The sequence below is a fragment of the Vibrio sp. 10N.222.49.A3 genome (assembly GCF_041475145.1).
GTDB classification, from domain to species: Bacteria; Pseudomonadota; Gammaproteobacteria; order Enterobacterales; family Vibrionaceae; genus Vibrio; species Vibrio tasmaniensis_A.
Map to the genome: position 1 here is coordinate 1 of NZ_JBFRVM010000043.1, position 90,620 is coordinate 90,620.

Below are 90,620 nucleotides of genomic sequence, written 5' to 3' on the forward strand. Positions count from 1 at the left end.
CTACACATCAAAGCCTCTGTCTTGTATAAATACCCTGCAACTCGCTGCAAAAATCAGCTCGAAAGATCAACACGCCCTAGCTATTATTCGATTGTTTTTCTAAAGCTTTCTTTAATAGCTTGTCGGCTTCATCTCTAGCGGCTACGAATGTCGCTTTTTCCTTTTTCGGCACAGAGTCGGCCATAGGAATATTCGCTTTCATTGCATTGACAGGACGACCACGTTCGATCAATTCGTAATGTAAGTGCGCCCCCGTCACTCGGCCCGTTTTACCTGATAAGCCAATACGCTGACCACGAGATACCGCTTGTCCTTTACGAACGAGGATCTTACTCAAGTGTAGGTAGCGTGTTTTGTATGTGCTGCCATGCTGAATCACCACATAGTTACCCGCATATGGGTGCTTACGAGTCATGATCACTTTACCATCACCTGTTGCTTGAACGGGTGTGCCAATTGGCGTCGCGAAATCTGTGCCGTTATGCGGAGAGACTCGCCCAGTCACAGGGTGTAAGCGCTTAGGATTAAACTGAGAACTTTGACGCCAGCCACTGCTCACAGGGTAACGTTGGAAAGCGCGTTGTAAGCTATCACCATTGGCATCGTAATATTGCCCGTCAGTGTGTAAGTACGCTGAAACAACACGGTTACGGTTCATGATCTTGATGGCTTCTATTTCACGTTTCCCGGTTGCGACACCATCAACGAATTGCGCTTTTTGAAGCACTTCAAACTGATCACCCGCACGTAAGTCTCGGCTGAAATTTAGTTTATCTTTGAGAAGAGTCACAATATGGTCAATCTCAATACTGTTCAGGCCAACTTTGTTCGCTGACATAGAGAAACTGCCTTGAATATCACCCACTAGAGGTTTCTGCTTCCATTCACCCGGAATAGAAATATCTTCGAATTCGTAGCTGCCATCATCAAGCAGTCGATAAACCACTTTGTCCGCGACACTAAATTGAAGTTCCATTTTTGAAAGGTTGCCCGTCGCTTCGTCACGCCAAAAGCGTAATGTATTACCCGGACGAAGCGTGTCTAACGCAAGGAAGTTCAAATCGGTTTCCATCACGCTCATCATCGAGTTATAAGAAAACCCAAGCTGAGTGAAGATGCTACTTAAGTTATCACCTGATTGAATTTGATATTCAAACGTCGGTGGCTCAATAACGGTAGCAGAAGGAGGTGACAGAATTGACTCAATAACAGTTGAGTCTGGCAAATCAAGATCGATCGTTTTCGTCAGATTTGATTGTGAATATTGCAAAGCAACACTAATCACTGCAATAAGTGGCAATCCTAAAATTGCTGCTTTTTTTACAGGTGAAAGCTCAGCAAACGGAGAGGAAAATATTTTTGAATACACGGTAAACAGGTCTTTCTACGATATAAAAGCACAGGATATGCTTTTCAGGCGTATAAATCATCATTGCATTGTCATAATATGATGTGAATCTGCGCAATCTCGGCTAAGTCATTGAGTTACCGTTAATGAAATAGGCACAACTCAAAAATTTAATGAACCAACGATTTAGACATTAAAAAGCAGAAACATCTAGTTCCTGCTTTTTAACTAATTCATACTATTTCAACTAAGCGTTAACTGTCGATACCAAGCAATTGTCTTCACCAAATTCATTCGGGATATAACGATCAGCATTCGCATCGTTCACCCATTGTTGATCATCAACTAGGTAGCGAAATTGAAACTCGCCATCTTTCGGAAGACGAGTTTTAAACTTGTAAACCTTCCCTTTCGCCAGTTTTTTCATTGGGGTCGCTTTCCAATCCAGAAAGTCGGCAACGATAGATACGGAATTAGCTTCTTGAGCTTCTAGCTCGAAAGTCACTTCAACTTCATCTTTCGTCTTAAAAAAACGTTTATTAATCATTCGCAAGCTCCATTTGTAAAGTAAGCAGACACAAAGCTAAGTGTGTCTAAATTTCATTCATCTACTTAAGATAATATGTAATTTAGCTCACATAAACAACAGTTCCTTGCCCTAACAAAAATGTCATTGCTCATCAATTGATTGCGTATTGAAAGAAAAACTCATTAACACCTTTTCAGATTGCAATTCTGGAAAAGATTGTTCCGCAGAATGTCGAGTAAAACCGATAAAACCTTCCCCAGAGAGTTTGCTTTGTGAATCGAGCAGTTGAGTTATCTCTAAAGTTTGGATCCTCACACGATCACCAAGAAAGAATTGGTCAACTAACACGACACGGCTTCGATGCTGGTCATGTTTAAACAGGCCAAGATAATAGAAAACGCCACTGCCTTGGTTAGATACCCACATAGGTGCAACAAAGAAACTCGCCTTGCCTAACGTGACACTTGAAAGGTTGTTGGTGTCTACGGTGACCACACCACGCTCAACACCGGAGTCATAGCGTCCAAACGCGATTGATCTTGGTCCATCGACTTCATTAATAAAGGCGTACGCGTTGGTTTCAGGAACTTTGATTGTCCATGGGTTAGTCGTCTTCAAATCAAAAACGGTTTCAACAACAGGGTCATAACTGACTTGAGAAGAAGGAAACTTCGCCAAGATCTCTTCGTCACTTAAGCTAAAGCGATAAATACCCGCCAGTATCACCACAACCAGCATGACAATAGGAATCAGTAAAATCAGAGGTATAGGTAAGATTTTCTTTTTCATGAGCAATTATATTCTTTTGTTTTCATCCAGTTGTGCAGACCATAAAGGGCTTTAGTATAATTATCAATACAGGGTTAACCAGAAGTGGAGCATGGATGGATATCAATCATATTAAAGAGAAGAATATCAGAAGTTGCGAATGCCGCTGTGGAGCCGTCAATTTAGTCTGCAGAGGCGAGCCTCAACGCACCTCCGTATGCCATTGTTATGAATGTCAGAAGCGCACCGGAAGTGTGTTCGGGGTTCAGGCTCGATTTCCCATACAACAAGTGACACTCAACGGAGAGGTCACCTCCTTTTCACGTATCAGTGACACGGGCAATGAAGTCACCTACCAGTTTTGCCCTAAATGTGGCACTACCATGCTATTGCAGTCGGTTGCCGCCGCCGATTTTTATGTCGTCCCGCTAGGACTATTTAAAGAGCAAGACTTTCCGCTACCAAGCTTTTCAGTCTACGAAGAACACAAACACGGATGGGTCAAATTTGACCACCAGATGAGTCATTACAACTAGCTTGTTACTGACCATTATCTCTATAAAGCAACAGTATTGGAACAAACTGCAAGACTGTTGCCTAAGATCAAATATCAACGTTCTACAACGCTAGCGTATCTTTTCGCTAGCGTTATAATCTGCTCCTCTTTTTAACCCAGGGTGAACCACATGATTTCTAAACTACCTCGCTGGGTTGAATACGGCGCCTTACTGTTAGCGGGCCTTGCTGGCAGCGTTAATGCTATTGGTTTACTCGGCTTCCAACATCAAGCTATCTCCCATATTTCAGGCACCATGTCTTTACTTGGCAGCAGCCTACTCACGCCGACTTCAACTTCTATGCACCTCCTGCTAATCATTATGAGCTTTATGCTAGGTGCCGCGTTCAGTGGATTCTTTATCGAAAATCAAGCATTGAAGTTAGGACGCCGTTACGGTGTTGCACTATGTATTGAGGGTGGATTGCTGTTCTTGGCGCTTTGGGCACTGTTACAAGGCTACACTTCAGGCCAGTATTTCGCTTCAGCCGCGTGTGGGTTGCAGAACGCAATGATCACCACCTATAGCGGGGCGATCATTCGCACCACACACATGAGCGGGATCATCACAGACCTTGGGATCATGATTGGCGCACGCTTAAAGGGGATGCCTTTTGACCGCCGTAAAGCCAAACTTCTTATGTTCATCGTTGTTGGCTTTCTGTTTGGTGGTTTAAGTGGTGCTTGCCTGTTCCAGCGCTTTGAAATTTTGGCACTGGCTTTCCCTGCCTCTTTCGCGTTCATTGTCGCGTTTAGCTACTGGCTCTACCTAACTTATCGAACTGAAGCCTCAGTAAATTTATAAACGCCTAGTAATAACCATGAGAATATGTAACATCTGCAACACTTTATTCTAAACTCATAATTTGTTGCAGAATAACCTGCGTGAATATTTAGCGATATTTGATGAATAGTATTGCAAGTGATATTAATACTCGGTAATCTTGCACCCAATGAGAAAATACGGATGTTTAGAGAATAAAAATGCCAAGGATGTGGCTTTTTTACATGTAGAAATACGAGAATAATTAACATGTCTAACAACACGAATACTGCTCAACCAGAGAAATCTAAAGGCAGTTTCTGGGTTTTCTTAATCCCATCTCTGATTGGTTTGTTCCTCTTCATGGCGCCAATTAGCTACCAAGGTGATCTCACGATCCCTGTCGCTATTCTAGCCAAATCAATTCAAGCGGTTTTCGGTGAGTCTCTAGTTGCTATTATCACTGCAATCGTTGCCTTCATGTCTGTAGCTTCCGTGTTAAGCACCATTTTCAAACCTACATTCATTACATCGAATTCATTTCTAAACGGCCTTTTCAACCCATCTCCACTGTGGTTGTTGGTTCGTATTATCGGTGGTGCTGCAGCATTCATGGCTTTCTTCCAAGTTGGCCCTGAGTTTATCTGGGAAGAAAACACCGGTGGTCTCGTGTTAGAGGGCCTATTGCCGACTCTATTTTCAGTATTCATCTTTGCCGGTTTACTATTACCACTTCTACTTAACTTCGGTTTGTTAGAACTGTTTGGCACCTTACTAAGTAAAGTGATGCGTCCAATCTTCAACCTGCCGGGTCGTAGTGCTATCGATTGTATGGCTTCTTGGTTAGGTGACGGCAGCGTTGGTATCCTGCTTACAAGCAAACAGTACGAGAAGAAATTCTACACTCAACGTGAAGCCGCTGTTGTTGGTACGACTTTCTCAGCAGTATCTATCACGTTCAGCCTTGTAGTGATTGCTCAAGTAGAACTAGAGCACCTATTCCTACCTTTCTACGCAGCAATCTGCTTAGCAGGTATTGTGGCCGCGGTAATCATCCCTCGCCTTCCTCCACTGAGCATGAAGAAAGACACCTTCATTGATGGTACAAAACCTCACAAAGATGCTGATGCAATCCCAGCGGGTCACTCGACTTTCTCTTGGGGTCTTGAACTCGCGGTAAATAAGGCATCACAAGTTAAGTCTGCTAAGTCTGTATTTGGTGAAGGCATTCGTAACGCAGTCGACATGGTATTTGGCGTTCTTCCTGTTGTAATGGGTCTAGGTACAATGGCATTGGTTATTGCAGAATACACATCTGTGTTCTCATTCCTAGGTCAGCCTTTCATTCCATTCCTTGAGCTACTTGGAGTACCTGAAGCGGTTGCAGCATCTGAAACCATTGTTGTTGGTTTTGCGGATATGTTCATCCCAGCGATCCTTGCCGCTTCTATCGACAACGAGATGACTCGCTTTGTTATTGCAGCAATGTCGGTAACTCAGCTGATCTACATGTCTGAAGTAGGCGCTCTACTTCTAGGCAGTAAGATTCCAGTGAACATCTTAGAACTGTTTATTATCTTTATTCTACGTACGTTAATTACGCTTCCAGTTATCGCAGGTGTAGCGCATCTAATATTTTAAATTAGACGTACTGATACAGTGTAATAAATAACCTGATTTGTAATAGCCTCACTTTTGTGGGGCTTTTTTTCGCCTAATATATTCACTCTCCGGTTTAAAATATCGCCAATATACGAATTGAGAATATCATTTGATTTCATATTAATTCCCTTACACCTCTCCCTCATATAATAAACCACACGCATACTCGCCAAATTAATACCCTCCTCACTTTCTTTACCTTTGATTAAGCTAACTCTTCAACTCATTGAACCAAATAGCAAAAGTAGCAAGTATGTAATTAACTGAATTTTACGTTGTGCGGGTTGTTGTATTTTTGTAGTCTATTTTGTGAAATTACATTCAAGTAAACTTCAACCCTGTCGATATATATAATTACAAAACACGATTAACTTTAGTTTTCGCAAAGCTTGTGAGAAGAGGAAAACACAATGAAATTTAGCCATAAGGTGGTTGCAGCATCATCAGCCTTGCTATTAGTGACAGTATCATTGCTTTCAATACAGCAACTTTACACCGTAAAAAGTGCTGTAGAGAACCACGTCAATGCAAGCCTGAAAGAGATGGTCTCTGGTATTAAGAACACCGTAGCATCAGAGATGAATGCTAAGAAAGCACTGGCTCAGTCGACGACTGAAGTCATCGAAATCAACCCTCAAGATCGTACCTACGTTCAAAACATCCTAGAAAAGCCAAAACTTAAAGGCAGCTTTCTCGCGGTTGGTTTTGGTTATGACGCAAACGGTTTCGTTATTGAAAATGATGATGGTTGGGAAGCTGGCCCGGATTACGACCCACGAATCCGCCCTTGGTTCATTGATGCTAAGTCCAAAAACAGTTTAGTTGTTACCGACCCTTATGTGGACGTATCAAGCAAGAAAGTCATCATTTCAATTGGTACGCCAGTGCAAGAAAACGGCCGTTTCACTGCAGGTATGTTCTACGACCTAGAACTAACCAACCTTGCGACCTTGGTAAACCAAGTGAACTTGTTTGACGCGGGTTACTTATTCCTAGTCACTGCCGACGGCACGACGATTGCTCACCCTAATGCTAAGAACAATGGCGAAACGCTATCAAGCTACCTGCCACAAGCGACTATTCGCGAGGGATCTCAACAAATTGAAGTCGACGGTAAAAAGTTCCTAGTGAACTTCACTCACATCCCAAGTGAAGATTGGTACATCGGCGCAATACTTGATGAAGAGATCGCATTCCAAACGGTTGAAGATCTGAAAAACAGCTCGATAATCTACTCTTTAATTGCGGTTATTCTCAGCATCATTGCATTAACCGTCCTTATTCGTGTGTTAATGCGCCCGCTTGAGACGCTTAACCAAGCCATTCAAGATGTTGCGAGCGGACAAGGTGACTTAACTAAACGTCTAGATACCAATACAGATAAAGAGTTCTCTGACCTTGCGAAAGGCTTCAACACCTTTACTGAAAACCTGCAAAATCAAATCATTCAATCCAAAGCGATTGGTGTTGAGATTAAACGTGGCACTGAAATCACAGTAAAAGGCGCGGGTGAGTCAGCGAATGCGATGAATACTCAGCTGCAAGAGCTTGAACAGCTAGCCACCGCAATGAACGAGATGGCCGTTACCGCAACGGAAGTAGCAAACAACGCTCAAGGCGCAGCCGCCGCGGCTCGTGAAGCTGACGATGCGACACTAGACGGTACATCTGTAGTAAGTGACACGACTCAAGCGATTGATAACCTTTCAGCGCGTATCGACCAAGCGGTTGCAGAAGTACAAGTACTTGAATCAGCAACAGCAAATATCGAGACGATTCTTAAAGTAATCAACGATATCGCAGACCAAACCAACCTACTTGCATTGAATGCTGCTATTGAAGCGGCGCGTGCTGGTGAATCGGGCCGTGGTTTCGCTGTCGTTGCCGATGAAGTTCGCACACTAGCGCAACGTACTCAAGAATCGACCACAGAGATCCGCAACATGATTGAGCAGCTCCAAGCGGGTGCAAGCTCTGTATCTAACGCGATGAATCAAAGTAAAGACACAGCCACTGACGCCGTTGAACGCGCTCAGCAAGCAAACTCTTCACTTGACCGCATCCGCGACGCGATTCAGCGCATCTCTGATATGAATATTCAGATTGCTTCAGCAGCTGAAGAGCAGAGTTTAGTAGCGGAAGAGATCAACAACAACACAGTTAAGATCAAAGACCTTTCAACACAGGTATCGAACGCAGCTCAAGACGCAAACACAGCAATGCAAGTTCAAACTGACAATGTTCGCCAACAAGACGAACTATTAAACAAGTTTACGGTTTAACCGCCTTAGCGTTTAGCTAACTAACACCTTGTTTAACTAACACCCTGTTTAGTAAGCAATAAACAGCTTTAAATAAAAAAACCCGCTTACTGGTAATCAGTAAGCGGGGTTTTCTTTGCAAAATTTGCTTTCTAACTCGTAACAGGCTCGAGCTAGTTGGTCGTCAGCATCATGCACTGGTTAGATTCAACCTTAATAGTTAAGTCCTTACCAACACATTCGAACACTTCGCCAGACAACAGATCCGTCACAGCGCCTGTCCAATTTAATGAGGCCGTCTTGCTTCGTTTCGATTTATTAATCACCACAATGCCTTTGTCGCCACGAACAAACACCAACAAGTCATCATTGGCTTCAACCACCTGCATCGCTTCGCCATGAACATGGTTATGGAATTGAATCATGTTTTTCATATAAGGCGCTTGCCAGTCGTTAAGCCAACGAGGTTGGCCACTCTTGTCCAGAATACCGCTGGTGCTGAGCTCACTGTAAACAAGCGGCACACCGCCATCTCGTCCAAGAATAAAGGCGTGAGCTAATTGCTCGTCGACTTCATCCATCACATGTTCCAAAAACACCTCGTTATTTGGAATGTCATGAGTGACAGCAAAAGTGATCGCTCGCATGTTCGACAGAGCTTGACCAAAACAGTATGGGTTGATCAGAGACTTAAAACTGCCCTGCTCTTCAAAAGCTTTGAAGATGGTATTGAATAGCGGAAAATCATACGCCCCTAAACGAGTGTGTTTAAGGTAAGGCTCGAGGAACAGTTCGTACTCTTCTTTGGTTGCACCACCGTCAGTAATGATCTCGCCAAAGATATGCATTTCTTCACAGATATCATCAGTCCAAACCTTACGTAGATGTGACAGTGTCATGTGTTTCGCTGCGTCGATGCGAAACCCTTTCACACCAATCACTTTCAAGGCTTTTAGGTAAGCTCGCTGCTGTGTAACCACATTGTCGTTGTCTAACAGCGTTGGCAGGCCTGGATCGCTTGCTCCACCAGTAATACGTCCGTTTTGCACCTCCCAAGTGTCTTTCCAGTTCTTGATACCAAACGCTTCGACAAAGTCGTTCTCATCAAACAAAGGTTTAGAAAGATCACCAAACAAACGAACGGATTCGTAATACTCAGAATCTTGTTGGTAAGACGCCATGTCTTGTTGATTTGGATACGTCAAATCACCGCGAATACTCGACTCGTTAGCCATGTGGTTAAACACAACGTCCACATAGGTACGAAGCCCATGTTGCTTTAACGTGTTCACCATTGCAGTGAAGTCTTGCGTATCACCAAGCTGATTATCGATCACACGATAATCTTGGGGTTGATAGCGCTGCCACCATTGGGTACCTGTATCTCGATCACAGCCTTTAGGCCCTCGTAACGACTTCATTGCCGGCGAGACTAAAACAGATTTATAACCCAACTCTTGAATCAGAGAGGCGTTCTTCATTACGTCAGCGTAGCACCAGTCAAAAGCATGCAATATAACATCTGTCGCTGGGGTGCTTAACATAGCTGAACTCTCCATGTTGTTCTCCTACCAAACTCGTTTACAGCTTTCTAGATAAATACAAAGGCTAAAAGGCAAAGCTGCATAAATTTCCTTAAGAATGGTGTTTATTATATGAGTTACTCATTAAAACCCCTCCTCCTCCCACCGATTAGTCAAGGTGGATAGTTAAGGGCGTAGCGCCAATTATCGCATAACGTCTGGGATGAACACTCAGCCATAATGTTTTTAAATGCGCCCAAAAATGACAAAAAAGGAGCGTATCTACGCTCCTTTTATTCAATCTAACACATATCAATGACTAAGTTCGGTAAAGAACCTTCACTACGTGCCAGCCAAATTTTGTTTTTACCAGGTGTGGTACAAGCGTCTCGCCAGAGAAACAAATCTTATCAAACTGAGGCACCATTTGACCTTTTTTGAACTCGCCTAGGTCGCCGCCCTTTTTACCAGATGGACAGGTTGAATGCTTCTTCGCTAGCGTTTGAAATTTAGCGCCCTTTTTAAGCTGCGTCATGATGTCTTCTGCTAATTCTTTATGCTTCACCAATATATGAAGCGCTGCTGCTGTTCTTGCCATGATAATTCTCAGTTTGTTGCGGTCAGTTTATTTGTGATGATTACGTAGAATTCATCAGAGTACTGACTGTTGTAATTCAGCTTACGGCTAACGACTTGTCGACAAAAGTCCATCAAACGCCTGCGTTTAGCGTGATTTTAACCCAAGAATCGTCATTCTTCACTCTATAACCGAAAACAACTCCCTTAAAGATCTTTAAAAACCGCATAGTGACTTGCTGCGGATGCCATTTCCCTTTAAATTAATCCTTATAGATTAAGCGCGTATTAAGTAGGAGCCACTTATGGCCAAACCGATAAGTAAAGCGAGTCAGTCACAGGGAATGCTGATGTTCAAGTTATCCCTCACTCAAAGTTTTGCGATAGGCACGCTTAAGGTCAGAGAAATCGTTCCTTTCCAGCCAATGACCCAAATCCCTTACTCTCATCACCACGTGATTGGTACCGTCACTATTCGCGAACTTACGGTTCCAGTTGTTGATATGTCTGCGGCTATTGGGTTTCGACCGATCACACCGACTGAATACCAAGACTGTGTGCTCATCGTGACAGATTGCTTAAGAACCGTTGTCGCATTCTTGGTTCGTTCGATTGATAAAATCATTGAATGTGACTGGAAGAGCATTGAGTCGCCACCCGCGAGTGTAGGAACCAATGTGTTTGTTACCGGCATTACACGTTTTGAAGATCGTATCGTGCAGATGCTCGACGTAGAGTTATTACTTTCTAAGATTTACCCTGCTTATGAAAACGCACATATTCCGATGCTGACAGATGTCGAGAGAGAACGCCTAAAAGCTCTGAACATTCTATTGGTTGATGACTCTTTGATTGCACGAAAGCAGCTGTCTGATGCCTTAGACAGCATCAACATCCCTTATAGCATTTGTAACAACGGTTTAGATGCTATTGACCTGATGCGAGGTGAGGCTGCAAAAGGTACAGCAATTGATCTTCTCGTGAGTGATATCGAGATGCCCGGGTTAGATGGTTATGAACTTGCATTTGAAGTACAAAACGACAGCGCACTCAGTCATGCCTACTGTATTTTACATACTTCACTATCCAGTGAGATCTGTGTTGACCGAGCTAATCAGGTGGGTGCACATGAAGCGCTAGAGAAATTCAATGCAGGCGAATTAATCGAAGCCATGTTGCGCGGAGCGAAAGTCTTAAACGACGCGGCTATGACTGCTTAGACATAAAAAAGCCCTCTCACAGGAGGGCTTCTTAGGTAACCAGTTAAACGAGACTATTCGTTAGATACTTTTTTGTGGCCTTCTTGCAGGTGAACGAAATCCACCAGATCATCACCAGACACTTGGTATGCCTGACCAAAGCCTTTTACGAACAGGCCATTCTCAGCTTTAAGGTTGAACAGAGAGAAATCTTGAAGCTGGCTCAAACCATCAATGATCTCGCCGAAACGCTCTTGCATCTGGCCGATCACTTGAGTCCAAAGCTCCGTTTCACGCTCTACAACACTTGCCTGAGCATCAAACGTTAAACGCTTACGTGCATAAAGCTGCTTCGAGCTCTCTTCGTCTTCAATCATCATCAAAGAGACTTGAGGGTTTGCTTTCAAGTTACGAGCATGACGAGCAATATCAGAAATTAGAACAAAATAACCTTCTTGGTTCTGAACGAAAGGGGCGTAACTTACGTTCGGGCGACCTTCTTCATCAACCGTTGCAAGTTGAAGGGTACGGCGCTCTTGGCGAAATTCTTTAATTTCTGGACCTAGGCGACCTTGTAGACGTTCTTGTTTTACTTGCTGTTCCATTGGTAATTCCTTTCTTCACTTTCTCTGATTTATTATTTTGCTCGAGGTTGAGCGATCATTAGCGAACTAAACGATCCTCGAGCATTGATGTTCTGTTTAAACGAGTTAGCAACCTTATTTAAGCTTGCCGTTAAGTCTGGTTAAGCTTTTTCTTTTAGTGCGTTAAAGCGTTCAACTTGGTCGGCAATAAGTTCACGCTTTTCATTGCGACCTAGGTAGATCTTAAAAATGTTCTCGCCTGTTTCACTGAAGAAACCGAAGTAATGACTTTCACGCCCCATGAACGCCTTGCTCACCAAACCAATATGTTTGATGTTATCCAGTTTTAAGTGGCCATGCAGCTCGCCTTCTTTACCCATCAGATTGTAGTAACCACGCGCTACTTTGCCTTTAGGGAACGGCGCCTTTACTTCGAAGATTGAGCCAAATGAATGCATAATTGTGGTCACTGGGCCCCAACCAACCAAACCTTCTAGAATATCTTGAGCACGGCTGCCATCTAACATCACTGCCATGTCTCCAGGAAAAGCAGCGACAACTTCAACCTCTGAAACACCTAGCTTCTCAGCAATCGCAGTAGGAAGCAGTTTTGGTTCTTCTTCTAGAATGCGTGCGACACGTTGTTCTAAAGTTTCTGTCATTGCTAATGTTGTATCTGTCATTGAATAGATTTCCGTATAAACGAGTGATTGACGTTAGTTATAATTTAGAAGTTCGAGATTAAGCGTGCTTCAAACTTGCATGCGGGTGAGCACCCAAGCCAGAGGCAGTTGGTGCTGGGTGCGAGGTCTGATATTCAGTGTTAAGCACTTGAATCACACTCTGTGCAAGGCTTACCGCCCAGAAACTGCCAGCTATAGTCAGGCTCAGGTAATCTTCCGAAAGATCAACTAGGCCATTTTTTTCCCAATGTGAAAACAGAGGCTTCAGGTAGTCAAACGTGTCTTGCCCCATAAAACTCGGCAACTTACTTCTTCTTACAACACCAGAATCAAAACCGGCTTTCAATGAAGAGAAGGTTGGCTCTAGTGAGCTTTGCTTGGTCATCATGGCTATTGGCAATTGACCTTGCTTTATAGACTCCATGTAGCTGTCTAAAGTTCGATGTTGCATCACACCATGACCACCGATGTTGCCACCAGCGCCACAACCAATGGGTAGAACTTCGGCATAAGTTTTCGCTAAGCTGTTGTAAATGCTGCGTTCGCGGTTATCACGAGTCCAGTGATTCACGCTCAGTTGCTTAACCTTGTGCTTTGCCATGAACTCAACGCCCGCCAAGTACATACTCGCCTTATCTGGCGTATTAGCAGGTGGTGGGATTTTTCCTTTCTCAACAAGATTAAGCATAGGCGCGTTGCCCGAAACAATCAGTTGGTAGAGGTCAATACCGTGTGCGCCAGTCGACATGTAGTCTTCTAAATCTTGTTGAAATACTTCCATAGACTGGTGTGGCAACCCGTATAGCAAATCAAGAACGATAGGCGCTTGTTCAGTGCGACTCCGTGAACTGATACGTTCCAACACAACTTCTCGGTCATCCAAGCGCTTAGCACTGCGTCGAACTTGAGTATTGAAACTTTGAATCCCGAATGAGAAACGATTGAAGCCACCTTCCAGCGAACGAGCAAACATCTCGTCGCCAAATCGATTAATCCGCCCTTCTAAGGTCATTTCCACATCGTTCGCTAATGGGAAGTGTTGACGAATAGCCTTACCTAACAGCTCAACTTGTAGAGGAGATAAATCGGTGGGTGTTCCACCACCAATATAGACGGCGTGAAATAGCCCAGACTGAGCCCAAGAGGTTTTGGCTTTTTGCATTAGCTCAACCATCAGTGCATCAAAATACTCATCCACTAATTTACGGCTTGCGGCATTTTGGAAGAAATTGCAGAACGTACAACGCACGCGACAAAAAGGAATATGGATATACAAACAACGTTTATCCTGTTTCTTTCCTTCACTCAGCATCAATTCATCAAAGATTTCCAATTTCTTGCTCGGGTCGACCGGGATTGAGCTTCCCCCAGCATGTGCAGATTGCTTTTTGGCAAATGCAAAACGAAGTGGGTCTGGGCTAGAAACGCCCAGAATTGATTCATCAAACTTATGTATATCAACGCTCATATAATCTCTCTAAACACTTATATAGCAAAGCCTGGAAGACTGTTTGCTAAAACTGAGAGAATCATAAATAGACGCAAATGATAATGCAATTGATAATTGATCTTATTTAGATTCTAAGCAATAATCCGATACATATTTTAGATTTGGTGAAGGATTGAATGTGAACGTACCTAGATATGTTATTGCAGGCGGTGCATCGTTAGTGATTCATGCGGCGATGTTATTTGTCGCTCAAGAATCCAAAGTCTTTGCAATGCCAGCAGGTAGCCAATCGAACACGGTATCGATCAACTTCACTCCAAAGAGCGTTCCCTCACAAGCTCAGAAAAAAACCGTTACAGAGCCAGTTGAGCCTGAGCCAATCAAGGAAACGCTCTCACACCCAGAACCTAAACCTGTCGAACCGAAAGCAGTAGAGCCAAAGCAAGCTAAACCTGCACCAAAGAAAAAAGCGATCACCAATAAGCCTCAGCCCAAGAAAGTAGAGAAAAAGGTTGTGGAGAAGACAGTCGAGAAGAAGCCGATTCAAAAAAAACCGGTGACTCAACCAGAAAAGCTGGCCGACAAAAAAGTCGATAAAAATATGGACGAGTCCGCCAACCAACCTCGACAAGTTAACCAAGGCGTATCTAACCAAGAGCCGGTTTTAATCACTAGGCCCTCTTTTTCAGCTCGTCCAACACCACCAAGCTACCCCCGCCAAGCAAGGCGCCGAGGCGTTGAAGGTGTCGCAACTTATGAGGTCTGGTTAGACGCTGAAGGAAAACAAATTAAACAGGCATTAGTCAACTCATCAGGCGCACTAATGCTCGACAACGCTGCCTTGAAAGCCATTAAAAAATGGAAGTTCTCACCTCATACTGTAAATGGTCGAGCAATTGCTCACCGTGTGCAAATACCTGTTCGTTTTAAGTTGGATTAACCATGCAACAAATCAGTTACTTACAAGATCAACTTGGCCTAATGACATGGCCTCTTCTTATCTGTTCAGCATTAACAGCAATGATCATCGCAGAGCGTATCTTCCAAGTCATGCTAAGCATTGGGGTTGGCAAACGCGCTATTCGTCATGAGCTCAATCAGATTTCACCAACCAATAGCAAAGAAATCGAAGCATTAGCACAATCTATTTCTGGTAAACGACCTCTGCTGTACAAGGGCGTGTCGATGCTGCTTGCTCACCACTCTTTCTCAAAAGGTTTACGTGAAGATGCAGCAGGGATTTGGCTACAAGAGAAACGCCACCAGCTTCATGCAGGTTTAAGACTGCTTGGCTTGATCGGCGTCATCAGCCCGCTAATTGGCCTGCTTGGCACAGTACTTGGGCTTATTGAGATGTTTAAAGGCGTTGCCGCTACAACAGGCAGCATCACGCCTAATGATTTGGCAGACGGTCTTGGATTAGCAATGAGAACCACTGCTGCGGGTTTGATGATTGCGCTTCCTGCTATTTCAGGAGCTCAACTACTCGGGTTATGGGCCGATCGAGTGCTAGCTCAGTTAGAACACACTCTGAATTATGTGAATGTTTGGCTAGAAGGCATGTCAATTCAAACCAGTCAGTCTGGCGACACTCAAGGTACTCCCGTCAGCAAAGCCTCTATCGGTGATGTGAGCCAAGCATGATTAAAACGCCCCACTCATCTCAAACACAGAGCTTAGTTCCGGATTTAACACCCTTACTGGACATTATATTTATCGTGATGGTTTTCCTTCTACTGACAGCATCAGTGAAGTTGGAGTCATTAGAAGTGGAGCTTCCGAGTTCTGATATTAAAAACGTTTCTGAAGTTCATAAAGATTCGATTAGCGTCAATATCTTAGATCACGAACCTTACTGGGCGATCAACGGCCAAGAGTACATCGACTGGGAAAACTTCAAGATCGCACTGTTAGAAGAAACAGGCACATCGGATAAGAAACCGATCATCATTGGCGCCGATAAAGCAGCTAACGTTGAGAACTTAGTGAAGTTGTTGTCGTTCTTACAAGAAAACGGTATTCCAGCAACCCAATTACTCACGGAGGAAGGCTAGAACGACTCTTAAATTTTCATGAGACCTAGCACCTTTTATGAGATTGGACTCTTTATTGATAAGACCAAATAACCAAAGCCAGCTCTCTATCGATTCAAACTCAACATGCGGACAGGCTGATCACAAGCCATCTTCGCGATTACTCTCCATCAAAAGAAAGTACAAATACATTATTATGAAAGACTTAAAAGTGCTCAATAAATTAAAGAACAACAAACATTTACTCGCAATCGCCGCGATGGGGTTGGTACTTGCTGCTCCTATCGCCAATGCTGACGACGTAAAACAACTTAGAATCATCAGTGCTGGCAGCGCAGTTACCGAATTAGTTCTTGCTCTGGGTGCTGAAGAGCAGTTGATTGCAATTGATGTGACCAGTCACTTACCTCAATCAAAAAAACTGCCAAAGATTGGTTACCACAGAAACCTTTCTGCAGAAGGTTTGATTGCCTTGTCGCCAACAACACTGATTGGCTCAGATGAGATGGGGCCAGACAATGCCATTTCTCAATTAAAATCTGTGGGTGTCGATGTCGAAATCGTCAACACCGAAGCAAACGTTGAAGGGCTACTAAAGCGAATCGACCAAATAGCTAAGATAACGCATACCGAAGCTCACTCGCAGCAAGTGAAAGCCGAAGTGAATCAAAAAATCGCGGCACTAAAAGCCAATCAAGTACCAAGCAATGAAGCAAAGAAAGTTCTGTTCCTATTACTGCACGAAGGTCGTCCTGCAAATGTTGCTGGCGGTGAAACATCACCCAACGCGATCATTGAACTGGCTGGCGGTGTTAACCCTGCGGCTCAAAGCCTAACGTCATACAAGCCATTATCGATGGAATCACTGGTAGAAATGCAACCAGATGTGATTTTAGTCAGTGGTCGTAGCTACCAAAAAATAGGCGGCGCTGATGCCATTCTTAAATCGTTACCTATGCTAGCGGCAACGCCAGCAGGCATGAACAAGCAAATCATTACCGTAAAGGGCAGCGCTCTAGTTGGAGGGCTTGGTCTTGAAAGCCTTTCTGAAGCGAAGCGAATAAACGCACTTATCTATCCACTATAACTAATCTACCCGCTATAACTCACTACCCTGTTTTTACTGTTACTTGCTCAATCCTCATTACCGCGTCGCTTTCGCAAAGTCGGTTACGAGGATTGAAGCTAGTGATAGACATTGAGGCTCTTTATGTTGTTACGATCCGTCCCACTAAAAACATCGATGTTAGGCTTTGGCGCCATCCTAGTCTTAACCGCGCTGTACTCGGTCACCGTTGGGCCTATGGACATTAGCTTAGCTGACAGCGCAGCCAGCCTATTCCAACCCAGCAATGACTTAGCTCCCCACATCAATTTGGTGATTCAAGAGATCCGCTTACCGAGAACCATCTTATGTATGCTAATCGGCGCGATTCTCGCATTATGTGGTGCCGTCATGCAGGGGCTGTTTCGAAACCCGCTTGCGGAACCTGGGATCATAGGCGTCTCTGCTGGAGCTGCATTAGGCGCGGCGTTGGCTATTGTTCTTTTCTCTGAACTTTCACTGCAATATCCTGCTTTCATGAACTTTGCAGCCGTTCCAGTATTTGCCTTTTTAGGTGGCGCTTTAACTACCCTGTTGGTTTATAAGCTAGGTACGGGAAAATTCGGTACCTCGGTGACCATCATGTTATTAGCGGGGGTGGCAATTAGCGCACTATCAGGCGCAGGTATTGGCTTCTTAAACTTCATTGCTGATGATCAAATGCTGCGTGATCTTTCGTTGTGGTCGATGGGTTCATTGGCGGGGGCTAAGTGGTCCGGCATTTTACTGGCTGCTGTCACACTCGTTGGGTTGTTTGTTCTTTTCTACCGCCAAGCAATGTCACTGAATGCTCTATTACTCGGCGAGTCAGAAGCGCAACACCTTGGCATCCCAGTACAGAAACTCAAGCGAAAGCTGATTCTACTTACTGCTGCAGGCGTTGGTATCACGGTTAGCCTATCTGGCATGATTGGCTTTATCGGACTTGTGATCCCTCATTTAGGCCGCATGTTGGCGGGCCCAGATCATCGAGTACTACTCCCATTGTCTGCGGTATTAGGCGCGTTATTACTAACAGCTGCAGACATGTTCTCACGCGTCGTACTTGCACCAGCAGAGCTACCAGTAGGCATTGTCACGGCGATCATCGGCGCTCCATTTTTCTTGTATCTACTATTTCAACAGAAAGGGAGAATCCTTTAATGTTTCCAGCAGCGTTAAAAGCAACCGACATCGAAGTGAAGTTTGGCAGCAAAGTGATTTTAGACTGCGTATCTATTGAGATTGAAGCAGGAAAGGTCACCACACTACTTGGACCAAACGGCGCAGGAAAAAGCACGCTGCTGAAAGCTTTATGTCAGGAGATATCGAGCACTGGTGATATTCAGTATTTTGGACACACCAAAGACAAGTGGTCTTCTCAAAAGTTGGCTAAGCACTTGGCGATGCTTCCTCAACATAGTACGTTGACCTTCCCTTTTCTGGCACACGAAGTTGTCGAGCTTGGTGGTATCCCGTTGCAAGAGTCCAACAAAAAGCTCACTAGCATAGCTAGCCAGAAAATGGATGTTGCCGATGTGTCTCACCTAAGTAAAAGACTCTACCCTTCTCTATCTGGCGGTGAAAAACAGCGTGTTCACTTGGCTCGAGTGCTAACCCAACTTCACTATTCTGGTAACCAATGTATCTTGATGCTTGATGAACCCACATCAGCACTGGATCTTGCCCATCAGCACAACACGTTAAAGATCGCGAGAGAGTTAGCCGACAACCACAACGCAGCGGTTATCGTAGTTTTACATGACTTAAACCTAGCCGCTCAATACTCAGATCGATTGATAGTTTTGAAAGAGGGGAGCTTAGTTTGCGATGGCAGCCCTTGGGAAGCACTTAAGCCTTCGATGATTGAAGATGTGTACGGTTACACAAGTATTGTCGAAAAGCACCCAACCATGAACTTTCCCCAGGTTCATCCCGCGCAATAAGCTCGATTAAGAACAGGTTCGTTTTGAGTATTCGCTTTCTCTAACAACCACACCATTCACCGCCTCGATTTCTTCGAGGCTTTTTATTGTCTCACAGTCCCTCTCTCGCCTTAAAATCAATTTTGTTAGTTACCATGACAACACCCCTTAAAACGGCTCACCTTGAGCGTTTGAGGCTCTAGAAATAGACACCATCAGCTAATGTTAGTAAGCTTTTAGTTACTCAGTAAATGCAGGCGAACCCTAAATAACTAAAAAGAAAAGAAATAACTTTATTCATCACAAAGACAAGATAACGACAACGGTGTGAGAGCTAGAGAAAAAAGGAAGAAAAGTGAAACTACAGGTACAAAAAAAGCCCCCTCAGGAGCTTCTTTTATTGCGTGTTGATTATTGGCTCATATGAATCAATGATTTACCAATCAACCACTCTAGTTCTTTACCACTAGCATCACCAAACTGAGTTTCAGTTAGCTTGTACAAGCGGTCGATACCGTTTGCCGCGAACTCATGTGCATTCTCAGCTGTAACGATATGATGGAAAAGTAAACGTAAGATCGCTAGGAACTCAGCATCTTCAAGTGCTGCAACCCAGCTAGCCGAAAATGCATCAAGGCCATTTTCAAAGTCAATGTGTTCCATAAACATCTTGAAAATACGACCGTCTAAGGCAGCAGTAAAATCCGTTTTCTTTGGAAAGTGATGACTTATACCTGTACGAGAAACGCCTGTTTGTTGACTCAACGTCGTGTATGACATTTTGTCGTAACCCAATCTCAATAGTTGGTCTACAACGGCATCCATGATCTTCTGGATCGTGATTTCTGTATCTTCTTTACTACGCTTTGGCATATTCAGGTTCTTCTCTTTGTAAATCCATCTAACTCAACCGAATGAAGTCAGAATGAAAATCGTTATCAGCATTATGTGAGCAAGGTATTTTTTCGCAAGTATTTCCATTAAATACCCACAAATACTTTGTACGAACAATTTTACAGTGTTGCCTCTTTGGGCACTTTGTTTAATTATTCTTCGAAAATCACCTTACAATCCTAAGTCGATAAGTTTAAATAACTACTTAGAATATGAAATACCCAACGAAAAATTCATTGTATAAATAACTGTCAAGCGATAGATACTCTTATAAAATCATTCCTGACGCAACTAAGTGAATGATATTCTGACAAATAAATAACGTACCTCTTCAGAAAAACGTGATATTAATCACATACATATTTATCGTCGCGAATATACATATTCATTAAATATCCTATCAAACAGCATAGCATACTAGTAAAAATTAGTTCAAATATTTTGATTTTTGTAGATACAGTTCAATTTGCTCGCTAGAATAACCGCAGACTTTGTAAGAGGATTATTTATGAGCCAAGATATTGGTAACAATGATGTATGTGAGGCTTGCGGCTGCGCAGGTGAAATCGGGGTTATCATTAAAGAAGGCGACGATGTTGCCGAGGTAACGGTTTACGGTAACTCTAAAGCACTCATTGAAACTGAGTTTGCTAAGTACGTTGAGCTTGCTAAACAAGTGTCTAGCAACGTTGAGTTTGAAGCATCAGAACTGACAGAAGAAAGCACAGAATTAAATGCTCGCTTTAAGTTTGAAGTCAGTGCTGAGAAGATTATATTCGAACTTAAGACTCGCTCTCTAGCACGTTAATATAAGCACCAACACTCATACCAATGAAAGACGAGTTTATTTCTCGTCTTTTTTTATAATCTCAATCCACCCTAGAGCACCATTGGTCTCAAAATCATTTTCGGCAGCACATCGAATCAACACCCCTGAAACTTCAACGACCGCACCTAGGCTATAGGCCTTATCATCATAATAACAAACTCGTTGCTGTGAACCATTCTGAGTGACGACGACTGCAGCCTTAGCGGGCGTTGATATTATTTTATTAGCATTCGCTGATACTGAACAAAATACAGAAGTTACAATCACAAAGCCTTTTAGAATTTGACGCTTTATTTCAATCACAGATTCGCCTTTCATTGTGTTCTATTCTTTTTTACCGACCAACAAATGAGTAAAACACTATGCGAGAATAATTTTTTCATTATAGTGTTAACGTCTATCGTAATAAGAAGCTTGTTATGCTCCGAATAATTGTACTTATTATTGGTTCTTTAACCATAACAAATGTGACTGCAGAACCACTCGATCAGTATCAAATATTGAACCATCTGGATAATTACGGAAACTTATATTTACGAAATAAGCCCTATACATCGCTACCGACAGGATTGGTCGTCGATGGCAATTTAAATATAGAAAAAACCGCAATCACTCGCCTTCCCAAAGGGTTGGAAGTTAAGGGAAGCCTTAAAGGCGGTAACAGCCTACTAGCCCGAGTTCCATCGGGCGTAAAAATAAAAGGCTACGCCGACTTGATAGGAAGTAAGATTACCCGTTGGCCAAAAGGTGTGAGAGTGGGTGGATTCATCAACCTCACAGATACCCCCCTAATACGGCTTCCCAACGGCTTTAGAGTGAAAGGAGACCTAAGCGTGATCCGTACTCCTTTAACCGAGCTACCAAACGGGATAGTGGTTGATGGCGATTTATATATTGGCGGATCTGCAATTACAGAATTTCCCGATACCATGACGGTCAAAGGCAATATCTACCTAGGTGGTAACACGATTACCACGTGGCCGACCCAATTAGATCTTGGTGGTGCTGTTGCTCGCTAACCTGCCGTTCGATTGATTGATTGATTGACGGTAATAGCAGTACTTAGAAAAAGACACCTATACCGCTATAAAAAAAGGAGCCTTAGGCTCCTTTTTCAATTCAATCAACGAACTTGTTTGCTAACGCTCGTTAACCAATATTCTTCACTGGGTTCGCATAGCTATCGATCAAGTACTGACGAGCACCTTGTGGCAAACTCGATAGTTTATCTTCAAACTCTTGCTTCACCGCAGCTGTAATCGACTCGTCTTCTTTTTCTGCAGCCAGTAAGTTCACAGGAAATAGTTTGTAGTTATCATGGATCTGGCGGTCAATCTCTTGAGCAAGTGCTTCAGGCGTATCGAAATCTTGGTCAATAACCTGACCAAAACCAACATGAACACGCCCTTTATTACCGATGATGCCTTGAATGATACTTTCGATATCTTCAAACTCACCCTTTTCGTAACTGCCGTTTACGTCTTTTTCAAAAAGCTCTATTGCTTTCGCGGTGTCACATGGATCGTTTTCGTATGAAATAGCCACAGGAACGATCTTCAATGATTTCACGTACTCAGGAAATACGATTTTTTGCTTACGCCCTTCAACATGGAACATCTTCAGAATTGCTGGCTCTGTGAAGTCATTGCCGTCTTTTGCACGACCTTCTTTCTGAGCGATCCAAATAGAGTTACCTGTTTCTAGAGAGTGCTTAATGTACGAAGACAATTGTCCAAGCGCTTTCATCATTTCACGTGGCCCTTTTAGAGAACGCTTTACGATGAAGCTTTTGTTCAGACGCATCAATTCAGTCGCACATGGCTTCTTTAGTAGGTTATCACCAATGGCAATACGGCAAGTTTGATGATTTTTCAGATGCAAAGCGTAATTAACTAACGCTGGATCCATAGCAATGTCACGATGGTTTGATACAAACAGGTACGCTTGGTTCGCATCCAGTGACTCTAAACCCGTGTATGTCACCCCTTTGGTGGTTTTAGCGAGCGTGTCGCGTAAGTACTTTTTCACTTCAATCTGAATGGATTCAACGCTAGTCAGCTTGCTCCATTTCATTTTCAAGTACACTCGCAAGATCGGGCTCATTAACGCTTTGAACCAAGACGCATGGTTTGAAAAACGATAGTGCAAGATCGCACTGATAAATTCTTCATCATTAATAAGACGGTTTAGTGCCGCTGGAATTTCATCATCGCCGTAAGGACGAATATCAACATATGGATCGGTTGGAGAGGTCATTTTTTCATTCATATAATAAAAAGCTGGCTCATTCTACGCGTTGTTTTGACTTATCGCAGCTACAGAGCCCATACTTTTGGCAAGGTCAGACCAGAAACATCGAAAATGCCCTGTTATTATTGGCATTCTTTAAGATTAACGGTAATCTTGACGCCCCAAGACTAAGGTACTATCTATGAACTTCGCTATTGAATATACATCGGCTTACTTTTCACACCTGGTGATTACACCACGCAAAAAAGTACTTAAGCATAGCCTTGTATCGGTTCAAAGTGGTTTGGTTTTGATTAAGCTGGGCAAACAAGAGTATGCCGTCGAGCCAGGTCAGAGCGTCTGGGTTCCATATGACTGCCTAACATCACTGACCTACTTTCCAAACACACAGGTCAATCGTGTCGACTTTTCTGTGCGCTTGACGGATTCATTCCCAAGACAAGCGGGATACGTCACGCAAACGAACCTCTCTTCTGCGTTGCTAGAAAAGCTAGAAGTTACTAAGTCTCGTAGTCTAAAAACGAATAATACTGAGCAAGCGTTTAAAGATATGCTTTCTGTATTGAAGCAAGAAGTGTTGTCGTTTAAACCACTGCTTTGTGAAAGTGCTCTGTCTCAGCGATTCAATCAATGGAATGTTGATGATTCGAACTTACCGCAAGAGCACACATTGGTGATGGTAATGCGCGAGGCGAAGAAACGCATGCAATCAGGTCAGAAACGTACTCTTGTGATTGATGACCTGTTCTCAGGTAAAGAAGAAGAGTTCGAGCAACTGTGCATGCTCGTGTTTGGTGAAGATTTATAGCTTGGCGGTAAGTGAGAGCTGGTATTAAAACTAGCAAGCCAAATACTAAAAAGCCGCAAAAACTCAGTTTTCGCGGCTTTTTTAATTCTTAGCACTTAGACAGAAAAGAATGAACTACCTGTCTAGAATGGCAGCTCAACCTGCATCATTAAGTCTGCATCACTAGAGTCATGCCAACGGTAATCAAAACGCATACGCGGCTGCCCTTCTACTTTATCACCAAAACCTATGCTCAGCTGAAGACCATGGTTCATCAACCACTCTTCTGTCGACATATTATACTGTTCATCTTCTAGCTCTTCTGGAAACCACATACCGAGACCAACATAGTTAGACTCAAGGCTCTGAGTTAACAAAGGCGCATCTTTGCTTTGAATAACCCAATCAGACCAATAGTCTGGCTTTGATTCAGGTTCATCTTCACTTAACCCACTGAGCTCAATCATACGTTGACCGAAAGATTCAAGGCTAGTAGAGAAATCCAAACAGCTATTTTCGTCATCAGAAGTCAGCATTACCGAATCTAGGCTAAAAAAATCACACTCAGCATATGCAGGTAAACTGCATGCTGCAATGATCACCGTCGCTGGTATCGCGCGCTTTAGCATAGTCATCAGACCTCTTGAGTGAGTGAATCTACATTATTGTATACAGTCCACTATCTTGCAATATCTTTGTAACTGACTTTGTACTCAGTTTTGCAACATCGCTTCCACTTATCAGCGCATTGCGGATATCAGTACTACGAATTTTCACTTTTTCAGGGCAAGCCATTACAGACCACTGCTCAGTAATCTCATCTGATTTATAAAAAGATGAGAACTTAAAGAAGTTGTCAGGACCTATAACGAACGTGAGTTCCGCATCACGATGTAACTTCTGAAGTGCGCTGAGCACCGCATAAGTCGTTACGCTTTCACCTGGAGTAAATAGGCTCTTTTCGACCAAAGAAAGCTCCACTTGATCCAATGAAAGATCGCTAATAAATGCGTTAACTAACTGACATCTCGTATCAAAGTCTAGCATCTCTTTTCCCCAAGCATGGGCAATACTTGGAACGAGCAGGATTTTGTCAAAATGAGCCAATGAATCAATCACACTTTTATGCCCTAAACTCGGTGGATTAAACGCACTACCGAAAATGGCTACTTTTTCCATTACTTATTACTGCCTTCTCTTTCTAAGCTTGTGCAAAGAGGTTTTTAAATCGGATGATTTAGGTATGATAACACTAGATTTTTAATTTGCTTGCAGGAAAGGAATACGAATGGAACAGTTAATTCGTGACGAAATGCGCGTACTACCTTCAATTGACCCTCACTTCGAAGTGACTCGTCGTGTGGAGTTTATCAAAACGAAACTTCAACAGTCAGGATGCAAATCACTGATCCTTGGTATCAGTGGTGGTGTCGACTCAACAACCTGTGGCCGCTTGGCACAGATGGCCGTTGATAGCCTAAATGAAAGCGCTGGTAGCGACGACTACCAATTCATCGCGGTTCGTCTACCTTACGGTGAACAAAAAGATGAAGACGAAGCACAGCTTGCTCTCTCTTTCATTCAGCCTTCTCAATCTGTTTCTGTCAACATTAAAGCGGGTGTTGATGGGCTTCACGCTGCATCTCACGTTGCTCTTGAAGGCGCAGGTCTACTACCAACAGATTCAGCAAAAATCGATTTTGTGAAAGGCAACGTGAAAGCTCGTGCTCGCATGATCGCACAATACGAAATTGCTGGTTACGTTGGCGGTCTGGTGATTGGTACTGACCACTCAGCGGAAAACATCACTGGTTTCTACACTAAGCACGGTGACGGCGCATGTGATTTAGCACCACTATTTGGTTTGAACAAACGCCAAGTTCGTGAGCTTGCAGCAACGTTGGGCGCTCCAGAGCAACTTGTTAAGAAAGTACCCACTGCTGATCTAGAAGAGCTTGATCCACAGAAAGCCGATGAAGCAGCATTGAACCTTTCTTACGATCAAATCGATGATTTCCTTGAAGGTAAAACAGTACCTCAAGACGTATCCGATCGCTTAGTTGGCATCTACAAAGCAACACAGCACAAGCGTCAACCAATCCCAACGATCTACGATTAATCTTTGAATTAGCTCAGAATCAAAAAGGCCGGAAGCTCATTTACGAACTTCCGGCCTTTTCTATTTAGTGTTCTTTAATGCGTTTTTCGTAATGATCTCACGAGTCGTTAATCTACAACTTCGATATCGGTTTGAGGCACGCTACAACACGCCAAGATCTGCCCCATATTACGTTCATGATCTTGCAATGCAGGGACATCCGGTTGATGAACTTGTCCGGACTCAAGCGTCACTTTACAAGCACCGCAGAAACCCGCACGACAACTTGAAGCAATAGACACCCCCGCCGACTCCGCTTGCTCTAGCAAGGTTGATTGATTATTACCTTCGAACAGGTAGCCGTTCACACTTAACTGTAGCTGCTTCACCGTCTCTTCTGTTGACTGAGCGACACCAAACGCTTCTTGATGGTAATGCTGAGGGTTGAGCCCCATTTGAATCAGCAGTTTCTTAGCATTATCCATAAAGCCGTCAGGGCCACACACGAACGCTTGACGCTTGTGTAACTCTTCAACTTTAGCGACATGCGACACGCTTAGACGCCCAGATAAACCATCCCACTCTTTGGTTGGTTGGCTTAATGAATAAATCACACGAAGACCCGCATGCTCACTGGCGATCTTATCAATTTCAGCTTGATAAGGGATGTCTTCTTCACTGCTGCATTGATGGTAGAAAACCAAATCATCAATTTGACCATGGTCGGCTAAGTAACGAAGCATCGATAACATTGGAGTAATGCCGCTGCCTGCAGACAAAAGCAGTAACGGATGAGTTGGATTCGCTTCTAAGTAGAACGCACCATCTGGATTCTGAGCAACCAAAGTATCACCCACTTGAAAGTGATCATTTAACCAGTTAGAGATTTGACCATCGTCCACTCGCTTCACTGAAATCGCTAAACGACCCGCTCGTGAAGGGCTAGAAGATAACGTGTAACGACGAGAAACCTTCTCGCCATCAATCACCATCTCAATCGGCAGATGTTGCCCTGGCTGATAACTTGGCAATGAATGGTTTTCTTTGGCAGGCTCTAACCAAAAGGTCGTAAAGTCACGAGCGATCTCTTCACGCTCAACACACGTTAAATGTAACGACTCAACCCAAGTGTCTTCATAGTGTTCTTTCTCTTTGGTTTCGAGTACTTCAACCACATCACCCGCTTTAACCAAACCTTCATTTTTAGCCACAAGATTCTGACCAAAGAAAACGCCACCACGCTCGTTAGCTCTGAATGTAGAGAAGGTATTAAGAGGCTCTTTTGTTGATCTAAATTCGCCACGCTCAACATCAACTGTCGTTAGGATACAACGCTCGCAAGGCTTCACCGCTTCGAACTCAACCTCACCGATACGGATACGCTTCCAACCATCTTCAGCAAAAGCTTCTGTATTCGAAACAACAAAGTTGGTCCGGAACTGATCCATAGAGTGAACTTCAGGGCTGCGGCGATTAAGCTCATCTAGAGAGGCTTGGCTGATCACTAACATTGGATAGCCGTCAGCGAAACTGACATTATGGCCAAGCTTTTCACGCACTCGATTCGATTGCTCACCAGAAAACAGCAACTCAAGACGAACTCCGAGCACATCACTGAACCAATCATCGGCTTCATCATTGGTGGTGTAAGCCGTAAAATTGTCTTTCCAAACCGTTGCTGGTGCTTCTTGCATCTTGAAATTTGCATACTTTAGACGCAGCGGCTCTTTACCTTCATAAGTAAAGATCAAACCGTCTGGTTGCAGGCTTGAAGATACCTTGACCATTTTCGGATACTTACGCGCTGTCACCATTGAGCCATCAGCCAGTGCCAACATAAAACGTCTGTCGAAAGTAAGACCCTGTTTTTCGACCCAAGCAGAAGAGAGTGCGATCCCGCCCACTGATTTAACCGGAAACACATTGATTTGAGATAAAGAGGGAGCTTGATCTAAAGGTGACTGCGACATAACGATTCCAATGTTTTGTTGTTTGTCCCAATGCTAACAAATGGTTATAAATAGATAAACTGGCAGGCATTAAACACTTGATACTAAGCTAATATCTTGAGATGTTTAAATCACTGCCTTGTATACATTAAGACAGCAATGCATTAACACTCTCTATACGTTCTATAATATGAACACGGTTATCGCATTGAACTTTCATTGAATAAAAAGGATTTATCATGAACAAACTCGTCATTATCATTTTATGTGTATTGCTTCCGCCCGTTGGTGTGTTCTTCGCTCGCGGTGCAGGTAAAGATTTGCTGATTAACATCGTCCTGACCTTCTTCTTCTGGGTTCCAGGAATGATCCATGGTCTGTGGGTAGCCACCCGCTAACCCTTATTAACAAATAGATACCGAATAAAATATCCATAAAAACAAGCTCCTAACCCTGAAGAGTTAAAAATAGGATGAAATGAAAGTGCTTTTCCACTATCATCCTGTCGCCTAAACGTAAGCGATTGCTTTCACAGATTTCGCTGAGTTTAGGCTCCAACTACATAACACTTTAAATGGTGGGAGCCTTCAATGACACAACTTACGATTACTCGTCCTGACGACTGGCACGTTCATCTACGTGATGGCGAAGTATTAAAAGATACAGTTCGCGATATCAGCCGCTACAATGGTCGAGCGTTAATCATGCCAAACACCATCCCACCGGTAACCGATACCGAAATGGCTCTTGCTTACCGTGAACGCATCATGGCAGAGCAACCAAGTGAACAGTTCCAGCCTCTAATGGCACTTTACCTAACAGACAACACAACACCTGACGAAATTCGCAAAGCGAAAGAGTCTGGCGCTGTTGTAGCGGCGAAGCTATACCCTGCTGGCGCGACGACAAACTCGGATTCAGGCGTAACTTCAGCTCAAAAGATTTACCACGTGTTAGAAGCGATGCAAGAAGTGGGTATGTTGCTGCTTGTACACGGTGAAGTAACGGCTCACGATGTTGATATCTTCGACCGTGAAAAAGAGTTCCTAGACACAGTTCTAGCACCGATTGTTAACGACTTCCCTAACCTGAAGATCGTTCTAGAGCACATCACGACTGCAGATGCAGCGACTTTCGTTAAGAACGCTAACGAGAACGTAGCGGCAACCATCACAGCTCACCACTTGCTTTACAACCGTAACCACATGCTGGTTGGCGGCATTAAGCCACATTTCTACTGCCTACCTATCCTTAAGCGCAACACACACCAGTTAGCACTTATCGAAGCGGCAACAAGCGGTAGCAAGAAGTTCTTCTTGGGTACCGATTCTGCGCCACACGCGAAAGGCGCTAAAGAGTCAGCATGTGGTTGTGCAGGTTCTTACACAGCACACGCTGCGGTTGAACTGTACGCTGAAGTATTCGATTTAGAAGGCAAGATTGAGAACTTGGAAGCGTTTGCAAGCCACAATGGTCCGGATTTCTACGGCATGCCACATAATGCAGACACAATCACGCTCGTTAAAGAAGAGTGGAATGTTGCTGAAACCATGCCTTTCGGTTCAGACATCGTTGTGCCAATCCGTGGCGGTGAAACGATTGCTTGGGCTGTAAAATAGTAGTCCGATGTTGTAAAGCTTAAGCGCTCATTACAACTTATAAAACACTAAGCCCTTCACATAAGTGAAGGGCTTTTTTATTATCTCTTAATACCCTTGATTCTAGGCAATTAGCGCCTAACCTTACCTTATAACCACCCAAAAAGTACGGTTAAAAATCAGCGGTAAAATATGACTCTAGACTTAGATATTCGAACTTTGTGTTTAATTATGGTGTTTTTGTCTGGTACGTACTGTATCGGTCTAGTAATCAAACAACAAAGCCAAGCTCGTATTCTAGGAATGCGCAGTTTTTTCTGTGCCATATTTTTATTAATGGTAGGGTTTTCATTACTGAGCTTTGGCTCCCACATTTCACCTTGGCTCTCAAAAATAACATCAAATATGGCAATAGCCGGCGGATTCGCTTCAATGGTGTTTAGCCTGACTCAATTAAGACAATCGCCCTCGCTCTATAGCGTTTGCGTTTTCTTGGGATTACCAGTCGTCATCGTTACCTTGATTTACTTCACCCTCTACGATGCATCAACCAATGCGAGAGTGATAACGATGAGTTTTTATATCACGTTATGTACTGTGGCCAGTGTATTGGTCATAAAAACAGGCACTGTCGCTGATGTCAAAGCAGCGCTTGTACTATTGATGAGTGTATTCAGTGCTCACTCTATTTTCATGCTAGTTAGGATCTGGATAACCCTTAAGGAACCTAATATTGACGACTTTTTACAAGCAAGTAGCATCCATCAACTTGCGTTCATCATGACTGCTATTTTGCTTAGCACGATCGGCTTCACTTACAACTGGCTTCTAAACGCCAGATTGATGCAATCACTTTATAGCTCATCAATGAAAGACAGCTTAACCCAGTTGTATAATCGCCGCGCTATGAATGAAATGTTAAGACGAGAATGGATGCGCAGCGTAAGGCATCATCACCCCTTATCGGTGATCATTCTCGATATCGACCACTTTAAACAGGTCAACGATCAACATGGTCACCAGACTGGCGATCAAGTATTGAAAAAAATAGGCATCATTCTCCAACACAACCTTAGAGCCGCAGATATACCGTTCCGCTATGGCGGCGAAGAGTTCTTGATTGTATTGCCTGATACCCGTATCGGTGAAGCATGTAAGGTAGCTGAGAAGTTACGAATAATTATCGAAGAGACCAAGTTTTGGCGACAGCAAAGTGCCAATCTGACAGCAAGTTTTGGGCTGTCTGAACTTTGGGCTGAAGACAAGGTTCCCAGTATGATTAAACGCGCGGATGAAGCCTTATATTACGCAAAAGAAAATGGTCGAAATACGGTCTGTGCTTTAACTGATGAGCAAGGAAAATTGACAAAGCAGGACTTACCTTCCCTTGCTTCACCAGTGCAACACTAGTTTTATAGAAAGCACCGATTTCGGTATCGGACGTTAGCATTTGATATAACCTAGAAAAAGGAAAAACTCATTACAAAAAAAGCAGCACAGCAAACGAGGCTATCCATAAACAACATTAAAAATACCAATCGCTTGTAACATAAGTCCACTCAATAAGAGTTGCACGATACTCTTCTGCTGATTATTCTCACTCAATCGCAACTTACCCCACAGAGATAAAAACAATGGAAAGTACTTACACCTACCCTATCGGTAAACCGGGACAAAAGTGGCAACAAGCAGAACGTGAAGCATGGTTTGCTCAAAGAACGGTTAAGCGTGAATATCAACAAGAAGTTGTGCCAAAGATTAAAGCACTTGCAGACCGTTTTGATATCGAACAATACGGTGCACTGAGCTACGACGAAGCTCGCTTCCCACTTTTTGTAATTAAGAGCAAAAACTGGGACGAGTCAAAGCCGACCATTCTCGTTACAGGTGGCGTTCACGGTTACGAAACCAGTGGTGTGCATGGCGCTATCAAATTTGCAGCGACCCAAGCAGAGAAATACACAGTGCACTTCAACATTGTAGTAGCACCTTGTGTAAGCCCTTGGGGTTACGAGGTGATCAACCGTTGGAACCCAAATGCTGTCGATCCAAACCGCTCTTTCTATGACGGTACGCCAGCAGAAGAATCAGCAAACCTACGAGCTTTAGTGGCCTCTTTGCCAGAAGTATTGGTTCACGTTGACCTACATGAGACAACAGACTCTGATGAAACTGAATTCCGACCAGCACTCGCAGCTCGTGATGGTATTGAGTACATCGAAGGTATGATTCCAGATGGTTTCTACACGGTTGGCGATACTGAAAACCCGCAACCAGAATTCCAAGAAGCTGTAATTAAATCAGTAGAGCAAGTAACGCATATTGCGCCTGCGGATGACGAAGGCAAGATCATTGGTTCAGACGTCACTCAACACGGTGTGATCAACTACCCAATGAAGAAGCTTGGCTTATGTGGCGGCGTGACCGACTGTAAGTACGGAACAACCACAGAGGTTTACCCAGACAGCGACAAAGTGACTGACGAAGAGTGTAATGACGCTCAAGTTGCTGCTGTAGTCGGTGCTCTGGATTACGTTATTCAGCACGAACTGAACGCGTAAGCTATTAGCTAATAGCTGCTCCCTAAAACTAAAAAGAGCCATAAGTGACGATTCACTTGTGGCTCTTTTTTTATCTTTTCTACTTGTCTTTGATTTCTTCTTGGGCATAAAAAAGCTCCCTTGCACACAGTACAAGAGAGCTTTGAAATAACACTGAATAAGGAGTAATTAGCGAACTATATACTCCCCATACTCGATTACTTTATTTAGCGGTTTCGCTAACGTTTTCTTGTCCTTTATCTACTTCAGTCAGTAGACCTTTCAACAAGCTAAAACAGCCAATCAGAAGAATGATCGTAAACGGCAGTGCAGCAATGATCGTGATCGATTGCAGAGCTTGGATAGATTGAGTACCACCAATCCACAGCATTACCATTGCGATAGCACCTGAGATAACCGCCCAAACCACTTTCTGTTTAACAGGAACTTCAAGCTTACCACCCGCCGTCATGCCATCGATAACGATAGAGCCTGAGTCTAACGTTGTAACGAAGAACACAATGATCAGTGCGACCGCGAGAACTGACAGAATGCTACCGAACGAGTAAGCATCTAGCATGTAGAACAAGCTTAGAGATACGTCTGTAATGCCTTGGTCGAGGCCAAGTTGTCCCACATGGTTAATTACTTGCTCGATAGCCACACCACCGAAGATCGACATCCAAGCCGACGTCACCAATGTTGGGATAATCAGTACGCAAAGTAGGAACTCACGAACCGTACGGCCCTTAGAAATACGCGCTACGAACATACCGAAGAATGGTGCATACGCAACCCACCATGCCCAGTAGAACACAGTCCAGCCATGCAGCCATGTTGTGTCTTCACGACCCGCACTTTGGCTCAAAGCTACGATGTTTTTCACATAGCCCGTTGCCGCAGTCGCCACAGAATCAAGCACTGTCGTAAAGTTCAATACAGCGATAAGACCAAGGAATACGAACGCTATAACCATGTTCAGGTTACTTAGGAACTTAACACCACCGTCCATGCCACGCATAACAGAGATGATCGCCAAACCCATAATCAAAACGATAATAGATTGCTGAAGGTAGATGTTGTTTTCCAAGCCAAACACGTGGCTAATACCACTTGCTGCTTGCGTACCACCTAGGCCCAATGAAGTCGCAAGGCCAAACAGAGTAACCAGTACCGTTAGTACGTCGATCACATCACCTGTTTTACCCCAAACTCGTTCACCCAGTATTGGGTAAAACACAGAACGCATTGATAGCGGTAAGCCTTTGTTGTAAACAAAGTACGCTAGACAAAGCGCCGTCATGCCATAGATAGCCCATGCATGAAAGCCCCAGTGGAATACGGTTGCACCAAGTGCCAGTTCACGGCCTGCTTCTGTAAAAGGTTCCGCATCTAATGGTGTTCCGAACCAGTTCGTGAAGAACGCGGTTGGCTCAGCAACACCCCAGAAAATAAGCCCGATACCCATACCGGCTGCGAATAACATCGCAATCCAAGATGACATCGAATAGTCCGCCGTCGCATCTTCGCCACCTAGACGAATCTTGCCCAACGGTGAAAATGCTAGAACAACAGCAAACGCTAGCATGATGTTAGCTCCCCACATAAACAGGAAGTCAAACTTTGATAAAACAGCACCCTTAATAGAATCAATAGCAGCTTTAGCGTCTGCTGGAGGAAGAGCAAGAAGAGTGATGATGAAGAGAAGAGATAAGCCTACTGAGGCTATGAAGACGGTGTTGTGGACATCCATGCCCCATTTACTGACGTTATCTTGACCAACTTGATAGTCAGTAGAATCGATACTGTATTTTTTTGATTTAAAACTCATAAATTATGATGTTCACATATCCGAATCAACGAATATAAGGACGCTCTCCATATCCAATTACTACTTGATTGGCTCGCCGCACCACCTAAATAGAGGCGATAAAAATCACAATGGTTGGTGAAAAATGGACTTACTGGCTCAATCCCAAGGCGCGCATTATAGCACAGGTCGAAGCATTTTGACTGAGTTTTAGCTCAATAGTTACCCAGACTACCATTGATAGTGATAGTTAACCCAATAAAAGCAGAATAAAACAAACAGACAAAAACATTAAAATACAACATGTTAAATTAAAATGACGCACCGTAAAATCTCATGCAAACTTTCTACAGATAATATTAACAATAGCCTGATTTATTTATAGCTCTAATAAAAAAGCCCCGCTATAGGGGCGGGGAAATTACCAAAGGTAAAAGAGAAATCAGTATTTAAATGTCAGTGCTATGTCTTGCTACGCTTCTCGCCACAGAACTGCACATTTCAAAGGCAGTACATTAAATCGCGAAGCAAAAGCCTAGGTTGTAATCTTCGCCATTCTTTTCAGTGAACTCTTTATCTTCACTCGATGCGCTTGGTCGGCCGCTTTCATCACCCTTCACTAAGCTAACCCAGTGGCGAATACCAGAAGAGAGGTTCGCTTCAGTTTGGCCAAACGTGGTGCATGTCTCTAATTGAATGTCTTCGATGTTCACCAACTCTAAATTACCAGTTCCTTTGCGAGCACCTATCGTCACTTCAACATGAGTCCCGCTCTCGTCTCGAAATAGAATTGACGATGGTTTAGATTTATCACCCGCATAAGCGACAAAGTGCTTCGCTCTTTTCAGGCCGGTGTGCTCGCCGTTTTTGAAGTAAACCTGAACATGTCGATAATCAATCTCGTAGCTCACTGCATCTTCGTGTGAACCCGCCTCTAAAGGAAATAGAGTATCAAGCAACTGTTTCGCCATTTTTTGTTTTTCGAGTTGCTTGTCTGCTTTCACCATTTCTACGGCAAAGACAGCTTCAGCAATAAATGTTGAATGGTTTCTGTGAAGTTCTGTTTTGTCTAGTGTCAGCATATTCATAATCTTTCCCTCTTACGGCTTTGAATTTCATGTAGGTCAAAAATCCTGATTGACCCTTTTCAAATGTGTTCTTTACTGTGTGGCTTCCATGTATTTCATACTACTTGTATTTTTTAAACAATTTCACAACAAAAATTTCACAGTGTGAATTTTACTAAATTGATTTTTTACACAAACCGGAATTTCCGCCCCTAGCCCTTTATCTAATTGGGCTGAGAGCTCATTAGACACACTTTTACGTGTTGTTTGATTTTGTGTAATAACCGATTCAATCACAGTCAACACGCAGCGCTATGGTAATCATTTCAAGAAAAAGGGTAGGTGTTTCATCTTGAAAACAAGAAACACTGTATTATTGAGTAGTAACCACAATCTTCGACCAATCAACATTTGGTCGAAGTCATTTCAACACACGCCACCCCGCACATAAGCAACACGTCTAAAGTAATCACAACAAAGGAATCACGATGCTAAACATTAAGAACCAGCACTTACTCTCTTTTATGGTGACAGAAGCGAACAACGCAGTTGCAGTCACAAATCCAGCGACAGGTGAACTCGTCGGACACGCACCTATTTCATCACAAGCAGAGTTAGCAAACGCGATTGAACGTGCTCATGTTGCACAGAAAGAGTGGGCCAAGGTTCCAGCTAAATCTCGTGCTGCATCACTGCACCGTTGGCACCAACTGATCCTTGAAAACAAAGAAGATCTTGCTCGCCTAATGACCATTGAACAAGGTAAACCGTTAGCAGAAGCAACAGGCGAAGTCGTGTATGGCGCGAGCTTTATTGAGTGGTTCGCAGAAGAAGCCAAGCGTACTTATGGTGATTCTATTCCTAGCACAGTCGCTGGCAAACGCTTGGTGACCATCAAGCAGCCTATTGGAGTCGCGTGTGCAATTACGCCATGGAACTTCCCTATTGCAATGATCACTCGTAAAGCAGCTCCTGCCCTAGCTGCTGGTTGTAGCTTTGTCGTAAAACCTTCAGATGAAACACCGCTTTCTGCGTTTGCTGTGGTTGAACTGGCTTATCAAGCGGGTATCCCGAAAGATCTATTACAAGTGGTGCTTGGCGACAGCCCTGAGCAAGTTGGCACCCTATTCACTTCTCATCCACTGATCAAAAAAATCTCTTTCACAGGCTCGACTCGAGTGGGCAGTATCTTGATGGCTCAAGCGGCAAAAGGCATCAAGCGCACCTCAATGGAGCTCGGTGGCAACGCACCTTTTATTGTGTTTGACGATGCAGACATCGACGCTGCCGTTCAAGGCGCAATGGCTTCAAAATTCCGTAATGCAGGCCAAACCTGTGTTTGTGCGAACCGTTTCTACGTTCATAACAAGGTGCATGACGAGTTTGTAGCAAAATTCGACCAAGCCGTTCAGCAGCTTAAAATCGGTAACGGATTAGATGAAGGCGTCACTATTGGCCCGGTTATCAGTGAAAGGGCGAAACAAAACATCCAAGGGTTGATTGACCGAGCGATTGAGCAAGGTGCGCAGCCTGTCACCCCAACTCAAGCGCTTGACGGCTTGTTCATTCAGCCTGTGGTTCTTAAAGACGTGAAACACGACATGGACATCGTTCAACAAGAGATCTTCGGTCCTGTCGCTCCTGTGATGCAATTCGAGACAGACGAAGAGCTTATTGAGATTGCAAACGACACCATTTATGGATTAGCGTCGTACTTCTACAGTCAGAACATTCATCGAGTATGGAACATCGCAGAGGCACTTGAGTACGGTATGGTCGGTATTAATGATGGCCTCATCTCAACCGAGGTCGCGCCCTTCGGCGGTGTTAAGCAATCAGGTATTGGCCGTGAAGGCGCAAAAGAAGGCATTGATGAATACATGGATATCAAGTATCTGTGCTTTGGTAGTAACTAGGTTTCGGCAGTGATTAGGGCTCAGAAATAATTAAGTCTTAGTGATCACTAACCTGCCCCACTCCCCACCTTTCCCACCACAAAAATGAATCAAAAAAAAGCCGCGCTATAAAAGCGCGGCACCTTGGGCTCGGTTCAAAAAGAGGTACTTCTTTTATTATTTATTGTGCGGTTCCTTTTAGCTTCAGTCGCATCGCATGCAACACTGGCTCGGTATAACCACTAGGTTGAGCGCAACCTTCGAATACCAGCTGGCAAGCCGCTGAGAAAGCGATGCTATTTTCAAAATCTGGCGCCATGTTTTGGTAGCTTGGATCCCCAGAGTTTTGCTCATCAACCACAGCTGCCATGCGCTTCATGGTTTTCATTACTTGGGCTTCCTCGCAAATACCGTGACGTAGCCAGTTAGCGATGTGTTGGCTTGAAATACGCAATGTCGCTCGGTCTTCCATTAACCCTACATCGTTAATATCTGGCACTTTCGAACAACCGACTCCTTGGTCAATCCAACGAACTACGTAGCCAAGAATACCTTGAGTATTGTTGTCCAATTCATTTTGGATATCTTTAGCAGTCAGCTTTTGATTACCTAGTAGCGGGATAGTCAGGATATCGTCGACGTTCGCTCTCACACGTTCACGAAGCTCTTTCTGACGGCTAGGAACACTCACCTTGTGATAGTGCAAAGCATGCAAAGTCGCGGCAGTTGGAGAAGGAACCCAAGCGGTATTTGCACCCGCTTGTGGGTGTCCGATTTTCGCATCCATCATCTTCGCCATGTTGTCCGGCTCTGGCCACATGCCTTTACCAATCTGGGCTTTACCTTGCAGGCCACAAGCTAAGCCAAGATCAACGTTCTGATCTTCGTATGCGCCAATCCAAGTCATGGTTTTCAGCTGTGTTTTAGGAGCGAATGGTCCCGCTTCCATACTGGTGTGAATCTCATCACCCGTTCGGTCTAAGAAACCTGTGTTGATGAACACAACACGATCTTTAGCCGCTCGAATACATTCTTTAAGGTTAACCGAAGTACGACGCTCTTCGTCCATGATGCCGACTTTGATCGTGAATCGATCTAGACCTAATGCATCTTCAATGCGACCAAATAGTTCATTGGTGAAGGCGACTTCTTCAGGACCATGCATCTTAGGTTTAACAATATTGATGCTGTTCGCGGTCGAGTTTTGGTACGCGCTGTTACCTTTTAAATCATGCATCGCGATTAGCGAAGTGATCATGCCATCCATAATACCTTCAGGTACTTCATTACCGTCAGCATCAATAATGGCAGGGTTGGTCATTAGATGGCCCACATTACGGATAAACAACATGCTGCGGCCTTTCAGCGAGATCTCGCCTCCCGTCACGCTGGTGTATTGACGATCTGGGTTGAGGTTACGAACGATGGTTTTGCCGTTTTTCTCTAGCGACTCTTGCAGATCACCCTTCATCAAGCCTAACCAGTTACGGTAAGCCAGTGCTTTGTCTTCACCATCAACCGCCGCTACTGAGTCTTCGCAATCCATAATCGTAGTCAGTGCCGATTCCACCAGCACATCTTTAATACCAGCCACATCAACGCTGCCAATTGGCGCGCTCGGGTCAATTTGAATTTCGATATGGAGATTGTTGTGCTTAAGCAGAATGCTTGAAGGCGCACTTGCATCACCTTGGTAACCAATGAACTGGTTGCGATCGATTAGAGTGACTTCTTCGCCGTTGTCTAAGGTCGCTGTCAGTGTATTGCCAATGCTGACGTTGCTGATGCTGTATTTGGTTACGTCTTTATGGGAAACACCGTTGAGAGGTGCAGCATCATCAAGGAAACCTCGAGCGTAGCTCACGACTTTAGCGCCACGTACAGGGTTAAAGCTTCCGCCTTTTTCTGCACCATCACTTTCACTGATGACATCGGTTCCGTAGAGCGCATCGTATAAACTGCCCCAACGCGCATTAGCTGCGTTAAGTGCAAAACGTGCATTCATAATAGGCACAACGAGCTGCGGGCCCGCTTGTGTTGCAATTTCAGGCTCTACGCTTGCAGTGGTAACTTGAAAGTCTTCGCCCTCAGGGACTAAGTAGCCAATCTGCTGTAAGAACTCTTTGTACTCCACAGGATCTAGCGCTTGTCCGGCACGCTCTTGATGCCAAACATCAATTTGATGTTGAAGATCGTCGCGCTTAATAAGCAATGCGCGGTTCTTTGGAGCCAAATCTTCAAGGATGGTTGCAAATGATTGCCAAAAGTCTTCAGCGATAATGCTTGTTCCAGGAATCACCTGCTCATTAATTAATTGGTAGAGGGTGCTATCAATGTTCAAGCTTCCCTGTTGAATACGACTGCTCATAAAATCTCTCTCAAACTAACTGATGACTACTCATTAAATCTACGTAACTGGCTTAAATTCACGTTACTAGCTCAAATTTACTTTACTAACTTAAACTTACGCAACGGACATAAATTTAGCTAATTTATGCCAGTTATACTGGATATTCATATAAAAAATACCCTGCAAACTGTGTTATTCCGTCACACCACTCTCTATTTCATTGGCGACACTTTTAATCAATCGGCGCATCCACTGATGGTCTGGATTGGTTTGTAACAATGGACTCCACGCCATCTTCACCTCAAAGGGTTCAATAGCAAATGGCGCAGGTTTGATTAACAACCGAGGATTATTGCGCTGCAATTGTGCCGCTTTGGTTGGAATGGTCAGGATCAGGTTCTTCTGTTGAGCGAAGAGAATCGCCGACAGGTAGTGTCGTGTGAACACCGTGATATTACGCGTTTTGCCAATGCGCATTAATGCTTCATCTATCCAACCAAGCTTTTGCGCTTCGCTTGGGTTAATCCCAACGCCGGTGCCCATACCCGTCTTACTTACCCAGATATGTTGCGCCTTTAGATAAGACAAAATATCGAAGTTGTCCGCTATCGGGTTATCACAACTAAATAGGCAAGAGAACCCGTCGTGCCAAAGGCTCATCTGATGGAACGACTGTGGAATGTCGTCAAAACGGTTGATGATAATGTCAACAGTGCCTTGCTCCACATCCTGATAACTCACGTCACTTGGCGTCATAATATCCAAGCGTATTTTCGGTGCTATCTCGCTCAACTTTTTCAATAGCGGCTGAATAATGGTCGACTCAGCATAGTCACTCGCCATGATACGAAACACACGCTCACTGTCTTCTGCATTAAACTCCGTGGTCGGCTGCAATGTCTTTTCTACATTAGCCAAGATGTTTCTAATCAATGGTTGCAGTTTATGTGCTCGCTCGGTCGGTATCATCCCTTCACTAGTTCTCACCAACAGCGGGTCTTCAAACAGATCGCGCAATCGACGCAGGCCATTACTCATGGCTGGCTGAGTTATTCCTAACTGATTTGCTGCTCGTGTTACATTTCTTTCACGTAGCAACATGTCTAAATACACAAGTAAATTAAGGTCTATACGAGCAATATTCATAAGAAAAATACCGAATATAATAACTATAAATTAACAAAATTATCACATGCATGGTTATTCTTTGTCCATGGTTAGATTTAATCCAAATCGAATGACCTCGCCAAATTGGCCAACATGTCCACGTGAAACTAAGGAATAGTTATGTCGCAAATTACACAAGATATCGAAAAGATTGAAGTTGCAAAAAGCGCTGCTGGTGCTCCATGGGATGCAATCAACCCTGAATCTGCAGCTCGTATGCGAGCTCAAAACAAATTCAAAACAGGTCTGGATATTGCGCAATACACGGCAGATATTATGCGTGCAGACATGGCGGCTTACGACGAAGACAGCTCTCAATACACTCAGTCTCTGGGTTGCTGGCACGGTTTCATCGGCCAACAAAAGCTGATTTCGATTAAGAAGCACTTTGATGGCAAGACAGACCGTCGTTACCTATACCTTTCAGGTTGGATGGTAGCAGCACTTCGCTCTGACTTCGGTCCACTTCCAGACCAATCTATGCATGAAAAAACGTCGGTTGCTGGCCTAGTAGAAGAGCTATACACCTTCCTACGCCAAGCGGATGCTCGTGAACTAGGTGGCTTGTTCCGTCAGCTAGACGCAGCACGTGAAGCGGGTGATGTGAATCTACAAGACCAAATCCAAGACAAAATCGACAACCACGTAACACACGTAGTACCAATCATTGCGGATATCGATGCAGGTTTCGGTAACGCAGAAGCGACTTACCTAATGGCTAAGCAAATGATTGAAGCGGGTGCATGTTGTCTACAAATCGAAAACCAAGTAGCCGATGAGAAGCAATGTGGTCACCAAGACGGCAAAGTAACGGTTCCTCATGCTGACTTCCACGCAAAACTTCGCGCACTTCGTTACGCTTTCCTTGAACTAGGCATCGACAACGGCATCATTGTTGCTCGTACCGATTCACAAGGTGCTGGCCTAACAAAAGAAATCGCGGTAGTGAAAGAACCTGGCGACCAAGGTGATATCTACAACTCATACCTAGATGTTGAAGAGATTGATGTTGCAGATATGGCTGAAGGTGATGTTTGCTTCAATCGTGACGGCAAGCTAGTTCGTCCTAAGCGTCTGCCTTCAGGCTTATACCAATTCCGCGAAGGTACTGGTGAAGACCGCTGTGTATTCGACTGTATTGAAGCAATCAACGCGGGTGCTGACCTTCTTTGGATTGAGACTGAGAAACCACACATCGGTCAAATCAAAGAGATGATGGACGGCGTACGTGAAGTTCACCCTAATGCGAAACTGGTTTACAACAACTCTCCATCATTCAACTGGACATTAAACTTCCGCCAACAAGCATACGATGCAATGGCAGCAGCAGGTAAAGATGTATCAGCTTACGACCGTGCAAGCCTAATGAGTGCGGAATACGATGAAACTGAACTGTCTGCAAGCGCTGACGAGAAGATTCGTACATTCCAAGCAGACGCATCTCGCGAAGCGGGTATCTTCCACCACTTGATTACTCTGCCGACTTACCACACAGCAGCACTGTCTACCGACAACCTTGCAAAAGAATACTTCGGTGACCAAGGCATGTTGGGCTACGTTGCTAATGTTCAACGTAAAGAGATTCGCCAAGGTATCGCATGTGTTAAACACCAAAACATGTCTGGTTCAGACATGGGTGATGACCACAAAGAATACTTTGCTGGTGAAAATGCACTAAAAGCAGCGGGTGAAGCGAATACGTCTAATCAATTTGATTAATCGCTAACGCTAAAGCCTCCCCCGCCCTTCTCTCTTACTTAGGTAAGATCCGGGGGAAGGCTTTGAGATAAAGCTACTACTGCCAGCTTTATCTCAAAGCCTCAGATTTGTGTTCCACACCACGGTTAACCGAACAACTTCTGTTTAAGCTAACTGTATACATATTTGTTCAGATTCCTATTTGTTGAGATTCTTATTTTTTGAGAGTGCCTATGACTTCAATACCGACACACCTACAAGATGCAAAAACACTGTTATCAGAAAATGGTTTCGCAACGGGTGATACTTGGTATCACGGCACATCTTCAGCTTTACTCGCGTCTATTCAAGGTCAAGGGCTAAAGCGCTCTGGAGACAAAGCGCTCAATGAAGCCGCTTCAAAAACCATGGCGACCATCGGTAACAACTACACCGAATCGGTTGAACCAGTGTTTCTCACCCAGAGTAAAGAACTGGCGTATTACTGGGCTCAGCAAACCATTCGCGAGCGCAGCACTCGTTTTGAGGGTGAAGAGCAACCTATCGTATTAGCAGTCAATCTATCTGAAAAACAACAAGCAAAAGTCAGACCGGACGTTGGCGCAATGAGCCTGTTGATGATGAGTGTTGGCGAGCAATTCATGTCTCACCTCACCGAGATCTATCAAGAGAACAACATTGCAGGCCCCGACATCGAGCTTCGCTCAGCCGATCGTATGGACTATCTGAATAAACTTGGGATGGCCTACATTGATGAAGACATCAGCCGAGCTTGTGTTCAAGAGTTATCGGAACCCGCATTGGCAAACTAGTAACGTTTAAAAACGCCTCTAAGTAGAATAAAAATGGCTCCTAATTAGGAGCCATTTTTTATGTGCGAAGTTATTCACATGCTAGTTAATCAATAGACCAGTAAATTTATGGACCAGTTGATCTATGGACACAGACGACCTTGCTGTGCAGGTTGCGTCATTTCAATGTCACCTTGTAGTGAGCGATACACAACGGTATTCCACACTTCACCATTATCCATTTCAAACTCAATAGCGTAATTCAAACCCGCGATAACCTGAGTTCGCACACTCAGAATCTGCTTTAGCTCAGCTGAAGTGTTCATTTGGCCAAGAACTGCATTTAAAGCTTGCTTAGCTTGTGGTGTGATATCACTTTGCGACCAACCACCCGTCAGGTTTTTAGTGCTGCAGATAGGGTTCGCATTCTCTTGTGATTGAGCTGGAACCTCAGATTTCTGACTGCATCCTGCTAACACAGCGACACTAAACAAAGTTGCTACTCCAAGTAATGATGTTAATCGTACTTTCTTCATAAATTCTCTCTACCTCTGTCATTCACGAGGCGTTACCCGCAATGATGTTTCATATGCAGACAAGCTTAAACCTCGAATGTCATCACTTCATCAGAAATTATGTTGTAACTAATCTGTAAATACAGAGCACTGTCAGAAAACCAAAGCCGGACAATAAGCAGACAAGTAAGTATTTGAGAATACACTAATTTAGGGGTTCATGAATTGATTGAAAAATGGCGAAACCATGTTGTTTAGGATTAGTACAAGTAGTAAACTCCCACTTTAAATGCAGCTTGTTTTTGAGAAACTAAACGCACAAAAAGTTAGGACAACTTTATAAAGTAACTACTCTCAAACATCAGCCATAGATACATCTATCATAAACGGGTACAAGTCACATAAAAATAATTAGATAAACTTAGGCGGTTCACTACATGGAATTAATGTCGTCTTTAGGTTCACTGTTGGCTAGCAGCCTGCCTATCGAAAAAAAACAACACGCACTGGTTGAACTCGTACTCCACACTTATCAACCACAACAGCGCACAGCTCTTTTCAAAACCGTGACAGAATATCGTCGAAACCAATTAGAATTGCTTTTCCCTGAACATCAAGCAAAAAGCGACTCAGTAATGTTTGAAGTGATGGACTACCGCGATCTGATTCAGCGCTATCCAAATACCTTATCCACAGAGGTTGCTCTCTTAGAGGAAGCTGTAGGGCAATGCTATATACATTGGTTGGACTTTTGGTGTGAATGTGAAATTTCCGCAATCAAAGCAAAATTACCATTAAGCACCCATGCCCTTTATCCTATGGATCTACCCATTAAAGATAGTGCTTACTATGGTGTGATCATTGACCAAATAGAAAATAGTCAACTCATAGTACAAACGCCAACTCGCCCTCAAGGACTACCAATCAGCGATGCTATTGCTTTAAGCAACCTTGAGGTTTTTATTAAAGGTGAGAAGTGGTATGAGATGCTACCTTTACTCCACTTATCACAAACAGGTAAGCACTTTATTCTACTCAAACACCCAACAGATGAAGCCTTTCCAACCCTAGTCTCTTCAGCCCTAATTCAAGATTGGTCAAAATATGAAACTTGGCTAAGCTACGCCCCCCCTTTCTGTAACGACAAATGGAAGTACAGTTTATCCAGACGTGGCTATGAAGGACTTGCAGAGCTACATATTTTTACTCCGCCGGCCCTATCAAAGTGTGACTCTATTCCAGAGTTCGATAATAAGTTCCAATTACAATTAGCCGAAATACAAGCTGTATGTGAAATTCTACGCCTAACCGTGAGTGGAAATATTCAACAAAAAGTCTACTTCCTTTATCTTGCTCAAAAAGAGATGCTCAACTTGTTACATCAAGCGGGCTATAAAATTGGTTTCACCATTATAGATCAACCTTTGATACTCGATTTTTACAAGGCTATCGAACCACAAGCATACTTGCCGCTAGGGTCTTGTGACTTGAACGAAACGAACTTACTGACTTACCGCGGGTTATGGAATATTGAACTGATGTTGAAGGCATTCAATCATGTCAACTTTCGAGACTATAGACGGTGCCTCCGTGAAAATAAAAATACAGCGTGGCAAATAATATGAAGACGTTTGATCTTGGGCTAGAGGCGATATTCTATGCTAAAGCCATCACTCTGCTTGCAACGGTCGCTGTTGTTGTAATGTGGCTGTTCTACTATTGCTATCGCCTTAAACAAAAGAACGAAGCGATAGTGGGGACACACCATGTACCTTACATCACATATTCCATCTGTATTATTACGTGGATCAGCAGTAATGCCTACTTCCACACTGGCTTGTTGCCAGGACTTGGCACCACAGCAGCCATATTCGCAGCAAAGTTGGCCAACCTCAGCTCTTTCCTTGCTTTTGCCTTTGCGTATTACTTCTCGTGTCAGCTCGCAGCCGAAAACCGCAGTGGTAAAATCCATAGGTGGCAACAAACTATTCTCGCGAGCATGACGGGCTACTCTTTCTATATCAATTTGACCCCAGGGTTAACGGTAGAAGATGTCACCATTACGGCTCCAAGCCAATTCGTGATCGAGTTTGGCCCGCATACACCCTACTTTTTCATTGGGGTTATCAGCTTGATTGCCCTTACACTGACTAATCTAGTGACCATGCGTGCCAATAGCAGCAAACTAACATTAGCCAAAACCAACTACATGATTACAGGTATCTTGGTATTCATGCTATCTACAGCAACGATTCACATTGGCGTTGCCTATTTCCTACGTGATTTCTCGCTCACCTGGCTCCCCCCAGCGTTGTCGCTCAGTGAGATGTTGTTTGTAGGCTATGCTCTGCTGACCTCTCGCTTCTACAGTTTTAAATACCTTACATACATAAGCCTTAATGTGCTGCTGGTGTGTGCAATTTTAGTGATACCTTTTTGTACGGTATTTATTCCCCTAACCGACGGTAACCAATGGCTATTAGCGATACCCATCTGCGCGATTATCGGCATTACATGGAGTCCAATCTACAAACGTGTAAGTCCTTACTCCTCATTGCTTGTCTATAGAAACAAAAAGACACCGGTACAACAGATACTCGCATTAGAAGAAGGCTTTAAGTTGTCGATTGACGATGCCATGCGTCGTTTAGGTCGCCAACTGCAAATCCCAGAAGATAAGCTTCGACTAGTTAACAGTAATTACAACGAAACCTTCTACGAAGATTACCTATCTAGCAAAGAGTCCGTTCTAGTGTTCGATGAGCTTTCTGAAGAGCTAGATGATACTGCGCTCGCTAAACGGTCGCTAAAAGCTCTTTATGACAAGATGAGTTCGAACAACACCGCGTTGGTAATGCCACTATTCGGACACAAAAAATCAGTCACACACTTGCTAGTATCATCGCACAAAAGCAACAATCGTATGTTCTCTAATGAAGAAATCTCTGCACTGCAAACCTTGTTAACGCGTGTACAAAGCACCATCGAAGCCGATAGACGAATTCGCCAAAGTCGTGCTCTTGCTAACTCGATCGCTCATGAGATGCGTAACCCACTCGCTCAAGTGCAACTGCATTTTGAGGTGTTAAAGCAGCACATTGATAATCAAGCACCAACTCAACAAATCTTGACTGACATTGAGAATGGCCAAGCAGCGATTCAACGCGGGCGGCAACTGATTGATATCATCTTACGAGAAGTCAGTGACAGCTCGCCTGAGCATGGACCAATCACCATGACATCTATCCACAAGGCCGCGGACCAAGCCGTCAGCCACTATGGCTTTGAGAACGAGAAGATCATTGAGCGAATTCGTTTACCACAACACGCTGATTTTGTGGCAAAACTAAATGAAACTCTATTCAACTTCGTCATTTTCAATCTGATACGCAATGCAATCTATTACTTTGATTCTTACCCAGACAGCCAAATTGAGATCAGCACCAAAACAGGATCTTACGAGAACGTTCTCACATTTCGTGATACCGGCCCCGGCATTGACGAAGCCATTGTTCATAAGGTCTTTGATGACTTTTTCTCTTTCCAAAAAAGCGGTGGTAGCGGCTTAGGACTGGGTTATTGCCAACGAGTGATGCGCTCATTTGGTGGCAGAGTGGAATGCCATTCCAAACTTGGTGAATTTACTGAGTTTCACCTCTACTTCCCTATTGTACCCAATGCTCCAAAAGCGGAGACGCTGCGTACGCCTTATTTCAACGGTTGGAAACACAACCAATCGACGGAAGATAAAGCCGAAGCTGATGTAAAACCAGAGAGCCAAACTCCAAGCGGTGATATAGAACCTGAACCGGCAAGTACGCTAACAGAAAGTAAGCAAACAGAACGCACGCAAGCAGAAAATCAACCAGCATCAAGCCATCTTGCACCGACGGTACTTATTGTTGATGACAAAGAAGTGCAACGCACGCTTGTTCAGATGTACCTGAGCCGACTTGGCGTAAATAGCTTGCAAGCTAAAAACGGGGAAAATGCTGTCGAGCTGTTCAGATCACACAAAGTTGATTTGATCTTAATGGACGTACAAATGCCGATAATGAATGGCTTTGACGCAAGCCAGATCATCAAGGCGCGCTCACCTCAAACACCAATTATTGCTTTGTCTGGTGAATCAGGACAACGAGAGCTAGACATGATCAGAAAACTGATGGACGGTCGCCTAGAGAAGCCAACCTCTTTGAACGCACTGCAACACCTACTGGACAACTGGCTAGAGAAAGGCTGGGCGCCAAACGCTTCTAAAGAAACAGAAAATGAATAGCTGACTACGGTTAAGTGAATCAATGAAAAAAAACGATTAGAACTCACTGATGGTTGGCCTCAATCATCGCTGTTTCGATCAAATCCAGTAACCACTTGTATTTGGCAGAATGTTGGTTTTTCTTATGAAGATAGGCAAATACCTCCATTTTCTCTGCATCTTCTTCTAATCCTTCAATCACAATCGAGCGCAATACTCCCTTGTGCTGTTCGATCACCGGAGGCATGCAGGGTGCGATCATGTTGGAATGCTTAATCGTTTCTATTAACCCAACAACTGACGTCGTTCGAAGCGCCATATTAATCGATTTACCTTGGCTTAAAACTTCTTCTTCCAATCGCGAGTGTTTGTTTTGATCGAAGTAAGCAAGGTCAACATGCGCAAATGGAAAGGACAACAAATCATCGATCTGTGCTACATCCTCTTTAAAAGGATGGTCGACTCTTACTGCCAATACAAATTTTAGGGTCACGAGAGGCACAGCAATGATCTCGGCGGGCAGGTTTTCAGCTTCAAAGTGAATAACAAAATCAATCTCGTCACTCTTAAGTCTTTCCAGTGAATCTTGGGAGCTAGTATGACTAATCAACCTCGAAAGTGGACTTTCATCTGAGAGTTGATGAAACAGAGAGGGTGTTAACCAAGGCAAAAGGTGCGGGTTCGCCTCTATCTTAAAATCTTCGCTTAGTTCGGCAGGAGTAAACTGTTTACCCTCTTCTATCGCCGTGACCAACCCGTCCAATAGTGGAAAGACACGTCGATACAGTTCATCAGAATAAGGCGTCGGGAGAAACTGCTTATTGGACAAAACAAATAGCTCTTCACCTAACGATTCCTTAAGCTTTTTGACGCTTTGGCTTACCGCTGGTGTCGAGACAAACAGCTTTTCAGCTGCTTTGCGCAAGCTTTTTCCTGATATACCACCACAAACACTTTCAATAAGTTCAAATCGACATTATTCAGTTTCATACCCAAACCATAAACCAATACTTAACGAATGGTTAAGTTTATATGAATTAACTTAACGATGTCCACTTTGTATAGTTACCTCACCTTCACGCAGTACACGGATGTTGTGAGATAAATTTATGAGGCATCTATGTTATTACAACGTTCAATCCTTTCTCTAACTCCTTTGTTTCTGGCAAGTGTCACTTTCGCGGAAGAAGCCGAAATTCAAGATATGTCAGATCCGTTAGCCGTCTATACACAAGGTGGCTTCGGTTACACAGACAAAGGCTTAAACCTGAAAATCGGGCAAACCTATGACACCGGTAGCGATACGACCATGGGTATGAATGTCTTCGAAGTCAAAGGCATCGCTGGTGAAGCCATTGGTTGGAATAACCGAGGCGCAGATGACAGTATCGATTCGATTCGTTTCAGAAACTTCGGCGTAGACTTAACCAATGGTCGAGGCACACAAGTCGATATGTCTTGGGATTTCGATAGTAATCAAGGTAGTGCGTCATACAGCTTTATACAGGCTCTTCCACAAATGGGCATGTTTAACTTCTATCCGCTTGCGGGTGTTGGTGTTGCTGCAGGTGAGGAGTTGGTTGAAGGCTCTGGAGGCAACCTCGACGCGGATCAACTTCGTGATCGCTACAACATGCACGGCACTTTCTACGTGGCGGGTATGTACGCAAAAATGCAACTTACCGACAAGATTTGGTTGAACTATAACCCTATGTATTTAGGCACGATGTCTGGTTCATCAACGTTCAAAGATTATGGATTCGAGGGCAGTGATTCTGTACTCGCACATGAGTTTGCTGCGAGCTACCAGATTAACCCAAGGGCGAACGTTCGTTATTTTGCAAATTGGACAGAAAACACCAGTATCGAAGACGGTGATCACCGCATCGAATTTAACTATCAGTTTTAAGCAGTCACTTTCTGCTTGGATGAGCTCTTTCAGTTTGAACCAATGATTTCTGTTCGACGAGCCATTCCCGTTTTGACGAATAATTTTGAGTTTTGAGGACACATTATGAATATGATATCTAAAGCCTTTGTTGGTAGTTTCACTTGCCCATTACGCTCAGCTGCCATGCTAGTTTCTGTAAGAGCCTTGTTTTCAGCCACAACGATAGCAGGCAGCGGTGATGCGACAGAAACGATCCAAACGCGTGCAGGTGACTTTACTTTCGAAACCGACTTTCTTCATGGCATTCCAACACAAGAAAGCTCTGCAAAACTGTTTGAACTGATGGACTATCAACGCGCGTCACAAGCTTACATTTGGTCCGTGCCTTTGGTGTCAAACTACGCATGGAAACAAGCCTATGCCGACATGGGGGCAGAGGATGGTCAAATTACTTATGTTGAGTCTCATGAATCTAAGCTAGGAGGTTTAACTTACAATACCTCTACGCCTTACGCGATTACTTGGTTTAACGTAGAGAAAGAGCCCGTTGTTATAGAAATTCCCACAAATGAACTGCGTGGCGCGGTACACACCATGTGGCAAATCGGTATTTCTCAGATGACTGAGCCGGGCGTCTACGTGGTAAAAGCGAAAGGTTCTGAAACGCCGAGTAACCTGCCAAAAGGCGCAAAAGTATTTGAGTCTGATACCAATAATGTTTTCTTGGGTGTTCGCTTAATGGCTAAGTCAGATCAGCAACGTATGAAAGACTTAGAAGCATTAAAAATTACTGACCTTAACGGCAAGCCGCTCAGTAGCAAAGGCGTGAACTTCCCTGAACGTGGTGACGATGCTAAGCACCCACGTGGTATGGCATTTTGGGAGACCTTGAATGAAGCGATCCAAGCCGAACCTGTAGCAGAGCGCGACCGCATGATGCACGACATGTTACGCCCACTAGGTATTGAAAAAGGCAAAGCATTTACTCCATCAGCTCAGCAGCGTGACATCTTAGAACAAGCTGTAATCATGGGTGAAGCTATGGTTAAAAACATCGATTTCAACAAGACTGAACGTCTACCACACGCGGCTTATGGCAAAGAAGGGAATTCGTGGGAAATCGCAACGGCTTCAACACCAAACCAAGACCGTCACTATGGTATGGACCTCGATGGACGTGCAGCTTGGTTTTATGAAGCCGTCACTAACGACATTGCAATGCATGGATTTGAGAACGGCGGTTGGGGACAGATCTACCTAGACAACTACCGTGACGACAATGGCAAAGGGCTAAATGGCAGTAACCACTATACTTTGACGCTAGATGGAGATGTAAATTTCGCCGATTTATTCTGGACCATCACTGTTTATAACGTTGAGAACCGCGCCATTATCGACAACGACATTGAGCGTGCCGATGTGGGCTCAAACATCGAAGGAACGGTCAAAGACGCACAAGGCAATTACACTTTCCACTTCTCGCCAACTAAGCCAACAGGTGTGAACGAAGCTAACTGGGTGCAAACCCGAGAAGACGAAAACTGGTTTGTTTACTTCCGTGCATACTCACCAAGTAAAGCGTTTGTAGCGCAGCAGCCAGAAACCTTGTTGCCTAACTTCAAGCGTGTGGACTAACCGTTAAGTCTATGTACTAACGATAAAGTTCACTGCGGCCTACGATAAAAGAGGAGCCTCAGCGCTCCTCTTTTTAATCCTGCTACCTTTCTAGCCTTCAAAGGCGCTGCGAAATAAACTCAACTAGTTGTTTTTCTGATTCTTGAAACAATTCCATGATTTAAAAGAGTAAAAGGGTTATACATAATAATGTGTTATCTAAATTACTGAAATTATCATGACGCTCAAAGAGATCCTTAACATTCCCAATGTCCGCTACTTCTTAATGTTTAGAAGCAGCTACTTTGCGCGTTTTTACTACCCTATATTCACCCTACTTTATTTAGATTACGGGTTAACCCTGTCTCAATTCGCGATGCTCAATGTAGTTTGGGCGGCCACCATTGTGCTTGCTGAAGTACCGTCGGGTGCATTCGCCGATACCTTAGGCCGCAAGAAACTGGTGGTGCTGTCTTCGATTGTGATGTTTGTTGAGATCGCCATGATAGCGCTAGTACCAACCGGAAACCCCGACTTGGTATTCATAGTCTTTCTAATTAACCGGATTCTCAGTGGCTTAGCGATGGCACTGGCCAGCGGTGCTGACGAGGCATTGGCTTACGACACCTTAAAAGAACAAGGCAATGAAGAGTTGTGGCCGCGAGTGCTGCAAATTCAGCTTCGTGTCGCCTCAACCGTCGGTATCTTTGTCACACTAATTGGTGCGGCGATGTACGACGTGAATTTTATGACGAACATCTTTCATTTCCTTGGACTAGCCGAACCAGAAAGCACTAAAGATCTGATGCGTATTCCTGTGTTCGCCACCCTATTTGTAGCGATGATCGCTATCTATGCCGCGATTAATATGCGCGAAGAGAAAAAGGTGATGCCAAGCGACCAAACCAAATTGGCAACCACCATCTCAAGTCTTAAATTGACGATCGATGCGGGTAAGTGGGTATTTGCTACGCCTTACGTGCTGTTCATCTTGCTCTACTACAGCCTATTCGAACACACCTCACGCATGTTCCTAACCATGAACAGCCAATACTATCTGGCCATTGATATTCCAATTATCTACTTTGGTTTTATTGGTGCGGGTATCAGCTTGCTTAAGATTATATTGGCAGGACAAAGCCGAAGATTGGCAGAGAGTATGGAGGCTAAAACCTTCATTGTAGTTATGGGATTGGCAAGCATGGCGACTTATTACTGGATCAGTTTAGGTTGGTCGATTTACGGAGTCATTCCGGCACTGGTATTAATCTTTATCATCATGACGATGAACATTTTCATCAGCTACCACCTGAATAAAAAGACCGAATCACACAACAGAGCCACGGTTCTCAGCTTTAAAGGGCTGATGTTTAACCTCGGATACGGCCTGATCGGTATCTTGTACGCTTACTACTATAAGTTGGTGTCTCAGGGCTACACCGAACAAGAGATAGAACAGAACCTTGCCTTCTTGGCCTCACTGTCTTCGTTTTTCTATTACTTCACCTTACTGTTCATTTCGATAAGCGCACTGTTCTATTTCAAGAACCGAAAAGAGCCCATTTTTTGAGGCGGCTAGCTATATTGTGTTGAAGTTCAATGAGCTGCCCCTTCAAAGGTTAACTCGCACAAAGTTTTGATTTACCCAAATAGACTATCGCCTGAAAATAGACGCTCAATAAACAAACAAGCCCCTTCTTCTATTGGTTAAATTTGTTAATATAATCATAATTTTATATAACACACGGAAGCGTCATGTCATTTAGTTGGATAGCCTTTACTCTTCTCGCAGCCTTCAGCCAATCTTGGCGCAATGCCTTTCAAAGCAAGTTAAGTGGCACCATGAGTGTTGCTGGTGTGACGCTGGCGCGTTTTATCTGGGCAGGCCCAATCGCCTTAATTTATCTGTGCGCCCTCTATCAATGGAAGCCAGTATCCACACCTGATTTTTCGGGTGAGTTTGTTTTCTACATTATTGCAGCAGCCATTATGCAGATCCTCGCGACGGGTTTAATGGTGATGTTATTTAAGCTCGAAAACTATGCGATAGGAGCAGGCTTAGCCAAGTGTGAAGCCCCCGTATCTGCTGTGTTATCCGTATTGTTTTTTGGTACTGCTTTGACACTAACAGGTTGGGTCGGCGTGCTTATTGGCACGTTAGGCGTACTAATCATGAGTAGTTCTTCTGGTTGGCGAAGCTTGTCTCCGAAAGTATTTTTGTTAGGTATGGCGTGTAGTACCGCTTTTGCTTTAACGTCTCTTTGGGTACGTGAAGCAAGCTTGAGCATAGGGCTGCCCTTCCCTCACAGCGCTGCTTGGGTGCTGTTTCTGGTGATAACTCTTCAGACATGCATTATCTGTACGTATCTCTTTTTCAGAGAGCGAGACACGCTGCGCCAGATATTCAAGAAATCTAAACTGGTCATCATGACAAGCTTAGCGAGTGTTATCGGTTCCCTGGGTTGGTTTAGCGCGATGTCGCTTCAAGCCGTGCCGTACGTAAAGACGCTTGGGCAAGTCGAAGTGATCTTCATGGTGTTAATATCCTACTTCTGGTTAGGGCAAAGCATCGCGCGCAAAGACATTCTTGCGCTCATTTTGCTTTCTATCGCAGCGGTCTTGGTGATGTGGCAGTAAGTTGAACGTCGTCATGCTTGGGCGTTAGCAAATAAGAACGGGCAAATCATGCCAAGCAAAACATTCATCCACCGTATAATTTTTACGGTGGCATAAAATGATAAGAACGACCTCCAGATAATTTTTATAGTGCACGTATCAGCTATTAGTAATTCCCTCTTACCCAATAGGATACAGCCCAATGAAAACACTCGCTCAAATCGCACTAGCAACAATCATTTTTACAACCTCAATGATGGCATTCGCTGAACCTGTGACTACAAACCAAGCCCAGTCAGAAACGGCAACCATAACAGTGAAACATGAAGCAATGACCGTGACGCTAACAGATAAGCATTTTACGTCTGCAGAAGAAACTGAAGCTACTCCCCCTCAGAAGTTAACGCAAAGCCAAAAAACAGACTCAGCGCCACAGCCAACAATATAATGGCCGTGTCAAAACAGTGGATCGCATCAAACTAACACTTAGAGATCTGTCATCATCAAGCAGTGGCGAGTTGGTTAATATGACTAGGACAAATTGAAGTCATATTGCGACCGTTTGTTTTCGCTTGATATAACGCTTTGTCGGCTCGGCTAATAAACCCATTCCAACTCTCATGCGGGTGAAGCTGAGCAACACCAAAACTCGATGTCAGAAACATCTCATGTTCTTGTACTGCTGATACCTCTGAAATAGACAATCGTAACTTGCAGGCAATAACCTGAGCTTGTTGGAAATCGACATTAGGCAATAAAATCATTATCTCGTCTCCGCCAAAACGAAACGCACTGGCTTTAGGCGATGTTTTTATCGCACTTTGAACCATTTCAGCAAAAGACTTGATCACGAGGTCACCTACAATGTGTCCGTGTTGGTCATTGATCGACTTAAAATTATCAATATCCATCATAATGGCACTGACAGGCGCAGTTTCCGCCTGCTTCATGATAACTGGAACCATCTCATCTAATGCTCTGCGGTTTCCCAGTACCGTTAGAGGATCGCTGTAGGAGAGCTCGTGAATAGAACTAAGCAACCTTGCGTTAATCAGCCAAAGCATTGTAAAGCTCATCGACACAATAAGAACGATGCTCACTAAAAAGGCAAGTTGATGAATGAGAGTGGCCGCCATGAAATCCTGGAGCTCAGCGGAAAATAGTGTCACCACAACTCGAAAAACCATAAACCCGCCATATATCGTAAATGACAAGACCATCATCCGAATACCTAGAGTCAAGTCATCACGCCGGCCCTTTAATACCGCAAAGGCAGTGCAAAGAGTCACAAAAGCCAGATATAAACTAATGAGGATAATTCGAGCCTTTATGGAAGGCTCATAGAACGTGAAGTAAATAAAACATGGCAAAAGAGCCAACATCATTAGACTACTGAGGTAGGTGCATTTGAGAGAGTATTTTCGAAACAGACATAAGCTATACAAGGCGAGATGAAAACCAAGCGCAATGACCATATTGGCACCAATAACGGTGATCCAATCAGGGAACTCCCCTCTTAGGCTCAACATCAACGGCCCAGTTCCGATAACAAATATTGAAATGGAAAAGATTGAAAGCCCTTTAATTGGCTGTTGAGTGAATTGAAATAACAATAAGCCAATACAGTAAATGAAAGAGAACAAAATAATAATAAAATTAAGTGTTCTCATATCCAGCGAAAAACCATCCATGATTTTCTATCTTCCATACGCAAACCAAATCACAACATGGTTAATAATCATACAAACCAAAGAAACATTCACTATATGAATCTTTGTATTTTATAAAATAAGGGATAGATCACATATGCAGAGATTCTTGTCGCATGAGTACATGATCTGGATAGGCATGTAAAACTCGTCCACACATGGCTTCATAGCATCACGGAATCTACAGGCTTCTGCACTCGTTACTTGGTTGAATGGCGACTGTCTGGCATTATGCGCCCAAGAAATCTCTAGGGGCTGTTGACCTTTCGAGCTGGGTTTTGCAGCATCTTGTGGGAAATTTATACAAGGAAGAGGCTTTGACGTGTAGCTGGCCTACATGAAAAGCCGATAACGCAGTAGAAATGAACCACAAGAGCTGCCCGAAGGGTTCAGCTAAAATCGTTTTATGCTTTGTTGAAGAATATTTGCTTAGAATGACTAGGCTACATACTCTTCGCCGCGCCTAAAACGATTTTGACTAGGCGTCCCCATCCGAACAAAACTTAACCACGGAAAGGTCAACAGCCCCTAGTTATTACACAGCAAAGAATGAACGAAGGTAGTCAGTGGTAGAAAACAGCCAACAATTAAGTGACCGTTACGACGAACATGGTTACTTTGTTATCAGAAATTATTTCGATGAAGCTCAAATTGCATCGCTTAGAAAAGTCGTGCTGAAATTCCATGAATCATGGAAAGCAGACAACGAAGAATTCTATAAAGAAGAAGCATTTAACTCGTCTTTAATTACGGGAAGCGAATATTTGCTCGCCGACGATAGAAGCGTGCTTTTCGACTTCATCAGCTCGAAGCAAGTGATGGACGTGGTTGATGCGGTGATTCCAAACAAACCAGCATTCATGAATACACAGCTATTCTTCAACCCGGTAAATCCGCAACAAAAAGACTTCTGGCATCGTGACTGTCAATACGACTACGACGTTGATGACCAAATGAAAGTCATCATGGAAACCCAAGTATTGCATCTGCGAGCCCCCCTTTTTGATGAGCCCGGTATGGAGCTTATCCCCGGCACGCACAAACGTTGGGATAACGAAGAAGAGTACAATGTTCGCCAAGAAGAAAACGGCAAAGTGAGCAGCGATGACATCTCTGGTGGTAAGCAGATACCATTAGCCGCCGGTGACTTATTGGTTTTTTCAGCGGATATGATCCACCGAGGCCGATATGGCTTGGATCGTTTGGCTTTGGATATTTTGATCTTCGATTCGGCGGCAGACTATGTCGACTACGTTGATGACGATTGTTTACCGACTCCAGCCATGCTGAGCAATATTACCGACCCAAGATTGTTTATGAACACGCTACACTTAAAATCGATGCTTTGCTCGTAAACGATGAAAACAGTTACATCAAAAGTCACATGACTTGAAAACAATAACAAATATGTTCACATTTATTTCATAGCGCTCGCAATAAGATAGCTTCATATTCAATATTCGAGATAAGCAATATGAAAAAATTAATTACTAGCATGTCACTACTTACAGCATTTGTTTCGGGTGCTGCTTTAGCCGAAGTGAATGGTGAAGATTTTAACGAATTCCCTAAACAAGATGCTGCGCACTGCTTTGGTTGGGCTGCAGGCTTAGATAAAGACCAAGATTACGCTAAGTTTATTGTCGAGCTATCGAAAGATCGCACAGTGAGTGTCAAAGAAGATCCTTATATAATGGAAGAGTTCGGCACTGCAATGGGTTATTCAGAAGCGATGTTAGAACTTGCTGGGAAAGAAGCTGCGGATGCTAAATATAAACTAGTCTGCGATCCAATCAAACAAAGCTATGGCTTTTGATCGCGGGGTTTCACCGCTACGTCAAAGACTTGATGCAAAGGCTCCACATGGAGCCTTTAAAGTGTACTGACTCAGTCAGGCATTCCGAATAGTAAAACTTATTTATGAGCCTTCGCGATTTTCATTCCATGTATCCAGAACAAATTTTAATTGAACCAGGCAACAACTCGTTCTTTCAAGCTCGCATTCTTTCTCCAAATCCAATACAAGCCTTCCTCTAGCTCTTCAACGCTCATACGACTTGGCTGATAAACCGGATGGCTACCATCGTACTTGGACCAATCTTTAGTAAGAAGTCGTCCTTCTCGCTCTAGCTGACTAAAAGACTCCGAACCGGGAAACGGAATCATGTAGTGCGGGATCACCTTATCAACCTTGATATCTTCGACGAACTTCTGCGTTTGTTTGAAGATAGAAGTGTCATGTTCATCAAAACCGAACAAAAAATCTCCCCATACTTCAATACCATGAGATCTTATCTCAGCGATGTACTCTTTCATTTTAGATGGTTTCACAAAGCCTTTTTTCTGAGCCTTTAAAGCCTCTTCAGATGGCGTTTCTATGCCTAATAATACAGCTTTGAACCCTGACTTCACCGCAGCACTAAGCAATTCGGTGTCACGAGCAATCAAGACTGTCGTTTCCCCATAGAAGCTCATGTTAAGCGGCTCAATGGCCTTAAATAGTGCCAAAGCATATTCACGGTCATGAGTGAGATTGTCGGAGTGTAACTCAACCCACTCAATACCTAATGTCTTGAGATCCGCTAACTCGCTGACGATATTTTCGATTGGCCTTTTCTGGAATTTATCAAAGAACCTTGGCACTAAACAGAAGTTACATTTAAATGGGCAACCTCTTGTCACAACTACTGACCATGTATAATTGTACGCTTCAGGATTGATGATATTTGTTGGGTATGGATTGAGCATACTGAGATCGACAGGCTCGGAGCTTTCATAAATAGGCTGTAGCGAACCAAACTCTGCGTCACGGAGTAACTGAACCCAGTAGTTCTCAACTTCTCCCATCGCCAAACAATCCGCATATACTGCCGCTTCTGAAGGGTTAAACTGAGTATGTAACCCCCCGAGTATGACTGTTTTGCCTTTTTTCTTATATTTAGAAGCTAGCTCGTAAGCCCGATAAGCATCTGGAGTCGACATAAATATCACCACCAAATCAGCATCATTATAAAGGTCGGCTTTTGCACCTATGGTCTCATCAACCATATCTAACTTGTACCACTTTGGTGTCGCAGCAGCGGCGGCAAAGATGTTTTGTGGAGGTCCCCCCGTAGAGGCTTTGTATTTTGAGTAATCGCTGCCAGCAGACGCTTTAATTAAATAGATTTTCATAACGTTTCCTAATTATTCACTTTTGCTTAGCTACAAAGAACTAAAAAACTCAAAGACTCTATTGTCCATATAGAAATATACCCCTCCCATCACAAACCAACTGATGATGATTAAGGTAAACAAAACTGGATGTTCTTTTAGCTCAATACGTTCAACAAAGAAGGCTTCTTTTGCGCGAAGATTTTCCCATCCCCAAAACCAACAAAATAGCCCCCAAATCAGAAGTAGATGAAACTTAAGAGCAAACAAGGCCATGGTCAGAGCCAGCAATGTTTTCCACTTAGACATTACTTCAGGCACGTTCATCTTTCTTAACTCCTAGTTATTAAACTAGGAATCATTGTAAATAGGTGTTGGTCAACTTTTGGTTAACTAATTTCAGTTTGAACAATCGATTGCCAACAACATCGATGTTGAGCAATATTAGCGACCCAAGATTGTTTATGAACACGCTACAATTAAAATCGATGCAACACTCATAACCCATAAAGGTGCCCGAACCATGACTGACACTAAGCAAAATACCCGAATTAGCCAGTTTCGTTTCGGTCAGCCAAAAGAATCTCTCAAGTTAGAACATGTCGCTTTAGGGGCACTAGACAAAGATAAAGTTCGCGTACAAATTGAAGCGACTAACATCAACCCTAGTGATCTGTTGTCGATTTATGGTGTTGGGCAGTACAAACACAGCCACCAGCCGCCGAGAGTGCCGGGATTTGAAGCAGTAGGAAGGGTTGTAGAGTCCAGCCATGCTGAGTTTGCAACGAATCAGCGAGTGCTCGTAGCAACCAGTGGAACATGGCAGAACTATGTCGATGTATCACCAGATGACTTGTTCCAAATTCCTCAGCACCTAGAAAATGGCTACGCCTGTCAGTTGTACATTAATGCGCTCACTGCATGGGTGTTGACGACAGAAGTAGCTAAGCTGACCCAAGAAGATGTATTGATCATCAACGCGGGCAGCTCAGCCATCGGTAAGATATTCTCTCAATTATCAGAATCACTCGGCTTCAAAATCATTGTCGTTACATCACAACCGAAACAATACCCGACCATTTCAAGTTGGGTGTTAGATGCAAATGATGATTTAGTTTCTCAAATTAAGGCGTTAGGCTTGCCTATGCCGACCGTTGCCTTTGATGCGATTGGTGGCTCACCCGGAACCGATCTTATTCACACCCTTAGCAACAATGGGCGTTTTATCAACTATGGCACGCTGTCACTGGATTTTTACGAGCCACGTTTTTTTGAGCACGCGAAAAGCCAAAGCATCGATTTCAGCACCTTCTTCTTACGTTATTGGGAAGAGGCTGAAGGCAAAGATGTGCGCCGTGATAAATTCACAACCATGCTAGATCACTTCATCACAAACGACATACAGCTCGACGTCGACCGCTACCTGCCATTCGATGAAGTTCAAACCGCAATTGATCTCATTGAATCGAAAACCACGCGCTTGAACGGCAAGATCATCTTGCTGCCTGCGTAGTTTGGTGGAATTGAGCACACTATTTACGCCAAACAAGATACAGAACGAATAACCCGCCAAGAGCTGCTGTCACAATACCTACTGGCAGTTCTTGTGGCGCTAATATGGTTCGGCTAATCACATCCCCAAACAGTAAAAGTACCGCGCCCCACAAGGCAACCAAAGGCAGAGCTCGCTTGTGAGTGACACCTGAAAATGGTCGTACTAAGTGGGGAACCATCAACCCAATAAAACCGACCACTCCGGTCATCGATACAATCGACGCTGTGCAAAACGCACAACAGAGAAAAATCTCGCTTTGTAGGCGGTGTACGTTGATCCCCAGTGAGCTTGTCGTCTGTTCACTCACTAACAAAGTATCAAGCTCTCGGTAACGTTTGAAAATTAACGCGATAAGACACAACACGCCCGCCAAGGCAAAAATCAAATTATCCCAACGCGCGAGCCCTAAGCCTCCCATCGTCCAGAACAAAATCGAACTCGCCGCTCTCTGGTCGCCTGAATAAATCAAAAAACTCGTGATGGCTCCGAATAGAAATGAGATCGCCAAACCACACAAGATCAAGTTGTCATTGCCCTTTTTCTTCTGCATCGAAAACAGAATCAGAACGGCCGTCGCCGAAACAATACCACCCGAGAATGCAGCCAGTGGCAGTGACCAAACACCCAGAGCATCTCCCACTTTGGTGATCACCAACACCGCACCAGCAGACGCGCCAGATGACAAGCCAAACAGAAACGGATCCGCCAGATCATTTCGTGTCGAGGTTTGAAGCAACGCCCCAACCATCGCCAGCCCTGCACCCGCGATAACCGCTAACAATGCTCTAGGTAACCTTAGATCGATCAGTATTCGACTGGTCATATCCGGCGTTGGATCAGTGAAAGAGCTCAGCCCTACAATCACTTCCTTAAAAGACAAAGGGACTGAGCCAAATTGTAAACTCATCATGAAGGCGAGCAGCATGGCAATGATACCTGTTAGCCATGCTGCCCGATATTTATCAAATAAAATCAACGGACTACTACTCTTATCAATAACAAGATTTCATATAACAACCTTCCCGATCACTCAGAAACGAACGCCTCTGCAAGTTTCTCAATGGCATCGATATTGGCAGGCCCAGGGGTGAGTTGCTCATAACGCAGTTTGACATAACGACCAGAAGTGAGTGCATTGGTGTATTTCATTAACGGATGGGCTTCGAGGAAACGTTGCAACGAATCGGCACCACTCGCCGATTGGTAATCAAGAAGGATAATCACATCTGGGTTTTCACGAGCGACATTCTCCCAAGATGTTCTTGCCCAGCTTGCTTCCATGTTGCCAGTGATATTTTGGCCACCAGCAGCTTCAATCATTGCGTTTGGCATTCCGTACTTACCGGCGGTGAAAGGCTTATCTTCACCCGAATCAAACAAGAACACTTTTGGACTCGGCTTACCTGATGCTTTCTGCTTTTCTGCTACTTTTTCAACTCTCTCTTTCCAGCTGCTTACCAAAGCCTCGGCTTCTGCTTGCTTGTCGAAAATAACGCCTAGCTTTTGCATGTCGCCATAAAGCAGATCCATTGTCGCGCCTTCCTTTTGACTCTGGGTATGAATACAGCTTTCAGAAAGTACCAAGGTATCAATCCCGTATGGCTTCAGTGTTTGAGGCGTCACTTCACCGCCCACTTTCATTCCATAATTCCAGCCAGCGAAAAAGAAGTCAGCATCAGCAGCAATCAATGTTTCTAATGAAGGATACTTAGGTGCGAGCTCAGGAATATCACCTAAACGTTCTTCAAACGAACTCGACATCTTGTACCACCCAGTAATGCCCGTAACGCCCACCATCTCCTTTTGAAGACCAAGAGCAAACGCCATCTCGGTCATATTGATGTCGTGTACAACCACACGCGAGGGCCGCTTTTCAATGGTCAGTGGGCTCCCACAGTTATCAACCGTCACTGGGTATTGAGTGCTTGTCGCATGCGCAAAAGAGAAAGGTAAAAGAAACAAAAGACTGGAAATTACAGGCCACTTCATTGGGCTGCTCCTATTAAAGAGTGATTAGAGAGAGTTAAGTGAGTTGAGTAAGTTGATGCAGCTTCAAAATGATGGATGGTGCTGCATAGATTAGGATGATTGAACGTGAGAACGCGCAATCCAAAAACAGGGATCATGTATCGGTCTTGCATCACCGTCTCTGGGGCTGAGAACGCCACCATCTTTTGGTGTGACATCAACAAGACTTTGTCGGCGAATGGCGCTACCAAAGGTAAATCATGCAGCACCACAACAGATGCAATGCCGCGCTGTTTAATTAGGCTCAGAAGTTCAAGGCGAGCGAGAGGATCAAGGTGGTTTGTGGGTTCATCTAAGAGTAAAAGCCTCGGCTCTTGTGCAAAGGCGCGAGCAATACTTGCACGTTGCTGTTCACCACCGGATAGCTCACCAAAGCACCGCTGGCTTTTGTGAATCAGCCCAACATCTTGCATCGCCTGCTGAACCGCTCGTTTGTGCTCTTTGGCGCTACAACAAAACGTATGGGGAGTACGGCCTAAGCCAACATACTCAGCAACACTCAAACGAGGATCAACATGCTCATGTTGAGTAACCACCGCGACTTGCTTGGCTATCTGCTTCCGCTCAAGGCTTCCAAGTGCAATGCCAGACAACATCAACTCACCCGCGACGGTTTTGTATTCGCCTGTAATGCCTTTCAGCAAACTGGACTTTCCACTTCCATTAGGCCCAATGATGGCAACGCATTCACCGTCGTTCACATCAAATGTCACGTCGGAGACGGCTCTCCAGTTAGCCAAGCCATTAGCGCAGAGCCCGCGCACAGACAATACAGGTTTATTCAATTTCCCACCGAACATCCAAAAATAGCATTTATTGTTACGTTATAACATAACAATAAATTAAAGGCATGGTTAATAATAGAAATATTAAGACCGCGCTAAGAAGTAATGGGAATGGCGGGATATCCAATCACCTTGAATAAAGACAGTCGTGTTTAAGAAAAGTGATTCGCTTAGAAAGTTGGATTACAGAAATCGAGGATTGAAACGAGAGCGAAACGAGAGCGAAACGAGAGCGAAACGAGAGCGAAGAAGGCTAACTCATAGCTGGACAAAACCTTGCCAGTGCTTTTGCTAAATTAGAAAACCATCAATAACTAGGGGTATGTCAAATCTACTTGTGAAGAGCTAGTGCGATGAGTAGCATCGCACTAGCAAAAGTATTGGTTTAGGTGCACTAAGTTACGTTACGTTACGTTACGTTACGTTAAATTGCAGCCTTGAGACCTATTGGGTCACAATAAAGATGCTCAATTTCACCAGTCGTAACTAAAGTGGAAAATTGATCTGCTGTTAAAAACTGAACCCCTTGCAACTCAGCTTTTTCAATTTTTTGGGGACCTGCGCTAATCCCGCCGACTAAAAAGTCCAGTTTTTTCGTCACAGACTTTACGACATTAAAATTATGCTGTGATGCCAGTTCGATTAAGCTTTCCTTTTCAGAAACTCCAAAACCTGTAAAACAAACTTGTAGACGCTCGTCCTTAACTTTTTTAGCTCTAAGCGAGTAAATCAGTGCCCATGCATCAGAATCTGATAATTGCTCAACTTCTTTTTGAGTTAAATCTGTTTTAGATAGCAATATCATTGTTGGTTTTTTACTAGCCATTTAATTACCTATTTTTTTCGTTCTACTACTTACTGGTTGACCTATGGGTGTATATGGAACCGTATCAGGAATTGTTTTGAGTTTAAGTTCAGCTACATAATCAGAATCAGTAAGGTAGTTTACACCTAATACCTCACATCCCTCGACAGACTCACCAATCCTAGGAACCACATCTAACTCAATATCATTCTCATTACTCAATGTACTAATTACTTTAAACTTCATAGACACAACTCCCTTTTAATCAAAAAATGGCTTAACGAAAAGCACTAAATCGATATCATAACAGAGATTTAAAGTTCGAGTTTTTAGCTAAAAATCTGGTGGTTATTATTCCTATTATGTTCAATCGCGCACCTACAACGAAGAACGGCTCCCTATTGGGAGCCGATTTTGTATCTAAATCTGGGTTCGCACTAAGTGTCGTTATGGTAAATCGACCACCTACGCACAACGGGGGTTAGGAAATTCTATCTCTGGCTTGAAGTTCTAAAACGATCATTCCTATTTTTTCTAAATACTCACTCATTGCATTTTCTCCACCACAATAGGCTAAATACTCCCCCACAAATTGATGGCCAAATAATTCCAACTTATCATTTTCCATGACTTTAAATTCTTCATGTATTTTAACATTGTTAAGATTTAGCCCCTGATGCTTTAAAACTTTTAAAGCATCATTGTAATCATGCGAACTAAGGCAGGCTGAAAGTAATAAGGGGCTATATTCACTGCACTCTAAATGCTTCAGGTGTGAACCTTCATTTCTAAATTTTGTATTCATTTTTGTTCCTCATGAAATCATTCTTAAAAATAGGTTCGTAATAAGTGGCGTTAAATCATGCAGTTTAAAGGCCTATAGTCGAAGACGTCATTCTATCCATTCTTCATATTTTTCAATTAGTAATTTATAGTTCTTTTTTTGCACAATTGTACTGTTCTTCAGGGTAAAGAGTCTGAGGATACTGTTGGTCTGAAAACTCAATCTTTCTTGCGCTTTCACCTAAGCAAACACTTCGAACAAATCGAACGCATGAATAGAAAACAGATTCGGCATATAAGCGTAGCATTTCATCTCCTGAATTCATTCGTAAGAAATCACGAGCGTAGGTATACATTTCCACAATTTCACATGTAGAGCATGGAAGCTCATCTCGATAATCTATCGTTGCATGTTGTAATCGACGATCAAGCAAACGAATAGCATCATCGTTATATTTTGATAAAATTTCCATCTAGCAGCCCTAAAGTTCGGATAAATGAATTGACACCATAACAGAAATTTAAAGTTCTCGTTTTTACTCAAAATGTTTGGTGTTTATTATTCCTATTATGTAAAACAGGCGAGTTAGCTACCAAAAATACGCCTCGGAGCCCCTCAAACGCTCTTAGCGAAAATTTGGGACACTTGATCAAGGCGATATGCTTCCATAACGCCTTGTAAGTTTGTGACGCTTTAAGAGTGGTTTGTAGAGCAAAATTCATTGAGTTTCTTTGAACTAAGAACTGCACTCTGATACCCATTTTTAGTTCTTTATGAGTTTGGGTTTCAGATTAGCTCTGTTAGGTCAAAAAATAATCGACTGTGATTGTGGACTTTTTAGCGAAACCAATAATGGGGCAAAAGCAAGCTAGAGGACAAGCACTAACCTCCCCACTTTCTTAAATAAAACGTTTAATAAGTTGAGCTATGATTTTTTGCTCATAAACGTGGTCACGAACCATCTGACGAAAAACCCAAAAGCCTCCTAGGTGACTCTAAGCTCCCACTAACACCTGTATTCCTCCTCACACTGATCTATTTCCCTCTTTTCGAAGTACAAGTTATTAATAATTCGATATAAATCGCTCTATTGTTTGAAATTGTTGTCTACAGTTTTATAGAGGTTGCCATTGCGGTAGTTCAACAGAAACGACACGTTTAGATTGTCATTTTTGGTTATGTTTTTGGTTCTAAGGAGAAGAAATGGAAAGCCCAATTGTCACACTCACACATGCCAGCAAAAGCTTTGTTGATGGCAACGATACCCATCACGTGTTGGACAATGTCGACTTCGCTTTGGCGACAGGGGCAAGCGTGGCTTTGACTGGGGCGAGTGGCAGTGGGAAAAGTACTCTGCTGAATATCATTGCGGGGTTTGAACCTCTATCCGGTGGCGAACTATCTGGTGGAGAATTGTGGCTCGATGGCGAGAACACATCAGATTGGAAAGATCCACAGTGGAGCCGATTCCGCCATCAAAAACTAGGCGTTATCTTTCAACAGTTCAACTTATTAACGCCACTCAACGTAAAACAAAACATCGCGTTTCCTCTCCATTTAAATCAACAGAAATGGAGCGACTGGTGCGATTATTTAGTTGATGCATTGGGCATCAGTGAGCTACTCGAAAGACACGTATCCGCACTCTCTGGCGGTCAGCAACAACGAGTCGCAATAGCGCGTGCGCTAGCCCATAAACCTAAGCTATTGCTTGCCGACGAACCCACAGGCAACCTCGACCACAAGGCAGGCATTGAGGTGATGAAGTTGCTGAGTGAAATCACCACACAAGGCAACACTGCCGTACTTTTGGTTACGCACAGCCCAGAATGCGCCAGCTTTATGCAGACAAAATTGGTGTTAGACGATGGTTGTTTAAGGAACGCAGATCTAACCCCAAGAGCAGCAACGTTGTGAGTCATTCAATGAAGCAAACTGGCTTCGCTCAGAACCAGCTCACCCATACCAAACTGACTCTGAATCTATTCGCGGCGCACTATCGTCAATCACCATTGCAAGCCGCAGCGATTCTGATCGGCATTGTGTTAGCGGTCACCTTGTTTGTCGCAGTGCAAGCCATCAACCTCAATGCCAAGCGCAGTTATGCAGAATCGACCGAGCAACTTAGCGCTCAAGCGCAGAACCTTATCATTCCACCAGCAGGGCAAAACTATTTGCCGGAATCGCTCTACTTCAGCTTAAGACAAAGTGGATTAAGCGCTGCGCTACCTGTAATTGAAGGGCGAGTAAGAGACGAACAAGGCCGACGCTGGTCAGTTCAAGGAAGTGAGTTGATCGCCGCCCTCACTTCAAGAGCTCGCCACTCTCGCGTCGACGAAAAAAGCAATACTCAAGCCAAAGAACCAAACATTTCCCTGTTCGACAATGCCTTACCTTTGCCGCAACTCTTAGCGGGTGAACCCATTGTGATGATGAGCCAATCACAACACCAGAGCTTGGGAGAAGTAGACGTACTCACTTTGGATGAAGTGCTCACTCAAGTGGTAGTGCTACCAGATGAATGGCAGCTAGGTAGCCGAATGTTGATGGATATTGGGTTCGCTCAGCAACTGCTTAACAAGCAAGGGCAACTGAGCTATATCGCTATTTTTGACACCAAGAGCGACACTAACAGCAATACTCAGAATAAATGGCAAAGCCTTATTGGCGAGCAAGGGCAATGGATATCCAACAACCAAAGTACGGATCTCGGTTCAATTACCGATAGCTTTCACCTCAATCTCACCGCCATGAGTTTGTTGGCGTTTTTGGTTGGCCTGTTCATCGCTTACAACGGTGTGAAGTACAGTTTGCTGAAACGTAATCGGCTGTTGGTGCAAATTCAACAAGCCGGCATTGCGCCAAGCATCGTATTTTCAGCTCTGTTAGTCGAGCTGACTCTCTTAGTCACAGTGGGCTCGTCGCTTGGTTTCATTTTCGGCATTCAACTCAGCCATTGGCTACATCCAACCGTCGCGATAACGCTTGAGCAACTTTATGGTGCGACACTGCTTCCCGGCACATGGCAGTGGCAATGGTTAGTGCAGGCACTGCTACTCACGCTTGTCGCGTGTTGGCAGCACTTTAAACAGCGAGTGCGACAACCCCTCTCTTCCCATGGCGGTTTCTATCAAGCGCCGGAAGCGTCTAACGAAAATCAGCTGTTTGTTATAGGGTCAGTATTAACCATTGTCGCGTTAGCAGGGTTATGGCTGAGCGAACATCATCGCTTCACCATGGCATGGCTCGGTGTGTTAGTGGTGTCGATTCCTTTGTATTTGCCCAAAACACTCAGCGTGCTAGCGAACTGGAGCGAAAAACGCACCCAATCGGGGTTAATACAATATCTGTTCGCTGAGCTGCGTGAACTTATCTCCCCTTTCTCCCTCGCCATGATGGCGTTGCTTCTCGCCGTCACCGCCAATATCGGAATGAATACCTTAGTCGGCAGCTTTGAATCCACGTTAAAGCAATGGCTTGAACAGCGCTTACACGCAGACATTTACGTTAGCCCTGCCCAAGGTGAAATCGCGAATGTGGAACGTGCGTTAGAGCAGTTTGAAAATGTTGAAACCGTTTATAAGCAATATTATGTCGACGATAACTTGCAGGGCTTACCTATTTTGCTCGGCACCAAAGACAAAGACACACTTGAGCAAACCATGGTATTTCAATCCCACCTTGATGATTTCTGGACGCGCTTTTACCAAGGTGAATTCGTGGCGATCAGTGAACCCACTGCGGTGAAGCTCGGCTTGTCCCTTGGAAACCAACTCAAGCTCGACGCTATCCAAGACAAAACACTCATCGTCGGGGCGATTTTCCACGATTACGGCTCACCGAATGGCGAAGTGTTACTTGCACCTAATTTATGGCTCGAAAGCGGGTTTACTGACTTACCCACCAGCTTGGGAATCAAAGTCTCTGGCGACCCACAAGTGGTGTACGAACAGCTACGCCAACAACTCAATCTGCACCCAAGTCAGCTTTACGATCAAGCGCAGATCAAATCGATCGCTTTAGATATCTTCTCACAAACCTTTGCCATCACTCGGGCGCTTAATGGCGTCACTTTAATGGTGGCGGTGATAGGGTTGTTCTGCGCCTGTTTCATGTTGCTCGATGCACGCAAAGCCGCCATTGCAAGGCTGTATGCGCTCGGTGTAAGTCAGAAAAAATTGATGGCGATGGTGGTCGGGCAAATCGTTGTTCTGGTCGCCTTCACTCTGGTTATCGCCATACCGCTCGGGGCTATGGTCGGCTACGTACTAACCGACATCGTTACCCTGCGCGCCTTTGGTTGGAGCTTAAATTATGTATGGAATTGGAGTGACGCACTCAGCATCGCAGCCATCACCATTCTAGTGGCTATGTTTGCGACCTTGATTCCACTGTGGCGTTTGGTCAGTAAACCCGTGGTATCCAGTTTGCAAAGTGAGGTGTTGTGATGAATCGATCAATGAGAGTTTTCGTTCTCACATTTACCCCCTTATTCTTTTTAGGATGCGAGGAGTCCACGCAACCATCAGCTCAAAATATGGGTTCGATACTTGGTGCAGAAACACAAACCGATGATGAAACACAAAAAGAGACTGATCAATTCACACCGGTAGTAAAAGGCGTGGAGATCACCTTCCCTGCCGACCATCAAGCACACCCTGATTTTCGTCATGAATGGTGGTATTTAACCGCAAACTTGATTGATGAAGAAGGCAATACGTTAGGCGTGCAATGGACACAGTTTCGCTTTGCGGCTGCACCACAGGAAAGTGGCAATAGCACCAAGGAAACTACGTGGCAAAGTCAGCAAATTTACATGGCACACAGCGCTGTCACCACTAAAAACAAACACTATGCCGATGAAAAATGGTCACGTGACCAAGCTGAACTGGCGGGTGTAAGCGCTTCACCGTTTCGGGTCTATCTCGATGATTGGCAATGGACGTCGACGACCGATGACCTGTTCCCAGCTACATTGGTCGCTAACTCGGATCAATTTGGATATTCGCTTAAGTTAACCAACAACGCGCCATATCAAAAGCAAGGCGAACAAGGCTACAGCACTAAAAGTAGAGATGGCAAAGTGGCTTCCTACTACTACAGCCAACCATTCATTAGTGTATCGGGTAACGTGATGATTGATGGTGTGACGCATCAGGTTTCCGGCAAAGGTTGGATAGACCGAGAATGGAGCTCGCAGTTTTTACTCGACTCACAACAAGGCTGGGATTGGTTTGCGCTAAGGCTGAGTGATGAAACCAGCTTGGTCATGTTCCAACTACGAAATTCAACAACAGGCGAAGCCAGTTATGCTAACGCAAGATTAATGCAGCAAGACGGATCCGGCATTGCCATTTCACAACAAGAGATAACCCTAACCGCTATTAATCAAACGGAAATCGACGGACGCGATTATCCAACAGAATGGCAAGTTTCGATTCCAACTCAACAAATCGAACTGACCGTCTCGGCACTCAATCCAGAAGCAAAAATGCCACTGTCTGTACCCTATTGGGAAGGGCCAATCGTTATTGAAGGAACACACTCTGGTACGGGCTATATGGAGTTGACTGGGTACTAAGCATACCGGCACGAACACCATTACGATCCAAAGCTTTTGCTATACCGAAAATTTTACTACCGTGGATATAACTTTGTAGATCTCGACTTAATTCATTGTTTTGTCGAGGGAAAACGTGAACCCCATCGCAATACAACCCCTATTTCAAATACAACGATGTTTAAAGAGTAATACCCTAAGAACCTTCGCTAAGGCAAAGTCATATATTTCGAGAATATTGTTATTGTGCTAATGGACACTTACTTTTCTTACAAGACAAATAACGATAAAAAGGAGTTCGCAACAAATGAAAGCATCACTTAAATTTATCACTCTTTTGATCTTAGTTATTTCAATTCTAGGATGTGAAGATAAAAACGACGTCTATGCTAACCCTCCTAGCCATCTATTAGAGCAACTAGAAGCATACTTCCCACTGTCTATTAAGTATGTAAGAAAAAATGAACAAATAGCACTAACCCAAGGTATCCCTTTACTACCTCAATACGTTGAAATTGCACATAAGATTGGCATCAAATATCCTGAAAAAATCCGCGTACATTATGCCGATTCAATTCCTTTGCCTGAAAATGAACCGTTGCTATTTCAAATGCAACGTTTGGGGCTTGACTCTCCTTACTTTACGGGTTCAACATTTGGTTATGGCATTTGGTTATGGCATTTGGATCGCTAACAAAGCAAAAGGTGACAAATTACTACTTTCTCATGAATTGATTCATGTAAAACAAGTCGAAGATTTGGGGCTTGAAGCATTTACTAAAAAGTATTTATTGCAACTAGCCATCTTTGGTTACGTTGAAGCACCGATAGAAATCGAAGCTTATGAAAATGCAGGTAAATACTTATAACCGCATTCATTATTAAACTACTTATCAATCGATTCAACGGACTCCAATAACACTTTGTAATATTTAGTTTTTTTGGGTTAGAGTACTCGCATATTTTTTTGCGTATATAACGTTTACGCATATAGCTTCGTCGTATAGTTTCAACAAATTGACAAGGCATTAGGTGATCGAGAGAATTATGAGTGACTACCAACTGACTGTGATTAGCCAAGTTTGGGTTTTATTAGCCTTCTACCCCATGGTTTCTTATCTCTACTACTTAAATTCCAGGTCGATTGCTCAATCTGCTCACGGCCTATTATCCTTAGTTGGATTTTTTTATGCTGTTGTTGCATGCGAATTTACTCAGTTTGACCCCCTGTATTATTGGTATTGGCCTATTGGTCTGTTTTTTGTCCTATCTTTGCTTTCAACAATCTACTCATTTAAAGCCTTTAAAGGGAAGAAATTAGTGCATCTCATTCATGTGGTTACCATCCTCTCGAATGTACTGACCAGTTTTGTTTCGTTAATGGCGGTAGCCCATGATTGGATATAAGCGCCAAACAAATATTTAAGATTTCGAAGGTCTTGCCACGCGACTGCTTGCCAACCCACTAGTGATATGAAAAAGCCATCACGAGGATGGCTATTTACGATTATAGATTGCAGAGGCACACCTTCATAACGCTCGTCTAAACGCTATTTAGTCAAATCGGCTTTGATCTGATCAACTTGATTCGCCAAAGAAGTATCTTGGAAATATTCACTGTGTGTTTTTCCTAAGTACAACTTCTTATTTGCTACTCGTTGATCCAACTTGTCTTTAACAATAGTGCCTTGTGCCAACTTATTGTTTAACTCAAGCGCAATTGCGGAGCTGTCTGAGACTATACTTCCTTTCGTATCGTAGTAACGAACTTGGCTGATATTCGCATCAAATGGGTCACAGTAAGCCGCTCCCAAATCACCATTTTCAATAATGCTGCTGTATTGTGCTTCGCTGATAGGCGTCTCTTTGTTTAGTACGAACTGGCTCCCTCGTACACACCAATTAATTCTTGTTCCAACACCTGGGAAGTATGCCGAGATCAAGTTAACTGCATAGTATGTATCTGGGGCTGACTGGTTTAATTTTGCATATCTATCAATCACCTTACCGCCAACAACTTGGAACTCAACTTTGCCATTGTCATAAGACTCAAAGAAATAGCTATTTCTAAACATCTTGCTGAAATTGACGTTATCAACAAAGCGCCCACTGTCGGATGTGAAGCTTTTCAGTTGCTGCTTGTGTTGAATACTACCTGTTGTAATGTTCGTCACTAAACCAACCACTGTGTTTTTCGCAGCGTCACTTTGCCAAGCCGTATAGTTACTTATATTTTGTTGAGGTGTGCTTGTCTTAGCATCGGCATCTACACTGTACTTGTAACTAAGCTCGGTAATGTCCTGGCCTACTTTATTGACCTTGGCATATGACTTGTAACGACGCGCTTCGCAATCTTGAAAATTTGCATCATAGTAGAAATAACTGATCCAATCTTTAGCTTCGATAGCTTCGGTGGTGTGAGCAGAGTAATCGACAATTCCGTTTGCGCCATAAACACCATAGAAACCTTTGAGATCTTTTTGCTGCTTAGATGATAGCTCTTCATTAAATTCATCGTCCCAACCAATACTGTAAATATTAAACAGGTTTAGAGACTTGATACACTCTTTGATATCAGTACTACCTATAGCATTAGCTGTATACATGACGGGACTACTATAAGAGTTTTTTGCAACGTCATCTTTTGGATCTGCAACACTTCCTGATGCCGGGGTTATGGACATTTGAGGAACTACGGTTTTAGTCTTTTTAGGTGGTGGCGCAGCGCTATCGCTACCACCACCGCATGCAGAAAGTGTTACAGCTAATACTGATATCGTTGGGATAATAAATTTCAAATTTTTCCTCGGCATTTTGAGCAAGTGATTATATAAATGATCACTCAAATACGATCAAAAAACTAAATGCTTATATAACCAAATTCAAACCATTGACGAAACAGACGTGTACGTCCGCTATCAACACCGAATTTAATCTTTTAATAACAAAAACTTAAATATAAAAAGGGAAACATCAATTATTAATACATCGGATGAAAGAAACCAATCACAACAAACGGTTCTTATACTGTTCTGGCGTTTGGTTCGCGTAACGTTTGAACATGGTGATAAATGGACTTGCTTGGTTATAACCCAATGTAAGGGCGACCTCTTTAACCGATTGGCCGTTTCTCAACAAGTCCATAGAGTATAGGTAGCGCACTCGCAGTCGCCACTCGGTAAAGCTCATACCAAGCTCCGTCTGGCAATGACGAGAAAGGGTTCTTTCCGTGGTGTGGACACGTTCAGCCCAATCTTTCAGTGTCACTTCGTCGGTTGGGTTCTCTTCAACAGAAGCCAATATTGGCGCTAGATACTTATTATCGGTTGAAGGCAAGAAGTGGTGTTCAACCTCACGCTGCGCAAGTTGGTCAAGCAGTACCTGAACGAGCCTTTGATCTTGATCTGTTTCCGCAACATTGATTCCACGCTCGCGAAAGTCATCGATAATAGAAGACACAATCGGCGTGATCTTTATAAGGCTGGTTTTATCTGGCAGATGTTGCGTGAGTTCTGGAGCAATATTTAGCGAGCAGTAGTCCAAAGGCTTACGGTTATAACTGCAATGCATCACCCCGGCTGGTACCCAAATCGCTAAATGTGGCGGCGCTAGAAATCGGGTGCTTTCCGCTTCCATCTCTAATATACCGCCACTGATCAATTGAACCTGTCCCCATGAGTGGCTATGAACTCGGGTTTCAGTGTTCGAAAGAAACGCTTCAAAATTCATAAATACGTTGGATGGTGCCTTATCAATTGATAAGGATGGATGAAGGTTTCTGGAGTGTTTTTTCAAACTTGTCTTCCTATCGCGCCTGATGTCTTTCTAAAGATACTTGTAAGTATAACGACCTGTCAAACTAGCCGCATCAACTCATTTGCGACGGAATTCACATGCATTATCTCTTACCATTTTTTACAGTCTGTATCTGGGCCGCCAATGCAATCGTCAACAAGCTTGCTGCAAGCACCATAGAACCTAGCGCGATGAGTTTTTACCGCTGGTTTTTTGCGATGTTAATTCTCACGCCTTTCTGCATTCGCCCAGTGATGAAACAGTGGGCTGTCATTAAGCCAAACTTATCTAAATTAGCGTTCCTCGGCTTTTTAGGCATGGTGTTGAACCAATCTCTAGGTTACTACGCAGGCTTAACCACAACCGCTTCTAACATGGCATTGATCACGTCTTTAGTCCCGTTAATCAGTGTGTTTCTAAGCGTTCCTTTATTGCACAAGTCGATTTCTAGTTTGAGTATTGTGGGTGGTGTATTGTCACTGTCAGGCTTAGCTCTGATGTTAGGTAAAGGCGACCCGTTATTCTTCATGCATCAAGAATTGACTCAAGGCGATGGCTATATGTTAATTGCGGCCTTTGTTTATGCTTCTTACTGTGTGTTATTGAAACGCTGGAAAATGCCAATCAGTAGCTGGGTGGTGATTTACATTCAGGGTCTGTTTGCTGTCGCGATGCTTACGCCACTTTGGCTTACCAGCGAACAGCTTTTACCACCGCAACAAGCGCTCCCATTGATAGCTTACGCCGCGGTGGCCGCTTCGATTTTAGCGCCTTGGATGTGGGTGAAAGCGATTGACACGATTGGCGCGGATTCAAGCGCGATGTTTATGAATCTGATGCCAGTTATCGCGATTGTATTGGCTTCCACCTGGCTGGGTGAAAAGATTAGCCAGTTCCACATCATTGGTGGTGTGATGGTGATTTCAGGCGTCATCCTCACGCAAATCAAAAGAAAGCCAAGGCTTGAGGCTCCCTTACCTCAGCAAAACTAACCCCGCTTAACCTGCGACAATGCCCATTCCATTTTCCACTCAGTACCTGCCTCGTTAGCAGGTACTTTTGCTTATTTTCAATTTCTCGATTCATGCTCTCTGATTTTATTTTTCGTTCATGAAGCTTTTAAGTACGCTTAATAATGGTGTTTGCTATTGCAATATCTCGCCAACTTCCATTTAATGCACTAAGTACGGTTTAAGTGTTCAAAGCGTTAGAATAACTCTCCAGAAAGCAGGTAACTGTTGCTCTAATCGCTCTCCTATGTTCACACGGCTCATGTAACCCAGGTCGCCATGAGCCATTTAGAAAGATTATGGCAACGAAAGAACCGTCTAGTCACTTTGGTTTATACAAAAGTGAATACTTTAAAATCGATATAAATTTAGCTTTAATACCTTAATTTACCGACAAATACAGATTATTATTGCAAAATGTATTAAACGAGTTTTCTAGCAATAATACGAAAGGAAATATCTACGCGAAGGTTCTATACTTTTCAGAACAGAAAGTAAGCTGATAAGAAAACAAACCTAACTATCGTTTTGGGATTAATTAAGATACCATCACTTTAACTAAACCAGATAAGCGACGGTTAGTTGGCTAACTCAAAAAGGTACCGATATGAGTACCACACGGCTTAGAAACACCTAGCATTCCGCTAGGTGTTTTTTTTTGCAACCCACCCTTCCGCCAACTTGCTCGATAGAGTACTCCTCTGTTGGAGAGTCACGTCCACCTCCTTTAAACATCAATAGTCATCAACTCGCCATCTGTTTGAAAAAATAGTCTTGTTCGTGAGATTATCCGCTTTAATTTATGTCATCTTAAGTATATTGTTATTAGCAAGTAACGAGCATGTTATTCAGAACAATAATAATGAAGGAAGATAGATGAGCAGTCACAATAGCCGACAAGATGGTAAACGAGACGTTACTCTGCGTTTTTTAGCTGAACCCGGGGATGTGAACTTTGGTGGTAAAGTTCATGGTGGTGCCGTAATGAAATGGGTCGATTTAGCGGCTTACGCTTGTTCTGCTGGATGGAGTGGTAAGTACTGTATTACCGCTTACGCTGGTGGTATTCGATTCGTTGCTCCAATCCATGTGGGTAACCTTGTTGAAGTAAGTGCGAAGGTCATTTATACAGGGTCATCTTCTATGCACATCGCTATCGATGTTCAAGCCAGCGACCCAAAAGAACTCAACAACCGCCTAACGACTCACTGTATCGTTATTATGGTCGCTGTTGATGAAAATGGTAACCCGACTAAAGTGCCAGAATGGGTACCAGAAACATCAGAAGACATCGAATTAAGAGATTCTGCTATTCGTCTAATGAACATGCGAAAACAGATCGGTGAAGAGATGGAAGCACACGTAAAGTATCTTAAATAGGCGCCACTAACAGATCTACCCTACAAAACCTTATTACGATGCCAGGCAGTACTTGCTTGGCATTTTCAATTCCCTCTCTATACCCAAGTAAATCCGTTACACACCTAATGCTGACTATAAAGCGTGATACCCAGTCAAAAGTTAAAATGATCCGATACTTGTTCACGGATTTATTTTGACTGTAATAAAGTCGTCATTTTGCTCTGTTTAAATACCGCCAATCATAATGGATGTATTTAAATTTCTTGGAGCCACTTTTGAGCACAACATTTCCCACCCTTTGCGAATCTACACTGACGAACTTGAAGGCAGTTGAGTATCAATGGGTTAGAAGTTTGTACGTCGAAGGCTACGACACGAATGAAATTAACCACTATATCCAAGCTTGTTTTGGCGGTGATCAGACGTTTGCGGATCTGTTTCGTCGCGTAGCTCTTTATCAAGACAGCATCTATGTTTTACTTCAGCATTTAGGTTGCGCACCTTCTAGCAAAGAGTTCTAGTCTCACATCACCTCTTCCTTTTCCCCTTCCCTTTTTGAAATATTTACCACTAAATCAATAACTACCGAGAATACCCACCACAAAAAATTAACACGAGCCTGCCTTTATAGGCACTTTCTGTGTAATAGACCGATCCGTTGCATGCAAATTATTGAAGTATCACGCATGGAAATATTACACATATATCAATAGAGCTGTGGCCCCCTATACTGAGTGTCTGATTTGTGAGACTCGTTGATGTCTTCAATTAGAGAGATGAAACCGGAAAAATCCAGGAAAGAGGTACTTCAGTATTTAATGACTGAAAGAAACCAAAAAGACTGAGATAGAGATAGAGATAGAGATAGAGATAGAGATAGAGATAGAGATAGAGATAAAAGTAGCGGGCATAAAAAAACCCAAGTAAGTACCTGGGTTAGAGTTACAAAAACCACTAATCATTAATAGCGTAAGGAACCTGATTAGTAGCCAGCTATGCGTAACCTGAGGGTTATTTTTATTACTGATCGGCGGCCAAACCAAATGATGTAATAAAAATGCCAATATAGAGCGACCTAACGGTCGCTCTTTTGTCTTTCTTATAAGGACAGCTTATCCTTTTACACCACCCGACGTCAAACCGCCAACTAACCAACGCTGAGCCAGTAAGAACACGATAGTAATCGGAAGTGCGGAAAGTACCGCTGCTGCCGCAAAGTCGCCCCATAAGTAGTTCTGAGGATATAGGTACTGCTGCATACCTACCGCTAGCGTGTAAGAGTTCACGTCCGATAATAGGATGGAAGCAACTGGTACCTCACCAACAACACCAATGAAAGATAAAATGAATACAACCGCTAGGATGGGTACTGACAGTGGTAATAGAACCAATCTGAACGCTTGCCAAGGTGTTGCGCCATCTAATGCTGCAGCTTCTTCCAAAGAGTTATCAATCGTCTCAAAGTAGCCCTTAATCGTCCAAACGTGTAATGCAATACCGCCCAAGTACGAGAAGATCAGACCGCCATGCGTATTCAAGCCTAAGAATGGGATGTATTGCCCTAATTTGTCGAACAGTGCGTAGATAGCCACTAGAGCCAATACCGCAGGGAACATTTGAAAAATCATCATCGCTTTCAGGATAGTTTCTTTACCTTTAAAGCGCATACGAGCAAATGCGTAAGCCGATGTTGTCGACAGTGTAACAATAAGAATTGACGTAATACCCGCTACTTTTATTGAGTTCCACAGCCAAGTCAGTACTGGGAATGGAGGCGGAGTAACTGAGCCATCAGCATTCGTCACTGACATACCCAGAGCCAATTTCCAGTGTTCCAAAGATGGGTTGTCTGGAATCAAGCTACCGGTTGCAAAGTTACCTTCGCGGAATGAGATAGCAATAATCATCAGTAGTGGGAAAATAATTAGCGCTAAGAAGCACCACAGCGCAATATGCGTTGCCCATACTCGGTATTTAAGGCTCTTACCTTGTACCATAGCCATTGTCGTGCTCCTTAATCTTGAGTCAATTTAGTGAAACGAAGGTTTAGTAACGCTAGTGCACCAACCAATAGGAAGATAAGCGTTGCGATTGCACTTGCTAGACCAAAATCTTGACCGCCGCCGCCTTCGAATGCAATTCGGTACGTGTAGCTTACAAGCAAGTCTGTGTAACCCGCTGGCTCAGAAGTACCAATCATGTTCGGGCCACCGTTCGTCAATAGTTGAATCATTACAAAGTTATTGAAGTTAAAGGCAAACGCTGCAATCAATAGCGGTGTCAACGGTTTTATCATCAATGGAAAAGTGATTCGCTTGAAGTTATCAAGGAAGTTAGCACCATCGATTGCTGACGCTTCGTATAAATCTTCAGGAATCGCTTTTAGTAGACCCATACATAGAATCATCATGTAAGGGAAGCCTAGCCAAGTGTTAACAATCAACACCATGGTTTTCGCTAAGATCGGGTCGGAGAACCAGTTTGGGCTTAAACCAAAGATACTCTCAAGCACCATGTTAATCTCACCAAAGCTCTGGTTGAATAGGCCCTTAAAGATAAGAATCGAGATAAATGCTGGTACGGCGTAAGGCAAAATTAGTAAGACACGATACACAGCACGGCCTTTCAGCTCTTCCCACTGCACAACGTTTGCCAGAACCAAACCAATTGCAAGTGTGAAGGCTACCGTACAAATGGAGAACACAACCGTCCAAATAAAGATGCTGATAAACGGTTCTTTGATGCCGTCATCTTTCCAAACACGTTCAAAGTTAGCCGTACCAATGTCTACAACAAACCCTGGAGAAATGGTGTTACCGATAAACTCACCTTTCTCGTCAACCGGTTGGTAGAAACCCACTTCCATGTTTGGTTTCAATATTTCGCCAGATTCATTGTTGTATAACGTTTCCCCGTCATCTTGAAGCGTGTAAAGCGGTGCAACGGCAGCAAATTTACGTAAGCCGCTCATGCGGATGTCATCACCATTTGGCAGATGGAAATCGACACCACTGATCACAGAGCGATTTTGGATGATCGCTTTGATCTTCTCTTTTTCACCTTGTACAGAGTCAATTGCAGATAGGTCCATCTCTGTTGATGTCATGCCTTCCAGAGAAAATACATCAGTTGCTAACAGCTGGTCGCCATCTTTCACAACGATCTGGTGACCGTTATCTGTTTTGTACAAAGTGAATGGGTAGCTTTCACCGCTTTGGAATGAACGGTCTAAAAGAACGGTTTGAGTACGCTCTAGAGAGAGCTGGTTTTTTGCGCTGTAGTTAGTAAACGCAAGCCCTACGGTATATGCCAGTGGGAAAAGAATGAATAAGATCATTCCGGCAATACCGGGGTAAATATAACGGTGGGCGTAAGTTTTCTTACTACCAAAAATGTAAAGAGCCAAAGCCGTTAAAATCACAGTAAGCAGCGCAAATGCGAGCTCACCGCGAGAATACATTAAAATTGTAGCGTAGCCATTAATTAAGCCAACACTACCAAGCAACCCCCATTTGATGAAGACGCTTTTACTGCCTGGAAGGCTTGATGGTGCCGGGATCGCATCTGAACCTTGAACTGACTGCATAGAGGAACCTGCTAACGAGATATAAAAATAGAAAAGTAAGGAGAGGTTGCCCCCTCCTTAAAAGGTAGTGCTTGGTTGTTACTTAGTCATTCGAGCTTCAGCACCTTTTAGTGCTTGCTCTACTGATTGACGGCTATCAACTACGTTGCCAATAGCTTCTTCCATGCTGTACCAGAATGTTGTGAACTGAGGGATGTTAGGCATGATTTCGCCGTTCATCGCGTTATCCATTGTTGCTGCAATACGAGTGTCGCTGTCTAGTTGACGTTGGAAAGAGTTAAGAGCAACAGCGCCTAGTGGCTTGTCGTCGTTCAAGCTCTTCATACCTTCATCAGTTAGTAGGTAGTTTTCCATAAACTCAACGGCTAGATCACGGTTTGGAGAAGCGGTGCTGATACCACCAGCCCATACACCAACGAATGGCTTAGACGCTTTACCGTTGAACTTAGGCAATGTTGCTACGCCGTAATCTACGCCAGCTTTCTCGATGTTTGCCCAGCCCCAAGGACCGTTAATTGTCATTGCAACGTTACCTGCTACGAATTCAGATTCAGCAACTGAGTAATCCATATCCGCAGAAATAACTTTGTCTTTTACCATCTTCTCAATGAAACCTAGAGACTTCTGAACACCGTCAGTCGCTACGCCTGCATCTTTAATGTCGTAACCTTCCGCTGTTTGCTTGAACGCGTAACCGCCGTCAGCTGCAAGTAGAGGCCATGTGAAGTAAGCGCCACCACGTAAAGGCCACATGATTGCTTTCTTGCCATCTTTTTGAAGCTTAGCGTTTAGTGCAGGGATCTCTTCCCAAGACTTAGGTGGGTTAGGGACAAGTGCTTTGTTGTAGATAAGAGAAACTGACTCAACTGCAACTGGGTAAGCGATTGTTTTACCGTCGTAAGAAACAGCATCCCATGCGAAGTCTACGATACCTTCTTTAGTTTCCTTAGAAGGTTTGATATCAACAAGAAGACCTGCTTCTGCAAAACCACCAAAACGGTCGTGTGCGTAGAAAATCATGTCTGGGCCATCGCCAGCTGCTGCAACCTGAGAGAATTTCTCTTCTAGTTTGTCAGGGAAAGCGACGGTTACTTTAACACCAGTATCTTCTTCAAAGCGTTTACCTACTTCAGCCATTCCTTCATAAGCTTTGTCGCCACCAACCCAAATAGTTAGTTGACCTTCTTCGATAGCAGCGTTTGCACCAAAAGAACCCAGAGCAACGATTGTGCCTAGAGCTACAGCGCTTAGAGCGTTTTTCATGTCAATATCCTTTTTATATTTATACGTAGGGCGCATTCAATTAAGACGAGCCAGTTTTCGGAGGCTATGATCTGAGAAAATCAATGACAGCTCATCATCCTAGCCACTACGCCCTAGCTATTATGGCCTAATTTCGTGATCGTCATCCGGTAAGATTGGCGAGCGAAGTCACAAAGTAGATACTCATCGTGATCCACATCACCGTTATGCGGTGGATTTATTTGAACTGGATCGCCAGTTATAGATAACCCCCTTTATCTACTCCTCCCCTCCTACTCCCCCTAGTTAATTTTCTATTGGGAGGATGTACCATTACGCGAATTCACCGAAACTGCATTCATCCAAGAGTGGATAGTAAGAACCCTTTACCAGCGAATGTTATGCGTTGACGCATTCTTCATTTAGTTGGCTTCACTGCCCGCTGTTGTCTTTATTAAGCATCGAGCTAAATCTGTGATTGAATCACGGGGGAGATTTAGCTGGATGTGGGGGAAATAGGCACCAGTTTGGCTATGACGGGTGGGCTTGGTTAAAGAATTCAAGTCCCACCCACTTTTTTCTTACTCACTCAATACTTACCAATTCCTACAGTTACTGCTGACCCAAAAATTCCTTATAATGATCAGCAGTAAAACTTAAAATTTGATCGATCGAGGACAAGCTAGATGGCGAGTGTCACGTTAAAAAACGTTTATAAATCATATGGTGATGTACAGATTTCTAAGGACGTAACCTTAGACATCAACGAAGGTGAGTTCGTAGTATTCGTTGGACCATCAGGTTGTGGTAAATCGACGCTATTACGCTGTATCGCAGGTCTAGAAGATATTACGTCTGGTGATTTGTACATTGGTGAACAACGCATGAACGATGTTGAGCCATCAAAGCGTGGTGTAGGTATGGTATTCCAATCTTACGCGCTCTACCCTCACCTAAATCTCTACGACAACATGTCTTTTGGTCTTAAACTGGCAAACGCCGATAAAGCTGAAATTGACAAGCGTGTAGAACATGCTGCAGAAATCCTTCAGCTTGGTCACCTTCTTGAACGTCAACCTAAAGCATTGTCTGGTGGTCAACGTCAACGTGTTGCGATTGGTCGTACTTTGGTTTCTCAACCAAACGTATTCCTACTTGATGAGCCTCTATCTAACCTGGATGCAGCACTTCGTGTTCAAATGCGTTCACAAATCACGAAGCTACAGCGTCAACTGGGCTGTACCATGATTTATGTAACACACGACCAAGTTGAAGCGATGACAATGGCGGATAAAATCGTTGTGCTTGATGGTGGTTTTGTTTCTCAAGTGGGTAAACCTCTTGATCTTTACCACTATCCTCAAAACCGTTTCGTTGCTGGCTTTATTGGCTCACCAAAAATGAACTTTATGTCGGTTCACATCGAACAAGCTGAAGCTGAACGCGTATTGGTACAACTTTCAAACGGCATGACTTTCTGGATCCCAGTTGATGGCACGACTGTCAACGCTGGTGACCGTATGTCTCTAGGTGTTCGTCCTGAGCACTTATTGTCTGCTGAAACAGGTGATGCGACGATTGAAGCTGATGTGTTGATGGTCGAGAAGCTCGGTAACGAAACACAAGTTTACCTAAACCTCGACAGTGCCGATGCTGACGTTATCTATCGCCAGCCAGACACGTTGACGATTGAGTCTGGTGACAAGCTAGCGATTGGTATTCCTGCACACCGTTGTCACTTGTTCCATAGCGATGGTAGAGCATGTCGTCGCTTGTACAAAGAGTACGGCACCGACTAATCGGTTCGTCTTTTTAGGATATAACTTGCCCGTATCGAATCCCTCTTACCTTGTAAGGGGGATTTCTCATTTTCTGACAACGAGTTTTACTTTCATTAAATAGATCGCGCTTTGTCTGTTGTCTGTTGTCTGTTGTCTGTTGTCTGTTGTCTGTTGTCTGTTCAGTATAAAAACAAAAAAGGCCTAGCGAATGCTAGACCTTTATCTGTTGGAGCTAAAAGCCACCCTATCTAAACGATAAAGATATAGGCTTGCTCAACTTTAATACCAATCGTAGTAAATAACTTAGTGAATTGGCGTATCACTTGTTTTATTGAACTGGCCAAAATGCTGTTCTAACACTTCAGGTGTCAGTTTGCCTTCCGCTTCTAGTCGCTTAAATTCAGCAACGATCGCTTTTTGCTCTTCAAGTGATGGAAGTTTCACTTCAGGCTCATCGCCCATCTCTTGAGTCATCTGCTCTAGTTCTTTTTCAAAATCGCTCATGATACTTACCTAAATATTAAACCTAGCGAGATTTTACTCATTTACGCTCTATGATGCTAGGGCGATTAGGTGCAAAGCCCGAAACCAGATCAAGTGAACATCAGCTTAAATGCAGAACTGCGGTCTGAATGGCGACGTTCAACGTAAAAAGCGATACCAAACGTAACAATTAGCATCAGACGTAAAAGCCACACCAAACATAAACTGCCTAGCAAACGTAAAGTGCCGTATCAAACGAACAAGCATATCAGACGTAAAAAAGCCGGGTTCACGTGAAATGAATCCGGCTCCAATGTAAGTGTTGCAAGTTTATCCGCTATTAAAGCTTAAACGAGCCAACCATCTTATCTAGACGAGAAGAAAGCTGTTGAAGTTCTTGGCTCGCTTCAGCAAGCTGCTCTGCGGTTCCAGTCGTCACTTCGTTAATCGCGTTGATTTCTTCAATATTCTGGTTGATGGTATGAACTACGGTTGATTGCTCTTCCGTTGCCGTTGCCACTTGAGTGTTACGATCAGTGATATCAACGATACGGTCTGAAATACCACCCAGTACGTCCACCGCTTCATCCGACGCCGATACGCCTTCAAGTGTAATCACTTTGCCTGCACTCATCGCCGTTACGGCATCTTTAGCATCACTTTGCAGTTGGTTGATCATCTTCTGAATCTCTTCAGTAGAATCTGCGGTACGGCTTGCTAGGTTACGAACCTCATCGGCTACAACGGCAAAGCCGCGACCTTGTTCACCCGCACGCGCAGCTTCAATAGCAGCGTTCAGAGCTAGTAGGTTGGTTTGTTCAGAGATGTCACGAATTACACCCAAAATAGAGCCAATGTCTTGAGTCGTTGAAGCTAACTGCTCTACCACTTGACCTGTACTTTCGATGTCTTGCGCTAAACGGCTGATCGCGTCTTTTGCTTTGTTTACCACAGATCGGCCTACTTCAGTATTGCCTGAAGCCTGTGTTGCCGTTTCCGCAGCCGTTGCCGCATTCGATGCAATCTCGCTGATTGTCATGCCCATCTGGTTAATGGCTGCAACTACCTGAAGAGTTTGATCTCGTTGTTCTTGGCTATTGTCGTGGGTGATGTGTGCTTTATTAGAAACACTCTCAGCGGCGACTTGAAGTGCTTGGCTTGTAGAAAACACCTCTTTCATCGACTCGTGAATCTTTTCGATGAATCCATTAAAGCCCTTTGAAAGCTGTGCAATTTCATCGTTGCCTTTCACTTCGATACGCTGAGCAAGGTCACCGTCACCTTCGCCAAGGTCACCGAATCGCTTAGCCAAAAGTTTAATCGGTTGAGTAATACTGTTTGCTAGCACTACGCCCATCAGAATAAAGATTAACGCTACAACAGCGGTCATGATCAGCATCTGTTTAGCCGTTGCATCAAGCTCAGCAAAAACTTCGCTCGTCGGAACTTCACCAACAACGAACCAATCCATTGACGGCACATACAAACTCGCGACAAACAACTCTTGTCCTTTATGTTCCGTTGTAATCAGGTTAAATCCTGACTTGCTCAACAACTGACTAGATTGAGGACCGTAAAGTTGTTGAAGTGATGAATCACTAAGCGAACGTTCGCGATGAATTTGAACATCACCTTGGCTATTCGTTAAGAAAACAAAACCGGTATCTTCGATCTTAAAACTATTGAGTAGACTTACCATGTCACCCATCGATTTCGATAAGCCAGACATCGCTAAACCAGAAGGTTGTTGGTAGTTAGCGAACATTTTCACTTCACCTGTCGCTTCTTGGAACATACTGACCATTGTCTGCTGGCCAGATTGCGTAAAGCCAAAGAACCAACCATCTTGCTGTTGATTGAGTTGACGCAAGAAGCCATCTTGGTTCCAGTAGTAGGCCGTTTGACGGTTTGCTACCGAGGCATCATTTAGCTGGTATTGGTTACGAACATTGTTCAATTGCTTTACTAGCTTGTTCTCTAAGACGGCATCACGATCGGTCGATTCGATAGCGTCAGAAATGAATTCATTCGAAGCAATTTGTTCTGCAGCTAACAATAGCTGAGAGACTTCACGGTCAATTTCACCATTAATTCGCTCTAACATTCCCGGAAGCTCAATATCGACTAATCGATGACTCAAAACATCTCTTGCTTGCTTTTGTGCCATCGCACCGACAATCACCGTTGATGCAAGAACTGCGAAGGTAATTCCAAGTACAACTTTTTGTTTAATACTCAGAGAGTTAGTTTTCAACATATTTGGACCTTTAAAAAGAATCGCTCGTTATTTATATATCCTGAACAGGATTTTTTTGGTGCACTTAAACCAGTAGTGCACTCTCTCCACCATATATCGGCTAAACCCCATCAAACTAGAGAGGTATTTCGCAAAAATTTGTAAGCATGGTGAAACAAAGCAATCATTCTTCTATAGAAAAAACTATCAGCAAGACTAATGCAGTGAAACGTAACCATTCATTTTAATTATCTGGATAATAAGGTTCCACGAAGCTCACTTAACGACAGACCTCTGAAGCTTTGATATATAAAAAACAATTGATATGGTACAAACCATGGCTCAGTGGTTTTTTCTCGTTAACCGCTTGTAAATAATTCCAATTTTGAAAAAATAAATTCCACAAACGTACTGGAACTTTTTCCTAGTAATCAGTGACCAATACTCAAAATAAAAATCAAATGGATACCCAGAGAGTCCAAAATGCACAAAACAAATTTCGAAGTCCTTCAAAACTATTTAGAGTCTCAAATCATTGGTCAAAAAGAGCTTGTTAAGCAGCTGATGATAGCCCTTTTGGCCGATGGTCATATCCTCGTTGAAGGGCCTCCCGGGCTAGCAAAAACTCGCGCAGTAAAATCATTGGCTGACTGTGTCGAGGGAGACTTCCACCGCATTCAATTCACGCCAGATTTGTTACCTGCTGATTTAACGGGTACCGATATATTTCGTCCAGAAACGGGAGAATTCACCTTCCAATCGGGCCCGATTTTCAACTCGCTTATTCTGGCGGATGAGATCAACCGTGCTCCGGCGAAAGTGCAAGCCGCAATGCTAGAAGCGATGGCTGAGAAGCAGGTGACGGCGGGACGAAAAACCTATGCCTTACCCGATTTGTTTTTGGTAATGGCAACGCAAAACCCAATTGAGCAAGAAGGCACTTACCCGCTACCAGAAGCTCAATTAGACCGTTTCTTGCTGCATTTAGAAGTGGCTTATCCAGACATGGAAAGTGAGCTGGAGATTTTGCGCCTAAACAGAGGCGAAGCTCAAGGCAATCAACCAGTTCAACCAGAGCCTATTTCTCAACAAACTATCTTCGAAGCTCGCCAAGAAGTGCTCAACATTCACATGGCAGACACCATTGAGCAGTACATCATCAGATTGGTAATGGCGACGCGCCAACCTAAGCAATACAGCGACCAGCTTGATCAATGGTTAGACATGGGTGTTAGCCCGCGTGCAACCATCGCGTTAGACCGTTGTGCCCGCGCTCACGCTTGGCTTGCTGGCCGCGACTATGTTACTCCACAAGATGTTCAAGCGATGGCATTCCCTGTACTGCGTCACCGCCTGCTTCGTAGCTACCACGCACAAGCCGAAGGGGTCACTGCAAACCAAGTGATCGCACACCTTATCTCGTTGGTTGGTAGCGCATAGGGATACGCGCATGAATAATCAATTACCCAACCATAGTGACGGTGTCATGTTGAATCTGGACGAACTGCTGCAATACAAAGCGCAGTCTGTTCGCTGGTTGCCTCCAGCCAAGAGCCTGTGGTCGCAACTAAACGGTCAACACGAGAGCAATCGTAAAGGTCGCGGGATGAACTTCTCTGAGGTTCGTCAATATCAGGCGGGCGACGACATCCGCAGCATTGATTGGCGCGTCACGGCGAGAACAGGCAAGGCGCACACCAAACTGTTTTCTGAAGAAAGAGAACAGCCTGTGATTTTGTTCTTAGATCTGTCGAGCAGTATGGTTTTCGGCTCAACCCTATTGCTTAAATCGGTTCAACTCGCGCACTTTGCCAGCCAACTGTGCTGGTTAACCGTCGCTCAAAAAGACCGTATTGGCGCAGTGATAGATACTGGTCAAGAGATCATTGAGATTAAACCCAGTGCTAGCAACCACGCTCCGCTGCGTATTTTACAAAAAGTCATAGAAATCAATAACGCAGCGCTGACTAACCCAAACAATCACAGCAACACAACCTTAGAGCATGGGCTGAAGTCTCTTCATCAGCTTTGCCCGAAAGGCAGCGATATCATTATGCTCAGTGATTTTGTTCGTTATAGCGAAAGTAATTACTCACTTATCAATCAAATACGTCGACATAATCGGGTTCGCTTGGTGCATTTTTACGATCCATTAGAGCAAGGTGTCACTGCTTTCAAAGGTTCAAAACAGATCACCGACGGCAATAAAACGCAATGGTTTAACTTTTCATCAAGCAAGGAAAAGGAAAAGCTTAGTCACGCATTTGATCAGAAGCAACAACAACTTATGCAAATGAGCCTTTCTCTGGCGATCCCATACAGTTCATTGTCTTGTGCGCAATCGTTAATGAGCCAAGTATCAGGAGTTCAGTCATGAATCAACCTCTCGACCTGAGCCCTATTATTACGCCAAGCGCACCGTCATGGTGGCCTTTGGCATGGGGTTGGTGGTTAATCATTATCACGGCCATTGTTCTGATCGCCTTAGTATTTTTCATTGTAAACAAAAGACAAAAGAACCAATACGCGAAGAACGAAGCACTTGCTTGCTTTCGTGATAGTCAGCCTTCAAATACCTTGTCTCCGAGTGCAGCTCAAGACATCGTTCGTCAGGCAGCACTAAGCTATTTCCCACGCGAAAAAGTGGCAGGCTTATCTGGTGATGATTGGTTGACGTTCTTAGATGCGCAATTGGCAAAACCTTTGTTCGCCGCAAAACAATCGCAATGGCAACAAGCGCTCTACCAAGATGCAACCTTAATGAGCGACGAACAGAAAAAGGCTCAACAGCAATTGGTTAACGACTGCGAAATCTGGCTTCGTAAAGCCCTTCCTCCAAAGCGAGGTCGTTATGACTGATCTTTTAAACACGAGCTTACTAAATATTGAATTCGTTTGGTGGTGGATGTTTTTCCTCGCGCCACTGCCGGTTCTCGTTTACTTGTTCTCTCCTAAGGCGGAATCGAACAATGCCCTAAGGCTTCCATTTCTGCCCGAGGACAGCAATACCAAAACACCGAGCAGTCGCTTACCCAAGGCGTTATCGGTCATCACCTGGCTTTTATTAGTGACTGCGATGGCACGTCCAGTTTGGTACGGCGAACCGGTTGAGTTTCAGCCGAAACACCGTGATTTGATGTTGGTTGTCGACCTCTCCGGCTCGATGAGCCAAGAAGACATGCAGTTCAATGGCGAATACATCGATCGCTTATCTGCGGTGAAACATGTATTGAGTGACTTTATTGAGCGACGAAAAGGCGACCGAGTCGGATTGGTGCTATTTGCTGATCACGCCTACTTACAGACGCCACTGACGTTAGATAGAGACACGCTTTCACAACAGCTGAATCAGGCAGTGCTAAAGCTGATTGGTACTCAAACTGCGATCGGTGATGGTATCGGCCTTGCCACCAAAACCTTTGTCGACAGCGACGCTCCTCAGCGTGTAATGATTCTACTCAGTGACGGCAGTAATACCGCGGGCGTATTAGATCCACTTGAAGCGGCGGATATTGCAAAGAAATACAACGCCACAATTTACACCGTGGGTGTCGGTGCGGGTGAAATGATGGTCAAAGAGTTCTTCATGACTCGTAAGGTCAATACCGCTCAAGACTTGGATGAGCGTACTCTAATGGAAATCGCCAAACGCACTGGCGGTCAGTACTTCCGTGCGCGTGACAGCAAAGAGCTGGCAACGATTTACGACACCATCAACCAGTTAGAGCCCGTGACGAACGCCACTAAGATCTGGCGACCACAACAAGAGCGGTTTGTCTGGCCACTGTCGGCGGCAATGTTTTTCGCATTTATGCTGTTAGCCATTAGGAGAAACAATGTCTAACTTTACTTTTATCTACCCATATTGGTTCTTGGCTCTTACCATGCTGCCCGCTATTTGGTGGCTTAGCAAGAGACAATCCAAACAAGGGTTATTAGCGTCACACATCGCCCGTTATTTAGCTCCTGAATCGAGCAAACCCTCTAAAAACCGCAGCACTTATTTCGGTGTTTGGTGGTTGGTCGGTGTCATCGCATTGGCCGGTCCAAGCTTTGAAAAAAATGAACAGCCAAGCTTTGAAAAAACACAGGCGCGAGTTGTGATCATGGATATGTCGATGTCTATGTATGCCACTGACATTAAGCCGAACCGTTTAACACAGGCGCGATACAAGGCTTTGGATCTACTATCACTCTGGAAAGAAGGCCTAACGGGAATGGTGGCATACGCCGGAGATGCTTACACCATTAGTCCTTTGACGTCAGACATCAACACCATCAAGAACCTCGTCCCCAACCTATCACCAGATATCATGCCCTTCCAAGGCGGCAATGCAGCATCGGCAGTTAAGCTTGCGATCGAGATGATGACTCGTGCTCATATCTATAAAGGCGATCTGGTACTGATTGCTGATGATATTGATGGTCAAGAGAAGAAAGATATCGACTCGCTACTCTCTGGTAGTAATTGGACGTTATCAATCTTGGCTGTAGGTACGGAAAGCGGCGCGCCGATCTCGTTACCTACAGGTTCGATGTTACAGACCAACTCAGGACAAACCGTGGTTGCGAAAACCAACGTAGGCAATATGCGCGGCCTGACTCGTCGCTCTGGTGGCACGTTCACTGAAGTTCAATTTGATAACTCAGACGTTGAACACATCGCAAATTACCTCGACCGAGTTGCGACAACATCAGAAGTGACTAAAACCAATAACTCGCTCAACACCAGAGTGAACAACGGTTTCTGGTTATTGCCGTTTCTGTTACTTCCTGCACTTGGGCTATTTCGAAAAGGGGTCATTTGGTGTGGTCTAGCTGTACTTGTCTCGTTCAGCCAACCGAATACTGCGTTTGCAAACCCTTGGAAAACCGATGACCAAGTGGGTTATCAGTTGTATCAAGATGAGGACTTTCAACAAGCCGCAGAACAATTCGAACAGCAAGAATGGAAAGGCATTGCGCAATACAAAGCCGGTGATTTCGAAGCGGCCGAACAGACGCTACAAGGTCTTTCTGGCGAAGATGCTCGTTACAACCTCGCCAATGCACAAGCAAAGCAAGGTAAATACGACCAAGCGATAAAAGAGTATCAACGCATTCTCGAAAGTAACCCTGAACATGCTTACGCGAAGAAGAACCTAGAGATTGTCGAACAGGCTCAGAAGCAACAGCAACAGCAACA

83 protein-coding genes and 1 pseudogene are annotated in these 90,620 nt (G+C 43.9%); 47 read left to right on the forward strand and 37 right to left on the reverse strand.

Annotated features, from left to right (window positions below):
- Positions 1-76: 76 nt before the first annotated feature.
- From AB4589_RS08950 to AB4589_RS08960, 3 genes are all read right to left on the reverse strand, one after another.
- Positions 77-1,369 carry a peptidoglycan DD-metalloendopeptidase family protein gene (locus AB4589_RS08950; RefSeq protein ID WP_372100168.1) on the reverse strand — a complete coding sequence of 431 codons (1,293 nt, stop codon included), beginning with the start codon at positions 1,367-1,369 and terminating at the stop codon, positions 77-79.
- Between the two features lie 226 nt (positions 1,370-1,595).
- On the reverse strand, positions 1,596-1,895 hold the full coding sequence (locus AB4589_RS08955; RefSeq protein ID WP_009845720.1) for an isoamylase early set domain-containing protein: 300 nt from the start codon (positions 1,893-1,895) through the stop codon (positions 1,596-1,598).
- Between the two features lie 123 nt (positions 1,896-2,018).
- Positions 2,019-2,666, reverse strand: coding sequence for a hypothetical protein (locus AB4589_RS08960; RefSeq protein WP_371704854.1), 648 nt, complete (start codon positions 2,664-2,666; stop codon positions 2,019-2,021).
- Between the two features lie 32 nt (positions 2,667-2,698).
- On the opposite strand from AB4589_RS08960, the gene AB4589_RS08965 reads away from it, so the two are divergent.
- From AB4589_RS08965 to AB4589_RS08980, 4 genes are all read left to right on the forward strand, one after another.
- A complete protein-coding gene (locus AB4589_RS08965; protein ID WP_017097065.1) occupies positions 2,699-3,181 on the forward strand; it encodes a GFA family protein in 483 nt (160 codons plus the stop codon).
- A gap of 150 nt (positions 3,182-3,331) precedes the next feature.
- Positions 3,332-4,006, forward strand: coding sequence for a YoaK family protein (locus AB4589_RS08970; RefSeq protein ID WP_009845723.1), 675 nt, complete (start codon positions 3,332-3,334; stop codon positions 4,004-4,006).
- A gap of 228 nt (positions 4,007-4,234) precedes the next feature.
- Positions 4,235-5,605 (forward strand): YjiH family protein, encoded by a 1,371-nt coding sequence (locus AB4589_RS08975; RefSeq protein ID WP_012600269.1) that lies wholly within the window; start codon positions 4,235-4,237, stop codon positions 5,603-5,605.
- A gap of 431 nt (positions 5,606-6,036) precedes the next feature.
- Positions 6,037-7,908, forward strand: coding sequence for a methyl-accepting chemotaxis protein (locus AB4589_RS08980; RefSeq protein WP_012600268.1), 1,872 nt, complete (start codon positions 6,037-6,039; stop codon positions 7,906-7,908).
- A 152-nt stretch (positions 7,909-8,060) separates the two neighbouring features.
- On the opposite strand, the gene AB4589_RS08985 is transcribed toward AB4589_RS08980, so the two are convergent.
- Together AB4589_RS08985 and ppiC are read right to left on the reverse strand one after the other, a co-directional pair.
- The gene (locus AB4589_RS08985; protein WP_371707050.1) at positions 8,061-9,446 is read right to left on the reverse strand and encodes an alpha-amylase family glycosyl hydrolase; all 1,386 of its coding nucleotides are present in this window, start codon (positions 9,444-9,446) and stop codon (positions 8,061-8,063) included.
- Between the two features lie 283 nt (positions 9,447-9,729).
- Positions 9,730-10,008 (reverse strand): peptidylprolyl isomerase PpiC, encoded by a 279-nt coding sequence (gene ppiC, locus AB4589_RS08990; protein ID WP_009845728.1) that lies wholly within the window; start codon positions 10,006-10,008, stop codon positions 9,730-9,732.
- 283 nt (positions 10,009-10,291) lie between these two features.
- On the opposite strand from ppiC, the gene AB4589_RS08995 reads away from it, so the two are divergent.
- Positions 10,292-11,206 carry a chemotaxis protein gene (locus AB4589_RS08995; RefSeq protein WP_371997865.1) on the forward strand — a complete coding sequence of 305 codons (915 nt, stop codon included), beginning with the start codon at positions 10,292-10,294 and terminating at the stop codon, positions 11,204-11,206.
- A 53-nt stretch (positions 11,207-11,259) separates the two neighbouring features.
- Here the strand turns inward: AB4589_RS08995 and hutZ are convergent, their stop codons facing one another.
- The 3 genes from hutZ to hutW form a co-directional block, all read right to left on the reverse strand.
- A complete protein-coding gene (gene hutZ, locus AB4589_RS09000) occupies positions 11,260-11,790 on the reverse strand; it encodes a heme utilization protein HutZ (protein ID WP_004731858.1) in 531 nt (176 codons plus the stop codon).
- Between the two features lie 140 nt (positions 11,791-11,930).
- Complete coding sequence (gene hutX / locus AB4589_RS09005; protein WP_371995628.1) at positions 11,931-12,452, reverse strand: heme utilization cystosolic carrier protein HutX; 522 nt, start codon at positions 12,450-12,452, stop codon at positions 11,931-11,933.
- Between the two features lie 58 nt (positions 12,453-12,510).
- Positions 12,511-13,920 carry a heme anaerobic degradation radical SAM methyltransferase ChuW/HutW gene (gene hutW / locus AB4589_RS09010; RefSeq protein WP_372100170.1) on the reverse strand — a complete coding sequence of 470 codons (1,410 nt, stop codon included), beginning with the start codon at positions 13,918-13,920 and terminating at the stop codon, positions 12,511-12,513.
- Between the two features lie 160 nt (positions 13,921-14,080).
- Between hutW and AB4589_RS09015 the strand changes: the two genes are divergently transcribed.
- From AB4589_RS09015 to AB4589_RS09040, 6 genes are all read left to right on the forward strand, one after another.
- Positions 14,081-14,842 (forward strand): energy transducer TonB, encoded by a 762-nt coding sequence (locus tag AB4589_RS09015; RefSeq protein WP_065678134.1) that lies wholly within the window; start codon positions 14,081-14,083, stop codon positions 14,840-14,842.
- Between the two features lie 2 nt (positions 14,843-14,844).
- A complete protein-coding gene (locus AB4589_RS09020) occupies positions 14,845-15,546 on the forward strand; it encodes a MotA/TolQ/ExbB proton channel family protein (RefSeq protein ID WP_012600261.1) in 702 nt (233 codons plus the stop codon).
- Positions 15,543-15,956: a biopolymer transporter ExbD gene (locus AB4589_RS09025; protein WP_009845734.1), complete on the forward strand. Its 414-nt coding sequence runs from the start codon at positions 15,543-15,545 to the stop codon at positions 15,954-15,956. The genes AB4589_RS09020 and AB4589_RS09025 overlap by 4 nt, the downstream gene beginning before the upstream one ends.
- Positions 15,957-16,131: 175 nt before the next feature.
- The gene (locus AB4589_RS09030; RefSeq protein WP_372100173.1) at positions 16,132-17,022 is read left to right on the forward strand and encodes a hemin ABC transporter substrate-binding protein; all 891 of its coding nucleotides are present in this window, start codon (positions 16,132-16,134) and stop codon (positions 17,020-17,022) included.
- Positions 17,023-17,145: 123 nt separating this feature from the next.
- Entirely contained in the window at positions 17,146-18,183 is a 1,038-nt protein-coding gene (locus tag AB4589_RS09035; RefSeq protein ID WP_372100175.1) for a FecCD family ABC transporter permease, read from the forward strand.
- Positions 18,183-18,965 (forward strand): heme ABC transporter ATP-binding protein, encoded by a 783-nt coding sequence (locus AB4589_RS09040; RefSeq protein ID WP_372100176.1) that lies wholly within the window; start codon positions 18,183-18,185, stop codon positions 18,963-18,965. Before AB4589_RS09035 ends, AB4589_RS09040 begins: the two co-directional genes overlap by 1 nt.
- A 390-nt stretch (positions 18,966-19,355) precedes the next feature.
- Here the strand turns inward: AB4589_RS09040 and AB4589_RS09045 are convergent, their stop codons facing one another.
- Complete coding sequence (locus AB4589_RS09045; RefSeq protein ID WP_009845738.1) at positions 19,356-19,817, reverse strand: TetR/AcrR family transcriptional regulator; 462 nt, start codon at positions 19,815-19,817, stop codon at positions 19,356-19,358.
- Between the two features lie 529 nt (positions 19,818-20,346).
- Here AB4589_RS09045 and AB4589_RS09050 point away from each other — a divergent pair.
- Positions 20,347-20,646 carry a YfcZ/YiiS family protein gene (locus tag AB4589_RS09050; RefSeq protein ID WP_372100178.1) on the forward strand — a complete coding sequence of 100 codons (300 nt, stop codon included), beginning with the start codon at positions 20,347-20,349 and terminating at the stop codon, positions 20,644-20,646.
- A gap of 36 nt (positions 20,647-20,682) precedes the next feature.
- On the opposite strand, the gene AB4589_RS09055 is transcribed toward AB4589_RS09050, so the two are convergent.
- A complete protein-coding gene (locus AB4589_RS09055) occupies positions 20,683-20,985 on the reverse strand; it encodes a YnjH family protein (protein WP_372100180.1) in 303 nt (100 codons plus the stop codon).
- A gap of 101 nt (positions 20,986-21,086) precedes the next feature.
- On the opposite strand from AB4589_RS09055, the gene AB4589_RS09060 reads away from it, so the two are divergent.
- Positions 21,087-21,686 carry a hypothetical protein gene (locus AB4589_RS09060; protein WP_012600255.1) on the forward strand — a complete coding sequence of 200 codons (600 nt, stop codon included), beginning with the start codon at positions 21,087-21,089 and terminating at the stop codon, positions 21,684-21,686.
- Between the two features lie 130 nt (positions 21,687-21,816).
- Here AB4589_RS09060 and AB4589_RS09065 read toward each other — a convergent pair whose 3' ends face one another.
- Positions 21,817-22,923 carry a 1-acyl-sn-glycerol-3-phosphate acyltransferase gene (locus AB4589_RS09065; RefSeq protein WP_029223825.1) on the reverse strand — a complete coding sequence of 369 codons (1,107 nt, stop codon included), beginning with the start codon at positions 22,921-22,923 and terminating at the stop codon, positions 21,817-21,819.
- A 175-nt stretch (positions 22,924-23,098) separates the two neighbouring features.
- Here AB4589_RS09065 and AB4589_RS09070 point away from each other — a divergent pair, with 175 nt between their 5' ends.
- Positions 23,099-23,725 (forward strand): hypothetical protein, encoded by a 627-nt coding sequence (locus AB4589_RS09070; protein WP_017097078.1) that lies wholly within the window; start codon positions 23,099-23,101, stop codon positions 23,723-23,725.
- Between the two features lie 122 nt (positions 23,726-23,847).
- Here the strand turns inward: AB4589_RS09070 and AB4589_RS09075 are convergent, their stop codons facing one another.
- Entirely contained in the window at positions 23,848-24,339 is a 492-nt protein-coding gene (locus AB4589_RS09075; RefSeq protein WP_372100182.1) for a hypothetical protein, read from the reverse strand.
- Positions 24,340-24,361: 22 nt separating this feature from the next.
- Entirely contained in the window at positions 24,362-24,883 is a 522-nt protein-coding gene (locus AB4589_RS09080) for a nicotinate-nicotinamide nucleotide adenylyltransferase (protein ID WP_372100183.1), read from the reverse strand.
- A 109-nt stretch (positions 24,884-24,992) separates the two neighbouring features.
- Here AB4589_RS09080 and nadE point away from each other — a divergent pair, with 109 nt between their 5' ends.
- On the forward strand, positions 24,993-25,823 hold the full coding sequence (nadE, locus tag AB4589_RS09085; RefSeq protein ID WP_372100185.1) for an ammonia-dependent NAD(+) synthetase: 831 nt from the start codon (positions 24,993-24,995) through the stop codon (positions 25,821-25,823).
- A gap of 107 nt (positions 25,824-25,930) precedes the next feature.
- Here nadE and AB4589_RS09090 read toward each other — a convergent pair whose 3' ends face one another.
- Positions 25,931-27,772, reverse strand: coding sequence for an MOSC N-terminal beta barrel domain-containing protein (locus tag AB4589_RS09090; RefSeq protein ID WP_372100187.1), 1,842 nt, complete (start codon positions 27,770-27,772; stop codon positions 25,931-25,933).
- A gap of 218 nt (positions 27,773-27,990) precedes the next feature.
- On the opposite strand from AB4589_RS09090, the gene AB4589_RS09095 reads away from it, so the two are divergent.
- The 4 genes from AB4589_RS09095 to AB4589_RS09110 all read left to right on the forward strand — a co-directional run bounded on the left by AB4589_RS09095 (position 27,991) and on the right by AB4589_RS09110 (position 31,910).
- Positions 27,991-28,149, forward strand: coding sequence for a YqaE/Pmp3 family membrane protein (locus tag AB4589_RS09095; protein WP_008215717.1), 159 nt, complete (start codon positions 27,991-27,993; stop codon positions 28,147-28,149).
- Between the two features lie 192 nt (positions 28,150-28,341).
- Positions 28,342-29,370, forward strand: coding sequence for a dihydroorotase (pyrC, locus tag AB4589_RS09100; RefSeq protein WP_371709561.1), 1,029 nt, complete (start codon positions 28,342-28,344; stop codon positions 29,368-29,370).
- Positions 29,371-29,541: 171 nt separating this feature from the next.
- Positions 29,542-30,759, forward strand: coding sequence for a GGDEF domain-containing protein (locus AB4589_RS09105; protein ID WP_241909256.1), 1,218 nt, complete (start codon positions 29,542-29,544; stop codon positions 30,757-30,759).
- A 224-nt stretch (positions 30,760-30,983) separates the two neighbouring features.
- Entirely contained in the window at positions 30,984-31,910 is a 927-nt protein-coding gene (locus AB4589_RS09110) for a M14 family metallocarboxypeptidase (protein WP_372100189.1), read from the forward strand.
- A 202-nt stretch (positions 31,911-32,112) separates the two neighbouring features.
- Here AB4589_RS09110 and AB4589_RS09115 read toward each other — a convergent pair whose 3' ends face one another.
- Together AB4589_RS09115 and AB4589_RS09120 are read right to left on the reverse strand one after the other, a co-directional pair.
- The gene (locus AB4589_RS09115) at positions 32,113-33,720 is read right to left on the reverse strand and encodes a BCCT family transporter (RefSeq protein WP_009845765.1); all 1,608 of its coding nucleotides are present in this window, start codon (positions 33,718-33,720) and stop codon (positions 32,113-32,115) included.
- Positions 33,721-34,214: 494 nt separating this feature from the next.
- Positions 34,215-34,787, reverse strand: coding sequence for a malate synthase (locus AB4589_RS09120; RefSeq protein ID WP_009845766.1), 573 nt, complete (start codon positions 34,785-34,787; stop codon positions 34,215-34,217).
- A 467-nt stretch (positions 34,788-35,254) separates the two neighbouring features.
- Here AB4589_RS09120 and AB4589_RS09125 point away from each other — a divergent pair, with 467 nt between their 5' ends.
- Positions 35,255-36,682, forward strand: coding sequence for an NAD-dependent succinate-semialdehyde dehydrogenase (locus tag AB4589_RS09125; protein ID WP_372100191.1), 1,428 nt, complete (start codon positions 35,255-35,257; stop codon positions 36,680-36,682).
- A 160-nt stretch (positions 36,683-36,842) separates the two neighbouring features.
- Here AB4589_RS09125 and AB4589_RS09130 read toward each other — a convergent pair whose 3' ends face one another.
- Both AB4589_RS09130 and AB4589_RS09135 read right to left on the reverse strand, forming a co-directional pair.
- Positions 36,843-39,029: a malate synthase G gene (locus AB4589_RS09130; protein ID WP_372100193.1), complete on the reverse strand. Its 2,187-nt coding sequence runs from the start codon at positions 39,027-39,029 to the stop codon at positions 36,843-36,845.
- 174 nt (positions 39,030-39,203) lie between these two features.
- The gene (locus tag AB4589_RS09135) at positions 39,204-40,157 is read right to left on the reverse strand and encodes a LysR family transcriptional regulator (protein WP_009845781.1); all 954 of its coding nucleotides are present in this window, start codon (positions 40,155-40,157) and stop codon (positions 39,204-39,206) included.
- A 141-nt stretch (positions 40,158-40,298) separates the two neighbouring features.
- Between AB4589_RS09135 and AB4589_RS09140 the strand changes: the two genes are divergently transcribed.
- A complete protein-coding gene (locus AB4589_RS09140; protein ID WP_017097741.1) occupies positions 40,299-41,897 on the forward strand; it encodes an isocitrate lyase in 1,599 nt (532 codons plus the stop codon).
- A 212-nt stretch (positions 41,898-42,109) separates the two neighbouring features.
- Positions 42,110-42,688: a hypothetical protein gene (locus AB4589_RS09145; RefSeq protein ID WP_372100195.1), complete on the forward strand. Its 579-nt coding sequence runs from the start codon at positions 42,110-42,112 to the stop codon at positions 42,686-42,688.
- Between the two features lie 122 nt (positions 42,689-42,810).
- Here AB4589_RS09145 and AB4589_RS09150 read toward each other — a convergent pair whose 3' ends face one another.
- On the reverse strand, positions 42,811-43,203 hold the full coding sequence (locus AB4589_RS09150) for a cystatin domain-containing protein (RefSeq protein ID WP_372100197.1): 393 nt from the start codon (positions 43,201-43,203) through the stop codon (positions 42,811-42,813).
- 416 nt (positions 43,204-43,619) lie between these two features.
- On the opposite strand from AB4589_RS09150, the gene luxM reads away from it, so the two are divergent.
- Together luxM and AB4589_RS09160 are read left to right on the forward strand one after the other, a co-directional pair.
- Complete coding sequence (gene luxM / locus AB4589_RS09155) at positions 43,620-44,807, forward strand: acyl-homoserine-lactone synthase LuxM (protein ID WP_372100199.1); 1,188 nt, start codon at positions 43,620-43,622, stop codon at positions 44,805-44,807.
- Positions 44,804-47,461 carry a response regulator gene (locus tag AB4589_RS09160; protein WP_372100200.1) on the forward strand — a complete coding sequence of 886 codons (2,658 nt, stop codon included), beginning with the start codon at positions 44,804-44,806 and terminating at the stop codon, positions 47,459-47,461. Before luxM ends, AB4589_RS09160 begins: the two co-directional genes overlap by 4 nt.
- 43 nt (positions 47,462-47,504) lie before the next feature.
- Here AB4589_RS09160 and AB4589_RS09165 read toward each other — a convergent pair.
- A pseudogene (locus AB4589_RS09165) lies at positions 47,505-48,430 on the reverse strand (LysR family transcriptional regulator).
- Between the two features lie 130 nt (positions 48,431-48,560).
- Here AB4589_RS09165 and AB4589_RS09170 point away from each other — a divergent pair.
- The 5 genes from AB4589_RS09170 (at position 48,561) to AB4589_RS09190 (ending at position 54,009) form a co-directional block, all read left to right on the forward strand.
- Positions 48,561-49,349, forward strand: a complete 789-nt coding sequence (locus tag AB4589_RS09170) for a hypothetical protein (RefSeq protein ID WP_017088340.1) — start codon at positions 48,561-48,563, stop codon at positions 49,347-49,349.
- Between the two features lie 105 nt (positions 49,350-49,454).
- Complete coding sequence (locus tag AB4589_RS09175; protein WP_371709565.1) at positions 49,455-50,966, forward strand: DUF1214 domain-containing protein; 1,512 nt, start codon at positions 49,455-49,457, stop codon at positions 50,964-50,966.
- Positions 50,967-51,183: 217 nt separating this feature from the next.
- Complete coding sequence (locus AB4589_RS09180; protein ID WP_102451089.1) at positions 51,184-52,515, forward strand: MFS transporter; 1,332 nt, start codon at positions 51,184-51,186, stop codon at positions 52,513-52,515.
- 185 nt (positions 52,516-52,700) lie between these two features.
- Positions 52,701-53,582, forward strand: a complete 882-nt coding sequence (locus tag AB4589_RS09185) for a DMT family transporter (protein ID WP_017077345.1) — start codon at positions 52,701-52,703, stop codon at positions 53,580-53,582.
- Between the two features lie 181 nt (positions 53,583-53,763).
- Entirely contained in the window at positions 53,764-54,009 is a 246-nt protein-coding gene (locus AB4589_RS09190) for a hypothetical protein (RefSeq protein WP_102489126.1), read from the forward strand.
- 55 nt (positions 54,010-54,064) lie between these two features.
- Here AB4589_RS09190 and AB4589_RS09195 read toward each other — a convergent pair whose 3' ends face one another.
- Positions 54,065-55,252: a GGDEF domain-containing protein gene (locus tag AB4589_RS09195; RefSeq protein WP_372100204.1), complete on the reverse strand. Its 1,188-nt coding sequence runs from the start codon at positions 55,250-55,252 to the stop codon at positions 54,065-54,067.
- A 584-nt stretch (positions 55,253-55,836) separates the two neighbouring features.
- Between AB4589_RS09195 and AB4589_RS09200 the strand changes: the two genes are divergently transcribed.
- Complete coding sequence (locus tag AB4589_RS09200) at positions 55,837-56,625, forward strand: phytanoyl-CoA dioxygenase family protein (protein ID WP_372100206.1); 789 nt, start codon at positions 55,837-55,839, stop codon at positions 56,623-56,625.
- A gap of 119 nt (positions 56,626-56,744) precedes the next feature.
- Positions 56,745-57,086, forward strand: a complete 342-nt coding sequence (locus tag AB4589_RS09205) for a hypothetical protein (protein WP_371709567.1) — start codon at positions 56,745-56,747, stop codon at positions 57,084-57,086.
- A 146-nt stretch (positions 57,087-57,232) separates the two neighbouring features.
- Here AB4589_RS09205 and AB4589_RS09210 read toward each other — a convergent pair whose 3' ends face one another.
- Together AB4589_RS09210 and AB4589_RS09215 are read right to left on the reverse strand one after the other, a co-directional pair.
- Entirely contained in the window at positions 57,233-58,444 is a 1,212-nt protein-coding gene (locus AB4589_RS09210; RefSeq protein ID WP_108152579.1) for a radical SAM protein, read from the reverse strand.
- A 30-nt stretch (positions 58,445-58,474) separates the two neighbouring features.
- The gene (locus tag AB4589_RS09215; protein ID WP_009845795.1) at positions 58,475-58,750 is read right to left on the reverse strand and encodes a hypothetical protein; all 276 of its coding nucleotides are present in this window, start codon (positions 58,748-58,750) and stop codon (positions 58,475-58,477) included.
- A 196-nt stretch (positions 58,751-58,946) separates the two neighbouring features.
- On the opposite strand from AB4589_RS09215, the gene AB4589_RS09220 reads away from it, so the two are divergent.
- Positions 58,947-59,936, forward strand: a complete 990-nt coding sequence (locus AB4589_RS09220) for a zinc-dependent alcohol dehydrogenase family protein (RefSeq protein WP_372100208.1) — start codon at positions 58,947-58,949, stop codon at positions 59,934-59,936.
- A gap of 19 nt (positions 59,937-59,955) precedes the next feature.
- Here AB4589_RS09220 and AB4589_RS09225 read toward each other — a convergent pair whose 3' ends face one another.
- From AB4589_RS09225 to AB4589_RS09255, 7 genes are all read right to left on the reverse strand, one after another.
- Positions 59,956-60,903, reverse strand: coding sequence for an iron ABC transporter permease (locus AB4589_RS09225; RefSeq protein WP_017081412.1), 948 nt, complete (start codon positions 60,901-60,903; stop codon positions 59,956-59,958).
- 101 nt (positions 60,904-61,004) lie between these two features.
- Positions 61,005-61,967, reverse strand: coding sequence for an ABC transporter substrate-binding protein (locus AB4589_RS09230; RefSeq protein ID WP_371709569.1), 963 nt, complete (start codon positions 61,965-61,967; stop codon positions 61,005-61,007).
- Complete coding sequence (locus AB4589_RS09235) at positions 61,964-62,806, reverse strand: ABC transporter ATP-binding protein (protein ID WP_372100210.1); 843 nt, start codon at positions 62,804-62,806, stop codon at positions 61,964-61,966. The genes AB4589_RS09230 and AB4589_RS09235 overlap by 4 nt, the downstream gene beginning before the upstream one ends.
- A 409-nt stretch (positions 62,807-63,215) precedes the next feature.
- On the reverse strand, positions 63,216-63,617 hold the full coding sequence (locus AB4589_RS09240; RefSeq protein ID WP_372100212.1) for a BRCT domain-containing protein: 402 nt from the start codon (positions 63,615-63,617) through the stop codon (positions 63,216-63,218).
- Complete coding sequence (locus AB4589_RS09245) at positions 63,618-63,842, reverse strand: hypothetical protein (protein WP_102449815.1); 225 nt, start codon at positions 63,840-63,842, stop codon at positions 63,618-63,620. It abuts the gene before it with no gap.
- Positions 63,843-64,077: 235 nt separating this feature from the next.
- A complete protein-coding gene (locus AB4589_RS09250; RefSeq protein WP_102449816.1) occupies positions 64,078-64,401 on the reverse strand; it encodes a hypothetical protein in 324 nt (107 codons plus the stop codon).
- 124 nt (positions 64,402-64,525) lie between these two features.
- Positions 64,526-64,852, reverse strand: a complete 327-nt coding sequence (locus AB4589_RS09255) for a hypothetical protein (RefSeq protein WP_372100215.1) — start codon at positions 64,850-64,852, stop codon at positions 64,526-64,528.
- A gap of 731 nt (positions 64,853-65,583) precedes the next feature.
- On the opposite strand from AB4589_RS09255, the gene AB4589_RS09260 reads away from it, so the two are divergent.
- The 6 genes from AB4589_RS09260 (at position 65,584) to AB4589_RS09285 (ending at position 71,347) form a co-directional block, all read left to right on the forward strand.
- Positions 65,584-66,297, forward strand: a complete 714-nt coding sequence (locus AB4589_RS09260) for an ABC transporter ATP-binding protein (RefSeq protein WP_372100217.1) — start codon at positions 65,584-65,586, stop codon at positions 66,295-66,297.
- An 8-nt stretch (positions 66,298-66,305) separates the two neighbouring features.
- Positions 66,306-68,828 (forward strand): FtsX-like permease family protein, encoded by a 2,523-nt coding sequence (locus tag AB4589_RS09265; RefSeq protein WP_372100219.1) that lies wholly within the window; start codon positions 66,306-66,308, stop codon positions 68,826-68,828.
- On the forward strand, positions 68,828-69,961 hold the full coding sequence (locus tag AB4589_RS09270; RefSeq protein ID WP_372100221.1) for a lipocalin-like domain-containing protein: 1,134 nt from the start codon (positions 68,828-68,830) through the stop codon (positions 69,959-69,961). Before AB4589_RS09265 ends, AB4589_RS09270 begins: the two co-directional genes overlap by 1 nt.
- A gap of 286 nt (positions 69,962-70,247) precedes the next feature.
- Entirely contained in the window at positions 70,248-70,634 is a 387-nt protein-coding gene (locus tag AB4589_RS09275; protein WP_372100223.1) for a hypothetical protein, read from the forward strand.
- Positions 70,603-70,809, forward strand: a complete 207-nt coding sequence (locus tag AB4589_RS09280; protein ID WP_241810817.1) for a hypothetical protein — start codon at positions 70,603-70,605, stop codon at positions 70,807-70,809. Before AB4589_RS09275 ends, AB4589_RS09280 begins: the two co-directional genes overlap by 32 nt.
- Positions 70,810-70,987: 178 nt before the next feature.
- A complete protein-coding gene (locus tag AB4589_RS09285) occupies positions 70,988-71,347 on the forward strand; it encodes a hypothetical protein (protein WP_017096226.1) in 360 nt (119 codons plus the stop codon).
- Positions 71,348-71,490: 143 nt separating this feature from the next.
- Here AB4589_RS09285 and AB4589_RS09290 read toward each other — a convergent pair whose 3' ends face one another.
- Together AB4589_RS09290 and AB4589_RS09295 are read right to left on the reverse strand one after the other, a co-directional pair.
- Entirely contained in the window at positions 71,491-72,738 is a 1,248-nt protein-coding gene (locus tag AB4589_RS09290) for a hypothetical protein (protein WP_371995618.1), read from the reverse strand.
- A gap of 208 nt (positions 72,739-72,946) precedes the next feature.
- The gene (locus AB4589_RS09295; protein WP_372100228.1) at positions 72,947-73,735 is read right to left on the reverse strand and encodes a helix-turn-helix transcriptional regulator; all 789 of its coding nucleotides are present in this window, start codon (positions 73,733-73,735) and stop codon (positions 72,947-72,949) included.
- A gap of 98 nt (positions 73,736-73,833) precedes the next feature.
- On the opposite strand from AB4589_RS09295, the gene AB4589_RS09300 reads away from it, so the two are divergent.
- The 3 genes from AB4589_RS09300 (at position 73,834) to AB4589_RS09310 (ending at position 76,628) form a co-directional block, all read left to right on the forward strand.
- Positions 73,834-74,727 carry a DMT family transporter gene (locus AB4589_RS09300; RefSeq protein WP_017101014.1) on the forward strand — a complete coding sequence of 298 codons (894 nt, stop codon included), beginning with the start codon at positions 73,834-73,836 and terminating at the stop codon, positions 74,725-74,727.
- Positions 74,728-75,621: 894 nt separating this feature from the next.
- The gene (locus AB4589_RS09305) at positions 75,622-76,125 is read left to right on the forward strand and encodes an acyl-CoA thioesterase (RefSeq protein WP_012600206.1); all 504 of its coding nucleotides are present in this window, start codon (positions 75,622-75,624) and stop codon (positions 76,123-76,125) included.
- A 230-nt stretch (positions 76,126-76,355) separates the two neighbouring features.
- A complete protein-coding gene (locus AB4589_RS09310; protein WP_012600205.1) occupies positions 76,356-76,628 on the forward strand; it encodes a hypothetical protein in 273 nt (90 codons plus the stop codon).
- A gap of 591 nt (positions 76,629-77,219) precedes the next feature.
- Here the strand turns inward: AB4589_RS09310 and malG are convergent.
- From malG to malE, 3 genes are all read right to left on the reverse strand, one after another.
- A complete protein-coding gene (gene malG / locus AB4589_RS09315) occupies positions 77,220-78,110 on the reverse strand; it encodes a maltose ABC transporter permease MalG (protein ID WP_009845806.1) in 891 nt (296 codons plus the stop codon).
- Between the two features lie 11 nt (positions 78,111-78,121).
- Positions 78,122-79,693 carry a maltose ABC transporter permease MalF gene (gene malF, locus AB4589_RS09320; protein WP_009845807.1) on the reverse strand — a complete coding sequence of 524 codons (1,572 nt, stop codon included), beginning with the start codon at positions 79,691-79,693 and terminating at the stop codon, positions 78,122-78,124.
- A 78-nt stretch (positions 79,694-79,771) separates the two neighbouring features.
- Positions 79,772-80,956, reverse strand: a complete 1,185-nt coding sequence (malE, locus tag AB4589_RS09325) for a maltose/maltodextrin ABC transporter substrate-binding protein MalE (RefSeq protein WP_009845808.1) — start codon at positions 80,954-80,956, stop codon at positions 79,772-79,774.
- A 665-nt stretch (positions 80,957-81,621) separates the two neighbouring features.
- On the opposite strand from malE, the gene malK reads away from it, so the two are divergent.
- Complete coding sequence (gene malK / locus AB4589_RS09330) at positions 81,622-82,734, forward strand: maltose/maltodextrin ABC transporter ATP-binding protein MalK (protein ID WP_017104284.1); 1,113 nt, start codon at positions 81,622-81,624, stop codon at positions 82,732-82,734.
- A 285-nt stretch (positions 82,735-83,019) separates the two neighbouring features.
- On the opposite strand, the gene AB4589_RS09335 is transcribed toward malK, so the two are convergent.
- Both AB4589_RS09335 and AB4589_RS09340 read right to left on the reverse strand, forming a co-directional pair.
- On the reverse strand, positions 83,020-83,220 hold the full coding sequence (locus AB4589_RS09335; protein ID WP_009845810.1) for a chromosome segregation ATPase: 201 nt from the start codon (positions 83,218-83,220) through the stop codon (positions 83,020-83,022).
- A gap of 319 nt (positions 83,221-83,539) precedes the next feature.
- Positions 83,540-85,456 (reverse strand): methyl-accepting chemotaxis protein, encoded by a 1,917-nt coding sequence (locus AB4589_RS09340; protein ID WP_009845811.1) that lies wholly within the window; start codon positions 85,454-85,456, stop codon positions 83,540-83,542.
- A 462-nt stretch (positions 85,457-85,918) separates the two neighbouring features.
- Here AB4589_RS09340 and AB4589_RS09345 point away from each other — a divergent pair, with 462 nt between their 5' ends.
- From AB4589_RS09345 to AB4589_RS09365, 5 genes are all read left to right on the forward strand, one after another.
- A complete protein-coding gene (locus AB4589_RS09345) occupies positions 85,919-86,875 on the forward strand; it encodes a MoxR family ATPase (protein ID WP_248391948.1) in 957 nt (318 codons plus the stop codon).
- A gap of 10 nt (positions 86,876-86,885) precedes the next feature.
- Positions 86,886-87,812, forward strand: coding sequence for a DUF58 domain-containing protein (locus tag AB4589_RS09350; RefSeq protein WP_372100231.1), 927 nt, complete (start codon positions 86,886-86,888; stop codon positions 87,810-87,812).
- Positions 87,809-88,294 (forward strand): DUF4381 domain-containing protein, encoded by a 486-nt coding sequence (locus tag AB4589_RS09355; RefSeq protein ID WP_372100233.1) that lies wholly within the window; start codon positions 87,809-87,811, stop codon positions 88,292-88,294. The genes AB4589_RS09350 and AB4589_RS09355 overlap by 4 nt, the downstream gene beginning before the upstream one ends.
- Positions 88,287-89,279, forward strand: coding sequence for a VWA domain-containing protein (locus tag AB4589_RS09360; protein ID WP_372100235.1), 993 nt, complete (start codon positions 88,287-88,289; stop codon positions 89,277-89,279). Before AB4589_RS09355 ends, AB4589_RS09360 begins: the two co-directional genes overlap by 8 nt.
- On the forward strand, positions 89,272-90,620 hold a 1,349-nt coding region (locus AB4589_RS09365; protein WP_372100237.1), incomplete at its 3' end, for a VWA domain-containing protein. The genes AB4589_RS09360 and AB4589_RS09365, both read left to right, overlap by 8 nt.

What these genes read in the sequence shown, in the direction of transcription:
- AB4589_RS08955 (WP_009845720.1), bottom strand. Translation starts at nt 1,895, where the DNA reads ATGATTAATAAACGTTTTTTTAAGACGAAAGATGAAGTTGAAGTGACT.
- AB4589_RS08960 (WP_371704854.1), bottom strand. Translation starts at nt 2,666, where the DNA reads ATGAAAAAGAAAATCTTACCTATACCTCTGATTTTACTGATTCCTATT.
- AB4589_RS08970 (WP_009845723.1), top strand. Translation starts at nt 3,332, where the DNA reads ATGATTTCTAAACTACCTCGCTGGGTTGAATACGGCGCCTTACTGTTA.
- AB4589_RS08975 (WP_012600269.1), top strand. Translation starts at nt 4,235, where the DNA reads ATGTCTAACAACACGAATACTGCTCAACCAGAGAAATCTAAAGGCAGT.
- AB4589_RS08980 (WP_012600268.1), top strand. Translation starts at nt 6,037, where the DNA reads ATGAAATTTAGCCATAAGGTGGTTGCAGCATCATCAGCCTTGCTATTA.
- AB4589_RS08985 (WP_371707050.1), bottom strand. Translation starts at nt 9,446, where the DNA reads ATGGAGAGTTCAGCTATGTTAAGCACCCCAGCGACAGATGTTATATTG.
- ppiC (WP_009845728.1), bottom strand. Translation starts at nt 10,008, where the DNA reads ATGGCAAGAACAGCAGCAGCGCTTCATATATTGGTGAAGCATAAAGAA.
- AB4589_RS08995 (WP_371997865.1), top strand. Translation starts at nt 10,292, where the DNA reads ATGGCCAAACCGATAAGTAAAGCGAGTCAGTCACAGGGAATGCTGATG.
- hutZ (WP_004731858.1), bottom strand. Translation starts at nt 11,790, where the DNA reads ATGGAACAGCAAGTAAAACAAGAACGTCTACAAGGTCGCCTAGGTCCA.
- hutX (WP_371995628.1), bottom strand. Translation starts at nt 12,452, where the DNA reads ATGACAGATACAACATTAGCAATGACAGAAACTTTAGAACAACGTGTC.
- hutW (WP_372100170.1), bottom strand. Translation starts at nt 13,920, where the DNA reads ATGAGCGTTGATATACATAAGTTTGATGAATCAATTCTGGGCGTTTCT.
- AB4589_RS09020 (WP_012600261.1), top strand. Translation starts at nt 14,845, where the DNA reads ATGCAACAAATCAGTTACTTACAAGATCAACTTGGCCTAATGACATGG.
- AB4589_RS09025 (WP_009845734.1), top strand. Translation starts at nt 15,543, where the DNA reads ATGATTAAAACGCCCCACTCATCTCAAACACAGAGCTTAGTTCCGGAT.
- AB4589_RS09030 (WP_372100173.1), top strand. Translation starts at nt 16,132, where the DNA reads ATGAAAGACTTAAAAGTGCTCAATAAATTAAAGAACAACAAACATTTA.
- AB4589_RS09035 (WP_372100175.1), top strand. Translation starts at nt 17,146, where the DNA reads ATGTTGTTACGATCCGTCCCACTAAAAACATCGATGTTAGGCTTTGGC.
- AB4589_RS09040 (WP_372100176.1), top strand. Translation starts at nt 18,183, where the DNA reads ATGTTTCCAGCAGCGTTAAAAGCAACCGACATCGAAGTGAAGTTTGGC.
- AB4589_RS09045 (WP_009845738.1), bottom strand. Translation starts at nt 19,817, where the DNA reads ATGCCAAAGCGTAGTAAAGAAGATACAGAAATCACGATCCAGAAGATC.
- AB4589_RS09050 (WP_372100178.1), top strand. Translation starts at nt 20,347, where the DNA reads ATGAGCCAAGATATTGGTAACAATGATGTATGTGAGGCTTGCGGCTGC.
- AB4589_RS09055 (WP_372100180.1), bottom strand. Translation starts at nt 20,985, where the DNA reads ATGAAAGGCGAATCTGTGATTGAAATAAAGCGTCAAATTCTAAAAGGC.
- AB4589_RS09060 (WP_012600255.1), top strand. Translation starts at nt 21,087, where the DNA reads ATGCTCCGAATAATTGTACTTATTATTGGTTCTTTAACCATAACAAAT.
- AB4589_RS09065 (WP_029223825.1), bottom strand. Translation starts at nt 22,923, where the DNA reads ATGACCTCTCCAACCGATCCATATGTTGATATTCGTCCTTACGGCGAT.
- AB4589_RS09070 (WP_017097078.1), top strand. Translation starts at nt 23,099, where the DNA reads ATGAACTTCGCTATTGAATATACATCGGCTTACTTTTCACACCTGGTG.
- AB4589_RS09075 (WP_372100182.1), bottom strand. Translation starts at nt 24,339, where the DNA reads ATGACTATGCTAAAGCGCGCGATACCAGCGACGGTGATCATTGCAGCA.
- AB4589_RS09080 (WP_372100183.1), bottom strand. Translation starts at nt 24,883, where the DNA reads ATGGAAAAAGTAGCCATTTTCGGTAGTGCGTTTAATCCACCGAGTTTA.
- nadE (WP_372100185.1), top strand. Translation starts at nt 24,993, where the DNA reads ATGGAACAGTTAATTCGTGACGAAATGCGCGTACTACCTTCAATTGAC.
- AB4589_RS09090 (WP_372100187.1), bottom strand. Translation starts at nt 27,772, where the DNA reads ATGTCGCAGTCACCTTTAGATCAAGCTCCCTCTTTATCTCAAATCAAT.
- AB4589_RS09095 (WP_008215717.1), top strand. Translation starts at nt 27,991, where the DNA reads ATGAACAAACTCGTCATTATCATTTTATGTGTATTGCTTCCGCCCGTT.
- pyrC (WP_371709561.1), top strand. Translation starts at nt 28,342, where the DNA reads ATGACACAACTTACGATTACTCGTCCTGACGACTGGCACGTTCATCTA.
- AB4589_RS09105 (WP_241909256.1), top strand. Translation starts at nt 29,542, where the DNA reads ATGACTCTAGACTTAGATATTCGAACTTTGTGTTTAATTATGGTGTTT.
- AB4589_RS09110 (WP_372100189.1), top strand. Translation starts at nt 30,984, where the DNA reads ATGGAAAGTACTTACACCTACCCTATCGGTAAACCGGGACAAAAGTGG.
- AB4589_RS09115 (WP_009845765.1), bottom strand. Translation starts at nt 33,720, where the DNA reads ATGAGTTTTAAATCAAAAAAATACAGTATCGATTCTACTGACTATCAA.
- AB4589_RS09120 (WP_009845766.1), bottom strand. Translation starts at nt 34,787, where the DNA reads ATGAATATGCTGACACTAGACAAAACAGAACTTCACAGAAACCATTCA.
- AB4589_RS09125 (WP_372100191.1), top strand. Translation starts at nt 35,255, where the DNA reads ATGCTAAACATTAAGAACCAGCACTTACTCTCTTTTATGGTGACAGAA.
- AB4589_RS09130 (WP_372100193.1), bottom strand. Translation starts at nt 39,029, where the DNA reads ATGAGCAGTCGTATTCAACAGGGAAGCTTGAACATTGATAGCACCCTC.
- AB4589_RS09135 (WP_009845781.1), bottom strand. Translation starts at nt 40,157, where the DNA reads ATGAATATTGCTCGTATAGACCTTAATTTACTTGTGTATTTAGACATG.
- AB4589_RS09140 (WP_017097741.1), top strand. Translation starts at nt 40,299, where the DNA reads ATGTCGCAAATTACACAAGATATCGAAAAGATTGAAGTTGCAAAAAGC.
- AB4589_RS09145 (WP_372100195.1), top strand. Translation starts at nt 42,110, where the DNA reads ATGACTTCAATACCGACACACCTACAAGATGCAAAAACACTGTTATCA.
- AB4589_RS09150 (WP_372100197.1), bottom strand. Translation starts at nt 43,203, where the DNA reads ATGAAGAAAGTACGATTAACATCATTACTTGGAGTAGCAACTTTGTTT.
- luxM (WP_372100199.1), top strand. Translation starts at nt 43,620, where the DNA reads ATGGAATTAATGTCGTCTTTAGGTTCACTGTTGGCTAGCAGCCTGCCT.
- AB4589_RS09160 (WP_372100200.1), top strand. Translation starts at nt 44,804, where the DNA reads ATGAAGACGTTTGATCTTGGGCTAGAGGCGATATTCTATGCTAAAGCC.
- AB4589_RS09170 (WP_017088340.1), top strand. Translation starts at nt 48,561, where the DNA reads ATGTTATTACAACGTTCAATCCTTTCTCTAACTCCTTTGTTTCTGGCA.
- AB4589_RS09175 (WP_371709565.1), top strand. Translation starts at nt 49,455, where the DNA reads ATGAATATGATATCTAAAGCCTTTGTTGGTAGTTTCACTTGCCCATTA.
- AB4589_RS09180 (WP_102451089.1), top strand. Translation starts at nt 51,184, where the DNA reads ATGACGCTCAAAGAGATCCTTAACATTCCCAATGTCCGCTACTTCTTA.
- AB4589_RS09185 (WP_017077345.1), top strand. Translation starts at nt 52,701, where the DNA reads ATGTCATTTAGTTGGATAGCCTTTACTCTTCTCGCAGCCTTCAGCCAA.
- AB4589_RS09190 (WP_102489126.1), top strand. Translation starts at nt 53,764, where the DNA reads ATGAAAACACTCGCTCAAATCGCACTAGCAACAATCATTTTTACAACC.
- AB4589_RS09195 (WP_372100204.1), bottom strand. Translation starts at nt 55,252, where the DNA reads ATGGATGGTTTTTCGCTGGATATGAGAACACTTAATTTTATTATTATT.
- AB4589_RS09205 (WP_371709567.1), top strand. Translation starts at nt 56,745, where the DNA reads ATGAAAAAATTAATTACTAGCATGTCACTACTTACAGCATTTGTTTCG.
- AB4589_RS09210 (WP_108152579.1), bottom strand. Translation starts at nt 58,444, where the DNA reads ATGAAAATCTATTTAATTAAAGCGTCTGCTGGCAGCGATTACTCAAAA.
- AB4589_RS09215 (WP_009845795.1), bottom strand. Translation starts at nt 58,750, where the DNA reads ATGAACGTGCCTGAAGTAATGTCTAAGTGGAAAACATTGCTGGCTCTG.
- AB4589_RS09220 (WP_372100208.1), top strand. Translation starts at nt 58,947, where the DNA reads ATGACTGACACTAAGCAAAATACCCGAATTAGCCAGTTTCGTTTCGGT.
- AB4589_RS09225 (WP_017081412.1), bottom strand. Translation starts at nt 60,903, where the DNA reads ATGCTGCTCGCCTTCATGATGAGTTTACAATTTGGCTCAGTCCCTTTG.
- AB4589_RS09230 (WP_371709569.1), bottom strand. Translation starts at nt 61,967, where the DNA reads ATGAAGTGGCCTGTAATTTCCAGTCTTTTGTTTCTTTTACCTTTCTCT.
- AB4589_RS09235 (WP_372100210.1), bottom strand. Translation starts at nt 62,806, where the DNA reads ATGTTCGGTGGGAAATTGAATAAACCTGTATTGTCTGTGCGCGGGCTC.
- AB4589_RS09240 (WP_372100212.1), bottom strand. Translation starts at nt 63,617, where the DNA reads ATGGCTAGTAAAAAACCAACAATGATATTGCTATCTAAAACAGATTTA.
- AB4589_RS09245 (WP_102449815.1), bottom strand. Translation starts at nt 63,842, where the DNA reads ATGAAGTTTAAAGTAATTAGTACATTGAGTAATGAGAATGATATTGAG.
- AB4589_RS09250 (WP_102449816.1), bottom strand. Translation starts at nt 64,401, where the DNA reads ATGAATACAAAATTTAGAAATGAAGGTTCACACCTGAAGCATTTAGAG.
- AB4589_RS09255 (WP_372100215.1), bottom strand. Translation starts at nt 64,852, where the DNA reads ATGGAAATTTTATCAAAATATAACGATGATGCTATTCGTTTGCTTGAT.
- AB4589_RS09260 (WP_372100217.1), top strand. Translation starts at nt 65,584, where the DNA reads ATGGAAAGCCCAATTGTCACACTCACACATGCCAGCAAAAGCTTTGTT.
- AB4589_RS09265 (WP_372100219.1), top strand. Translation starts at nt 66,306, where the DNA reads ATGAAGCAAACTGGCTTCGCTCAGAACCAGCTCACCCATACCAAACTG.
- AB4589_RS09270 (WP_372100221.1), top strand. Translation starts at nt 68,828, where the DNA reads ATGAATCGATCAATGAGAGTTTTCGTTCTCACATTTACCCCCTTATTC.
- AB4589_RS09275 (WP_372100223.1), top strand. Translation starts at nt 70,248, where the DNA reads ATGAAAGCATCACTTAAATTTATCACTCTTTTGATCTTAGTTATTTCA.
- AB4589_RS09280 (WP_241810817.1), top strand. Translation starts at nt 70,603, where the DNA reads ATGGCATTTGGTTATGGCATTTGGATCGCTAACAAAGCAAAAGGTGAC.
- AB4589_RS09285 (WP_017096226.1), top strand. Translation starts at nt 70,988, where the DNA reads ATGAGTGACTACCAACTGACTGTGATTAGCCAAGTTTGGGTTTTATTA.
- AB4589_RS09300 (WP_017101014.1), top strand. Translation starts at nt 73,834, where the DNA reads ATGCATTATCTCTTACCATTTTTTACAGTCTGTATCTGGGCCGCCAAT.
- AB4589_RS09305 (WP_012600206.1), top strand. Translation starts at nt 75,622, where the DNA reads ATGAGCAGTCACAATAGCCGACAAGATGGTAAACGAGACGTTACTCTG.
- AB4589_RS09310 (WP_012600205.1), top strand. Translation starts at nt 76,356, where the DNA reads ATGTATTTAAATTTCTTGGAGCCACTTTTGAGCACAACATTTCCCACC.
- malG (WP_009845806.1), bottom strand. Translation starts at nt 78,110, where the DNA reads ATGGCTATGGTACAAGGTAAGAGCCTTAAATACCGAGTATGGGCAACG.
- malF (WP_009845807.1), bottom strand. Translation starts at nt 79,693, where the DNA reads ATGCAGTCAGTTCAAGGTTCAGATGCGATCCCGGCACCATCAAGCCTT.
- malE (WP_009845808.1), bottom strand. Translation starts at nt 80,956, where the DNA reads ATGAAAAACGCTCTAAGCGCTGTAGCTCTAGGCACAATCGTTGCTCTG.
- malK (WP_017104284.1), top strand. Translation starts at nt 81,622, where the DNA reads ATGGCGAGTGTCACGTTAAAAAACGTTTATAAATCATATGGTGATGTA.
- AB4589_RS09335 (WP_009845810.1), bottom strand. Translation starts at nt 83,220, where the DNA reads ATGAGCGATTTTGAAAAAGAACTAGAGCAGATGACTCAAGAGATGGGC.
- AB4589_RS09340 (WP_009845811.1), bottom strand. Translation starts at nt 85,456, where the DNA reads ATGTTGAAAACTAACTCTCTGAGTATTAAACAAAAAGTTGTACTTGGA.
- AB4589_RS09345 (WP_248391948.1), top strand. Translation starts at nt 85,919, where the DNA reads ATGCACAAAACAAATTTCGAAGTCCTTCAAAACTATTTAGAGTCTCAA.
- AB4589_RS09350 (WP_372100231.1), top strand. Translation starts at nt 86,886, where the DNA reads ATGAATAATCAATTACCCAACCATAGTGACGGTGTCATGTTGAATCTG.
- AB4589_RS09355 (WP_372100233.1), top strand. Translation starts at nt 87,809, where the DNA reads ATGAATCAACCTCTCGACCTGAGCCCTATTATTACGCCAAGCGCACCG.
- AB4589_RS09360 (WP_372100235.1), top strand. Translation starts at nt 88,287, where the DNA reads ATGACTGATCTTTTAAACACGAGCTTACTAAATATTGAATTCGTTTGG.